The 115,343-nt window shown below is 38.9% G+C and carries 108 protein-coding genes, 3 tRNA genes, 1 pseudogene and 2 other annotated features (1 of these 114 running past the window's edge); of the genes and pseudogenes, 92 read left to right on the forward strand and 20 right to left on the reverse strand.

Translation table 11 applies throughout. The annotated features are described in order from the left end of the window. The first annotated feature begins 331 nt into the window (after positions 1 to 331). On the forward strand, positions 332 to 940 hold the full coding sequence (locus IGJ39_RS03590; RefSeq protein ID WP_430608280.1) for a hypothetical protein: 609 nt from the start codon (positions 332 to 334) through the stop codon (positions 938 to 940). A 296-nt stretch (positions 941 to 1,236) separates the two neighbouring features. Beyond that, positions 1,237 to 2,017, forward strand: a pseudogene (locus IGJ39_RS03595) (IS5/IS1182 family transposase); the annotation flags it as partial. On the opposite strand, the gene IGJ39_RS03600 reads toward IGJ39_RS03595, so the two are convergent. Continuing rightward, positions 2,008 to 2,080: transfer RNA gene (locus IGJ39_RS03600), tRNA-Thr, on the reverse strand. The pseudogene IGJ39_RS03595 and the gene IGJ39_RS03600 overlap by 10 nt on opposite strands. A 199-nt stretch (positions 2,081 to 2,279) precedes the next feature. Between IGJ39_RS03600 and IGJ39_RS03605 the strand changes: the two genes are divergently transcribed. The 4 genes from IGJ39_RS03605 to IGJ39_RS03620 all read left to right on the forward strand — a co-directional run bounded on the left by IGJ39_RS03605 (position 2,280) and on the right by IGJ39_RS03620 (position 5,624). Further along, a tRNA-Asn gene (locus tag IGJ39_RS03605) sits at positions 2,280 to 2,353 on the forward strand. Positions 2,354 to 2,516: 163 nt separating this feature from the next. Continuing rightward, positions 2,517 to 3,845 carry an aminopeptidase C gene (locus IGJ39_RS03610; protein ID WP_066026626.1) on the forward strand — a complete coding sequence of 443 codons (1,329 nt, stop codon included), beginning with the start codon at positions 2,517 to 2,519 and terminating at the stop codon, positions 3,843 to 3,845. A 181-nt stretch (positions 3,846 to 4,026) separates the two neighbouring features. After that, complete coding sequence (locus tag IGJ39_RS03615; protein WP_019723571.1) at positions 4,027 to 4,860, forward strand: fructosamine kinase family protein; 834 nt, start codon at positions 4,027 to 4,029, stop codon at positions 4,858 to 4,860. A 14-nt stretch (positions 4,861 to 4,874) separates the two neighbouring features. Further along, entirely contained in the window at positions 4,875 to 5,624 is a 750-nt protein-coding gene (locus tag IGJ39_RS03620; protein WP_010736089.1) for an acyl-ACP thioesterase domain-containing protein, read from the forward strand. A gap of 345 nt (positions 5,625 to 5,969) precedes the next feature. On the opposite strand, the gene IGJ39_RS03625 is transcribed toward IGJ39_RS03620, so the two are convergent. Further along, complete coding sequence (locus IGJ39_RS03625) at positions 5,970 to 6,938, reverse strand: asparaginase (protein WP_010736088.1); 969 nt, start codon at positions 6,936 to 6,938, stop codon at positions 5,970 to 5,972. 143 nt (positions 6,939 to 7,081) lie between these two features. On the opposite strand from IGJ39_RS03625, the gene IGJ39_RS03630 reads away from it, so the two are divergent. The 12 genes from IGJ39_RS03630 to IGJ39_RS03685 all read left to right on the forward strand — a co-directional run bounded on the left by IGJ39_RS03630 (position 7,082) and on the right by IGJ39_RS03685 (position 21,065). After that, the gene (locus IGJ39_RS03630; RefSeq protein ID WP_066026448.1) at positions 7,082 to 7,915 is read left to right on the forward strand and encodes a DUF72 domain-containing protein; all 834 of its coding nucleotides are present in this window, start codon (positions 7,082 to 7,084) and stop codon (positions 7,913 to 7,915) included. A 120-nt stretch (positions 7,916 to 8,035) separates the two neighbouring features. Further along, positions 8,036 to 8,875: a Cof-type HAD-IIB family hydrolase gene (locus tag IGJ39_RS03635; RefSeq protein WP_019723569.1), complete on the forward strand. Its 840-nt coding sequence runs from the start codon at positions 8,036 to 8,038 to the stop codon at positions 8,873 to 8,875. Positions 8,876 to 8,906: 31 nt separating this feature from the next. Continuing rightward, positions 8,907 to 9,461 carry an HAD family hydrolase gene (locus IGJ39_RS03640; protein WP_066026447.1) on the forward strand — a complete coding sequence of 185 codons (555 nt, stop codon included), beginning with the start codon at positions 8,907 to 8,909 and terminating at the stop codon, positions 9,459 to 9,461. 203 nt (positions 9,462 to 9,664) lie between these two features. Then, on the forward strand, positions 9,665 to 11,386 hold the full coding sequence (locus IGJ39_RS03645) for a septation ring formation regulator EzrA (protein ID WP_019723567.1): 1,722 nt from the start codon (positions 9,665 to 9,667) through the stop codon (positions 11,384 to 11,386). A gap of 199 nt (positions 11,387 to 11,585) precedes the next feature. Next, positions 11,586 to 12,728 carry a cysteine desulfurase family protein gene (locus tag IGJ39_RS03650; protein WP_019723566.1) on the forward strand — a complete coding sequence of 381 codons (1,143 nt, stop codon included), beginning with the start codon at positions 11,586 to 11,588 and terminating at the stop codon, positions 12,726 to 12,728. A 19-nt stretch (positions 12,729 to 12,747) separates the two neighbouring features. Next, a complete protein-coding gene (gene thiI / locus IGJ39_RS03655; protein ID WP_066026446.1) occupies positions 12,748 to 13,959 on the forward strand; it encodes a tRNA uracil 4-sulfurtransferase ThiI in 1,212 nt (403 codons plus the stop codon). A gap of 259 nt (positions 13,960 to 14,218) precedes the next feature. Then, on the forward strand, positions 14,219 to 14,872 hold the full coding sequence (locus tag IGJ39_RS03660; RefSeq protein ID WP_065096100.1) for a redox-sensing transcriptional repressor Rex: 654 nt from the start codon (positions 14,219 to 14,221) through the stop codon (positions 14,870 to 14,872). Positions 14,873 to 14,975: 103 nt separating this feature from the next. Continuing rightward, positions 14,976 to 15,188: a binding site (T-box leader), on the forward strand. 47 nt (positions 15,189 to 15,235) lie between these two features. Then, a complete protein-coding gene (locus IGJ39_RS03665; RefSeq protein WP_019722968.1) occupies positions 15,236 to 17,881 on the forward strand; it encodes a valine--tRNA ligase in 2,646 nt (881 codons plus the stop codon). Positions 17,882 to 18,002: 121 nt separating this feature from the next. Beyond that, the gene (locus IGJ39_RS03670) at positions 18,003 to 19,316 is read left to right on the forward strand and encodes a bifunctional folylpolyglutamate synthase/dihydrofolate synthase (protein WP_438764193.1); all 1,314 of its coding nucleotides are present in this window, start codon (positions 18,003 to 18,005) and stop codon (positions 19,314 to 19,316) included. Beyond that, entirely contained in the window at positions 19,306 to 19,965 is a 660-nt protein-coding gene (locus IGJ39_RS03675; protein ID WP_066026444.1) for an HAD family hydrolase, read from the forward strand. Before IGJ39_RS03670 ends, IGJ39_RS03675 begins: the two co-directional genes overlap by 11 nt. A gap of 57 nt (positions 19,966 to 20,022) precedes the next feature. Next, positions 20,023 to 20,715 (forward strand): RadC family protein, encoded by a 693-nt coding sequence (gene radC, locus IGJ39_RS03680; protein ID WP_066026443.1) that lies wholly within the window; start codon positions 20,023 to 20,025, stop codon positions 20,713 to 20,715. A 149-nt stretch (positions 20,716 to 20,864) separates the two neighbouring features. Beyond that, on the forward strand, positions 20,865 to 21,065 hold the full coding sequence (locus tag IGJ39_RS03685) for a cold-shock protein (RefSeq protein ID WP_010736076.1): 201 nt from the start codon (positions 20,865 to 20,867) through the stop codon (positions 21,063 to 21,065). Positions 21,066 to 21,393: 328 nt separating this feature from the next. Here the strand turns inward: IGJ39_RS03685 and rnjA are convergent, their stop codons facing one another. Both rnjA and IGJ39_RS03695 read right to left on the reverse strand, forming a co-directional pair. Beyond that, a complete protein-coding gene (gene rnjA / locus IGJ39_RS03690) occupies positions 21,394 to 23,073 on the reverse strand; it encodes a ribonuclease J1 (RefSeq protein ID WP_019722965.1) in 1,680 nt (559 codons plus the stop codon). Position 23,074: 1 nt separating this feature from the next. Continuing rightward, positions 23,075 to 23,287, reverse strand: a complete 213-nt coding sequence (locus tag IGJ39_RS03695; protein ID WP_010736074.1) for a DNA-directed RNA polymerase subunit epsilon — start codon at positions 23,285 to 23,287, stop codon at positions 23,075 to 23,077. Between the two features lie 384 nt (positions 23,288 to 23,671). On the opposite strand from IGJ39_RS03695, the gene efrA reads away from it, so the two are divergent. The 3 genes from efrA (at position 23,672) to IGJ39_RS03710 (ending at position 27,726) form a co-directional block, all read left to right on the forward strand. Continuing rightward, the gene (gene efrA / locus IGJ39_RS03700; RefSeq protein WP_066026521.1) at positions 23,672 to 25,402 is read left to right on the forward strand and encodes a multidrug efflux ABC transporter subunit EfrA; all 1,731 of its coding nucleotides are present in this window, start codon (positions 23,672 to 23,674) and stop codon (positions 25,400 to 25,402) included. Then, a complete protein-coding gene (gene efrB / locus IGJ39_RS03705; protein ID WP_062805557.1) occupies positions 25,399 to 27,159 on the forward strand; it encodes a multidrug efflux ABC transporter subunit EfrB in 1,761 nt (586 codons plus the stop codon). Before efrA ends, efrB begins: the two co-directional genes overlap by 4 nt. 72 nt (positions 27,160 to 27,231) lie before the next feature. Beyond that, the gene (locus IGJ39_RS03710; RefSeq protein ID WP_019722962.1) at positions 27,232 to 27,726 is read left to right on the forward strand and encodes a gamma carbonic anhydrase family protein; all 495 of its coding nucleotides are present in this window, start codon (positions 27,232 to 27,234) and stop codon (positions 27,724 to 27,726) included. Positions 27,727 to 27,802: 76 nt separating this feature from the next. On the opposite strand, the gene clpP is transcribed toward IGJ39_RS03710, so the two are convergent. Further along, positions 27,803 to 28,396 (reverse strand): ATP-dependent Clp endopeptidase proteolytic subunit ClpP, encoded by a 594-nt coding sequence (gene clpP, locus IGJ39_RS03715; RefSeq protein WP_010736070.1) that lies wholly within the window; start codon positions 28,394 to 28,396, stop codon positions 27,803 to 27,805. A gap of 243 nt (positions 28,397 to 28,639) precedes the next feature. Between clpP and IGJ39_RS03720 the strand changes: the two genes are divergently transcribed. The 11 genes from IGJ39_RS03720 (at position 28,640) to IGJ39_RS03770 (ending at position 40,578) form a co-directional block, all read left to right on the forward strand. Continuing rightward, positions 28,640 to 29,104, forward strand: coding sequence for a hypothetical protein (locus tag IGJ39_RS03720; protein WP_371740687.1), 465 nt, complete (start codon positions 28,640 to 28,642; stop codon positions 29,102 to 29,104). A gap of 134 nt (positions 29,105 to 29,238) precedes the next feature. After that, the gene (locus IGJ39_RS03725; protein ID WP_034689101.1) at positions 29,239 to 29,973 is read left to right on the forward strand and encodes a glycerophosphodiester phosphodiesterase; all 735 of its coding nucleotides are present in this window, start codon (positions 29,239 to 29,241) and stop codon (positions 29,971 to 29,973) included. Positions 29,974 to 29,980: 7 nt separating this feature from the next. Next, on the forward strand, positions 29,981 to 30,904 hold the full coding sequence (gene miaA, locus IGJ39_RS03730; protein ID WP_066026522.1) for a tRNA (adenosine(37)-N6)-dimethylallyltransferase MiaA: 924 nt from the start codon (positions 29,981 to 29,983) through the stop codon (positions 30,902 to 30,904). Next, positions 30,901 to 32,145 carry a GTPase HflX gene (gene hflX, locus IGJ39_RS03735; protein ID WP_066026523.1) on the forward strand — a complete coding sequence of 415 codons (1,245 nt, stop codon included), beginning with the start codon at positions 30,901 to 30,903 and terminating at the stop codon, positions 32,143 to 32,145. Before miaA ends, hflX begins: the two co-directional genes overlap by 4 nt. A gap of 169 nt (positions 32,146 to 32,314) precedes the next feature. Next, positions 32,315 to 32,710 carry a MerR family transcriptional regulator gene (locus IGJ39_RS03740; RefSeq protein ID WP_010736065.1) on the forward strand — a complete coding sequence of 132 codons (396 nt, stop codon included), beginning with the start codon at positions 32,315 to 32,317 and terminating at the stop codon, positions 32,708 to 32,710. Positions 32,711 to 32,739: 29 nt separating this feature from the next. Further along, the gene (gene glnA, locus IGJ39_RS03745) at positions 32,740 to 34,080 is read left to right on the forward strand and encodes a type I glutamate--ammonia ligase (protein ID WP_010736064.1); all 1,341 of its coding nucleotides are present in this window, start codon (positions 32,740 to 32,742) and stop codon (positions 34,078 to 34,080) included. Positions 34,081 to 34,738: 658 nt separating this feature from the next. Further along, entirely contained in the window at positions 34,739 to 36,349 is a 1,611-nt protein-coding gene (locus IGJ39_RS03750) for a CTP synthase (RefSeq protein WP_010736063.1), read from the forward strand. 262 nt (positions 36,350 to 36,611) lie between these two features. Beyond that, positions 36,612 to 37,481: a class II fructose-bisphosphate aldolase gene (locus IGJ39_RS03755; RefSeq protein WP_010736062.1), complete on the forward strand. Its 870-nt coding sequence runs from the start codon at positions 36,612 to 36,614 to the stop codon at positions 37,479 to 37,481. 173 nt (positions 37,482 to 37,654) lie between these two features. Continuing rightward, positions 37,655 to 38,926 (forward strand): UDP-N-acetylglucosamine 1-carboxyvinyltransferase, encoded by a 1,272-nt coding sequence (locus tag IGJ39_RS03760; RefSeq protein WP_019722643.1) that lies wholly within the window; start codon positions 37,655 to 37,657, stop codon positions 38,924 to 38,926. After that, on the forward strand, positions 38,923 to 40,218 hold the full coding sequence (gene rho / locus IGJ39_RS03765; protein ID WP_010736060.1) for a transcription termination factor Rho: 1,296 nt from the start codon (positions 38,923 to 38,925) through the stop codon (positions 40,216 to 40,218). Before IGJ39_RS03760 ends, rho begins: the two co-directional genes overlap by 4 nt. A 96-nt stretch (positions 40,219 to 40,314) precedes the next feature. Beyond that, entirely contained in the window at positions 40,315 to 40,578 is a 264-nt protein-coding gene (locus IGJ39_RS03770; protein WP_010736059.1) for a type B 50S ribosomal protein L31, read from the forward strand. A 179-nt stretch (positions 40,579 to 40,757) separates the two neighbouring features. On the opposite strand, the gene IGJ39_RS03775 is transcribed toward IGJ39_RS03770, so the two are convergent. Then, positions 40,758 to 41,546: a nucleotidyl transferase AbiEii/AbiGii toxin family protein gene (locus tag IGJ39_RS03775; RefSeq protein ID WP_338132695.1), complete on the reverse strand. Its 789-nt coding sequence runs from the start codon at positions 41,544 to 41,546 to the stop codon at positions 40,758 to 40,760. Between the two features lie 375 nt (positions 41,547 to 41,921). Between IGJ39_RS03775 and IGJ39_RS03780 the strand changes: the two genes are divergently transcribed. From IGJ39_RS03780 to IGJ39_RS03790, 3 genes are all read left to right on the forward strand, one after another. Beyond that, positions 41,922 to 42,509: a nucleotidyltransferase family protein gene (locus IGJ39_RS03780; protein ID WP_065096093.1), complete on the forward strand. Its 588-nt coding sequence runs from the start codon at positions 41,922 to 41,924 to the stop codon at positions 42,507 to 42,509. Positions 42,510 to 42,619: 110 nt separating this feature from the next. Further along, the gene (locus IGJ39_RS03785; protein ID WP_065096092.1) at positions 42,620 to 43,810 is read left to right on the forward strand and encodes an MFS transporter; all 1,191 of its coding nucleotides are present in this window, start codon (positions 42,620 to 42,622) and stop codon (positions 43,808 to 43,810) included. A 414-nt stretch (positions 43,811 to 44,224) separates the two neighbouring features. After that, positions 44,225 to 46,441, forward strand: a complete 2,217-nt coding sequence (locus tag IGJ39_RS03790) for a M60 family metallopeptidase (RefSeq protein ID WP_195339142.1) — start codon at positions 44,225 to 44,227, stop codon at positions 46,439 to 46,441. 139 nt (positions 46,442 to 46,580) lie between these two features. On the opposite strand, the gene IGJ39_RS03795 is transcribed toward IGJ39_RS03790, so the two are convergent. From IGJ39_RS03795 to IGJ39_RS03815, 5 genes are all read right to left on the reverse strand, one after another. Next, positions 46,581 to 47,903 (reverse strand): PTS sugar transporter subunit IIC, encoded by a 1,323-nt coding sequence (locus IGJ39_RS03795; protein ID WP_195339141.1) that lies wholly within the window; start codon positions 47,901 to 47,903, stop codon positions 46,581 to 46,583. Positions 47,904 to 47,931: 28 nt separating this feature from the next. After that, positions 47,932 to 48,237: a hypothetical protein gene (locus tag IGJ39_RS03800; protein ID WP_010736056.1), complete on the reverse strand. Its 306-nt coding sequence runs from the start codon at positions 48,235 to 48,237 to the stop codon at positions 47,932 to 47,934. A gap of 225 nt (positions 48,238 to 48,462) precedes the next feature. Continuing rightward, positions 48,463 to 49,266 carry a TPM domain-containing protein gene (locus IGJ39_RS03805; protein ID WP_066026210.1) on the reverse strand — a complete coding sequence of 268 codons (804 nt, stop codon included), beginning with the start codon at positions 49,264 to 49,266 and terminating at the stop codon, positions 48,463 to 48,465. Next, a complete protein-coding gene (locus IGJ39_RS03810; RefSeq protein WP_066026211.1) occupies positions 49,263 to 50,456 on the reverse strand; it encodes an ATP-binding protein in 1,194 nt (397 codons plus the stop codon). Before IGJ39_RS03810 ends, IGJ39_RS03805 begins: the two co-directional genes overlap by 4 nt. Before the next feature lie 17 nt (positions 50,457 to 50,473). Continuing rightward, on the reverse strand, positions 50,474 to 51,721 hold the full coding sequence (locus IGJ39_RS03815) for an SPFH domain-containing protein (RefSeq protein WP_010736053.1): 1,248 nt from the start codon (positions 51,719 to 51,721) through the stop codon (positions 50,474 to 50,476). 465 nt (positions 51,722 to 52,186) lie between these two features. Here IGJ39_RS03815 and dnaX point away from each other — a divergent pair, with 465 nt between their 5' ends. From dnaX to rsmI, 9 genes are all read left to right on the forward strand, one after another. Further along, entirely contained in the window at positions 52,187 to 53,923 is a 1,737-nt protein-coding gene (gene dnaX / locus IGJ39_RS03820) for a DNA polymerase III subunit gamma/tau (protein ID WP_066026212.1), read from the forward strand. An 18-nt stretch (positions 53,924 to 53,941) separates the two neighbouring features. Further along, positions 53,942 to 54,253: a YbaB/EbfC family nucleoid-associated protein gene (locus IGJ39_RS03825; RefSeq protein ID WP_195339140.1), complete on the forward strand. Its 312-nt coding sequence runs from the start codon at positions 53,942 to 53,944 to the stop codon at positions 54,251 to 54,253. Positions 54,254 to 54,276: 23 nt separating this feature from the next. After that, positions 54,277 to 54,873, forward strand: coding sequence for a recombination mediator RecR (gene recR, locus IGJ39_RS03830; RefSeq protein WP_019722633.1), 597 nt, complete (start codon positions 54,277 to 54,279; stop codon positions 54,871 to 54,873). Positions 54,874 to 54,962: 89 nt separating this feature from the next. Then, a complete protein-coding gene (gene tmk / locus IGJ39_RS03835; protein ID WP_029594255.1) occupies positions 54,963 to 55,625 on the forward strand; it encodes a dTMP kinase in 663 nt (220 codons plus the stop codon). Then, on the forward strand, positions 55,622 to 55,951 hold the full coding sequence (locus IGJ39_RS03840; RefSeq protein ID WP_010736048.1) for a cyclic-di-AMP receptor: 330 nt from the start codon (positions 55,622 to 55,624) through the stop codon (positions 55,949 to 55,951). Before tmk ends, IGJ39_RS03840 begins: the two co-directional genes overlap by 4 nt. An 8-nt stretch (positions 55,952 to 55,959) precedes the next feature. Beyond that, entirely contained in the window at positions 55,960 to 56,898 is a 939-nt protein-coding gene (holB, locus tag IGJ39_RS03845) for a DNA polymerase III subunit delta' (protein WP_195339139.1), read from the forward strand. 39 nt (positions 56,899 to 56,937) lie between these two features. After that, entirely contained in the window at positions 56,938 to 57,762 is an 825-nt protein-coding gene (locus IGJ39_RS03850; RefSeq protein WP_065096085.1) for a PSP1 domain-containing protein, read from the forward strand. Then, positions 57,755 to 58,102, forward strand: coding sequence for a DNA replication initiation control protein YabA (locus IGJ39_RS03855; RefSeq protein ID WP_010736045.1), 348 nt, complete (start codon positions 57,755 to 57,757; stop codon positions 58,100 to 58,102). Before IGJ39_RS03850 ends, IGJ39_RS03855 begins: the two co-directional genes overlap by 8 nt. Before the next feature lie 139 nt (positions 58,103 to 58,241). Beyond that, positions 58,242 to 59,111, forward strand: coding sequence for a 16S rRNA (cytidine(1402)-2'-O)-methyltransferase (rsmI, locus tag IGJ39_RS03860; protein WP_066026214.1), 870 nt, complete (start codon positions 58,242 to 58,244; stop codon positions 59,109 to 59,111). A 261-nt stretch (positions 59,112 to 59,372) separates the two neighbouring features. On the opposite strand, the gene IGJ39_RS03865 is transcribed toward rsmI, so the two are convergent. Further along, the gene (locus tag IGJ39_RS03865; RefSeq protein WP_195339138.1) at positions 59,373 to 60,632 is read right to left on the reverse strand and encodes a collagen-like protein; all 1,260 of its coding nucleotides are present in this window, start codon (positions 60,630 to 60,632) and stop codon (positions 59,373 to 59,375) included. 244 nt (positions 60,633 to 60,876) lie between these two features. Here IGJ39_RS03865 and dinB point away from each other — a divergent pair, with 244 nt between their 5' ends. Then, the gene (dinB, locus tag IGJ39_RS03870; RefSeq protein ID WP_029594210.1) at positions 60,877 to 62,013 is read left to right on the forward strand and encodes a DNA polymerase IV; all 1,137 of its coding nucleotides are present in this window, start codon (positions 60,877 to 60,879) and stop codon (positions 62,011 to 62,013) included. Positions 62,014 to 62,115: 102 nt separating this feature from the next. Here the strand turns inward: dinB and nrdG are convergent, their stop codons facing one another. Beyond that, the gene (gene nrdG / locus IGJ39_RS03875; protein ID WP_195339137.1) at positions 62,116 to 62,718 is read right to left on the reverse strand and encodes an anaerobic ribonucleoside-triphosphate reductase activating protein; all 603 of its coding nucleotides are present in this window, start codon (positions 62,716 to 62,718) and stop codon (positions 62,116 to 62,118) included. 370 nt (positions 62,719 to 63,088) lie between these two features. Next, entirely contained in the window at positions 63,089 to 65,278 is a 2,190-nt protein-coding gene (gene nrdD / locus IGJ39_RS03880) for an anaerobic ribonucleoside-triphosphate reductase (RefSeq protein ID WP_195339136.1), read from the reverse strand. Between the two features lie 323 nt (positions 65,279 to 65,601). Between nrdD and IGJ39_RS03885 the strand changes: the two genes are divergently transcribed. The 12 genes from IGJ39_RS03885 to IGJ39_RS03940 all read left to right on the forward strand — a co-directional run bounded on the left by IGJ39_RS03885 (position 65,602) and on the right by IGJ39_RS03940 (position 76,941). Next, positions 65,602 to 66,369 carry an ABC transporter ATP-binding protein gene (locus IGJ39_RS03885; protein WP_019723768.1) on the forward strand — a complete coding sequence of 256 codons (768 nt, stop codon included), beginning with the start codon at positions 65,602 to 65,604 and terminating at the stop codon, positions 66,367 to 66,369. Beyond that, complete coding sequence (locus tag IGJ39_RS03890) at positions 66,359 to 68,419, forward strand: ABC transporter permease (protein ID WP_062805533.1); 2,061 nt, start codon at positions 66,359 to 66,361, stop codon at positions 68,417 to 68,419. The genes IGJ39_RS03885 and IGJ39_RS03890 overlap by 11 nt, the downstream gene beginning before the upstream one ends. A 210-nt stretch (positions 68,420 to 68,629) precedes the next feature. Further along, positions 68,630 to 68,779 (forward strand): teichoic acid D-Ala incorporation-associated protein DltX, encoded by a 150-nt coding sequence (locus IGJ39_RS03895; RefSeq protein WP_010736035.1) that lies wholly within the window; start codon positions 68,630 to 68,632, stop codon positions 68,777 to 68,779. Between the two features lie 10 nt (positions 68,780 to 68,789). Continuing rightward, the gene (gene dltA, locus IGJ39_RS03900) at positions 68,790 to 70,289 is read left to right on the forward strand and encodes a D-alanine--poly(phosphoribitol) ligase subunit DltA (RefSeq protein ID WP_065096696.1); all 1,500 of its coding nucleotides are present in this window, start codon (positions 68,790 to 68,792) and stop codon (positions 70,287 to 70,289) included. Further along, complete coding sequence (gene dltB, locus IGJ39_RS03905) at positions 70,289 to 71,494, forward strand: D-alanyl-lipoteichoic acid biosynthesis protein DltB (protein WP_065096695.1); 1,206 nt, start codon at positions 70,289 to 70,291, stop codon at positions 71,492 to 71,494. The genes dltA and dltB overlap by 1 nt, the downstream gene beginning before the upstream one ends. A gap of 27 nt (positions 71,495 to 71,521) precedes the next feature. Then, positions 71,522 to 71,755: a D-alanine--poly(phosphoribitol) ligase subunit DltC gene (gene dltC / locus IGJ39_RS03910; protein ID WP_010736032.1), complete on the forward strand. Its 234-nt coding sequence runs from the start codon at positions 71,522 to 71,524 to the stop codon at positions 71,753 to 71,755. Positions 71,756 to 71,757: 2 nt separating this feature from the next. Next, a complete protein-coding gene (gene dltD, locus IGJ39_RS03915; protein WP_438764203.1) occupies positions 71,758 to 73,023 on the forward strand; it encodes a D-alanyl-lipoteichoic acid biosynthesis protein DltD in 1,266 nt (421 codons plus the stop codon). Between the two features lie 8 nt (positions 73,024 to 73,031). Next, on the forward strand, positions 73,032 to 73,166 hold the full coding sequence (locus tag IGJ39_RS03920; protein WP_438764205.1) for a hypothetical protein: 135 nt from the start codon (positions 73,032 to 73,034) through the stop codon (positions 73,164 to 73,166). Positions 73,167 to 73,244: 78 nt separating this feature from the next. Further along, the gene (locus IGJ39_RS03925) at positions 73,245 to 74,327 is read left to right on the forward strand and encodes a M42 family metallopeptidase (protein ID WP_010736030.1); all 1,083 of its coding nucleotides are present in this window, start codon (positions 73,245 to 73,247) and stop codon (positions 74,325 to 74,327) included. Next, on the forward strand, positions 74,327 to 75,121 hold the full coding sequence (locus tag IGJ39_RS03930) for a DUF975 family protein (RefSeq protein ID WP_065096692.1): 795 nt from the start codon (positions 74,327 to 74,329) through the stop codon (positions 75,119 to 75,121). Before IGJ39_RS03925 ends, IGJ39_RS03930 begins: the two co-directional genes overlap by 1 nt. A gap of 61 nt (positions 75,122 to 75,182) precedes the next feature. Continuing rightward, the gene (locus IGJ39_RS03935; RefSeq protein ID WP_062805527.1) at positions 75,183 to 75,923 is read left to right on the forward strand and encodes an MBL fold metallo-hydrolase; all 741 of its coding nucleotides are present in this window, start codon (positions 75,183 to 75,185) and stop codon (positions 75,921 to 75,923) included. A gap of 13 nt (positions 75,924 to 75,936) precedes the next feature. After that, positions 75,937 to 76,941, forward strand: a complete 1,005-nt coding sequence (locus IGJ39_RS03940) for a lipoate--protein ligase (RefSeq protein WP_010736027.1) — start codon at positions 75,937 to 75,939, stop codon at positions 76,939 to 76,941. Positions 76,942 to 77,167: 226 nt separating this feature from the next. Here the strand turns inward: IGJ39_RS03940 and IGJ39_RS03945 are convergent, their stop codons facing one another. Further along, positions 77,168 to 79,000: a hypothetical protein gene (locus IGJ39_RS03945; RefSeq protein ID WP_195339133.1), complete on the reverse strand. Its 1,833-nt coding sequence runs from the start codon at positions 78,998 to 79,000 to the stop codon at positions 77,168 to 77,170. 200 nt (positions 79,001 to 79,200) lie between these two features. Between IGJ39_RS03945 and IGJ39_RS03950 the strand changes: the two genes are divergently transcribed. From IGJ39_RS03950 to IGJ39_RS03960, 3 genes are all read left to right on the forward strand, one after another. After that, on the forward strand, positions 79,201 to 79,728 hold the full coding sequence (locus IGJ39_RS03950; RefSeq protein ID WP_023519280.1) for a signal peptidase I: 528 nt from the start codon (positions 79,201 to 79,203) through the stop codon (positions 79,726 to 79,728). 82 nt (positions 79,729 to 79,810) lie between these two features. Beyond that, a complete protein-coding gene (locus IGJ39_RS03955) occupies positions 79,811 to 80,494 on the forward strand; it encodes an O-methyltransferase (RefSeq protein WP_010736023.1) in 684 nt (227 codons plus the stop codon). Positions 80,495 to 80,827: 333 nt separating this feature from the next. After that, positions 80,828 to 80,901 (forward strand) — tRNA-Arg (locus IGJ39_RS03960). 116 nt (positions 80,902 to 81,017) lie between these two features. Here IGJ39_RS03960 and IGJ39_RS03965 read toward each other — a convergent pair. Then, entirely contained in the window at positions 81,018 to 81,707 is a 690-nt protein-coding gene (locus IGJ39_RS03965; RefSeq protein WP_181265233.1) for a CPBP family glutamic-type intramembrane protease, read from the reverse strand. Between the two features lie 373 nt (positions 81,708 to 82,080). Here IGJ39_RS03965 and IGJ39_RS03970 point away from each other — a divergent pair, with 373 nt between their 5' ends. Beyond that, a complete protein-coding gene (locus IGJ39_RS03970; protein WP_195339132.1) occupies positions 82,081 to 82,431 on the forward strand; it encodes a hypothetical protein in 351 nt (116 codons plus the stop codon). 71 nt (positions 82,432 to 82,502) lie between these two features. Here the strand turns inward: IGJ39_RS03970 and IGJ39_RS03975 are convergent, their stop codons facing one another. Further along, positions 82,503 to 83,039 carry a TetR/AcrR family transcriptional regulator gene (locus tag IGJ39_RS03975; RefSeq protein WP_066026379.1) on the reverse strand — a complete coding sequence of 179 codons (537 nt, stop codon included), beginning with the start codon at positions 83,037 to 83,039 and terminating at the stop codon, positions 82,503 to 82,505. 146 nt (positions 83,040 to 83,185) lie between these two features. Here IGJ39_RS03975 and IGJ39_RS03980 point away from each other — a divergent pair, with 146 nt between their 5' ends. The 4 genes from IGJ39_RS03980 (at position 83,186) to IGJ39_RS03995 (ending at position 86,648) form a co-directional block, all read left to right on the forward strand. After that, entirely contained in the window at positions 83,186 to 83,791 is a 606-nt protein-coding gene (locus IGJ39_RS03980) for a GNAT family N-acetyltransferase (RefSeq protein WP_195339131.1), read from the forward strand. Positions 83,792 to 84,071: 280 nt separating this feature from the next. Beyond that, positions 84,072 to 84,431, forward strand: coding sequence for a DUF1304 domain-containing protein (locus IGJ39_RS03985; protein ID WP_010736017.1), 360 nt, complete (start codon positions 84,072 to 84,074; stop codon positions 84,429 to 84,431). A 124-nt stretch (positions 84,432 to 84,555) separates the two neighbouring features. Continuing rightward, entirely contained in the window at positions 84,556 to 86,190 is a 1,635-nt protein-coding gene (locus IGJ39_RS03990; RefSeq protein ID WP_195339130.1) for a SulP family inorganic anion transporter, read from the forward strand. Between the two features lie 83 nt (positions 86,191 to 86,273). Then, positions 86,274 to 86,648, forward strand: a complete 375-nt coding sequence (locus IGJ39_RS03995; protein WP_010736015.1) for a MerR family transcriptional regulator — start codon at positions 86,274 to 86,276, stop codon at positions 86,646 to 86,648. A 70-nt stretch (positions 86,649 to 86,718) separates the two neighbouring features. Here IGJ39_RS03995 and IGJ39_RS04000 read toward each other — a convergent pair whose 3' ends face one another. Beyond that, entirely contained in the window at positions 86,719 to 87,363 is a 645-nt protein-coding gene (locus IGJ39_RS04000; protein WP_019723823.1) for a uracil-DNA glycosylase, read from the reverse strand. Positions 87,364 to 87,490: 127 nt separating this feature from the next. Then, positions 87,491 to 87,570, forward strand: a sequence feature (ribosomal protein L21 leader region). A gap of 20 nt (positions 87,571 to 87,590) precedes the next feature. Here IGJ39_RS04000 and rplU point away from each other — a divergent pair. From rplU to IGJ39_RS04110, 22 genes are all read left to right on the forward strand, one after another. Beyond that, positions 87,591 to 87,899 carry a 50S ribosomal protein L21 gene (rplU, locus tag IGJ39_RS04005; RefSeq protein ID WP_019723824.1) on the forward strand — a complete coding sequence of 103 codons (309 nt, stop codon included), beginning with the start codon at positions 87,591 to 87,593 and terminating at the stop codon, positions 87,897 to 87,899. A 28-nt stretch (positions 87,900 to 87,927) separates the two neighbouring features. Further along, positions 87,928 to 88,272 (forward strand): ribosomal-processing cysteine protease Prp, encoded by a 345-nt coding sequence (locus IGJ39_RS04010; RefSeq protein WP_010736012.1) that lies wholly within the window; start codon positions 87,928 to 87,930, stop codon positions 88,270 to 88,272. A 12-nt stretch (positions 88,273 to 88,284) separates the two neighbouring features. Then, complete coding sequence (gene rpmA, locus IGJ39_RS04015) at positions 88,285 to 88,578, forward strand: 50S ribosomal protein L27 (protein WP_010736011.1); 294 nt, start codon at positions 88,285 to 88,287, stop codon at positions 88,576 to 88,578. 380 nt (positions 88,579 to 88,958) lie between these two features. Further along, on the forward strand, positions 88,959 to 91,814 hold the full coding sequence (locus IGJ39_RS04020) for a sigma-54-dependent transcriptional regulator (protein ID WP_195339129.1): 2,856 nt from the start codon (positions 88,959 to 88,961) through the stop codon (positions 91,812 to 91,814). A 163-nt stretch (positions 91,815 to 91,977) separates the two neighbouring features. After that, the gene (locus IGJ39_RS04025) at positions 91,978 to 92,469 is read left to right on the forward strand and encodes a mannose/fructose/sorbose PTS transporter subunit IIB (RefSeq protein WP_066026051.1); all 492 of its coding nucleotides are present in this window, start codon (positions 91,978 to 91,980) and stop codon (positions 92,467 to 92,469) included. Between the two features lie 100 nt (positions 92,470 to 92,569). Next, a complete protein-coding gene (locus IGJ39_RS04030) occupies positions 92,570 to 93,541 on the forward strand; it encodes a mannose/fructose/sorbose PTS transporter subunit IIA (RefSeq protein ID WP_010736008.1) in 972 nt (323 codons plus the stop codon). Between the two features lie 32 nt (positions 93,542 to 93,573). Further along, positions 93,574 to 94,380 (forward strand): PTS mannose/fructose/sorbose transporter subunit IIC, encoded by an 807-nt coding sequence (locus IGJ39_RS04035; protein WP_010736007.1) that lies wholly within the window; start codon positions 93,574 to 93,576, stop codon positions 94,378 to 94,380. A gap of 16 nt (positions 94,381 to 94,396) precedes the next feature. Continuing rightward, positions 94,397 to 95,311 (forward strand): PTS system mannose/fructose/sorbose family transporter subunit IID, encoded by a 915-nt coding sequence (locus IGJ39_RS04040; protein WP_019724014.1) that lies wholly within the window; start codon positions 94,397 to 94,399, stop codon positions 95,309 to 95,311. 315 nt (positions 95,312 to 95,626) lie between these two features. After that, the gene (locus IGJ39_RS04045) at positions 95,627 to 96,001 is read left to right on the forward strand and encodes a DUF956 family protein (RefSeq protein ID WP_019724013.1); all 375 of its coding nucleotides are present in this window, start codon (positions 95,627 to 95,629) and stop codon (positions 95,999 to 96,001) included. Between the two features lie 77 nt (positions 96,002 to 96,078). Continuing rightward, on the forward strand, positions 96,079 to 96,324 hold the full coding sequence (locus IGJ39_RS04050) for a GlsB/YeaQ/YmgE family stress response membrane protein (RefSeq protein WP_010736004.1): 246 nt from the start codon (positions 96,079 to 96,081) through the stop codon (positions 96,322 to 96,324). Between the two features lie 152 nt (positions 96,325 to 96,476). Further along, positions 96,477 to 97,541 carry a M24 family metallopeptidase gene (locus IGJ39_RS04055; protein WP_195339128.1) on the forward strand — a complete coding sequence of 355 codons (1,065 nt, stop codon included), beginning with the start codon at positions 96,477 to 96,479 and terminating at the stop codon, positions 97,539 to 97,541. A gap of 213 nt (positions 97,542 to 97,754) precedes the next feature. Next, on the forward strand, positions 97,755 to 98,180 hold the full coding sequence (locus IGJ39_RS04060; RefSeq protein ID WP_010736002.1) for an Asp23/Gls24 family envelope stress response protein: 426 nt from the start codon (positions 97,755 to 97,757) through the stop codon (positions 98,178 to 98,180). Next, a complete protein-coding gene (gene nusB / locus IGJ39_RS04065) occupies positions 98,173 to 98,622 on the forward strand; it encodes a transcription antitermination factor NusB (protein WP_010736001.1) in 450 nt (149 codons plus the stop codon). The genes IGJ39_RS04060 and nusB overlap by 8 nt, the downstream gene beginning before the upstream one ends. A gap of 94 nt (positions 98,623 to 98,716) precedes the next feature. Beyond that, a complete protein-coding gene (locus IGJ39_RS04070; protein ID WP_195339127.1) occupies positions 98,717 to 99,571 on the forward strand; it encodes a bifunctional methylenetetrahydrofolate dehydrogenase/methenyltetrahydrofolate cyclohydrolase in 855 nt (284 codons plus the stop codon). Further along, the gene (xseA, locus tag IGJ39_RS04075; RefSeq protein ID WP_010735999.1) at positions 99,568 to 100,908 is read left to right on the forward strand and encodes an exodeoxyribonuclease VII large subunit; all 1,341 of its coding nucleotides are present in this window, start codon (positions 99,568 to 99,570) and stop codon (positions 100,906 to 100,908) included. Before IGJ39_RS04070 ends, xseA begins: the two co-directional genes overlap by 4 nt. Before the next feature lies 1 nt (position 100,909). Beyond that, positions 100,910 to 101,137, forward strand: coding sequence for an exodeoxyribonuclease VII small subunit (locus IGJ39_RS04080; protein ID WP_195339126.1), 228 nt, complete (start codon positions 100,910 to 100,912; stop codon positions 101,135 to 101,137). Then, on the forward strand, positions 101,134 to 102,021 hold the full coding sequence (locus IGJ39_RS04085) for a polyprenyl synthetase family protein (protein WP_066026047.1): 888 nt from the start codon (positions 101,134 to 101,136) through the stop codon (positions 102,019 to 102,021). Before IGJ39_RS04080 ends, IGJ39_RS04085 begins: the two co-directional genes overlap by 4 nt. A gap of 8 nt (positions 102,022 to 102,029) precedes the next feature. Beyond that, complete coding sequence (locus tag IGJ39_RS04090) at positions 102,030 to 102,851, forward strand: TlyA family RNA methyltransferase (RefSeq protein ID WP_010735996.1); 822 nt, start codon at positions 102,030 to 102,032, stop codon at positions 102,849 to 102,851. Between the two features lie 99 nt (positions 102,852 to 102,950). Then, positions 102,951 to 103,400 (forward strand): arginine repressor, encoded by a 450-nt coding sequence (locus IGJ39_RS04095; protein ID WP_010735995.1) that lies wholly within the window; start codon positions 102,951 to 102,953, stop codon positions 103,398 to 103,400. Between the two features lie 17 nt (positions 103,401 to 103,417). Then, on the forward strand, positions 103,418 to 105,097 hold the full coding sequence (recN, locus tag IGJ39_RS04100) for a DNA repair protein RecN (RefSeq protein WP_066026046.1): 1,680 nt from the start codon (positions 103,418 to 103,420) through the stop codon (positions 105,095 to 105,097). Between the two features lie 818 nt (positions 105,098 to 105,915). Beyond that, positions 105,916 to 108,162: a hypothetical protein gene (locus IGJ39_RS04105; RefSeq protein ID WP_195339125.1), complete on the forward strand. Its 2,247-nt coding sequence runs from the start codon at positions 105,916 to 105,918 to the stop codon at positions 108,160 to 108,162. Positions 108,163 to 108,307: 145 nt separating this feature from the next. Beyond that, positions 108,308 to 110,347, forward strand: a complete 2,040-nt coding sequence (locus IGJ39_RS04110) for a hypothetical protein (RefSeq protein ID WP_195475893.1) — start codon at positions 108,308 to 108,310, stop codon at positions 110,345 to 110,347. Between the two features lie 81 nt (positions 110,348 to 110,428). Here the strand turns inward: IGJ39_RS04110 and IGJ39_RS04115 are convergent, their stop codons facing one another. Continuing rightward, positions 110,429 to 110,545: a DUF4044 domain-containing protein gene (locus tag IGJ39_RS04115; protein WP_010735989.1), complete on the reverse strand. Its 117-nt coding sequence runs from the start codon at positions 110,543 to 110,545 to the stop codon at positions 110,429 to 110,431. Between the two features lie 71 nt (positions 110,546 to 110,616). Further along, a complete protein-coding gene (locus IGJ39_RS04120) occupies positions 110,617 to 111,573 on the reverse strand; it encodes a magnesium transporter CorA family protein (protein ID WP_010735988.1) in 957 nt (318 codons plus the stop codon). 209 nt (positions 111,574 to 111,782) lie between these two features. Between IGJ39_RS04120 and IGJ39_RS04125 the strand changes: the two genes are divergently transcribed. The 5 genes from IGJ39_RS04125 to IGJ39_RS04145 all read left to right on the forward strand — a co-directional run. After that, entirely contained in the window at positions 111,783 to 112,151 is a 369-nt protein-coding gene (locus IGJ39_RS04125; protein ID WP_019724001.1) for a DUF3397 domain-containing protein, read from the forward strand. Positions 112,152 to 112,321: 170 nt separating this feature from the next. Then, the gene (gene mraZ, locus IGJ39_RS04130; RefSeq protein ID WP_029594184.1) at positions 112,322 to 112,753 is read left to right on the forward strand and encodes a division/cell wall cluster transcriptional repressor MraZ; all 432 of its coding nucleotides are present in this window, start codon (positions 112,322 to 112,324) and stop codon (positions 112,751 to 112,753) included. A 21-nt stretch (positions 112,754 to 112,774) separates the two neighbouring features. Beyond that, the gene (gene rsmH, locus IGJ39_RS04135; RefSeq protein ID WP_065095669.1) at positions 112,775 to 113,734 is read left to right on the forward strand and encodes a 16S rRNA (cytosine(1402)-N(4))-methyltransferase RsmH; all 960 of its coding nucleotides are present in this window, start codon (positions 112,775 to 112,777) and stop codon (positions 113,732 to 113,734) included. Between the two features lie 4 nt (positions 113,735 to 113,738). Beyond that, a complete protein-coding gene (ftsL, locus tag IGJ39_RS04140; protein ID WP_010735984.1) occupies positions 113,739 to 114,137 on the forward strand; it encodes a cell division protein FtsL in 399 nt (132 codons plus the stop codon). Continuing rightward, on the forward strand, positions 114,138 to 115,343 hold the 5' portion of the coding sequence (locus IGJ39_RS04145) for a penicillin-binding transpeptidase domain-containing protein (protein ID WP_019723323.1). 987 nt of this gene lie beyond the right edge of the window; the window shows 1,206 of its 2,193 coding nt (coding positions 1-1,206); its start codon is at positions 114,138 to 114,140; the stop codon falls past the right edge of the window.

Genomic DNA, 115,343 nt, shown 5'->3' on the forward strand with positions numbered 1-115,343 from the left:
TGTTACTGAATTTAAATCATAACCACCTTTTGGAAGGTGGTTATGATTTGTAGAGTCGCTTTTTCACATAAAAATCAATTTATCTCTTCATTTTATCAAGTTACACAGGAATTTTAAACGTAACTATAGTACCGAAATTCTTATTTAGTTGTAATCTATGTCCAGGTAAACATGTGATGAAATAGTTCGAATATGCTTTAACTTTAAAATAAGATTAATTAAAAATTTGTTTATAGTTAGTTTTTTTGTTGCAATACTAATCAAAATGTAATTATAAGTCATAACTTTGAGATACTAAGTTTAAGCAAATCGTAATAAAGGAGAATAAGATATGAAAAAAATTACGAAACTGATTTTTGGAATTTTTTTAGCTACAACATTTGGTGCAATACTAGGTTCGCATACTGTAAGTGCAGATGAAAATACTGCAAAAGCTCAGATTGAAAGTCGCGGGGTTGACGTGGGCGGGATCTATCATAATCGAATGGTTTCGATTCAAAGCCCTGCTAATACAAGGAACGTTATCGACTGGAGTATGTCCAATATTAATGATGTGATTATGTTTAATAATACTAATTCGCGTAATCAAAAATGGATACTAATCTATAATAATGTTGACCGTACTTACCAAATTATGGGTGGACCTTTAAGTGCAGGTGGCCCAGGTGGAATATTTAGAGCAGCCTACTTATCAGCTGCATCAACAGGTTCAGGTTTTAAAGTAGACACTCGCTGGAATATAAGCAGCGATAAATGGAGAATGTATAGAGTAAATACGCATGCAAATGGCAATATAGTTTATATCCAAAATGTTAGTACAAGCCTTGTGATGGAAACGCCTAATGGACAAAATAACCGAGCATTGATATTATCACCTCTTAACGGCAGGGATGGTAGTGCTAATCAACGATATATTGTTCATGTAGAAGGCACAGTTTAAAAATAAGACAAAAAACGATTTGCTTAAATCAGTAGAGAGTAGGGCGATAATCAGAAAAATATCTGATTATCGCTCATTTTTTGAATTTAAGAACATAAAAAAGCACACAACCTTAAATGATTTAAGTGACGAAACTAAATCAAAAAAGAGTGTGCTTTATGTTTAAAAATTATCCTATCAATCAAACAACTTTCTCCCTGCCTAAGTAACAGTTTATCCAAGAAATTTATATTGCTTTTGCCTTCAAATCCCTAGTCGTAGCAATTTCTCAACACCGCATCAATGAATTAGAACGGTATAATTTACAAATCAAAACAGAAAACCAGTATGTCTTACCCTATGACTTATTCCTAAACCTAAGGAACATTCAAAGCTCAGCACCATTTTTAGAACAATATAAAGAGCTACTAGAATTGATGTAGGTTATGGGAGTGAACAAAATTATATGTATATCATTGATGTTCTACATAAAACACCTTTGATCACCTACAGTACGTATTACAAAGAAAGCAAAAAGAAGAACAAGGAACATTCATGCAACATAGAAATTGGTTCTATCTGAAAAAACAATATGAGTATATTTGTTCAGCAAACTAACCTACCTTATTTAAAGGCTATAGTCGGAGGAAAGATAAAAGGAGCTTTGTCCGAGATTTCAAAGGTTATGAATGCGAAGAATGTCAAGCTTGTCCAGTTTGGAGTCAATGTACCCGTTTGAAAAGTATGTAAAAAAGCGATAACTTCTAGTGAATAATTCTTAGCGCTACTTCAAGGCAGAATGTAAAAAAGAAGTTTTTGATCATCTAAAAGTTCATTTCACGTTCCGCTGTTTTTACTTATATGATAAATAAGGAACGACGATTGATGTCGGATTGGCGCTTATGCACTAAATCTGAGAAAGTTAGGGAAATACATGGAGAGAAACGTGCGGTTACCAGCAAAAACGAATTCATTTTTGACAAAATACATCAAAAATTGGATTCGTTTCTATTTTTCATGAAGGACTATCGTCATACTGTCTTTTTTTTAACAAAAAAGACAACGTCTCAACAACGTTGTCTTAATGAAGCCACTTGACGGGCTTGAACCGTCGACCTCTTCCTTACCATGGAAGCGCTCTACCAGCTGAGCTAAAGCGGCATTTTTACTACCTAAATAGGATAACTAATTTATGGTCATTTGTCAATAACTTTTCTCTATGAACAGACGACATTTAAAAGAAATTGAGTTGTTTTTCACAAATATAAAATAACGATGGTTAATTAGTAATTATTTGAAAAATTGAAAAAAAGTATTGCGTTATATGATGAAAATTGATATTATATTTATGTAATTTGATTCCGGCATAGCTCAGTTGGTAGTAGCGCATGACTGTTAATCATGATGTCGTAGGTTCGAGTCCTACTGCCGGAGTACTATACAAAATCCAGAAGAGTTCTTCTGGATTTTTTTGTTTTATAATGAGAATAGGCAGATTGAATCGCATGATTGTTCTGAATTTTCAGAATAGCACGTTGTAATTCAAAGGGTTAAAGAGTAAAATGGAGATATATTTTCAATCGGGAAGGATGATTAAATGAACGCAATTACACCAGATATGACAAAAAAATTTGCCGATCAATTTCAAACGAATAAAAAGCAACAAGCCTTACAAAATGCTGTTGTAAAGAATGGGATCACAGCTTCAGCAGAAAATATTGCTTCACATACAAAAAACACACCGGTATTTTCTGTAGATCTAGCGACTGGAAAAGTCTCAAACCAAAAACAATCTGGCCGTTGCTGGATGTTTGCGGCGTTGAATACATTCCGTCACAAATTGTTGACTCAATTCCACTTAAAGGAATTTGAATTATCACAAAATTATACTTTCTTTTGGGATAAATACGAGAAAGCAAACTATTTTTATGAAAATATTCTTGCAACTGGCAATGAAGCATTAGACAGTCGTAAAGTCGCTTTTTTACTGGCTGTTCCCCAACAAGATGGTGGACAATGGGATATGATCGTATCATTATTCCAAAAATATGGTGTCGTACCAAAATCAGTGATGCCAGAAAGCGCGAATAGCTCAAATTCTCGTGATTTGAATAACTACTTAAACAAATTATTGCGTAAAGACGCCGTTAAACTACGTCAATTAGTGGCAGAAGGAAAAACAAATGAAGAGATCCAAGTAGAAAAAGAAAAGATGTTAGCTGGGATCTATCAATTTCTAACAACTTCTTTAGGTACTCCACCAACTGAATTTGATTTTGAGTATCGAGATGAAGAAAAAAATTACCATATCGATCAACAATTGACTCCACAAATGTTTTACGATAAATATATAGGTGTAAATTTGGATGATTATGTAAGTATCATCAATGCACCGACCGCAGACAAACCGTATGATCGCTCTTATACGGTTGAAATGTTAGGGAATGTTGTAGGAGGAAAAGAAGTCAAATATCTTAATGTCGATATGACAACGTTCAAAAATTTAGCGATTGCTCAATTGGAACAAGGAGAATCTGTGTGGTTTGGGTGTGATGTTGGTCAATCTTCTACAAGAGATAGCGGCATCATGGCAACAGACGTTTATGAGATGGATGAATTATTTGATTTAGATTTTTCTATGACGAAAGCGGAGCGTTTGGATCATGGCGAAAGTTTGATGACTCACGCGATGGTCTTGACTGGTGTCGATTTAGTTGATGGAAAATCAACGAAATGGAAAGTCGAAAATAGCTGGGGAGAAAAAGTCGGAGATAAAGGATTCTTTGTGATGAGTGACGAGTGGATGGATGAATATACGTATCAAATCGTTGTCCGCAAAGATTTATTGACGGAAGAACAGCTAGCCGCATTTAATGCTGAACCAATTTTATTAGCTCCTTGGGACCCAATGGGGGCATTAGCTTAATTTCAATATCAATCAAAACAGATACAGAGACTTGATAGTTTTCTGTATCTGTTTTTTGTTGATTTCTTGATTTCAGGATTTTATAAATACCTGTGTTATACTTTAAAATGATATAGGAGTTGTTGCGGGCGTACTTGATCGATGAATCATCGATCTTGTGAAATAGCAAGGAGGAGTGAAAATGGATATCCAAGAAGTGTTAACAGAGATTCGTTTGAGTGGTAAAGTGATACCGATTACTGGGGGAGATGTGAATCAAAACTATCGAATTGAAGAACAGCAAAAATCCTATTTTCTAAAAATCCATCCTCATGTGACCAAACGCTTTTTTGAAGCAGAAGTGGATGGTCTGAAAGAGCTCGCACCACATGTACGAGTACCTGAAACTTATATGTTAGGCGAAACAAATGAAGGTGCCTATCTATTGATGGAATGGATCGAACCAGGGAAAGGTGATCCTCGAGAACTGGCAAAAGACTTAGTAAAAATCCATCGTTCAACTGCACCACAGTTTGGTTTTCGCAAGGACAACTATCTAGGGAGTTTACCACAGCTCAATACATTTGAAGAAGATTGGTGGACCTTCTTTTTCAAAAATCGCTTGGAGGCTCAAATCGACATAGCGGAGAAAAACAATCGATGGAATGAAACACGTGAAAAAGAGTATCAACGGTTAAAAAAAGAGCTACTAAATCGTGACGATCATAGGAAGATTACGCCTAGCCTCTTGCATGGAGATTTATGGAGTGGTAATGTTTTCTATGATAAGCAAGGAAGACCAGTGTTTATCGATCCAGCAGTTTCTTATGGGAATCGCGAGCAAGATATTGCGATGAGTCAGTTGTTCGGTGGCTTTCGTCCTGAATTCCTGGAAGCTTACCAAGAAAGCTGGCCATTGGAAGAGGGCTGGGAGAGTCGTTTGCCACTCTATCAACTCTATTACTTGTTGGCGCATCTCAATATGTTTGGAGAGAGTTATGGGACACAGGTCGATCATATATTAATGAAGAAGTAATTGGAGGTTTTCTTTTGGCACAAAAATATACAAAAAAACATGAAGTATCTTATTATGAATGTGATATCAACAAAACAATGACTTTTCCGTCCATGCTGGGTGTGGTCATCAAGACTTCGGAAGAACAAAGTGATCATTTAGGCCGAGGAACCGACTTTGTCAGTAGCTTTGGCTTGACTTGGGTAATCACGAACTATTCGATGAACATCAATCGCTTGCCTCATGTCGGTGAAAAAATCGATGTTACCACACAAGCGATGCAGTATAATAAATTCTTTTGTTATCGTAATTTTTGGATTCATGATGAGGAAGGAAATGAATTAGTTGAAATCGAATCAGTCTTTGTTTTGATGGATCTAGTGAACCGTAAGATGAGTAGTGTGAATGAAGAAATCATTGCACCTTTTGAAAGTGAAAAAATCAAGAAAATCAAACGACAAGAAAAAATCGAGCCAATCGAATCAGGCTTGATGTTGCCATATCGTGTGCGATTTTATGATATTGACAGCAATCAACATGTGAACAATGCGATGTACTTCAACTGGATCATTGATGTTTTAGGTTACGATTTTTTGACAACACATACACCTAAACATGTGTTGATCCGTTTTGATAAAGAAGTTGAATATGGCAATGAGATCGAGAGTCATTATGAACAAACGGTGTCTGGAACAGAGGTAAAAACGAGACATGAGATCAGAATGCAAGAGCAACTTTATTGTGCAGCGAATATCTTATGGGAGAAAAATGAAGAAACAAAATAAATCGAGTGAGATAAGATTGTGAGATATTTTGCTTCGATAAATAAGCGCGAAAAGAGGTTGTGACAGAAGTGTTCAGCTCCGAGAAATAAGCCGAGAAACCCGAAAATTGTTTTTCAAATTTTTGGGTTTCTCGGCTTATTTCCGAAGGAGTTACTTCTGGAACACCGTTTATTCGCTTTTAAGGATAGAAACAAAAATGAATTTTATTTTTGTCTCACTTTCTTTTTCACGCTTATTTCTAAAGGAGTTTCATTTGGAACTCCGTTTAACAATGATGTGATTGTAGCGTCTATTGAGTTTTCCATATGAAGAGGCGAGCAAACCCTGTATTACTCAATTTGATTTCTATTGTGTCATAAATTTGATCAACTGTTCTTCTGACAAGCCACCGTTAATGGCAATCAAAAGTTTTATTCTAGCTTTTTGGCTATTGATACTATTACAAAAAATAACGCCCATACTTGCGAGTTCTTTTCCGCCACCTTCGTAATCATAGACGGGTTCAGCGATTCCGTTGAAACAACGAGAAACCAAGACTACTGGTATTTTTTGGATCAAGAGTTTCTTTAATGCTGTTAATGCCTGCGGAGGCAGATTCCCAGCGCCTAAAGCTTCAATGACCAGACCGTCGACTTTCGAATGGGCAAGTGCTTCTAATAAATCACCTTGCATACCCGCATAGGCTTTGACGATTGGGATCGTTCCTTTGACTGATGCGATATCTAGTCTTTGCGCTTCAAGTAATTCTTGCATAAACAATATACGATTTTTAGTGATCAAACCGATTGGTCCTAACGTAGGAGTACGAAAAGTAGCAACATTAGTCGTGTGGGTTTTAGTGACATAGCGTGCTGAGTGGATCTCATCGTTCATCACGACCAAAACACCTTTGTCTTTTGCTTCATCACAACTTGCTACCCGAATCGCACTTTCAAAATTATATAGACCATCGCTACCTAACTCATTACTTGAACGCATCGCTCCTGTTAAGACGATCGGTAATTTATCACCAATCGTTGAGTCTAGAAAAAATGCTGTTTCTTCCAACGTATCTGTCCCATGCGTGATCACGACACCTTGGATGTCAGAAAGAACGGCTTGATTGATTCTTTCTTTAAGTTGTAACATATGTTTAGGCATGATGTGCGGGGAAGGGAGATTAAAGATATCTTCCATGATCAAATCAACATTTTCTGGAATCGTTACTTCTGCATCTAATAGTGGGTTAGCCACATCTGGACTCACGCCACCTGTTAAAGAATTTTCTTTCATGGCGATTGTGCCGCCTGTGTGTAAGATAAGAATTTTTTTCATTTTCAGAACTTCCTCACGAATAATTTTGCATAGGGTTTCTAGCTTATTGTATACTATATAAAAGAGTTTTGCTATGAATGAATCAAACAGAAAAACTTGGGAACAAAGATAAAATGAATTTAAACGAATGGAAGTGATTCGTCGTGATCAAAATTGGCTTGACTTCATTTAAAGAACATGACAAATTAACAGGAAAAAAGAATAATACTCTTTACGATTATGCGAGTGTCCTTTCATTAGTCGAATTAGATACCGCCTATTATGGTATCCCAAGAAAGTCATCTGTGGAGAAGTGGGTGAATGAAGTACCAGCATCTTTTCGCTTCGTGATGAAAGCTTACCAAGGAATCAGTGGTCAAGGCGACTGGCAGAAGTATTATCAATCCGAAGAAGAGATGATTGAACGCTTTTTAGATGTGATGGCACCGATGAGCGAGTCAGGAAAACTCTTTTGTTTTTTAGTCCAATTCCCTGCTTCATTTAAATGCACCAAAGAAAATGTTGCCTATTTAAGAAAACTAAGAAAATGGTTCAATGGCTATCCGGTAGCTATTGAGTTACGTGACTATTCTTGGTACAGCGACCAATTTCTGTCACGCACGAGACAGTTTATGACTTGTGCAATGTTTTCCTTAGCAATCATTGATGAACCACAATTATTGAATACGACGATTCCTTTTGATCCTTATGTGACAAATACGGATTTTACCCTTTTCCGTTTTCATGGAAGAAATGAGCAAGGTTGGCAAGCAAATGATCAGGATTGGCGAAAAAAAAGAACGTTGTATCGCTATTCTGAAGAAGAATTACAGGAATTAGCAGCAGCCATCAAAAAAGTAGACGGTGCAACAAAACATGTTGGGGTGATCTTCAATAATAACTCTGGTGGAGATGCGGCTGAAAATGCTTTGGCATTACAAAAAATCTTAGGGATCGAACCAGATGAGCTTAACCCAAAACAAATCGATTTGTTTTGAAGACCTGGCTGTTGTAACCACTCTATATAAAAAGTAGCAAGCACGCCTTACTAATAAGAAATGAAACTGTTCAACTAGAAATTTTTACTAAATAATAATCGGAAGAGGTGATGGAACGACATGATCAAAGCAGTTTTTTTTGATATCGATGGCACATTAGTCAACAACCAAGCAAAAGCGTTGGCTTCAACTAAAGATGCGATTGATCAACTACAAAAAAAGGGCATATTATGCGGTGTTGCCACTGGGCGCAGCCCAGTAAGAATCAAAGAAGTGATCGATGAACTTGAACTAGACATGTTCGTCGTCTACAATGGTCAATTAGTCTTTGACCGTGATCAAACGATCGTCGACCATCCTTTTGATAAAACAGTATTAGCGGATATCGTCCACTTTTCGGATGCCCATCACCGACAAATCATTTTTGGTGGGCGAGATCAACTAGATGGTTCAACGACAATGATGCTAGGACAATCGATCATCATCAAAAAAATCGTCAATCACTTACCCAAAAAATTCCCTGTACGTCTATTGAAAAAAATCTTGCAAGTGTTCAGTCCCCATCGGCAACGAAAACGATATGAAACATTAGCGATCTTGAACGAGCCGATTTATCAATGTATTTTATTGAGCCAAACATCTGAGCAAGAAAAGCTTGACCAACGATTCCCAGAGTGTTCGTTCCAACGTTCCAATCCTTATACGGTCGATATTATTCCTAAAGGGGGGTCCAAATTGTTAGGAATCCAACAATTTGCGACAAATAAAGGAATTGCATTGTCCGAAATCATGGCGTTTGGGGATCATTACAATGATGTTGAAATGCTAAAAGGAGTTGGAATTGGTGTTGCAATGGGCAATGCGCCAACTGGTGTGAAGCAGCAAGCTGATTTTGTCACGGCTTCGAATGAAGCGGATGGTATTTATAAAGGTTTGAAGCATTTTGGGATAGTTGATTGAATGTGTGTCAGTTAGGAGGACTAGAATCATTATGGAGCCAGAAACACCTTATCAAAAAGTAGAACGATTCCATCGGACGTTCGATCCAAGAATACCAGAGCGACCCACTGCATTTACAAAAAAACATGCCGATGACCGAGCGGGTTTTAAAATCGAAGAGTTAGTTGAATTTGTGGCAGCAGCCAGTGACGGTGATGCAAAAAAATTGCATGATTCCGTCCAATATTTGCATGATGCACTTGATCAAGCAGAAAAAAAGATTCTCACAAAACAAAATTGGGGAGAGGAAAGTCTCGTTGAGCAAGTAGATGCGCTGACTGATTTGCTTTATTTTACGTATGGCTCTTTTTCTTTGCTGGGCGTTGATCCTACGAGGATTTTTGATATTGTCCATCAAGCGAATATGGGAAAACTGTTTCCAGATGGAAAACCTCACTACGATCCTGTTACAAACAAAGTATTGAAGCCAGACAATTGGCAAAAGGATTATGCACCTGAAGAAAGGATCGCAAAGGAAATCAAGGAGCAAATGAAGAAGGCAGAGCGACTAAAGTTTGCCGAAGAAAATTCTTCAACGAGTCTTTGATAAGATCTTCTCATTTTAGTTGGTAGAAAGATAGCAAAAAAGATTTTTTATGTAGGTAGTGTATGACTGAACATAGTATGTTATAATATAAAATAGATGTCTTTTTGCACGAAAGACGTATTTACAATGTTATGCAAATCAGATTCGTCTGATCATAAACAAATAGAGACAGTAGATGCATATTGAAAACGGAGGAACCTTAAATGGGAAATAATGTTATCATCGGGATCGTCATTGCAATCATTATAGTCGCCATTCTGGCTTTTTTGGTTAGTTACGTAATGAAGAAAAAAAACCAAGATCGATTGGACGTCTTAGAAAAACGCAAGGAAGAATTATTCGACTTGCCTGTGATTGAAGAAGTTGACGATGTCAAAAAAATGCATCTAGTGGGGCAAAGCCAAAATACCTTTCGTGAATGGAGTCAAAAATGGAATGACATCTCTACCTCATCATTTGCCGAGTTAGAAAGTCAGATCTTTGAAGTTGAAAATCTCAACGAGAGCTTTAGATTCCTAAAAGGGAAAAAAGCAGTAGAAGAAGCCGAAGCAACCATGAACCAAATGGAAAAAGAAGTTGCGGAGATTCGTGACGGCTTAAAAGAATTGCGTGAAACAGAAGAACGTAATTCCTTAGCTGTTCAACAAGCTTTAGACGTTTATGAGGAACTAAAAGCAACGATCCGAGAAGAAGAACAGCAATACGGTCCAGCTTTACCTGAGTTACAAAAGCAAGTGAAAACGATTGAAAATGAGTTTACACAATTTGTTACGTTAAATACTTCAGGTGATCCAGTTGAAGCCCGTGAAGTGCTGGATAAAGCGGAAAAACACACGTATGAAGTGGATGCGTTAATGAAAAAAATCCCGCCATTATTTGAAGATTTGAATACGACTTTCCCGGCGCAAGTGGAAGAGATCCAAGAGACCTATGACCGCTTAATCAAAGAGGAGTATGTTTTTCCAGAAGAAAACCTGTCTGGCGATATCGAAACGATCAATCGTCGAATCGAACGTTCGTTGATCAATATTGAGAAAACGGAAGTTGAAACTGTTGAATTTGAAAATCGTGAAACGGCTAATCTGATCGATGCATTATACGATATTTTAGAACGTGAGATGGAAGCACAAGTATTTGTGACTAAAAATCAAGCAACGATCGAACAATATATCAAACATGCGACGAAAAACAATCGTCAATTGTTGATCGAATTAGATCATACCGCTCAAAGTTATACATTGAACCATAACGAAATCGGGCGTGTACGTGGTTTCCAAACAGAAGTGGAAGAAATCGAACGTCAAAACGAACAAATCAAACCACAGTTACAACAACATGAAGTGCCTTACTCAGAAGTAAGAACGTTCTATAAGAAAGTCTTCAAAGTATTAGAAGATATTGAAAACCAACAGGTTGAAATCAGCGATTCTTTACACGAACTAAGAAAAGGTGAAAAAGAAGCGCAAGAAAAAATCGACACATTCGAATTTAAATTGCGCAGTCTTAAACGGTTTGTTGAAAAACAACGATTACCAGGTTTGCCAAATGATTATCTAGAGTTTTTCTTTGTGGCAACAGAACGTATCGAAGAATTGAGTACTGTGTTGAATAAAATCAGAGTCAACATGGATGAGGTCGAACGTCTTGTAGCATTATGTGAAGAAGATCTAGAGTTACTCGATAAGAAAACCCACGATCTAGTGGATGCAGCAGCATTAACCGAGCAAATGTTGCAATATGCGAACCGTTACCGTCACACACATGAAGAAGTGAAAGAAGCCATTGAAAAGAGTTATTACTTATTCAATAAAGAATATCACTATCAAGAGGCTTTGGATGAGATCGGCACAGCATTAGAGCGCACAGAACCAGGTGCATTCAAACGAATCGAAGATTTTTACTTCAATCATCCTGATTTAGTATAATCCTGCGATCAAAAAAGACAACACAGGCAAGTGCCGAGTGTTGTCTTTTTTTGGAAGTCATTGATGCGTAACTGTTGGGCAGGGAATACATTGATTCGATCGATTTTTTTATAGAGTCCAACTCGGAGAAAACGCCACTTGAAAGCACAAGGGACAACCGTTATAATAGGTAAGAATTTCAAAAAAAGAAGGTTTAAATATGATATATTTCGATAATAGTGCGACAACACCGATCTATCCGCAAAGTTTGGATGCGTATGTCAAAACAAGTCAACGGATCATCGGGAATCCATCAAGTCTACACGATTTAGGCAATCAGGCGAACCGTCTGCTACAACAAGCGAGAAAACAAATCGCTGAACTGATTGCTGTGTCTCCTGAAGAAGTGTATTTCACGTCAGGTGGAACAGAAGGAAATAACTGGGTGCTTAAAGGAACGATGCTTGAAAAACTAGGTTACGGTAACCACATGATCATATCAGGCGTTGAACATCCTGCTGTCAGTGAAACAGCTGAGCAGTTAAAAAAACTCGGTATCGAAGTGAGTATTGCTCCTGTCGATAAAAGAGGGATCGTCCGCGTAGATGAGTTGAAAAAATTAGTACGTAAAGAAACGATTTTGGTTTCCGTTATGGCAGTGAATAATGAAGTAGGTGCGATTCAACCAATCAAAGAAATCAGTAGTTTTTTAAATGATTTTCCTAAAATCCATTTCCATGTGGATGCGGTACAAGCGATTGGTAAAGTTCCTTTAGAGGAATGGTTGACTGAACGTGTGGATTTTGCCACTTTTTCTGCCCATAAATTCCACGGGCCTCGTGGTGTTGGTTTTGTTTATTGGAAAAAAGGCCGACGTTTAGCACCGCTGTTCACTGGAGGCGGACAAGAGAAAAATCAACGGAGTGGAACAGAGAATGTGCCGGGGATCGTCGCGATGGCAAAAGCGCTGCGTTTAGCTCTAGATATCAAAGCACAAAAACCAAACCAAACTGCCTATCTTAAACAAGCATTGATTGAAGCTTTACATACGTATGATAAAGTAACGATTTTTTCTGAAGGTGAAGATTACGCACCCCATATTTTGTGTTTTTCATTAAAAGGTATTCGTGGTGAGGTATTGGTCCATGCATTAGAAGAAAAACAAATATTTGTCTCTACGACAAGCGCTTGTTCTTCTAGAAAGCACATGGCAAGTAGTACGCTGCATGCGATGCAAGTACCCAATGATTTAGCTACTTCAGCGATTCGCGTCAGCTTAGATGAAAGCAATACGATGGCAGAAGTCGAACAATTCATGATCATCTTTAAACAGTTGTACAAGAAATTTTCAGTCATCAATTAAGAAACAGAGGAGTGTTTTTGTGAAGTACAGTGAAATCATGGTTCGCTATGGTGAACTTTCAACAAAAGGAAAAAATCGTCGAAGTTTTATTATGCAGTTGGCACAAAATGTCAGACAGGCATTGAGCGATTTTCCTGAAATCAAGATCCACGCAGAGCGTGATCGGATGCATCTACTGTTGAATGGTGTAGACGGAGACTTAGTTATCCCTAAGTTAGCGAAGATATTTGGGATCCAAAACTTTTCACCTAGCGTGCGAGTAGAAAAAGAAGTACAAAGTTTAAAACAAGCGGTTCAGGAAATCATGCAAGAAATCTATACAGGAAAAGAAACATTCAAGATCATTGCAAAACGTAGTGATCATAGCTTTGAATTGGACAGCAATGAACTAAACCAAGCATTAGGAAATGCAGTCATCGATGTTTTTCCGGATATCCAAGTACAAATGAGAAAGCCAGATATTGCGTTGCGTGTGGAAATCCGCCGAGATGGGGCTTACCTTTCCTATGAAACGATCAAAGGAGCTGGCGGTCTGCCTGTTGGTACAAGCGGAAAAGGTATGTTGATGCTTTCTGGAGGGATCGATTCTCCAGTTGCCGGTTATTTTGCCATGAAACGTGGGGTAGAAATTGAAGCTGTCCACTTTGCTAGTCCACCTTACACGAGTGAACAAGCCTTGCAAAAAGCGAAAGACTTAACAGTGAAGCTGACACCCTATGTTGGTAAAATCGAATTTATCGAAGTACCGTTTACAGAAGTGCAAGAAGAGATCAAACGAGTGGTGCCCCAAGGCTACTGGATGACGATCACACGTCGGATGATGCTTCGTTTGACAGATGAGATCCGCCGTATTCGTCATGGACTAGTGATTTTAAATGGTGAATCATTAGGACAGGTGGCTTCCCAAACACTCCAAAGTATGGTGGCAATCAATGAGGTTACGAATACACCGATCATTCGTCCTGTAGCGACGATGGATAAATTAGAGATCATCGAAGTGGCTGAACAAATCGATACGTTTGATTTGTCCATTCAACCATTTGAAGACTGCTGCACGATTTTTGCACCGCCACAGCCTAAGACTCGTCCACGACTAGAAAAAGTGCATCAATACGAAGAACGTTTGGATATCGATGGGATGATCGAACGTGCTTTGGCAGGCTTAAAGATCGAAACGATCCACACAGAAACAGCAAAAGAACAAGTAGAAGAATTTTCTGATTTACTTTAAACGAAGGAATTTGTACTTCTTGTACGAGTCGATCATTCGAAATAAAAGATCCAGTCTCAAGAAGTAGACACGTGAAAGAGGACGAGACAATGGTTTAGCCTCGAGAAATAAGGCGCCATCCACAAAAATTGTATGTCAAATTTTGTGGGTGGTACCTTATTTTTCTTGTTTTTCATGGAGTTAAGCTTCCTCCTATTGCGAGGTTCCTTGTTCCATGCTAAACTAAAATTATGTGAAATGATTAACAAGGAGAAACGATATGCGAGAAAAATCAGAAACGTTACCCAAAGCAACAGCGAAACGGTTGCCTTTATATTTGCGCTATTTAAATATGTTGAATGATTCTGGTGTTCAACGAATCAAATCAAATGAATTTAGTGAGATCACACAAGTACCTTCTGCCACGATCCGCAGAGATTTTTCTCATTTAGGGGAATTAGGACGAAGCGGTTATGGGTACGATGTTCCCTATTTGATTGAAGTATTTGATCGAATTTTGAACACAGAAGAAGAAAAAAGAATCGCTTTAGTTGGTTTTGGGAATTTAGGAAAAGCATTGAAACACAACAATTTCAGAAGAAATGCAAATTTGAATATTGTTTGTGTATTTGACAATGATCCAGCCATCGTCGGAAAAGAAATCGAAGGTGTGATGGTTTATCCTATGGATCGCTTTAGTGAAATCGTTGAAAAAGAAGGAATCAAAGTGGCGATATCAACTGTCCCAAGTAAGTATTCACAAGCAGCCATCGACGAAATCGTCAAAGGAGGCATTACTGCGATCTTGAACTTTGCACCAGATCGTGTCAACGTTCCGCCACATATCCATATGCAATACATCGATCTGACAACTGAACTACAGACGTTGATCTATTTTGATGAAAATTATTCGCAAGTCTTTCCTTCCAAGTAAAAACTAAGTGGGAAGATCGTGCAAAAGTGGCGTTTTTATGTGAATCGAACAGCGATTCATCAAGAGCTTTTATTGACTTTGGCTACTAACCATTGTAAAATGAGTCAAGATGTTGATCAAGAGGAGTAACTAGTCCGACGTTTAGAGAGAGAGAACGAATGGTGGAACGTTCTTAACGAAAGCTAGTGAAGGTAGCTTGGGAGTTTTTGTCTTGAATCGAGTAGAGATGAACGAGTAGTGATCGTTAACTCACTTTGAGAGGTAATAGGCAACTATTACAAATTAGGTGGTACCGCGTAATTTATACGTCCTAAATACGAAAGTATTTAGGGCGTTTTTTTTATTTCAAAGGAGGAAGACAGTATGACGGAAGAAAAGAATCTATCGACAAAGTATAATCCGCAAGAAGTTGAAGCGGGGCGTTATCAAAACTGGTTAGACGAAGATTTGTTCAAACCTAGTGGCGACAAAAAAGCAAAACCTTATTCAATCGTTATCCCACCTCCCAATGTGACTGGTAAACTCCATTTAGGTCATGCTTGGGATACAACATTGCAAGATATGTTGATTCGTCAAAAAAGAATGCAAGGCTATGATACGTTATGGTTACCAGGGATGGATCATGCAGGGATCGCAACACAAGCAAAAGTAGAAGAAAAATTACGTGAGCAAGGTGTTTCTCGTTATGATCTAGGTCGCGAAAAATTTATTGATCAAGTATGGGAATGGAAAGAAGAATATGCCGGTCATATCCGTGAACAATGGGCAAAAATGGGTTTATCTTTGGATTATAGCCGTGAACGCTTCACCTTAGATGATGGCTTGTCTGAAGCTGTTCGTAAAGTATTCGTTAGCCTATACGAAAAAGAGTTGATCTATCGTGGCGAATACATCATCAATTGGGACCCACAAGCACGCACAGCTCTTTCTGATATCGAAGTGATCCACAAAGAAATCGAAGGTGCCTTTTATCATATGAGCTATGAATTGGCTGATGGTTCAGGTGTGGTGGAAATCGCAACGACCCGTCCAGAAACGATGCTTGGTGATACGGCAATCGCTGTCCATCCAGAAGATGAGCGTTACCAAGCATTGATTGGTAAGAAAGTCATTTTACCACTAGTGAATAAAGAAATACCGATCATAGCAGATGAATATGTCGACATGGAATTTGGAACAGGGGTTGTAAAAATCACGCCCGCACATGACCCAAATGACTTTGAAGTCGGTAACCGTCATGACCTGCCACGAGTGAATGTCATGAATGAAGATGGCACGATGAATGAATTAGCAGGTAAGTATCAAGGAATGGACCGTTTTGCAGCACGTAAAGCGATTGTTGCGGATCTAAAAGAACTTGGTCGTCTGATCAAGATCGAAACGATGATCCACAATGTAGGCCATTCAGAGCGTACAGGGGTAGTTGTTGAACCTCGTTTATCAACACAATGGTTTGTAAAAATGGCACCTTTAGCTGAAAAGGCGATCCAAAATCAAGAAACTGATGATGCAGTTGAGTTTTTCCCACCACGTTTCAACCAAACCTTCTTACGCTGGATGGAAAATGTTCATGACTGGGTAATCTCACGTCAACTATGGTGGGGACATCAGATCCCTGCGTGGTATCATAAGGAAACTGGTGAAATGTACGTGGGCATGGAAGCACCAGCAGACAGTGAAAACTGGTTACAAGATCCCGATGTGTTGGATACTTGGTTCAGTTCAGCGCTATGGCCTTTTTCAACAATGGGCTGGCCTGACGAAGACAATGAAGATTACCAACGTTACTTCCCAACAAGTACATTAGTAACAGGCTATGATATCATCTTTTTCTGGGTAAGCCGAATGATTTTCCAAAGCTTGGAATTTACAGAACGTCGTCCATTTGAGAATGTACTGATTCATGGATTGATTCGTGATGAACAAGGACGCAAGATGAGTAAATCTCTTGGAAACGGGATCGACCCAATGGAAGTCATTGAAAAATATGGTGCTGATGCGTTACGCTGGTTCTTATCCAATGGTTCAGCACCAGGACAAGACGTACGTTTTAGTTACGAAAAAATGGATGCTTCTTGGAACTTCATCAATAAAATCTGGAACGCATCTCGTTTCGTTATCATGAATGTTGAAGGGATGACCGTAGAAGATATTGATCTTTCAGGGGAGAAAACTGTAGCCGATCGTTGGATTTTGACACGTTTGAATGAAACAATCGCTAAAGTGACTGACTTATTTGAACAATTTGAATTTGGTGAGGCTGGTCGCCAATTGTATAACTTTATCTGGGATGATTTCTGTGACTGGTACATCGAGATGAGTAAAGAAACACTTTACGGTGAGGACGAAGTAGCGAAACAAACGAACCGTAGTATTCTTGTCCATACGTTGGATCAGATCTTACGCTTATTGCATCCGATCATGCCATTTGTTACAGAAGAAATCTGGCAACACATCCCTCATAAAGGAACATCTTTAGTAGTGGCTGATTATCCAGTCGTGCAACCGGAATACGATGATGAAGCTGCTTCAAAAGGGATGGAAGTACTGAAAGAATTGATTCGTTCTGTACGTAATATCCGTTCTGAAGTGAATACACCATTATCAAAACCAATCACGTTACTGATAAAAACAAATGATCCGAAGATCGATCAATTCTTAAATGAAAACACTAGCTATATCGAGCGCTTCTGTAATCCAGAAGAGTTGACGATCTCAAGTGACGTAACTGCACCGGATCTAGCAATGTCAGCGGTCTTGACTGGCGCGGAAATCTTCTTACCTTTAGCAGGGCTGATCAATATTGAAGAAGAAATCCAACGTTTAGAAAAAGAACTAGCAAAATGGACAGGCGAAGTGAAACGTGTACAAGGAAAATTAAGTAATGAGCGTTTTGTATCGAATGCACCGGATGATGTAGTTGAAGCAGAGCGTGCAAAAGAAAAAGATTATTTAGAAAAACAAGCAGCTGTCAATGAACGTATTGCGCAATTAAAATCAATTAAATAAAACGAAAGGGAGAGGTGACGGAAGTTGCCTCTCTTTTTTAAGTAAAAAGAGCTCTTCTGGATTTCATTGTTTCCTACGTAAGCTTTTTTGTTATAATGAAGAGGAATGGGGGGATTGTAACGTGAAAATCGAAGAAGCAATCAATTGGATCCATAGCCGATTACCATTTGGCTCACGTCCTGGATTAGACAGAGTAGAGGCCTTATTAGAGGTAGTCGGACACCCAGAAGAAAAAGTCAAAACGATCCATATTGCAGGGACGAATGGCAAAGGTTCAACAGTGACTTATTTAAGATATTTATTAGAAGAAGCCGGCTTGACAGTCGGAACATTTACCTCCCCATATATCGAATCCTTCAATGAGCGCATTTCGATCAATGGACAAGGCATTCCTGATGAATCATTGATTCGACTAGTAAAGAAATATCAACCGCTAGTTGAGCAGATGGATCAATTTGAAGCAGTAGCTGGCATTACCGAATTTGAAACGCTGACTGCTATGGCATTTGATTATTTCTTGGAAGAACAAGTGGACGTCGCGATCATTGAAGTGGGATTAGGTGGTTTACTCGACTCAACAAACGTAGCGAAACCTTTGTTGACGGGTATCACAACGATTGGTATGGATCATACAGATATTTTGGGCGACACGATCGAAGAAATCGCTGCTCAAAAAGCGGGCATCATCAAACAAAATGTGCCACTAGTCACTGGGAAGATCGTACCAGAAGCGATGGCAGTGATCGAAAAGCAAGCAAAATTAAAAAATGCGCCACATCACGCATGTGGAGAGGATTATACGGTTACCTACAAACATCCGGCAGAAGAATGGGGCGAGATTTTTTCATTCCAAAATGAGTATGGTAAGATCCCCAAGTTGACGATCCATATGATCGGGCAACACCAAGTAGAAAATGCCGGTATGGCAGTTGAAATGTATCAAGTGTATTGCAAATTGATGAATCTCCCATTCCGCGAAAAAGACGTGATGAATGTCTTGAAAAAGGCGCAATGGCCAGGACGTATGGAACGATTAAGTGAAGAACCCTTAGTGATTTTAGATGGGGCGCATAATACCCATGCGATGGCACGTTTAGTCCAAAATCTTAAACAAGAATTCAAAGGCTATCATATCCATCTTTTGTTCTCTGCTTTAAGAACAAAAGAGGTTGATAAAATGTTACATCAATTACAAGAAGTACCAGATGCAACAATCTACGTCACTACTTTTGATTATCCTAAAGCCATTGAGCTGTCGGATATCCAAGCAACGACTGATGAGAAAGTTACGATTGTTTCAATGTGGCAATTTGGGCTTGCAGAGATCTTGGAGAAGATGACGGCTGAGGATGTTCTTGTAGTGACAGGTTCACTCTATTTTATTTCGGAAGTGCGACGTTTGCTTGTACAGTTGGGAGGAAAAAATGAAAGTTAATGCAGTGATTTTCGATATGGATGGCTTATTATTTGATACAGAGATCGTATACTATGAGGCATCTCAGACAGTAGCGGATCGAATGGGATTTCCCTACGATAAAGACCTTTATTTACGATTTTTAGGGGTATCTGATGAAGAGGTTTGGGCAAACTACCATACTATTTTTGCAAGTTTTGGTCGAGAAACTGTCCAAAAATTTATCGACGATTCTTATCAAGAAACACTTGAGCGTTTTGCTTCAGGACAAGTGGAATTAAAGCCAGGAGTGTTGGAATTTTTGAACTTTTTGGAAGAACAGGATATTCCAAAAGTGGTAGCATCAAGCAATCAGCGTCATGTGATTGAACTGTTACTAGAAAAAAATGATCTACGCCATCGTTTTGACACGATCGTCTCCGCTGAAAATGTCAAACGTGCAAAACCAGATCCCGAAATCTTTTTACATGCCCAGGCGTTTTTAGGTACTGAAAAAGCGGAGACATTGATATTAGAAGATTCACAAAATGGGGTACTAGCAGCGTATGGTGCAGGAATCCCAGTAATCATGGTGCCAGATTTATTAGCGCCTTCGGATGAGTTAGCTGCAAAAACAACAGCGATTGTGTCTTCACTTCACGAAGTTCCGTCATTGATCGCAAATAAATAAAATAAATGACCTCTTTTTCCGTATCTTATTTTGAGCGCACGGGAAAGGAGGTTTTTTATGGAAAAAAATTTGCTTCAAACAGTACCCGCCACGTCTCTGCCAAGGGAGAGGATGGAGACTTATGGAGAGGATGCGTTATCAGATCAAGAGCTTTTAGCTATTTTGCTTCGGACTGGTCAGCATCCATATAACGTATTAGAAGTTGCGGGTACGTTATTGAAGAAATTTGGTGGTTTAGCGCTCTTGAGACAAGCAACACTAGCAGAATTAGAAGCGGTTCGTGGGATTGGTCGGGTCAAAGCCTTAGAGATCAAAGCATTGATCGAGCTGGGTCGACGGATACAAGTCGATCAGTTGCGTCAAACAACGACTGTCCATGCGAGTTATGAATTGGCAAAAGAATTGATCCTACAACTAAAAGATCAAAAACAAGAACATTTAGTTTGCATCTATCTTGATACAAAAAATCAAATCTTACTAAAGAAAACCTTGTTCATCGGGTCATTGGATCAGACGATCGCGCATCCTCGTGAAGTGTTCCATTACGCAGTCCGCTATTCGGCAGCACGGCTGGTACTTGCTCACAATCATCCCAGCGGCAACGTTCTTCCATCCAAGCAAGACATGCGATTGACACGACGCATCCAAGAGTGTGGAGAGATGATGGGGATCGAGGTACTTGATCATCTGATCATTGGCAGCAAACAATACTTTAGTTTACGTGAAGAAGGATTAATGGAAAAAGAATGATGTAGCTTTCTTGCAAAAAAAAACAACCAAGTGTACAATTATAATGTAATTTTGTTTGGGAATAGAAGTTGAAACATCTGTTGCACCTCTATCGTACACGAGCAATGTTACAATCAAATAAGTGCTTTGGCACGAGGAGGGTATTATTAATGGAAAACGGAACAGTTAAATGGTTCAACGCTGAAAAAGGATTTGGTTTTATCTCACGTGAAGATGGAAGCGACGTATTCGTACATTTTTCAGCAATCCAAGGTGACGGATTCAAAACATTAGAAGAAGGTCAAGCAGTTACTTTTGACGTAGAAGATTCAGATCGTGGCCCACAAGCTACAAACGTTGAAAAAGCGTAATCTATACGAAAATATACTGTTATGAGGCTTGCTTCGTCATGGAGCGAACCAAATAATTGATGACAGAGGTTGAAACCAACGTGTTTCCCTCGAAAAATAAGATGAGACCCACAAAAATTGTTCTTTCACATTTTTGTGGGTCTCGCTTTTTTTATAAAAAACTGGGAGTAGGACATTAGTTCTCACCACCTAAAACCGAATAAACGGCGGGAACAGAAGAACCTCTTCGATAAACAAGGCGCCAGCCACAAAAATTTGAAGAACAAATTTCGTGGCTGACGCCTTATTTATCGAGGCTGAACACTTCTGTCCCGACCTCGGTTTTAAGTTAGTTTTGATCCGGTGTCATCACCATAGGGATGATCATTGGATGTCTTTCTGTACGATCGAACAAGTAAGGTTGTAAGGCACCGACCATTGCTTCTTTTAATTTATGTTCCGAACAGTCGGGGGCATTTAGCACCTCACGTAATGCGTGGAACAAAATACGTTGCGCTTCATTGATCATATCACCTGATTCACGCATGTAGACGAAGCCACGAGAAAGGATATCTGGTCCGGCTAGAATCTCTTTTTTCTTGATATCGACAGTTGTCACTGCAAGAACGAGTCCTTCTTCTGAAAGTAAATGACGATCTCGTAAAACAACATTACCGATATCACCGATTCCACTGCCGTCGATATAGACATCGCCAGCGACGAATTTTCCAGCTAAACGAGCAGAATCACTTGTCAATGCTAATACATCACCGTTTTCCATGATAAAACAATTCTCAGCTGGTACACCTGTGTCTTGTGCAAGAGAGGCATGGATCTTCAGCATCCGAAACTCACCATGCACCGGTACAAAATATTTTGGCTTCATCAAGCGAAGCATCAATTTTTGTTCTTCTTGACCACCGTGGCCAGATGTGTGGATATTATTGATTTTTCCATGGATCACTTCAGCGCCAGCTTCAGACAACAAGTTGATCAAATGGTTCACACTTGTTGTATTCCCTGGGATCGGTGAGCTAGAAAAAATCACTGTATCATCTGGCTGGATTTGGATTTGACGATGGGTACCATTCGCAATGCGGCTCAATGCAGCCATTGGTTCACCTTGCGAACCTGTACATAGGATCATTGTTTCATTTGCAGGCAAACGATTGATTTCATGCGCATCGACAAAGGTACCGTCAGGCACTTTGATGTAGCCGAGACGTTGTCCGTTGACGATCGCATTTTCCATACTACGCCCGAAAACAGCAATTTTTCTACCTGTTGCTACAGCGGCTTCCGCTGCTTGTTGTAGACGGAAGATATTAGAAGCAAAGCTGGCAAAAATGATCCGACCTTCGATTTTCTCAAATATTTTCAAAATAGAAAGGCCAATCGTTTTTTCTGATTTCGTAAACGTTGGAATCTCTGCATTGGTACTATCTGAAAGGAGGCAAAGAACGCCTTCTTCTCCGATACGAGCCATTTTATGCAAATTTGCTGGTTCTCCTACAGGTGTAAAATCGAACTTGAAATCTCCAGTAGCCACGATGTTACCAGAAGGTGTTTTGACAACCACACCTAAAGCATCCGGAATACTATGGGTCGTTCGGAAAAAGCTGACGGATGTTTTTCTGAAACGGATCACAGTGTCTTCATTGATTTCATTTAGCACAGCGTCACGAAGTAAGCCATGTTCGTCCAGTTTATTTGTGATCAAAGCTAAAGCTAGAGGGCCAGCGTAGATCGGGATATTTGCTTGCTTTAATAAGTAAGGTATCCCACCAATATGGTCTTCGTGTCCATGAGTGATCACTAAAGCTTTGATTTTGTGTATGTTTTGTACGATATAGTTGTAATCAGGAATGACGTAGTCAATGCCAAGCAGTTCATCTTCTGGAAACTTGATTCCAGCGTCGATGATAATGATTTCATCTTGGAATTGTACCCCATACGTATTTTTCCCGATTTCACCTAATCCACCAATCGCAAAGACGCCTGTCTCATTATTTTTGATGGAAAGTTTCATCTTAAAACTCCACTAATGTGAATGCTGGGTTTTCTTTTTCGTATTCTAGATGGTTACCTTCTAGAAGTTGTACGAATTCGATATTGTATGGGGTATTTTCTTCCACTCGTTGGCGTGCTTCAACATCGCTGTTTGCTTCGATGTATAGCGATTGTGTTTCTTCACGTTTTGGGTTACGGATTTTTGACTCTTGATAATAAACTTTGTAAATCATGGTTTATGTCTCCTTTATCTGCTTAAAGCAGTAATTTAGCGTATTTTTTGGACAACACAAAACGAGGGGACAAGCCACCTGTGTTTTTTTATACTTTAAGAAAAATACTTGATTCTCCTTAAAGAGACAAGCCTCGCATTTGCTTATCCAATTGGAATATTTTTTACTCGGATCCTCTGTATGAAACATACAATAGTTAATTGCTATTCTAGCATAAATCAAGAGATAAGTATAGAAAACGGTCACTGTAAAATGAAAAAACGTACGAAGAGAAAATATTTTTCAGAAAAATTTCTTTTTAAAAAATGTAGTGTTCTATAAAGTAGTAGATTGTGCTACTATTGAAAGTAATGGCAAGATAGAATATTTAAAGGAGATGATAAAGTGAAGTTAATGTGGCATTACACCATGCGCTACAAAAAATATTTGGTGTTGAATTTTATTTGTGTGTTCGGCTTTATTCTGATCGAACTAGGTCTACCAACTATTTTAGCACGCATGATCGATGTTGGAATCCTCAACGATGATTTTGACTATGTGAAACAACAAGGACTATTGATGATCGTGATCACTGTGATCGGGATCATAATGAATATATTTTTAGGTTATTTTGGGTCAAGGATCACGACGAATATCGTTGCAGACATTCGTGATGATCTGTTCAAACATATCCAAACGTATTCACATCAAGAATATGAAACACTAGGCGTATCATCATTGATCACTCGTACGACCAATGATGCGTATCAAATCATGTTGTTTCTACAAAATATTTTAAGAATCGGTTTTATGGCACCGATGATGTTTGTTGTTAGTTTGTATATGGTTATGCGAACAAGTCCATCTCTTGGTTTATACGTGATTGGCGCATTGCCATTCTTATTATTAGCTGTTGTTGGGATTGCTAAATTTTCTGAACCTTTATCAAAAATCCAACAAAAGAATTTAGACAGAATCAATAGTATCTTACGTGAAAACCTATCAGGTCTACGCGTTATCCGCGCGTTTGTAAATGAAAAATTCGAAGAAAAAAGATTTGAAAAAGTCAACGAAAACTATGCTTCAAGTTCTAAAAGTCTCTTTCGCTTAATGGCAGTTGCCCAACCTGGCTTTTTCTTTTTATTCAATATCGTGATGATTTTGATTATTTGGAGTGGTACGCTACAAATTGCAGATGGACAGTTGCAAGTAGGGAATCTAATTGCTTTTATTGAATATATTTTCCACGCGTTGTTTTCATTTATGTTGTTTGCGAGTGTGTTTATGATGTATCCGCGAGCAGCAGTCTCTGCTAGTCGTATCCAAGAAGCTTTAAATGCTACTCCTGCTATTGTTGAAAATCCAAATGGCATATCGGAAACAAAAACGAAAGGCTACATTGAATTTAAAAATGTGACCTTCGCTTACCCTGGACATTCGCAAGAACCAGTGATCCGTAACGTCAGCTTTACTGCTTCACCTGGTGAAACAGTGGCATTTATTGGTAGTACAGGTAGTGGGAAGTCTACATTGATCCAATTGATTCCACGTTTTTATGATGTTACTCATGGTGAGATCCTAATTGACGGTGTAGATGTGCGTAAGTACAAGTTGAGTAAACTAAGACAAAAAATCGGGTTTATTCCACAGAAAGCACTATTGTTTACTGGGACGATCGCTGAAAACTTGAGATACGGAAAAGAAGATGCAACGCAAGAGGAAATGGAACGTGCGGCTGATATTGCGCAGGCGACTGATTTTATTTCTAAAAAAGCGGACGGTTATGATGAACATCTTTCTGAAGGTGGCGCAAACTTCTCAGGTGGGCAGAAACAAAGGTTAGCCATTGCTCGAGCAATCATCCGCCGACCAGAAATCTATATTTTCGATGATAGTTTTTCAGCACTTGATTATCAAACGGATGCAAAACTTCGTGCAAGATTGAAAAAAGAAACAACTGAATCAACCGTATTGATTGTTGCCCAACGTGTGGGTACGATCATGCACGCCGATAAGATCATCGTATTAAATGAAGGAGAAGTAGTAGGTATGGGCACACATCGTGAACTACTAGAAAATTGTCCGATTTATTACGACATTGCCGCTTCTCAATTATCGAAGGAGGAACTAGCATGAAAAAAACCTTCGCTTCTTTTAAACGTTTAGCTCGCTATATCCGTCCTTACCGATTGACGTTTATCTTAGTGCTACTATTTACATTTTTAACGGTGGCTTTCAATGCGGCATTGCCTTATGTCGTCGGGCTTCCAACAACAGAAATCAGCAAAAATCTAGTGAATAATGAGGCAATCAATTTTTCTTATATCATCAACTGTTTGATTTGGATCGCGGTGGTTGGTACAGGTTATAGTATTTCTCAATTGCTTTCTGGGGTATTGATGACAAATGTTGTTCAGAGTGCCATGAAAGACTTGCGTAGAGATATTGAAGAAAAAATCAATCGTTTGCCGGTTTCTTATTTCGATAAAAATCAACAAGGAAATATTTTATCTCGTGTAACGAATGATGTAGATGCAGTTAGTGGAGCCTTGCAACAAGCCTTTATCGGTATTGTCAATGCTATTTTGGGCATCACGATGGCAGCAGCGATGATGTTTTATATCCAACCGGTCATGGCGTTGATTTCAATGATCATGATTCCAGCGTCAATTTGGATATCTAAACGAGTGATCAATGCTTCTCAAAAATATTTCCAAGAAATGCAAAATTCTTTAGGTGAATTAAATGGCTATGTTCAGGAAAACATGACTGGATTCAGTGTGTTAAAAGTATACGGTCGTGAGAAAGAAACATTTGAAGGATTTCATAAGGTCAACCATAGCTTGAAACATTTTGGGTTTCGAGCAGCCTTTATTTCTGGATTGATGATGCCATTAGTACAATTAACTGCCTACGCTACGTATATCGGTATGGCAGTTTTGGGAAGCTTTTATGTAATTTCTGGAGTCATTGTGGTTGGGCAATTACAAGCCTTTATCCAATATATTTGGCAAATCAGCCAACCAATGGGTAATGTGACGCAATTATCTTCCGTATTGCAAAGTGCATCCGCAGCCACGAAACGGGTATTTGAGATTTTAGATGAACCTGAGGAAAAAGAAAATAAGACCGATGTTCCTTTGCCAGAAACGATCCATGGAAATGTTTCGTTTGAACATGTCGATTTTGCTTATGATCCGAAGAAACCTTTGATCCAAGACTTGAACTTTGAGGTGAAAGCTGGACAAATGGTGGCAGTTGTCGGACCGACGGGCGCTGGGAAAACAACATTGATCAACTTATTGATGCGTTTTTATGATGTGACGCATGGCGCGATCAAAATTGATGGTATTGATACGAAAGCGATGAGCCGAAGTGATGTTCGTTCCATGTTTGGGATGGTACTGCAAGATGCCTGGTTGTACGAAGGAACGATTGCCGACAACATTCGTTTTGGTAAATTAGATGCAACGGATTATGAGATCGTTGATGCAGCGAAAACAGCGAATGTCGATCATTTTATCCGAACGATGCCTGATGGTTATGAAATGGAGATCAATTCAGAAGGAGACAATGTCTCGTTGGGACAAAAACAATTGCTGACGATTGCTCGTGCGGTTGTTTCCGATCCGAAGATATTGATTCTGGATGAGGCGACTAGTTCCGTTGATACGAGACTAGAGGCGTTGATCCAAAAAGCCATGGATAAAGTCATGGAAGGACGAACGAGTTTTGTGATCGCTCACCGTCTATCAACGATCCGTGAAGCCGATCTGATCTTAGTGATGGATCAAGGTCAAATCATTGAAAAAGGAACACATGAAAGTTTATTAGCAAAAGGCGGTTTCTATGAGAAACTTTATAACAGCCAATTTGCTGAAGCAGCGGAATAATGAAAAGAGGTTTCTAGGGGCGAACAGCCTTCTAGGACCTTTTTTCTTCAATAAATGAAAAGAGGGAAAAAGATGGCAAGGTTTATAGCAGATAATGCGACGGTTATCGGTGATGTAGAATTAGGAGAAGATGTCACAGTTTGGTACCAAGCAGTGGTTCGTGGCGACAGCAATTGGATCAAGATCGGTAAGGGAACCAATATACAAGACGGAACAGTCATACACGTTGATCATGATGCCCCAGTTGAGATCGCTGAAAATGTCACAGTCGGACACCAATGTATGCTGCATGGTTGTAAAATCGAAAAGGGTGCGTTGATCGGTATGGGAGCGACTGTTTTGAACCATGCAGTCATCGGTGAGAATAGTTTGATCGGAGCAGGCTCACTTGTGACAGAAGGAAAAATCATCCCACCGAATGTTTTAGCTTTTGGTCGACCAGCCAAGGTAATCCGTCCGTTAACAGAAGAAGAAATCCAAAAAAATAAACAGAATATCACACATTATATCGAAATGGGACAAAAACATGCAGATGGATTCTTCAAAGAATGGCAACAATCGTTTTAACACATGTTTTTACAGCAAAAAAAGAAGGTCTGTCATCCAAGGATGAAGGCCTTCTTTTTTGATCTTGATAGGTTGATTAGCTTAATGAAGCACTGTTTTCCATGACTTCATCGATCAAGCCATATGCTTTGGCTTGTTCAGCAGTCATATAGTTGTCACGATCTGTGTCTTTTTCAATCACTTCGATTGGTTGACCAGTACGTTCCGCTAAGATTTTATTCAAACGTTCGCGGGTTTGTAAGATATGACGTGCAGCGATCTCGATTTCTGTTGCTTGTCCTTGTGCGCCACCAAGTGGTTGGTGGATCATGATTTCAGCATTTGGTAAAGCAAATCGTTTTCCTTTTGTTCCGGCAGTCAATAAGAAACTTCCCATTGAAGCAGCCATCCCCATAACGATTGTTTGGACATCTGCTTTGACAAAATTCATTGTGTCATAGATGGCCATTCCAGCAGTCACAGAACCACCAGGTGAGTTGATATAGATGTAAATGTCTTTTTCAGAATCTTGTGCATCTAGAAATAGCAATTGTGCGATGATTGAGTTTGCTAGATCATCTGTTACTTGTCCACTCAACATGATGATGCGGTCTTTCAATAAACGTGAGTAAATATCGTAGGCTCTTTCCCCACGTGAGGATTGTTCAATAACTGTAGGAATTAAATTCATAATAAGGTTCCTCCTTGATTTGTTTAGAAATAGTGTAACATAAATTGATTTTGATTACCTACAAAGTAGTATACATTTTTGGTCAATAAAGGTCAAATGAAAAAACTTTCTGAGAGCTAGTCTCATAAAGTGAGTTTATGTTATGATAAAAAAGAAATCAATAAGAAGGAGGAACCGTAATTGGTAATTGCTATCACAGGTTTTATCGGTGTATTAGTAGGAGCGATCTTAGTCTACTTAGGGATGGCGATCCAAATGCGTCATCTTGAGAATAAAGAGCAACGTAGACGCGAATTGGAACTGAAAGTCAAAGAAATCGAAACATTGAATCAACTAAATAAAAAAATCAATGAGATTCTCCAAAAGCGTGCGAGCTTATTGGAAGAATATGTCAGCTTTGATGCTTTTGACGATTGTTATATCACAATCGATGACTTTGCGTATTTGCAATCATTTTCTGCACAAAATAATTTTTATTTACCAAATTATATTTTAGATGAATTATTCCAAAATATCGCTCATCGTAAAGTGATTCTTTCACCGGATGAAACGATGAAGATCGGCGGCTATGCTTACAAAGGTGGGCGTGTCATTTTGGAAAATTTCACAGATAATTTGACCGCAATGATCAATGAGAAAAAATCCCAGTTGAAAAATACAACGAGACAACCAATCGGCTTTTTCTCAAAAGATGATGTGTGGAGCTAAACAAAACATATTGTTTACTCAAGGATAAGAGAAACTAAACATTTTGATAAAGTAAAAGTTTGGGCACTTACAATGAGTCCAAGCTTTTTCTTTTTTGTTCCTGTGGTAAAATAGGGATGATCGGAGTGAGGACTATGGTACAGATTTATGCACATCGAGGAAGTAAAGGAACCCATCCGGAAAATACATTGCCCGCCTTTTCTGAAGCAGTAAGAGTGGGGGCGGATGGGATCGAGCTAGATGTCCATCTTAGTAAGGACGGTCAACTGATTGTTATCCATGATGAAACCGTTGATCGAACAACAAATGGCAAAGGCCTTGTTCGAGAAAAGACTCTCGAAGAGCTGAAAAAATTGAATGCAGGCAGTTGGTTTAGTAAAGATTTCCCAGCAGCGAAAATCCCTGCGCTAAAAGAAGTACTCTCGCTACTTCTCCAAAAAAATTATCGAGGAACATTGATGATCGAAATCAAAACGGATAAGTATGAGTATGAAGGAATCGAAGCACAAGTATCTGAACTTATGACAAAAAATGAGTGGCCGTTTCGTCATGCTTATTGTAGTTTCAACCTTCGTTCATTAGAACGTTTATCCGTCATCGAACCAGACGCACAACTGGATCTTTTAATGAGTGATTCAATGAAAAAATTAGATCTAGCTAAGACCTTACCTTTTATTGAAGGTCTTCACCCTAAAGCAACTTGGGCATTTGCGCATCCTCAGGAAATACAGGAGTTTCCAAAGCGTATTCGTCTTTGGACAGTCAATACGACAGAAGAGCTTGAAAGAGGATTAAAGGAACCTGTGGATGCACTCATCACAGACTTTCCTGAACGTGCTTGGTATGTTAAACAATTAATGAAAAAGTAGGAGCCATATGGAAAAAGTATTAGTGATCGTAGGACCCACAGCAGTTGGTAAAACAGCGTTAAGTGTGACACTTGCCCAAAAATTCAACGGCGAGATCATCAGTGGAGATTCCTTACAAATTTATAAACATCTGGATATCGGTACGGCAAAAATCAAGCCAACTGAAATGATGGGGATTCCTCATCATTTGATTGATGTGATCGAGCCAGACCAGCAGTATTCGGCAGCGGATTTTCAACAGGCAGGTCGCAAATTGATCAAGGAAATCACCGAAAGAGGACATTTGCCGATCATCGTTGGTGGCACCGGTTTATATATTCAATCGTTATTGTACGATTTTCAATTAGGAGCAAATGAAGAAACGGATGCTACTGTTCGAGAGAAATATGAAAAAATGGCTGAAGAACTAGGAAAAGAAAAACTTTGGGCTTATTTGAATGAACGCGATCCGCTTGCAGCGGGGAAAATCCATTGGAATAATCAGCGAAAAGTGATTCGCGCATTAGAAGTATTTGAGACAACAGGCTATAGTATCATGGCACCGAAAGATAGACCTGAGTGCTTGTATGATTATTATATGATCGGTCTGGATACGGAGCGTGAGTTCCTTTATAGTAGAATCAACCAACGAGTGGATCAAATGCTCACAGAGGGATTGATTGCAGAAGCAAGAAAGGTCTATGAATTAGGGGCGGTTCAAGCCAGTCAAGGGATCGGCTATAAAGAATTCTTTCCTTATTTTGAAGAAAACATCACTCTAGATGAGGCAGTCGAACAAATCAAATTGAACTCTCGGCGCTATGCCAAACGACAACTGACTTGGTTTCGTAATCGTTTGACGGCGCATTGGTTCGATCTCTTGAAAAAACCGACAGATCTAGCAGAGATCGAAAATGCCATCGAAGGTTGGCTGAAAGAGGTGAGCGCGTGAAAGAAGCAAAAGAAAAAGTGATCATCGTTGGTGTAGAAACAGAAGAAAATCAACGGTATTTTGCTGAATCAATGAAAGAATTAGCACAATTGACAGATACGGCGGCGGGTGAGGTCGTTTATACCCTTACGCAAAAGCGCCCTCAAGTAGATCGGCAAACGCTGATCGGTAAAGGAAAACTCCAAGAATTGACACAATTAGCGGATGCTTATGAAGCAGAGCTAGTCATTTTCAATCATGAACTGACTCCGCGTCAAAGCCAACTGATCACAGATGCGGTAGGCGCCCCAGTGATTGATCGAGTCCAATTGATTTTAGACATCTTTGCCATGCGTGCGCGTTCGAAAGAAGGGAAGCTTCAAGTCGAGTTGGCACAATTGGAATACTTATTACCTCGTTTAGCTGGGCAAGGAAAGTCGCTTTCTCGTCTTGGTGGAGGAATCGGTACAAGAGGCCCAGGGGAAACAAAATTGGAAACAGATCGTCGCCATATCCGCAACAAGATCTTAGGCGTAAAAAGAGAATTAAAAACAGTAGAAGCGCATCGAGAACGCAACCGCCAAAAAAGACAAAGCAGTGATGTGTTTCAAATTGGGTTGATTGGTTATACGAATGCCGGTAAATCGACGATCCTCAATTTATTGACGCAAGCAGAATCATATGCAAAGGACCAATTGTTTGCCACACTAGATCCACTCACTAAAAAATGGCGTTTTGCGGAAGGGCTTGAGCTGACTGTGACGGATACAGTTGGATTTATCCAAGATTTGCCCACACAGTTGATCGATGCGTTCCATTCGACCCTTGAAGAAAGTCAAGGCATGGATCTGTTATTACATGTCGTTGACGTGAGTTCTTCTGATCGGATCTTGCAAGAACAGACGGTTTTAAAATTAATGGATGAGCTAGAGATGAAAGAAATGCCTGTTTTGACGGTCTATAATAAATCTGATTTGATCGATCCAGCTACCTTCACGCCAACGCTATTCCCGAATGTCTTGGTTTCGACTCAAACACAAGAAGGGAAAGAACGCTTGATTGAAGCAATCAAACGGCAATTGATGGAGCTGATGGTCCCATATACAAAACTGGTACCGAGTGATCAAGGACAAACATTAAGTGAGTTGAGACGGCAGACACTTGTATTAGATGAACACTTCATTGAAGAACAAAATAGCTATGAAGTACGTGGGTTTGCGAATAAAAATTCAAAATGGCTAAAAAAAGATGAGTTATTTTAAAAATGAAATAATAAGAAAAAACGAGCTTGATCGACTTCATATAGAAGTGGATCAAGTTTTTTTATAAAAAAAACTGCTCCCTATGTAAGAAAACCTAACATGAGAGGTTGACAGTCTTTTTTGTGATTGGTATACTTTAGTCAATTGATAGGACGAAAGGAGACGTCAGATGGGAGAAAAGGAATTACGTCGTTCAATGTCAGTATTTCCAATTGGTACAGTTATGAAACTAACAGACTTGACTGCTCGACAAATCAGGTATTATGAAGAACAGGAATTTGTTCATCCCGAGCGAAGTGAAGGAAATCGACGCATGTATTCATTGAATGATATCGATATTCTATTAGAAATCAAGGATTATCTTTCAGAAGGATTGAATATGGCTGGAATCAAACGGGTCTATGAAATGGCACAGGCGAAAAAACAAGAAGAAAAAAGTAAAAAACCGCTGACCGATCACGACGTTCGTCAAATTTTCCGTGATGAGATCTTAGCTCAAGGCGGGTTAGCCAAAACAGGACATTATCAGTCACAAGGCTTGCAACAACGTCAATACTTTGACTGAATGAAATAAAAAAAAGAAAGAGGGATACCATGGTAAAGAAACAAATCACAGGCGAAGAAATTAAACGAATCATTGAGGATGAGAACGTACGCTTTTTACGTTTGATGTTTACAGATATATTAGGAACAATCAAAAATGTTGAAGTTCCAGTGAGTCAAATCGACAAAGTACTTGAGAATAAAATGATGTTTGATGGTTCTTCGATTGAAGGATTTGTCAGAATCGAAGAGAGTGATATGTACTTGTATCCTGATCTTTCTACTTGGATGATTTTCCCATGGGAAAGCGACCACGGCAAAGTGGCGCGCCTGATTTGTGACATTTATAATCCAGATGGTACTCCATTTGCTGGTGACCCTCGTGGCAATCTGAAACGTTCGTTAAATGATATGAAAAAACTTGGCTTTACCTCATTCAATTTAGGGCCTGAACCAGAATTCTTCTTGTTCAAATTAGATGAAGATGGTGGCATCACTACGACGTTGAATGACAAAGGTGGTTACTTCGATTTTGCACCAACGGATCTAGGTGAAAATTGCCGTCGAGATATCGTATTGGAATTAGAAAGCTTAGGCTTTGAAGTGGAGGCTTCTCACCATGAAGTGGCTCCTGGGCAACACGAGATCGACTTCAAATATGCGGATGTCGTTGATGCTTGTGACAATATCCAAACGTTTAAATTAGTCGTGAAAACCATCGCTCGTAAACATGGCTTGCATGCGACTTTCATGCCAAAACCATTATTCGGGATTAACGGTTCTGGAATGCACTGCAATATGTCTTTATTCAATGAAGATGGAAATGCCTTTTACGATAAAGACGGAGATCTAGAATTAAGTCAAACTGCGTATCATTTCTTAGGTGGCTTATTGAAACATGCGCGCGCGTATACAGCGGTCTGCAATCCAACGGTCAACTCTTATAAACGTTTAGTTCCTGGCTACGAAGCCCCTGTTTATGTGGCATGGAGTGGACGTAATCGTTCGCCATTGGTACGTGTACCGGAATCTCGTGGTTTATCCACTCGTTTAGAATTACGTTCTGTCGATCCAGCAGCGAACCCATACCTAGCAATGGCTGTTTTACTACAAGCAGGTTTAGATGGTATCCGTAATGAATTGACACCACCACCGGCTGTTGATCGTAACATCTACGTGATGAACGAAGAAGAACGTGAAGAAGCGCAAATCCAAGATCTTCCATCAACGATCCACAATGCCATCAAAGAATTGCGCAAAGACAAAGTGATGATCGATGCGTTAGGCAATCATATCTTTGCAAACTTTGTGGAGGCCAAACGTCTGGAATGGGCAGCCTTTAGACAAACCGTTTCTGAATGGGAAAGAGAACAATATTTAGAGCTTTACTAATAAAATCCCGTTAAATCAAAGAAAAGTATAGAAGAGGTCGTGACAGAAGTGTTCAGCCTCGAGAAATAAGGCGCCATCCACGAAAATTGTTCTTCAAATTTTTGTGGATGGCGCCTTATTTCCAAAGAGGTTACTTCTGTTTCTGCCGTTTATTCGGTTTTAGGTGGTACAAGAGGATTAATGTCTCAGACGCTTTTTTTCTTCATCACTGGAGTGTGAATTTTTTTGGTCTTGTGGCTCGTTTGCAGTGGATCCTGAGAAAACTTTCCCATTACCTGCTTTGATAGAGTATGGAAAGGAGTAAAAAAGGTGACATCCAAATAAAATTTTCCTATAAAGCGATTATTTGATCGTTTATGAGATTTTTTGTTCCAACTATTTCGATATATATAGTAATATTTTTTTCACTATTTTTATTCTGTTTCATAGGACTTAATGTATTGACGTCAGTGAAAGTGCTTTTATCCATCAAGTAGGTATAAACGTAATTGAATACTTGACTTTCGTTTAGATAGCTTGTAATATACACCTTGGGCACCCTTTTAGAGGGTCAGAAGTTTACAGAAATCAACGCTCCCTATTCTTTAGAAGGATAGGGAGCCTTATTTATTTTCTTAGACTTTTCCTGCAGATAAAACAAGAAGGAGTTTTTGAACATATGACAAAATACATTTTTGTGACAGGCGGCGTGGTTTCATCGATTGGTAAAGGGATCGTAGCAGCATCTTTAGGCCGTTTGTTGAAAAATCGTGGATTGAAAGTAACGATCCAAAAATTTGATCCATACATCAACGTGGACCCAGGAACAATGAGTCCATACCAACACGGAGAAGTTTTCGTTACAGATGATGGAGCAGAAACGGATTTGGACCTAGGCCACTACGAACGTTTTATTGACATCAACTTGAACAAATACTCCAATGTGACGACAGGAAAAATTTATTCAGAAGTCTTGCGTAAAGAACGTAAAGGGGAGTACTTAGGCGCAACTGTCCAAGTGATTCCGCATATTACGAATGAAATCAAAGAAAAAATCATGCGTGCAGCTAAAATGACTGACTCAGATATCATTATTACAGAGGTCGGCGGCACAGTTGGGGATATTGAATCACTGCCATTCTTAGAAGCATTGCGTCAAATGAAAGCTGATGTTGGCTCTGATAACGTGATGTATATCCATACAACGTTGATTCCTTATTTAAAAGCGGCTGGTGAAATGAAAACTAAACCAACACAACATAGCGTGAAAGAGTTACGTGGATTAGGTATCCAACCAAACATCTTAGTCGTGCGCACAGAGCAACCAGTATCTCAAGATGTCAAAAATAAATTGGCACAATTTTGTGACGTTGAACCAGAAGCAGTAATCGAATCACCAGACGTAGATACACTATATTCAATCCCGTTATTATTGCAATCACAAGGAATGGATCGGATCGTTTGTGATCATTTGAAGCTTTCAACACCAGAAGCAGATATGACCGAATGGAAAGCATTAGAAAATCGTGTCTTGAACTTGAAGAAAAAAGTTCGCATTGCTTTAGTAGGGAAATATGTTGAATTACCTGATGCGTATATCTCAGTTGTTGAAGCATTGAAACACTCAGGTTTTGCGTTTGATGCGGATATCGAATTGGATTGGGTAAAAGCCCATGAGTTAACGAGTGAAAATGTGGATGAACGATTGAAAGAGGCCGATGGGATCTTAGTACCAGGTGGTTTTGGTGATCGAGGAATCGAAGGGAAAATCGAAGCCATTCGTTATGCGCGTGAAAATGATGTCCCATTCTTAGGGATTTGTTTAGGGATGCAAATGGCTTGTGTTGAATTTGCACGTAACGTTGTAGGTCTAGAAGACGCTGCTTCAGCAGAAACGATTCCAGAAACTGCAAACAACATCATCGACTTGATGGCAGATCAAGAAAACATTGAAAATCTTGGTGGAACATTACGTTTAGGGCTTTACCCATGTAAAGTCAAAAAAGGCACGACGACTGCTACAGCTTATGATGGGGCAGAAGTGGTTCAAGAACGTCATCGTCATCGCTATGAATTCAACAATAAATACCGTCAACAATTTGAAGAACATGGCTTAGTCTTCTCAGGTGTCTCTCCAGACAATCGTTTAGTTGAGATCGTTGAGATCACAGATAAGAAATTCTTTGTTGGTTGTCAATTCCATCCAGAATTGATTTCACGTCCGAACCGTCCGCAAAAATTGATCAAAGCATTTGTTGGTGCTTCGTTAACGGAACGCGAATCAAAATAAAAAATACTAGGAATTGATCCGTCAAAATCAGCAAGTGTCAAATTATTAGAATTGTTATTAATAAATATTTTAAATGTTTATAGAGAACCTTTTACCTACGATATTTCGGTGGATTTTATTTATTTAATGAAAAAAGCGTCTTGAAAATTTTCATTTTTATTGATTTTAGTAGAAAACTAGTGAAATGTTTGGTAAAATAGGTTCGTTGGTTAAGGATCATCTTAACAAATTTAGTTTTCACAAAATTTAGGAGGAATTTATTATGCCAGTAGTATCAGGAGCTGAATTTTTACAAGCTGCTCGTAAAGGCGGTTATGCTGTCGGCGGGTTCAACACAAACAACTTAGAATGGACTCAAGCGATCTTAGAAGCAGCTGAAGCTAAAAAAGCACCAGTACTTATCCAAACTTCAATGGGTGCAGCTAAATACATGGGTGGTTACAAAGTATGTAAAGACATGATCACTAATTTAGTTGAATCAATGAACATCACTGTTCCAGTGGCAATCCATTTAGACCACGGTGACTACGATGCTGCATTAGAATGTATCGAAGTTGGCTATACTTCAGTTATGTTCGATGGTTCTCATTTACCATTCGAAGAAAACTTGAAATTAGCTAGAGACGTTGTTGAAAAAGCTCACGCTAAAGGAATCTCAGTTGAGTGTGAAGTTGGTTCAATCGGTGGAGAAGAAGATGGAATCATCGGAACAGGCGAATTAGCAGACATCGAAGAATGTAAACAAATGGTAGCAACAGGTATTGACTACTTAGCATGTGGTATTGGTAACATCCACGGTCAATATCCAGAAAACTGGAGCGGATTAGCATTTGATCACTTACAAGCAATTGCTGATGCTGTAGGTTCAGATGTACCTTTAGTATTACACGGCGGATCTGGTATTCCTCAAGATCAAATCGAAAAAGCTATCTCAATGGGTATTTCTAAAGTAAATGTGAACACTGAATTCCAATTATCATTTGCTGCAGCAACTCGTGAATATATCGAAGCTGGTAAAGACCGCGAAGGTAAAGGATTTGACCCTCGTAAATTATTAGCACCAGGTAAAGCAGCAATCGTTAAAGATGCTGAATCTCATATCGACTGGTTCGGTTCTGCTAACAAAGCATAATCGATAAAAGTTAGATCGAACGAGATAACTGATAGAAGAGAACAATGTGCCGATCCGGCGATTGTTCTCTTTTTTTATTTAAATAAAAGGAACGATACTCGTTTCTTCGTTTCATCTATGATAAAATACAAGCATATGTATAAAATTTGAGGAATAAACAAGGTGGGGAACAAATGAAAAAAATAATCATCGAAGGAAATCGTCCATTGACTGGTGAAGTAACGATCAGTGGTGCTAAAAATAGTGCAGTTGCCTTGATACCAGCAGCGATTTTAGCAGATTCTCCTGTGATCTTGGAAGGTGTACCTGACATTCAAGATGTTCATTCATTGATAGAAATTTTAGAAATCATGGGCGCAACTGTCCGTTTTGAAAACAATGTATTAGAAATCGATCCACGTGGTGTCGTTTCAGTACCGATGCCAAGTGGGAAGATCAATAGCTTGCGTGCTTCTTACTATTTTATGGGCACCTTATTAGCTAAATTTGGCGAAGCAGTTGTTGGTCTACCAGGCGGCTGTTATCTTGGTCCGCGTCCAATCGACCTTCATATCAAAGGATTTGAAGCGTTAGGAGCAAAGGTAACCAATGAACATGGTGCGATGTACCTACGAACAGAAAACAAAACGCTTCATGGAAATCGTGTGTTTATGGATGTGATTTCTGTTGGTGCAACGATCAATATCATGTTAGCAGCAGTGAAAGCAAAAGGACAGACGACGATTGAAAATGCGGCGCGTGAACCTGAAATCATTGATGTTGCGACATTATTGAACAATATGGGTGCCAAGATCCGTGGAGCAGGTACTGATGTTATCCGTATTGAAGGAGTAGAAGAACTGCATGGCTGCCGTCATTTCATGATTCCTGACCGTATCGAAGCAGGGACTTATTTGGCTGTAGCTGCTGCCGCAGGGAATGGCGTGAAAATCAAGAATGTGATCTATGAGCATCTTGAAAGTTTTATTGCTAAACTTCAAGAAATCGGTGTGAGCATGAAAATCAGTGAAGACGAGATCGAAGTCTATCCTTCAAAGAATTTAAAAGCCGCGAATGTGATGACTTATCCGTATCCAGGTTTTGCCACAGACTTACAACAACCGTTGACACCGTTATTATTGATGACAACTGGAACTGCTGAGATCGTGGATACGATCTATTCGAAGCGAGTGAATCATGTTCCTGAATTAGCACGAATGGGTGCTGATATCTCAGTAGAAGGTAATATGATCATCCTGAATGGGCCGAATAAACTCCATGGCGCTGAAGTTGTTGCTTCAGATCTACGCGCAGGGGCTTGTTTAGTGATTGCAGGATTGATGGCAGAAGGCACGACAACGATTTATAATGTCGAATATATTTTGCGTGGTTATGATCATATCATCGAGAAATTAACAGCAATCGGAGCAAGTATCAAAATGGTGGAGGAAGTGGAAGCCGAATGAGCGATTATTTGACAATGGCCGAACTGGAAAACAAAACACTAAAAGATGTTTACAGTTATGCAAAAGAATTCAAGATTCCTTATTACAGTAAGATGAACAAAAAGGAATTATCCCTAGCTGTTATTCGAGCTCAGGCTGAAAAACAAGGCTTTTACTATATGGAGGGGATTTTAGATATCGTTGGACAAGACGGCTATGGTTTTTTGCGTCCGATCAACTATGGTCCAAGTGTCGAAGATATTTATATCTCTGCCTCCCAAATTCGTCGCTTCAGTTTAAGAAACGGTGACAAAGTAGCTGGTAAAGCAAGACCGCCTAAAGAATCAGAACGATATTACGGATTGATGCACGTTGAAAGTGTCAATGGGAGAGATCCGGAAGATGCGAAAGAGCGCCCGCATTTCCCAGCATTGACGCCGCTTTATCCGGAGAAGCAACTTCGTTTAGAAACGACACCGCAACAAATTGCAACACGCATGATCGATATTTTCTCGCCGATTGGCTTTGGACAACGTGGGTTGATCGTTGCACCGCCGAAAGCAGGAAAAACATCTATCTTGAAAGAAATCGCTAATGGAATCACTGAAAATCATCCAGAAGTGGAATTGATCGTCCTATTGATCGACGAAAGACCTGAAGAAGTAACCGATCTTGAGCGTAGTGTCAAAGGCGATGTGGTTTCTTCCACATTTGATCTGCAACCACAAAACCACACGCGGGTTTCTGAATTGGTTTTAGAGCGTGCCATGCGTTTAGTTGAAGATAAACGGGATGTTGTCATCTTGATGGACAGTATCACTCGCTTAGCTCGTGCTTATAATCTAGTGGTACCACCAAGTGGTCGTACATTGAGCGGAGGGATCGATCCTGCGGCATTGTACAAACCGAAGAAATTCTTTGGCGCTGCCAGAAATATTGAAGAAGGCGGTAGCTTGACGATTTTGGCAACAGCATTAGTTGATACGGGTAGTCGGATGGATGATGTCATCTATGAAGAATTCAAAGGAACAGGGAACTTAGAATTACAACTATCTCGTGAATTATCAGAACGCCGTATTTTCCCTGCCATCGACATCAAAAAATCAGGTACTCGTAAAGAAGAGTTGTTGATGGATAGTGATCAGCTAGAAGAAATCTGGAAACTCCGTAAACATATGATTGGCGACTCATTAGAATATACGGAACAATTGATCCGTTTCTTGCGAAAAACTAAAAATAACCAACAATTTTTTAAAGATTTCCAAGATGTTTCTTTTGGCAAAAAAAATCCCACAAGAAATTTAAAAAGATAATTGCAAGCTTATAGGAAACATGGTAAGATGTAAATGTTGTAAATCGACAAATCAACTCTGGTTCAGCAAATGAAGCAGGGCAAAGGAGCGAATAGCATGAAAGAAAATATCCATCCAGATTACCATCCAGTCGTATTTTTGGATTCTACAACTGGTTTCAAATTCTTGTCAGGTTCAACAAAAACTTCACAAGAAACAGTTGAATGGGAAGACGGTAATACATACCCAGTCATCCGTGTCGAAGTAACTTCTGACTCACATCCATTCTACACTGGACGTCAAAAATTCACACAAGCAGACGGACGTGTGGACCGTTTCAACAAAAAATACGGTCTCAAAGACGAAAACGCTGCAGAATAATCAAACCATTGTTAAGTCAAGGTTTAACAGACTATCCTATCAGGATAGTCTGTTTTTTTGATCTTTTGTAATTCTTATGTAGAGCTCATAAAAACTGCAAAACGATTTGCTGTTTCTTCTGATTACTGGTTATGTGTTTACGAATAATCATAAATGTTAAGTTTATTCGTTTGTTATATCTAAATAATTTCTTGAGCCTTCACAAAATAATAATATGCTTCTGGACTAAACTTTTTAATCTTTCCCATTTTTTTAAAGAGTGGAACGCCAGTTAGTTCAGATAAAGGTTTAGAGGAATTGTAATGGTCAATATTAGTATGATTAGATTTTAACAGACAAGCTAAATATGCAGCTTTAGAAGCACTGACCACAGCTTCTTCTAAAATATAGTTTCTACTAATGATATGAGACTTGATTCTACGTATTCCATCTTCTAATTTTAAGAATGTTTCTTTATAGCTACTACCACGCCCTCCAATGATACATGCGGTCTTTAAGATATCGTCTAAAACATCTTCAGGATTCAAGCTACTCAATTCACGATATATAAGTTCTTGTTTAGCACATTTGTTGAATGCAGCTCTTATTTTACCTAAATCAATTGCTTGATCAAATAAACTTTCAATATCAAATAACTGCTTAATAATTTCCATTTCTTTTCCTTTATTGTAAGGAATACCAGTAGTATTTGGGGCAAATGCAGTTAACTTATCGCCTAGAATGTTTTCGATATCTGGGACGGAAACTGTTTTGTTTGGTGGTAAAGTAATAATAAAAGGACTTTTGATTGGAAGTTCTATTAAATGATTGTAGGGAGAGGGTTCAAATAAAATATCAAGTAACACATAGGATTCTGTACCATCTAATGGCGATGGATAGAAAAACTTGAAATGGGCCTTTGGAATCTCTGTTTGATAACGTGATTGTTCTTCAAATCGGGTAAAGAGAGAACAGGCAATAATTGAAATTTCTGATTTGTTTTAACAAATAATTGGGTGTAAATCAAATTATTACCCTAATATTTGTTTAGTTATCCAGTTTCTAATTTAATAATTTGAACTTATGATAAAATATTCAGTAATAGAATTAACGAGCCTTCTCTTGAACGTAAAACAAATGTTACTAATCTAATGAAAAAGCATTAAGCTATGAGAATACTTGTTAGTTCAATGATGAAATTATTTGTTTTTTATCCGTACAACTCTATTATAGGATCGCTTTGTTTGCTATTTAATAATCAAACGTGGGAAGCTCTATTGCCGATTGCAATCGCTTCCTGTAAGATTTTATTTAAGAAAATAATCATTTGAACCGGAACATTATAAAAAAAAGCGGGAAAAACCATGATAAAAAATGAACTATTGCAGACTCAAAAAGAATCACTCCACGAGATACTAAAACAAGATACTGCTCTTTATCAAATCATCCAAACAGTCTCTAAAATGGCGATACCAGAACTATATGTGGGAGCTGGATGTATCGTGCAATCCGTTTGGAATCGGCTGTATGCTCGACCGACCGGCTACGGAATAAGCGATGTTGATATTGTTTATTTTGATGAAGAATTAAGCGAAGAAAAAGAGCTGGACACGAGTAAGAAAATCGCAGAGGCAATCGGACATTCAACCTATTCGTTGGATATCATCAACGAGGCAAGGGTCCATCTTTGGTACGAAGAAAGATTTGGCTTTCCGATCCAGGCGTATACTTCTACAGAAGCAGCCATTTCTACATGGCCAACTACAGCTACAGCAATCGCTGTTTCTCTTGATGAGAAGGGACAGTTGCAAGTGTTCTCTCCTTACGGGCTAGATGATCTATTTGAAGGGATCATCCGACCGAATAAAAAAATGATCACAGAAGAAATCTATGATCAGAAGGTGGCAAAATGGACCAAGAAATGGCCAGAACTCAAAGTCGTTCCTTGGTAGCAGCTGCTTTTTAGGAAACTATTTTGAGGAGCGGCCTAGAAGAACTGGGATATATTGAATAGTGACAGACGAATGCGGTTGATTGAATCCTCTGATTGAAGGAGAAAAAAATGAAGGATAAAAAAGCTTTTTTGTGTTTGATGTTCGGTCAAGCAGTAGCGAATATCGGTGATACGATTTATACAGTAGCAATCATCAGTGCAGTTTTTTCTTGGACAAATTCAGCATTTGCTTCAGCCGTTGTACCAGTCGTCGTAACAGGAGCAATGATGTTGGCTAGCTTTTTGACACCCTTATTATCCATGAAAATATCGCTTGATAGCATGTTGAAATGGAGTCAAATAATGAAGACCATTATTTTGACCGTTCTAGCAGTCTATCTCTCTTATTTGCCTAAACCAAGTAACCTAGGCGTGATTTATCTTTTGATAGCTTGTATTGCATTTTTAGACGGATGTGCGGAACCAGTCAGTATGGCACTTATTCCTCGATATATCAAAAAAGATCAGTTGATTCGGGCAAATAGTTTATTTAGCACGATGCTTCAAGTCGTTAATATCGGCAGTTGGGCGGTAGGTGCTTCTCTACTTATTTGGTTTTCTGTTTCTGAGTTAGTTTGGATAGATGTTGGACTATTTTTAGTTTGTTCTGTTTTATTTTTATTTCTACCTAAAGCTGTTGAAAAAGCAGCAAATCACTCAAAATGGCAAGAGTTGAAAAAAGGTTGGCAATACGTTTGGCGAGAGCCTTTGATACGGATAGTCGTGATCATGGATACAATAGAAGGAATTGCCAATACCGCATGGGCCTCTTCTATTGTGCTGGTTTTTGTATCGGTATTATTGGAACAACCAGCTAACTGGTGGGGCTATATCAATACTTCTTATTTTATTGGCGCGTTACTCGGAAGTTTGATCGTGATGAAAAGTCCGGAATTTTTTGATAAAAGTAAAGGAAAAGCAATCGTAGGAGGCTCTTTTTTGGGTGGTGTAGCAACTTTGCTAGTCGTGTTGCTCCCTTATGCGTCATTTGTTTTGCTCTGTACGTTGATGATCGGAATCTTTTTCCAGATAAAAAATATTCCGCAAGCAACGATCATTCAGCAAAAGATTTCAGAAGAAAAGTTACTTTCTGTGTATGCGATATCAGGAGTTATCCATATGGGCACTTTTTCGACTGCGATGCTAGTTATGGGGAAAATTGCTGATCTTTTTGGCGTGAAACTCGTTTATCTTTGTTCAGGATTACTTCTTATACTTGTGGCGCTCATTGGTCAATATAAGAAAAATCTATTTGCTTGAAAAGCCTAATATTGTTTCTAACACGAGATCGGGGAGTCTCATTAAATAAGGCGTCATCCACAAAAATTTGGAGAACGATTTTTGTGGATGGTGCCTTATTTTCTAAAAGGGTTACTTCTGTTCCTACCGCTTATTTGATTTCGGGTGGTGGGAGAGGACGGATAGCCCAAACACGTTTTTTTATTACTGTGAGAAAATATGACAAACGTGCTGTTGTTTATTTTTTTTACCTCATTATTTGATAAGGATAGTGATATAAACAGCAATTTATGGGCTTTTTTAGATAGATGCATAAATAAAATAAATTTTCTTCCATTTTTTTTAGATGTGAAGAAAAATTGGTAAATAACACATTATTGTGGATGTTATAGTTATTTTGTAATAAAAAAAGATTTTAGGGGAGTTATTTTAAGGATGAAGAAAAGTTTATTATTTAGCACTGCGTTACTAGGGTTCGTTATGTTTTCGAATGTAACTAACGCAGAAGAAGTTATTGAATCGGGGGACATTGAAAAAAACGCTAGTTCTGAAATTGTTCAAACCAATCAAAATGTTTCTAAGAAACTAGAAATTAAACAAAGTGATAATTTAAATGCATATAAGTCCAATATTTTAAACAATACATATGGGCCGAGTTCCAATCAATCAACTGGTATTTATAAGCGTGCAAATGATGTGATTGAGATTTACGTAGATGAAACAACAGATCAAGAAAAATTGCCAACATATTCGATTACAGGAGCATCGCTCAATGATTATATCGAAGGTTGGACAAGGGGAATCCAATTGAACCGGGGGAGAAATGTGATTTCTGGTTCACAAGTAGGGCTTATACATATCCAAAATGAACAAGATCAACTCACAAGTTCTGGAAAAATCTCAATCGAGATCAAAGGCGGTATTACAGTTCCTCGCTTTATTTTAGGAGAGACCACAAATGATGATTGGGATAAAATCGTGGCAGCTCATCCAGGTGCCCCTGGTTATGAATTAGTAGGTAACCGAGTGTTGATCACTGGGTCAAATCGCTCAATCCACTTAGTTAGAAATCCAACAAATATTGTAGAAACACAAGAAAAAGTGATACATTCTCATGACAAAATTTCTGGATTAGACAATAGTACATCCAACCATCGCCTGCCAGTTGGTTTAGTGCAACACATGCGGGAAACACATTCTTCAAGTGCATATATGTATGCTTATTTGCAACATACAGGTTACCACACAGATACCATGCACTCGTTATTAATGCCTGAACGTCAAAATCAATGGGGGATGTATCATGAGATTGGCCACACGTATCAAATGAACCGGATGAATTGGAATGGTTTAACAGAAGTCACAGTAAATATCTATTCTTTACGTGCAGAAAAAGAATTTGGGTTACGCAGTCGTCTAGAAAGCGATAATCGTTATCCAACTATTTTCAACTATTTGAATGGAACAGGACAAAAACAATTTGACAGCCAAAGTGTCTGGACAAGACTAGGAATGTTCTGGCAATTGGAATTAGCATTTGGTGAAGATTTCTATCCAAACTTACATAAAATGTATCGAAACGAACAACGATCACTGCCGACGGAACAAGACAAACGTCAGTATTTTGTTGTTGCAGCTTCAAAAATCAGTGGTCAAAACTTGCAACCTTTCTTTGAAAAATGGGGCATCCAAGTGACTGCTGAAAGTCGAATCGAAATGGAAAAGCTACCAAGCTTGACTAAAAAAATCTGGGAATACCGAGATGAGATGACAGGTGAAGTAGGGGATATCGATGGTGGTACGAACAATAATGACAAAGAAGCACCGACGATCCCGACAGGTCTTGCGGCGAATGAGGTAACAAGTCATTCTGTCAAATTAGCATGGAACTCATCTTCAGATAACACGAAAGTCAAAGGGTACAATATCTATAGGAACAACGTAAAAGTGGGAACAACGGATAAGCCAGAATATTTAGATGGAAATCTAAAGAGCAATGAAGTATATGTGTATCAGGTAAGCGCTTATGATGAAGCAGGGAACGAATCAGCAAGAACGAGTTTCTTGACTGTTGTTACAAGACAAGAAGAAAAAGATGACGAAGCACCAAGCATCCCTACAGGTTTGACACAGGGAAGTGTAACGACTAATAGCGCACAGATCCTTTGGACTGCTGCGACAGATAATTTACGTGTAGCTGGCTACAATATCTATCGTGATGGGGTGAAAATCAATTCAGTAACAGGCTTGAATTTCACTGATACAAATCTAGCAAGCAATACTAGCTATACTTATCAAGTCAGTGCTTATGATGGAGCAGGTAATGAGTCAGGAAAAAGTCAGGCAGTGACAATCAAGACCAACGAGCAAAATGTTATTCAAGATACTTGGCGCAGTGACCAAATTTACACAGCAGGAGACTTAGTGATTTATAACGGCATCCAATACCGTGCTAAATGGTGGGTCAGAGGTGAACGTCCTGATACATCTCAAGCATGGGAGAAAGTAGATAAAACACAAACACAAGATTGGGTAGCGAACAAAGCATATTCTGGTGGGGATCAAGTCGTCTACAAAGGAAAGTCTTATGAAGCAAAATGGTGGAATACTAATAGCAATCCCGAAACAAGCAGTGTCTGGGTATTGAAATAATAAGTTGCAACAAATCAGTTTTACTAGAATAAAAAAACAGTAATGAAAAACAACACCTACTTCTTTCTTTAAGGAAAGTAGGTGCTGTTTTTATGAAATAAAAGAAGTTGACTCAAACTTACTTTAAGTATTTCTCAAATTAGTTAGATAGTGGTGTCTCTCTTGGTGTTCCAGTTTCTAAAGCCTGTTCTTTTGCTAATTCATTTTTATCATAAATCTTAACAAATGGATAATACATGAAAATGGAAAGAATGATCAATAAAATGTTCAATACGGCTGCCCGCCAGTCACCACCTGTAGCTAAGTAAGCACCAATAGGACCAGGGAGCGTCCATGGTGCGGTGATGGTAACAGCACTGACTAAACCTAGTTTAGTCGCAAACCAAGCGATGGTTGCGCAAACCATTGGAGCAAAGATAAACGGAATGATTAGTGTTGGATTCAATACGATCGGTACGCCAAAGATAACTGGCTCATTGATATTGAAAATAGAAGGAGTGATGATTGCTTTACCTAATTTTGAAGCATATTTTGATTTGGCTGTGAAGGCAAGTAGAATCGCTAAACCGATCGTACAACCTGCGCCACCGATCCAAACAAACCATTGATAAAAAGGTTCAGCTGCAATGTTGGGTAAAGCCTCACCAGCTGCTGCTGCAGTTGTATTGGATTCTAAGATCTGCAACCATAAGGGGCGAGCAAGTGAACCAATGATGGATACGCCATGGATACCGAATGCCCAGAAAAAAGTGATTAGAAAAATCAGCAACAAGACACTCGGCAACGTATCGGTTGCGCTGATCAAAGGGCTGACAATTTTTGAAACGGCAGTGTGCCAATCAAAGCCGATGTAATAGCTGATCGATGCCATGACTAAAATCACGATCAAGGTTGGCGTTAATGCTTCAAAAGAACGAGCGACCGCAGGAGGTACTTGCTCAGGCATTGTGATTTTAAATTTCGATTTATCCGTCAAACGATACACTTCGACTGCAAAAATTGAAGTAATGATTCCGACAAACATCCCACCACCGCCAAGATTGGCCATAGGCAAAACAAAACCAGAAGTACCAGCAGCTTCCGCAGCCTCAAGAGGAATATTGACAGGGATAAAGGTCAACAAAAAAGCAATTGTAGCGAGTAACCCACCAGAAACAACATCTAGTTTATAGGTTTTGGCTAAACTGGCACCGATGCCAAATGTCGCATATAGAGACATGATATACATGGTCATGCGATAAGGTAATAAAATAGTTGCTGCATTTTCGGACAAGAACCGATAGATCCCCCAACTGGGCGGTAAGGGCGGAAAAGCAATGATCAAGAAAAACGAACCGACGATAATTAGTGGCAATGTAGCGATGATCCCATCACGTATGGCACGTAAATGTCTTTGGTTGGCAATTGTAGCCATTGGACCTGCCAAATAACGCTCAATGATTTCTGTAAACTTTGTTAACATATTGACACTCCTTTTTTATCGATAGAATTTAGAAGATGATGCCTTGATACAACCATAGATAAGCGACGAACATCAGACAGACTGTAGCGATAAGAAATGTTCGGATACATCCTTTAGTAAAACCTGTATTAGTTGAAATAAAATAATAATTGCCAGTGATGACAGCAGCTAAAGAGGGAGGAAGAAAGAGAAAGACACCCAGTCGAACTTCCCAGTGCAATAAATAGAATAAATAGGGAATGAAGATACCACTGACGATACAAGCAAGAAGCAAGTAACAAGCCGATTTCATCCCAAAATGAATGATTGATGGAACGGTTTCTTTATTATTCATGGTGAGACTTCCTTTCGTTTATTTGAAACGCTTTCATAAATCAAGTATACATTTATGAAATTAAAAATCAATATATTTATCTATCTAACGTAATTTTATTTCTATACCTATGAAGTATGGACAAGTGTGTAAGTATTTGATGAAAGAATCAAAAAATATGGATCAGATAGAGGGAGCCCCTCATAATCTGATCCATGTTTTGGTTTGTGTTCTGTTTTCGTTTAATTAAAAGCTTCGGCCGCCGCCGCCAAAGGTACCGCCACCACTCGAATGAGTCGTGCTGCCACCACCACCGCTTCCTGGGGGTGGCGCTTTAGGGATACGACGAGTCGTGACAAAGGAGTTCGTTAAACGATCTGTTTTGTCCGTCAATTTGATACTTGCCTTTTCACGAAATGGGTATTTATATGTCCCTGATTTCAATTGGTATCGTGAGGCGGTGATCATATAAAAAGCGATGCTTAAGATAGCTGCCAAAGCCACCGCAATCACTATTTCGACGGTAGTCAAAACTTTATACCGAGTGATTTTACCTGTGGCTTCATCTATACGATAATGACCGCCAGGCACTCCTTCATCTACATAAGTAGAAGCTTTGGTCAAATAGGCTTGGGCTGCTGCATAATAGTTTGCATTCGTCATCTGATCATAGACATCATCTAAAATCGAATCGATCCGGCGATCCGTCAAATAGTCAATCATATTTCCAGAAGTGGAGATATAGATTTCTCGTTGCCCCATATCTAAAAGTAAAACAGAACCATTTTGATCATTTCCTATTGCGGTTCTTAAATAGTTGTCAGCGAAGTCTCTAGGTTCTGCAGTATTTGAGGTAGTCGTGACAATAAATACTTGTCCTTTGATCTTGTCATTGATTTCTTTCGCTTGTTGGCTCAGTGTGTTGACTTGTTCGCTTGTAAATAAATTCGCCTCGTCATTGATTGTTGGGGTAGCAGCTCCTACGATCGGTGTCCACAGTAAACTAATGGCTAATAAAAAGAAAATGGAGAGACTTTTTTTACTCATCATATCAAATAGCCTCCAATCATAAAGAGGATCGCTAAAACAGTGAATATCCCGAAAGAGGTCAAAGCGAGTTTTTTATGACTGATCGGTAATACACCGCTAACTTTACCCGTTTGGCCATTCATTGCATAATAATAGACTTTCTTGTTAGAATCGTTGCTACGGTAAGTAACAAGCCAGACCGGTAACAAGACATATTCATTTTTTTCGCCAGTGATTTCTGCAGAAGCACGTACTCCGGTCAAAGTAGTATAGCCATTGGCTGTATCTCGCAACAATTTTTCGGAATAGTCACGTAACTCATTTTGGATATCTGCTTTGATTGCTTGGTACTCAATGTCACGTTTTTCTGCTTGGAATCCAGCGAGATATTGACTTTTGAATCCGATAGCTTTAGCTAAAGGAAATGGTTGGACAGCTTCCACCATTTTTTGTTGAGTATTTTTTGACAAAGCATTTTTTACTAATTCTTTGAAGGAAAGCTTTCCTTCACGGTGTACGGCATATTGTTTTGTTTCGGTATACTCGATATCACCGACACGCCAGATTCTGACAACTGTCCCGTTGGCTTGTAAAGAACCATCTAGTTCAGCGTCGGTTGCCCAATATGGGAAATAAACGCCAGTTAATTTGTCGATTTGCTCCTGATTGAAAAATGCTTTTGGTACAAACCATTTTTTCTTCGTCCATGCGAGAAACTGTTTAATTGCTTCTTCTTTTTCTACAGCAAAAGGCAGAACTTTATTTGGTAAGAAGTCACCACTTAGTCGTCCGGATAGCACGACTGGATTATGACAGTAGTAACAATAGGTAGCAGCTGTAGTGGCTTCTGTGACGATTTCTGCACCGCAGTTTGGACATAAAAATAGTTCCATGTTGCTTTGTTCGTCAGTAGCCGTCTGTTCAGCTGTTGCCTCTGTATCAGTCATTCCACCAGCATCGGCAAATGCTTGACGTTCTGTTTCATCCATTTGATCGAGCTGTTCTTCTGCTGTAAAGGTGAACTCATCCGTTGCAACTGGTTGATCTTGAGTCCCATTGATGTCGCGGGCCGCTTTTTGTTCCTCTTCATATTGACTGACTTCTGCTTCTGTATAAATATTTAGGCAATAGTCGCAATGAAATTTTTGATCTTTTGGATCGAAGGTCAATGGTCCGCCACAATTGGGGCATTTATGTGTTAAAGCATCCATTCAGGCACCCCTTTCAACTAGTCGAGTGGGATACCTTTGAATGGTTTTCCACAATTTGGACAAAACTTAGGAATTCCATTTGAAAGATCCACTACTTCATGACATTCGCTACATTTCATTTCAAGCTTTGGTTGGCTATTTGCCACTGGTTTTGCAGCACCACAGTTTGAACAGAATTTCCCGGTGTTTTCGGTACCACAGACAGGGCAAGTCCATGTATCGTTAGTACCTTGAGCTGTTTGTTGGTTTTGTTTTTCTTGTTGTTGCTTGATTTGTTCTTGATTATTTTGTGCGGACTGAGCTAAGTAGGAGCCATTGGCATTCATGCCCATTCCCATACCCATAAAGCCAGTCATCGCACCGGCATCATTTTTACCTGCAGCTTCCATCCCACGAGCAATCGAACCTTGCACATAGCCCTCACGGACACTAGGATCACCTAACATGGCACCTTCATTGCGCATGTTGATGAGTTTGACCGAATCATCTGTGTAAGAGATGCTAGCAACTGCGACAGAAACAATCTCCATCCCACGAAGCTCACGCCAAGAATCGTCTAACGCTGTGCCCATATATTTGCTTAGTTCTAAACTTTTTGATGGGACATAGGAAATACGTTGCCCATCAGCAGACATTTGGTTGATCGCTGATTGAAGAGCAGTCAAGAATTCTGCTAAATATTGTTCATTGATATCTGCGATTTCAACTTGCGTCTTATTTTTAGGAATTGCATTTGTATAGAATAAGATTGGATCGGTGATATGGATCGAGTACGTTCCATGCGCACGTAAGAATAATTCTGCATTATAGAAATTATCAAAGTAATTTAATGGCGCGCTTGTGCCAAATTTGATTCCTTTGATCTCTTGTAGATTGATATAGAATACTTGTTGTTTTTGTGGAGTTACGCCACCAAATTTAAAGCGGTCAAAGGTTTCAGCGATTGCACCTTTCAATGAACCATTGAACATGGAAGGGGCAGCATCGTTTTTGATCGTATAATAGCCTTCTTCAGCTGTGTAATCGATGATTTTTCCACCATCTACCAAAAGCATCATCATGTTCGGATAGACATGAACGACTGTGCCATCTGTCAATACATCTTCTGTACCTTTTCGATTGGATCCTCTTTTATCGTCTTTACGTACCTTGACACCTTTTGTCATGACTGTGGTGTCGCTCATATTGTCTGGTTCAATGACTTCGATCCATTGATCTGCTAATCCGCCGCCGATCATGCTAGTTGCTGCTTTAATAAGTCCCATAAAAAGTCCTCCCTGTGAGCAAGTATTTTTTTACTACGTATATGTTTGTATTATACCATAGGAGACTGAAAATGCTCTCAGTCGAAAGATGTAGAAAACCAGAGCAACTATTTTCCACGTTCAGCCATACGTTTTAGAACTGAACTTTTTTTCAGAATCTGGATAAATACTGTTCAAGGCGTAACTCTTTGGACACAGCTCAAAAAAATCAACGATGAAATAGCTATTTTGACTGTTTCTGTCTAATAGTCTAGAGTTTAAGGTTTCTTTCGCAACCTAGACAAACGATGTTCGAAATTGGTATTTAGCCTTAACATCCCAAAATACGAGCAGCTTTTTTGAATGTTAAGGCTTATTTCTAAGTGTTGCTCACTTCTGTTACAACCGAATAAAGTATAGTAGTTTTTTTTGGCTAAATCACGTATAATAAAAGTTAGTGAATTTTTCAAAAGAAGGGGGATCCTTATGGCATATCAAGCACTTTATCGTGTGTGGCGTTCACAGCGATTTGAGGATATCGTTGGACAAAAAGCTGTGACACAAACATTGAAAAATGCGATTGTTTCCCATAAAACCTCACATGCCTATTTGTTTACAGGACCAAGAGGGACAGGGAAAACAAGTGCGGCAAAAATATTTGCCAAGGCGATCAATTGCCCAAACAGCAAAGATGGTGAACCTTGTAATCATTGTGAGATGTGTCAGTCGATCACGACTGGGACACAAGAAGATGTCATTGAAATCGATGCGGCAAGTAACAATGGTGTCGAGGAGATCCGTTTCATCAGAGATCGAGCAAATTATGCACCAACAAAAGCCGCTTACAAAATTTATATCATTGATGAAGTCCACATGCTTTCGACTGGAGCGTTCAATGCTTTACTGAAAACACTGGAAGAACCAAAAGAAAGTGTTATTTTTATTTTAGCAACCACTGAACCGCACAAAATCCCTGCAACGATCATCTCTCGAACACAACGTTTTGATTTCAAACGGATCAATGCAGCAGATATTACCGAACATTTAGAATATATCTTGGATCAAACAGAGATTGCTTACGAAGCGCCTGCGTTGACAGTCATCGCACGAGCAGCAGAAGGTGGGATGCGAGATGCGTTAAGTATTCTTGACCAAGCGATTTCTTTCAGTGATGGCACGATCACGTTGGATGATGCAATGCAAGTCACGGGGAGTTTGACGAATGAGATGATGGATGCGTATCTATCCGCTTGTTTTAGCAAAGAGATCCCACAAGCCTTACAAGAATTGAATCAAATTTTAGCGGCAGGAAAAGAATCACGGCGCTTTTTAGAAGATCTGTTGTCTTATTGCCGTGATCTATTGATGTTTCAGCAAGCACCAAATCTATTAGAGGAAACCTCACATGTCAAAACAGAAACATTCACGACATTGGCGAAAGAAATCCCGGCACAACGTTTGTTTCAAATGATCCAAATTTTGAGCGATACACAAAATGAGGTACGTTTTACAAATAGTGCGACTATTTATTTAGAGGTTGCGACAGTGAAACTAGCTCAATCTTCAGCAAATGAAAGTCAGCAAGTGCCTAGTGAAATCGATCAGCAACAAGTAAAACAATTGCAACAAGAGATCCAAGAGCTGAAAAAGGAAATCAAAGAAATCAAAAATGGCACGGTGAAAGTCACTGCGAATCAGCAAACGACGCAATCACCTGTTCAGAAAAAACAGCCAAGTACATACCGTATTCCTACGGAACGGGTGTATAATGTACTAAAAGAGGCGACAAGGAAACACTTGAATGAAGTAAAAGAAGTCTGGGATGATCTTTTGATGAGTTTGTCAGTGACCCAGCGAGCGATGCTCAAAGCAAGTGAACCAGTTGCGGCAGGACCTAATGGACTAGTGATTGCTTTTGATTATGAAATCGTCTGTCAGCGCGCAGCTAATGACGAAGAGCTTCAATTAGCGATCCACAACCAACTTAGTCGCATGATCAAAGATTATGCGCCAGAGCCTGTCTATATCACACGGGAAAGTTGGCCTGGTCTAAGAAAAAATTATCTCGTCCAAGCAAAGGATGGAGAAGCCGAAGAATCGTTTGCGTCTGATGATGAATCAGACGAGATCGAATTGCTTCCTCAAGAACAAACAAACCAAGAAAATGTAGTGACGAAAGCTGAAGAACTTTTCGGTTCAGCAGTCACAGTAATCGATGATTAGAAAAGGAGAGCGATAATAATGATGCGCGGAATGGGAAATATGCAAGGGATGATGAAACAAGTCCAAAAAATGCAAAAAGAAATGGGCGAAGCCCAAGAAAAACTAAATGAAACAGAATTTACTGGTAGTTCTACGAATAATCTAGTCAAAGTCGTCTTTACTGGTAATCGTCGAATGAAAGATATCCAGATCAATGATGAAGTAGTTGACCCAGAAGATACAGAAATGCTACAAGATTTGATCGTGATGGCTGTCAATGACGTATTAGAAAAAATCGATACAGAATCAGAAAAAACAATGGGAAAATACACTAAGGGCTTACCCTTTTAAATTTTCCTGAAGGGGAAATGAACATGCAATATCCAGAACCAATTGCCAAACTGATCGACAGTTATATGAGACTTCCAGGTATTGGTCAAAAAACAGCGACAAGACTGGCTTTTTATACGATCGATATGAAAGATGAAGTGGTCAATGAATTTGCTAAAGCTTTATTGAGCGTCAAACGCGATCTACATTTTTGTAGTATTTGCGGAAATATCACAGAAGAAGATCCTTGTGAGATCTGTAAAGATCCATCGAGAGATCGTGGCATCATTTTAGTCGTTGAAGAACCAAAAGATGTCATGGCGATGGAGAAGATGCGTGAGTATCGTGGCTTGTACCATGTGTTACATGGTGTATTGTCACCAATGGAAGGTACGGGTCCAGAAGATATCAATATTCCTCCTCTCTTACAACGTTTGCATGATGCAGAGGTCCAAGAAGTGATCATCGCAACGAATGCGACCACTGAAGGAGAAGCAACAGCAATCTACCTTTCACGATTGATCAAGCCTGCTGGTATCAAAGTCACACGGTTAGCACATGGCTTATCTGTTGGTTCCGATATCGAATACGCAGACGAAGTGACTTTAATGAAAGCGGTCGAAGGCAGACGTGAACTATGATTTTTTGCTACGAGTCAGATCGCGGTAGTTTGATCAACAAAGATTTTCAGATACAATAGAAAAGCAAGAGAAGAGATGGAGGAACAAGTGTGAACGGCTTATTTATTACGATCGAGGGACCTGATGGTGCAGGTAAAACGAGTATCATCAAAGAACTATATCCTCTTTTACAACAAGTAGCAAAAACAGAGATCATTCAAACTCGGGAACCAGGGGGGATACCAATTGCTGAACAGATTCGTGCAGTGATTCTTGATCCCAAAAATGATCGCATGGACGAGCGAACAGAAAGTTTATTATACGCAGCTGCTCGACGACAACACTTGGTCGAAAAAGTTTTACCTGCACTTTCGAGTGGGAAAATCGTTTTGTGTGATCGTTTTGTCGATAGTTCGTTGGCCTACCAAGGTGCGGGTCGTCGGATCGGCGTAAACGAGATTGCTGAACTGAATGAATTTGCTACAGAAGGAACGACTCCTGATTTTACTCTTTATCTTGATGTCGATTCTGACACAGGATTACGTCGCATCGCTAAAAATCGCCAGAACCAAATCGATCGCTTAGATTCAGAAGGATTAGAGTTCCACCAGCGTGTCCGTCATGCCTATTTGAAATTGGTAGAGGAACATCCAGAGCGTATCCATAAGATCGATGCAAGAAATAGTTTTGAAGAAGTGTTACAATTGAGTTACCACGCAATTATCAACCAATTTCCACAATATTTTGAAAGTCAGGAAGGTGAACGTAAATGAAAATCATTTTAGCAATCATTCAAGATAAAGATAGCAACCGTTTGTCCAATGAATTGATCGATGCAAACATTCGTGCGACTAAATTATCTTCTACTGGTGGTTTCCTTAAAGCGGGAAACAGCACATTTATCGTTGGTATTGAGGACGATCGTGTCGAAGAAGCATTAGAGATCATCAAAAAAACATGTGAGTCAAGAAAACAATTTGTTTCTACTCCAGTAACGTTAGATATTTCAATGGACGGTGGCGTTCCTTATCCTGTAGAAGTAGAAGTGGGCGGAGCAACAGTCTTTGTCTTACCAGTTGAAGGATTCCACCATTTCTAGGAGGAACTATGGCTCAAGAAAACATACTTGCGCAAATGCAACCTCTCGTGTATCAACAACTTCAACGAAGTTTTGAGCATGGGCGTCTCGCTCATGCTTATCTTTTTGAAGGTGAAAAAGGTACAGGAAAGCATGAGGTAGGCATTTGGTTAGCACAACATTTATATTGTACGAATATGAACAACCAACAACCTTGTGGCAGATGCAATAATTGTCAACGGATCAAAAATCAAGAACATCCAGATGTACTCGTTCTTGCACCCGATGGTCAGTCGATCAAGGTCGATCAGATCCGGCGCTTACAGACAGAGTTTAGTCGTAGTGGATATGAATCAAGGAAAAAAGTATTCTTGATCCAGGAAGCAGAAAAAATGAACGCGAGTGCGGCCAATAGTCTATTGAAATTTTTAGAAGAACCACCTGGTGATTTTCTAGCGATTTTAGAAACGGAAGCTATTGGTCGGATCTTACCTACGATCCAATCTCGTTGTCAGACCTTGCATTTCCAAGAATTGTCAAAGGATTCATTGATTCAAAAATTACAAGATCAGCAAATTTCTGCGGAAAAAGCAAAACTTTTGTCATTCTTGACAAACAGTTTAGGAAAAGCAGTTGAAATCTCAGAAGATGAATGGTTTAATGAGGCTAAGGACTTGACTTATCAATGGTTTGTCTACTTAGATAAAAGAGATACACAAGCCTTTATCTATGTCCAAAAACGATTGGTGAAAGTATTTAAAGAAAAAAATCAACAATTTACTGGTTTTTCAATTTTAATGTATTATTATCAGGAAGCTCAAAAACAGGCGATAACATCTGGGGAGTATGGTAAAGTCAAACGGCTGAATCAAACGATTGAACGTATTTTGTTAGCAGAACAAAAACTGCGTAGCAATGTGAGTTTTCAAGCCGTCGCTGAGCAATTTGTATTACAAACGATTTTTTGATTTGTCAATTTATATTTTGCGTAATCAAGGAGGCCACAAATGGTAGAAGTAGTAGGTGTCCGTTATAGAGATGCTGGTCATGTCTATTATTTTACACCCGGAGATTCAGAATATGCATACAATGATAAAGTGTTAGTCGAGTCTCAGCAAACTTTACATATCGCAACGGTTGCTATTCCCAAAAGAGATATTGATCTGGAAGATTTACCTGAAACCATCAATCCCATTTTGCATAAAGCAACAACTGCTGAGCTTAAAAAATGCAACAAAAATGAAGAAGATGCAAAAAAAGCTTTTTTGATTGCGAAAGAAAAAATTAGAGAGAGAAAACTAGAAATGAAGATCGTCCAAGTTGAATATACTTTTGATCGAAGCAAATTGACTTTTTATTTTGCGGCAGATGGACGTATTGATTTTCGTGAATTAGTGAAAGATTTGGCGGCCGTTTTTCGTACAAGGATCGAATTGAAACAAATCGGTGTTCGGGATGAGGCGAAGATGATCGGAAGTATCGGGCCTTGTGGGCGGCCACTCTGTTGTTCGTCTTTCTTAGGAGATTTTGTGCCTGTTTCGATCAAAATGGCAAAAGAACAAGGATTATCACTGAACCCAACTAAAATTTCTGGCTTGTGCGGTCGCTTGATGTGCTGTCTACAGTATGAAAGTGAAGCATATGAAGCCGCAAAAAAAGAACTCCCTGACTTTGGGAAAACACTTGAAACTCCTGATGGTAAAGGGAAAGTCGTAGGATTGAACCTGCTTAGTCGCTTAGTTAGTGTGCGACTGAACGGACGGGAGAATCCTGTTGAATATGAATGGGATGAACTAAAAAATTTCATCCAAGTAGGTGAGATGAATGGATAAGAGATCATTATATGATGGGTTGAACCAATTGGAGTCAGAGTTACGAAATACATTGACTGAATTAGTAGAGATGAAACATGCACTGCATGAAATCGTTGAGAAAAATACCACCTTAGAGATGGAAAATCAACGATTACGTGAACATCTTCGTGAATTGAACCAAGTGGCGCAAGCTCCAGCTGAAAATGCCAAACAAGAACTATCAAAATCCCGAATGAATCTTGAAAAGATTTACGAAGAAGGATTCCATGTTTGTTATGATTTGTATGGTTCAAGACGTGAAAATGATGAACCTTGTGCGTTCTGTTTAGAAGTGATCTATCGTGAAAGTGGACGCTAAATCAAAGGATCCAGTGGCTTCTATCACAGTCAATGAATACCGCAAAGCATTCTTGTTTTGCGGTATTCGTCGTTGAACTACCAGGATAAATTTTTTAATTAGAGTAGCTTCCTTTACTCTGTTTGATAAGGAGAATCATATGTATAACCAAAAGAGCTTTAAAGGAAATCACGTGTTTGGCACACTTTACCTCGTTCCAACACCAATCGGAAACTTGGAGGATATGACTGTTCGCAGTGTGCGGACATTACAAGAAGCTGATTTGATTGCGAGTGAGGATACACGCAATACACAAAAGCTATTGAATCATTTCGAGATCCAAACTCCCCAAAAAAGTTTGCACGAACATAATTATAAAGAACGTATTCCTCAATTGATCGACTGGCTAAAAGAAGGAAAAACGATAGCACAAGTAAGCGATGCGGGCATGCCATCTATCAGTGATCCTGGACATGAGCTTGTCGTTGCTTGTATCAAAGAAGATATCCCAGTTGTAGCATTGCCAGGTCCTACAGCGGGTATGACCGCATTGATTGCCTCTGGGCTTGTTCCGCAACCATTTTTATTCTATGGTTTCTTACCTAGAAAGAAAAAGGAACAACAGGACATACTAGCATCTCTTGTCGCACAGAAAGCAACATTGATTTTTTACGAATCACCTTATCGCGTAGCCGCAACGTTGACTAACATGTTGGAAGTGTTCGGCAATCGTCAAGTGGTGCTTTGTCGAGAATTGACGAAGATCCATGAAGAATACCTACGCGGAGACATCGAAGAATTACTTGGTTATTTAGAAAAACAGCCGATCAAGGGAGAATGCTGTTTACTTGTTGAGGGAAGCAACGAGGAAATCGTTCCAACTGAACAGCTTCAAGGTACCTTGAAAGAACAAGTACAACAATTGATCGATCAAGGAGAAAAACCGAATGCGGCAATCAAAACGATTGCAGTCAAAAACGGAATCAAGAAACAAGACGTGTATCGTCAGTTCCATGAATTGGATAATTAAATGAAATAAGAAGAACAAGCTACATCAACTATTCTAGATAAATGAAGCGGAGAGACGGAAATCAGGTTTAGATTTTCGTCTCTCCGCTTATTATTGATGAATCATTTCTTAAATTTTAGTTTTCGTATTTTGAAAAGAGTAGAAGGGAACAATACAGCTATTTAGTTTACTGCGATGAATCCACTCTTTTTTGATGCAGAAATTATTTCGACAGCTTGTTCGTTTGATTGCATCTAAGTGATATAAGAATGGTTAAACGGATTAATCTACAGGATCACGATAAGGTAAAATAGAGATATTCCCGCTTTGCCCGGCTTGCCCAGCGCTACCACTTTTTCCAGCACTACCACTTGTTCCCGGTGAGCCCGGCTTGCCATCACTTTTCTTAGACCCGCCTTTTCCAGCAGCCCCGCCATTTCCACCTTGTCCACCACTTCCTGGGGAAACGTCATGTATACCTGTAAGAATATATTCCACTCCTTCATCTATATAGATAACTATATTTGCTCCGTTTCCACTTTTTCCACCATTTCCGCCATTTCCACCTTTTGCTCCGTTTCCACCGTTTCCCCCATCCGTGCAGCTCTTTGAGTCTTCGCCGTCTCCGCCGTCTCCGCCACTGCCACCATTTCCACCATTTCCGCCATTTCCGCCATTCCCACCATAGCTGCCAAAAGGAGTATCTCCTGTAAGTTTTTTGATATAAAACGTACATTCAGATGAGTTGCCACCCTCTGTTCCGGGAGAGCCATCTGCACCCTCAGTCCCATTTCCACCCAATTTTTTATTAATATCGGAACCACCGTTTCCTCCGTTTGCTCCAGCTGCGCCATTCCCTCCATTTCCGCCATTTCCTCCATGTGTCCCAATGACGACAATTCCATTATTCAAGGAAGTATGCTCCAATTGAGTCATCTGTTCAGTTTGAAAGTGGACATGTGTGTGTGCACAAACGAGACTAGCGTTCTTTTCTAATGTCACCGACTTAAAAGAAAGGGAGACAGTATCGCCAGAATCAATCACAAAACTAGTGTTTTCTTTGATTGTGAGATTTTGCTCCTTGCTGCCATAATGCTGGAGAGTCATAGGGAAGATAAAGCGATTCAACATTTCCTCGTACACCTGAGCATCATTAGAATTACCATATACATAAGCTTTTAGAACAGTACATAGATTTTGACTTGTACGGTTTTCTTTTAAATTGATATCTGGTAGTACTTTGAAGCGTTCATCTTTGGTTGTTAACTCATTTTCAAATAGAAAATCGGGCGTTCCAGTCAATAGTTTGAGAGTCTGAACATCAGGACATTTGATTTGCTGATACGCTATACCAATTTTTTTTGCACTATCAGGAGTTAAAGTAAAAATATCAGAAGTACTCACAATATGATTGGATGGTAGAGTATTATCGGGAGTAGTTTTTGTCAAATTTTTTTTTAAGAATTTAGTTCTGAACTGATTGATTTTTTTAAACTCTTTTTCTAAAACGGGGCTAACGTTATTTTTTAAGTTATTTAACATGGTTACTCTCCTTTAATTTTAATTAAGACTGGCCAGTCTTTTACAAACAGATAATAGCATAATATAATGATGTTTTAAAATCATAAGAATTGTTATTTAATATTGAGCGTGTCCAAACGAATAAGTAGACTTGCACAAATAGGGACGTGTGCCAAAGAAAAGACAGCGCGTATTCACAGGATTTAAGGAAAGATCTTTTCTTGAAAGGGAACAAAAGTTCGTGTATAATAATAGTGGGGTGAGTCTGATGGAATTACAGTTTCCTTTACATAATGATACGTCTAGAAAAATCATTCATATCGATATGGATGCTTTTTTCGCGTCCGTTGAAGAACGAGATCACCCTGAACTTCGTGGAAAACCCTTAGTGATCGCCAGACATCCCAGTGATACTGGCGGGCGTGGGGTAGTGACGACGGCTAACTATGAAGCACGTAAGTTCGGCATCCATTCAGCAATGAGTGCCCAAAAAGCCTATGAACTTTGTCCAGAAGCGATTTTCAAACCGGGAGACCACCAAAAATATAGTGCGATATCAAAAGAAGTCAGGGAGATTTTTTATCGCTATACAGACTTAGTCGAACCAGTTAGTATTGATGAAGCTTATTTAGATGTCACGAATAATAAAATCAATTGTAAATCAGCGATTAAAATCGCCCGAATGATCCAACTTGATATTTGGCAAACGGTGCATCTGACTTGTTCGGCTGGTGTCAGCTATAATAAATTTTTAGCGAAACTTGCATCAGATTTTCAAAAACCTAAAGGAATGACGGTCGTCACCCCCGAAGAAGCTGTCGATTTCTTAAAAGCATTACCAATCGAAAAATTTCATGGTGTCGGCAAGAAAACTGTTCCTAAAATGCATGAATTAGGTATTTTTACAGGAGAAGATCTGTATCAATGTACTGAAATGATGTTGATCCAACAGTTTGGTAAAATGGGGTATTCGTTGTATCGAAAAGTACGAGGTATCCATGATTCGCCGGTCAATGTCACCCGCGAGCGTAAGTCAGTCGGGAAAGAGCATACGTATGGACAACCACTAAGAACAGAAGAAGAAGTTCTTGGTCAGTTGCGTCAGCTGGCTGAGAAAGTGGAAGATTCTCTCCGGCGTGTTCAGAAACATGGAAAAACAGTTGTCTTGAAGGTCCGTTATACCGATTATTCTACAGTAACGAAGCGAGTGACATTACCAGAATATGTCTATAAAAAAGAAGCGCTGTTTTATCAAGCCAGTCTGATATGGGAAGAGATTTTAGGGATAGAGAAGGGGATTCGTTTATTAGGTATCACACTGACGAATTTAGATCCGATGACTTATGAGAATATTGTGTTACCTTTGTGGGAAACGCAAGCGATAGAACCAGAAATAGAATAAAGAATGCGCCATCTTAGACTTTGAGACAAAAGCGGAATTCACTTCTGTCTTGGTCTTTTAGATGGAGCATTCTTTATTTTGTTCAATCAAAACTGAGTATAGTTAAATCAGTTCTTGTTTTTTTATTTGTTCATATGTTTGCGTAGCATCTGTACATTTTTCCCAGATGACGACTTGTTTTTCAGCAAGCGATCGTTGCACGTCAACGATGCGCTGATTGCTGCTTCCACGAAATTGTAATTTGAAATCTCTTTTTGACCATTCAAAACGGCCATCAACGAGAATATCGATTTTCGAGAGCAGTTCTAGTTTATCTTCCGAATCTTGTAATAATTCATCGAAGGTATAACCAGTCCATGACCAGATATCTTTGCTGTGACCAAATTCTTGCCGGATTCGATCAACTACACGTAGGCAAACATTCGTATTCAAAAAAGGTTCACCGCCTAAGAGTGTCAATCCTTGGACGTAATCGTTACGTAGATCAGCCATGATCTGTTCTTCCAGTTCTGGAGTGAATGGTTTGCCGTAACGAAAATTCTGAGCGGCTTTGTTAAAACAACCTTCACAGGCAAATAAACAGCCACTTACATATAAGCTATTACGAACACCTTCGCCATCCACAAAGTTGAACGGTTTATAATCGGCGATATAGTCATGACTATAATCTTGAGCCAGCCATTCTTTAGGTTTAGGATTTCTCATAGTAAAACTTCTTTCATTATAAAATGGTATCCGTTATAAAAAATTCTTGACGGTCGTAGGAGACATAAGAAAATAGCCAGAGGAAGGGATGCTATCTCTCGTATGACTTGGAGCTGGGCGCTTTTCTCACAACCTTATCTACGGTGTTCAAGAAGCAACACTTCGGTAATAAGTCAAAAAAATCTAAAATGAAAGAACCATTTTTGATTTTTCTGTCTTATTACTCAGTGCTAAACGCTTCTTTCACAACCTTATCCACGGTGTTCGAAAGCCAACTCCTACGATAATAAGTCAAAAGATGAAAAAATATAGAAAACTATTTTTCCATCTTCTGCCTTATTACTTGGAGCTGAACGGCTTTCTCACAACCTTACTTCATATGTTTCACGCGTGATGAGATTTCTTTGTGTCTGCCGTGGACCATTGGGCGGGCTTGTGGGTTTCCTAGGTAGCCGCATGTTCGTTTGACTACGTCACATGATTTTGGATCGTGATTGCCGCATTCTGGGCATTCAAAGCCACGTTCAGTTGGTTGGAAATCTCCTTCAAAACCACATTGGTAACAATGATCGATCGGTGTATTGGTTCCTAAATAGCCTACTTTGTCATAGGCAAAGTCCCAAACAGCTTCTAATGCTTTAGGGTTTTGTTGCAAGACTGGATATTCACAGTAATGGATAAAGCCACCAGAACAGTATTTTGGATAGTCTTTTTCAAATTCAAGCTTTTCAAATGGCGTTGGATTTTTACGCACATCATAGTGGAAACTGTTAGTGTAATATTCCTTATCTGTGATATTTTCAACGATACCGAATTTCTCTGTATCTAAACGGCAAAAACGATCCGTCAAGCTTTCACTTGGTGTGGAGTATACGCTGAAGTGATAGCCATATTCATTTCCCCAAGCGTCGGCATTGGCTTTTAGTTTTTTCACGATATCTAGAGTGAAATCTTTGGCTTCAGCATTATTTTCCCATTCACCGCCAAAGAAAGAAGCAGCGACTTCATAAAGTCCGATGTAGCCTAATGAAACAGTTGCTCGACGATTTTTAAATAATTCATCTACGGCGTCTGTACGAGATAGTCGTTTACCGAATGCACCATACATGTAAAGGATCGGTGCATTTGCTGGAATCGCTTCTTTACAACGTTCGACACGATAAACTAAGGCATCTTTCATAATCGACAAGCGATCTGAAAGTAATTGCCAGAATTTTTCTTGGTCACCGTCTGCTTCTAAGGCGATCCGCGGCAAGTTCAACGTAACCACACCTAGATTCATTCTTCCGACATTCACTTCTTCACCGTTCTCGTCTTTCCAACCTTGTAAGAAGGAGCGACAGCCCATTGGTACTTTGAAGCTTCCTGTCAATTCAACGATCTTGTCATAATTTAGAATATCTGGGTACATTCTTTTTGTGGCACATTCTAAGGCTAATTGTTTGATATCATAGTTTGGATCAGTTGGTTTCAGATTGATTCCGTCTTTTAGTGTAAATATCAATTTGGGGAAGATCGCTGTCCGTTTCTCACTGCCTAATCCATTGATTCGGATTTGTAAAATCGCTTTTTGGATTTCTCGTTCAAACCAATTTTTACCTAGACCGAAGCCGAGTGAAGTAAAAGGCGTTTGTCCGTTGGAAGTGAAAAGTGTATTGATCTCATATTCCAAACTTTGCATGGCATCAAAAATATCTTTTTTGGTTTTTGCTTTTGCATAGGCTTCTTGCCGTTCGGGTGTGTCGATCCATTCTTTGGCATCAATTAAATGTTTTTTGTAATTTAATTGTGCAAAAGGAGCAAGCAATTCATCTGTGCGATCGGCAGAACATCCGCCATATTGGCTAGATGCAACATTGGCAATGATCTGTGAGATCTGTGCCGTTGCTGTTTGGATCGATTTTGGTGATTCGACTTCTGCATTTCCAATTTTAAACCCGTTGTTCAACATACCTTTGAAGTCGATCAAACAGCAATTTGTCATTGGTGTATACGGATGGTAATCGAGATCATGATAATGGATATCGCCTTTTTGATGGGCGTTGGCAATATGCGGTGGAAGTAATTTCAATCCGATCGATTTCCCAACGATGCCAGCAGTCAAGTCACGCTGCGTATTGAATACATTACTATCTTTGTTCGCATTTTCATTGACAACACTTTGGTCTTTATTGATCAGTTTCTCGATCGAAAAGTTGATGTCAGTTGCTTTACTACGAGCAAAATCACGTTTTGTTCGATAATGGATATATTCTTCTGCTAAGGCATATTCGTTTTTTTCTAACAAAATATGTTCAACGATGTTTTGGATCTCATAGATTTTTACGTTATTTGCGAAGCGATCTTTGACTTCTTTGATCACAAGTTCTGCGATTGATTGGATCTTTTCGTACGTAATAGGAGATAAGGAACCGTGAATTTTCTTTTCTGCTTTGATCAGTGCGGCATTTATTTTCTGTTCATCAAATGGCACCTCGCGTCCATCGCGTTTGATGACAGTCATTTTTTTGGTTTCAGGCTGTTTTTCTAGCACAGCCATTTCTTGATCTGTTCGTTTCATTTTCTTCAGCTCCTACAAAAAATAGTTCTTGTCTATCATAAAACAAATTGAAGAAAGGAGCAACTAATTATCTGCTACATATAGTGTTTTGTCGCTGTATAATTGAATGAGTATACTATATATGGTGTATATTATCTTGTGAAAAAAAGTGAAAACGTGCAGTATCAGCTTTTGAAAAATACGAATTATTTTTTTTTGAATAAAAAAATTGAATAAAAAAATTTCCAGGATAATTTTCGTGAGTGATCAGGTGACAAAATCAAAAGGGAAAAAAAGGAAAGGATGTGCTACTATTCAATTAAGGATAAAGGTGGAGGACTAGCATGAGTAAAATAATCGAAGTAAAACATTTAAGTAAAAGTTATGGAAGTAGTAAATCACCGGTCAAAGTATTAGACAATGTTTCTTTTTCAGTTGAAGAAGGAGAGTTTATTGGGATCATGGGGCCGAGTGGAGCGGGAAAGACTACTCTGATGAATATCTTATCAACGATCAATCTACCGACGATGGGTAGTGTGATGATCCAAGGAAATGAAATCACAAAAATGAAAAAACATGAATTGAGTGATTTCAGACGAAAAAAAATCGGCTTTATCTTTCAAACGTTCAATCTTATTGATACATTGAATGGTAAAGATAATATTTTACTTCCTTTGGCTGTTGAAAATATGGCGAAAGATGAAATGGACCGAAGAGTTTTACATGTTGCCCAGCTTTTGGGGATCGAAGAATTACTAAAACGTTATCCTGATGAAATGTCAGTTGGACAAAGACAACGCATTGCGGCAGCTAGAGCTTTAGTAGTAGAACCAGAGGTGATTTTCGCAGACGAACCAACCGGATCATTGGATTCAAAATCAGCAACAGAATTGTTGAATTATTTAAAAACAGTGAACGAAGTTGAAAAATCAACGATCTTATTAGTGACACATGATCCTTATACAGCTAGTTATTGCAACCGTATTTTATTTATCAAAGATGGGGTGATTTTTTCAGAAGTGATCCGCCGTGGGACGAGAAAAGAATTCTTTGAAAAAGTCATCGATATGCAGGCGACGATTGGAGGAGGCGGTAAAATCAATGCTTTATAAATTAGCCGCAAAAAGTTTTTTAAAACAATCAAGGGGCTACCTTGTCTATTTCTTCAGTTTGACCTTATCGACGATGATCTATTACTCATTTAGCGCGATGACCTATGACCAATCACTGATTCGAAGGGCAAGTCAAGATGTTTCGATAGATAATATTTTAAAGCTTGGTAGTTGGATCATTACTGTTGTCTTACTCTTTTTCGTACTCAGTGCTAATCGCTTTTTTCTCAATCGGAGACAAAAAGAGATTGGGATCTATCAATTATTCGGAATCAGCAAATTCCAGATTTCATCAATCTATGTGTTGGAAACGATGACCATTGGTTTTTTTGCTTGTATGTTAGGGATTTTATTGGGAAGTATTTTCTCAAAATTGTTTCAAATGATTTTAGTACGAATGATGAAGATGGACATTACTAGTCGTTTTTTTATTTCTATCCCGTCCATTTTTGAAACCGTTGTGGTATTTTTTGTTATTCTTTCGGCAGTTTCTCTTTATTCACTATGGAAGATTTGGAGTTATCCCATGAATCGTAGTTTTGGGGAAAGAGAACAAGTGGAAAGTTCAATGTTGCGTATTCGCACAAGGCATCGTTTATTGGGCGTGATTGGAGTATTGATGATTTCTAGCAGCTATTTCGCTGCATTGAACTTCAGAGAAACAATTAGCCAGCTATTTGAAAAAAAAGTCAATCTAGGATTGATGATTGCTTTTCCCTTTTCAATATTGTTTGTCTGCATATTAGGGACCTACCTGTTCTTTCGTTATTCTTTTCGATTACTGCTCCATTTGTTGAGTGAATCGAGATTTAAGTACCGGGGAACCAATTTTTTGTTGATTGGGAATACACAAATCCATCTGTTAAAAGGCTGGCGAATGAATTCGTTGATCACATTAGTTATTGGCCTATCTTTGGCAATGATCGGCGGAATGATTGGAATCTCGACGCTCATTGCTCATCGTGAGGAAATTGATGCGCCTGTTTCTTATCAATTAGATACTCAAACGGCAGATAAACTGCGACCAATCTTAACAGAAGAGAATCAGAAAATCAGCGACGAATTAGTCTTTCATTACAAAGTAGTAGGGAGCTATTATAACCTGAGTATCGGTTCGGTATCTGGTGGCAATGAAATCAAGCCAGTCAATTTGATTTCAGAAAAAGAATACCGCGCCTTTCGCAAAATCAAACCTAGTCTGCCAAACATCAAACTTACAGAGAAAGACCATGCAATTATGTTAGATTCAGTAGAAACGATGTTTCGTAATTTTTCCAGTTATGGGAAAAAGATCTATCTGCCGGATAAACAAGAACTTTTGATCCAACAGGTTCTTCCTGGATTTTTAGGAGATGAGGGCATGACCTATTATGGACCGACATTGGTCGTTGCTCAAGAAGTCTTTGACCGTGTCACTGGATTAGAATATCAGATCATCAATTGGAATGTGACTGGCGGTAATCAAGAAAAAATGACCGAACGATTAAATAAAGAAGTAGCTACTAATTGGACACACACGATTTATTATAGTTATGAGATTACTGACCAAGGAATAGTTGGGACGATCCATACAGATGCTTCTAAAGAAGAGGAAAACGAATATTCAGAAAATAAATTGACAGGACAAACATCACGTTTGAATTATAATGCGCGCTATCCTAGGTTGCGTGCTATCGACCGCCAAATTGGGATTAATATCTTTGTTGCCCTTTTTGTTGGAATGATCGTGATCATCGCAACCGGTAGTATCTTGATGGTGCGACAATTATCCGAAGCTGAAATTGAACGAACCAATTATCAATTGCTGACAAAATTAGGGATTGCTCAACGCAAAACAAATCGGATGATCTATAAACAAAATGCGTTGATGTTTTTTCCACCGATGATTTTGGGCATCACTCATGCAGTATTTGCCATCAATGTGTTTTCTCAATATGTAGAAGGGGCAGACTATTGGTTGGCATACTTTGTCTGTGGCTTATTGATCGTCATTTACCTACTCTTTTACTTTATGACTAGTCGTTTATATTGTCGGATCATTGAGGAATAAGAAAAATAGAGCAAAAAGGGGATCTTATTCTAGCTGAACGAAGGACAGAATCGAGTTGTACGAATTTATTTTCGTACGGCTCTTTTTTTGTTCTCTTTAGTTAGTGACAAAACTGTTAGCTGTAAAGCGCATTCTGTTAGTAAAACAAATGTTTTTTTGTGGATAGAATGAGTAGAATTTGACTAAGGATCTAAATAGGAGGAAAAAGAGATGAAACAATGGTGGCAGCAACCACAGGTTCGATATTGGCGAACTTTTATGCTTCGAACCCTTGTTTATTCGACGATACTATTATTACTCATTTATTTGTATCATTACAAAAATATTCAAGGTGGAACATTTATATATAACGAATTCTAGGAGGGAAACGATGAAGAAAAAAGGAATCGTGGCTGCGATCGATTTTTGGGGAATAGCAGACCCAGATAGAATCGCATATCAGACAGCAGAGGAGCAACACACATATCAAGAACTGAAGCACTCCTCAGATGCATTAGGCTATTACTTAGAGAAGCGTTTGACTACGAAGGGGCCAATCGTCGTGTTCGGCAATCTAGAGTTTGAGATGGTGGTATCATTCTTGGGCGTAGTGAAAGCAGGACATGCGTATCTACCGATTGATGCCCAAACACCGAAGGAACGGATCGAAGCGATTTTACGTGTCGCACAGCCTAGTATGATCATTAGTTTAAGTGACTGGGAGATTGAGACAGATATACCAATCATCCAAAAAGATTGTTTACGCTCGATCATCGCCTCAATAGTTGGTTATCCATTTGAGCATGCAGTGAAAGGTGATGAAAATTTTTATCTTATTTTTACTTCGGGCACCACAGGAGAACCCAAAGGCGTGCAAATCAGTCATGATAACTTGGTGAGCTTTGTCGATTGGGTCTTGCGCGACTTTCCAATCAAAGAGGGACAAGCTTTTTTAGCACAAGCACCTTTTTCTTTTGATTTATCTGTGTTCACTTTGTATCCAGCATTAGTTTCTGGTGGGATCATCAAGCCTTTATTCAAGGAAAACGTCCAAGATTTTCAAAAATTATTTGCTATTTTACCACAATTAAAACTGGATATCTGGGTATCGACTCCTTCGTTTGTCGATATTTGCTTGATGGACGCATCATTTGACGAGGGGCATTTACCAGAGCTGACTACGTTCATTTTCTGTGGCGAGGAATTGACGAAGAAAACGGCGCAAGCGTTACTCGAACGGTTTCCTTCAGCCAAAATTTTCAACACGTATGGGCCGACAGAAGCGACAGTAGCCATTTCTAGTATATTGATCACAAGAGAAGTATTGGCTACGTATGAACGATTACCAATTGGCTATGTCAAGTCCGATACGACCGTATCTATTTTGAAAAATGGCGAAAGTGATCGTGGCGAGATTTTGATTACTGGTCCTAGCGTGTCAAAAGGCTATTTGAACAATCCTGAAAAAACGAAGGAAGTGTTCTTTCAAGTAACTGGGCATCAAAACTATCGAACAGGAGATGCAGGATATTTAGCAGAGGACGGTTTGCTTTTTATTGAAGGAAGAATCGATCAACAGGTGAAATTACATGGCTACCGCATTGAATTAGGTGATATTGAACATGCGTTGCTTAAAGATGAACGAATCAATCAAGCAATCGTTGTTCCCAAATATCAAGGGTCGAAAGTCCAACAATTAGTGGCGTTTGTTGTACTGAACCAAGCGATTCCGGATACTAACTATCAGTTGATACGTTCGATCAAACAAAGGTTGACCGATTTTCTAATGGACTATATGATCCCACAAAAAGTGGCGTTTATTGACCAATTGCCACAAACGAACAATGGGAAAATTGATCGAAAAGCATTGACAGCTGAGGTGAATAGGTGATGAGTCTCCCACATATGATTCCTTATGCGGAGCCGTATTATTTTCTATTACTGAGTTTCGCGTTAGCGCCAATCATTTTTTCTCTACTATTTTTCCAGAAACGTTTAGGAACTTATCAAGTTCTTGTAACTTTCTTTTTCTTGTTCATCAGTTTTGGAGGAACGTATTGGCAACAAGGGCTTGCTTTGATTGGCTATGTGGTCTGGCAAAGTATACTTGTTTGGTGTTATTTCACTTATCGAAAAAAAAGAAATCAGAGTGTATGGTTTTATCTAGCGGTAGTTCTAGCAATTCTACCTTTAGCGATTACGAAAGTCACACCATTTCTAACATCTGGTAAGGGATCACTGCTTAGTTTTCTGGGTATTTCCTATTTAACATTCAAATCGGTACAAATGATCATGGAAATGAGAGACGGTATGATCAAAACCTATCATCCTTACCGTTATATTCAGTTCTTGTTGTTTTTTCCAACCATTTCTTCAGGACCAATCGATCGTTATCGAAGATTTGAAAAAGATCAGCTCCAACCACCAACAAAGGAACAATATCTGGAAATGTTGGAAAAAGGGGTCCATCATTTGTTTATGGGTTTTTTATACAAATTCATCATCGGTCATTATCTCGGACAGGTACTGTTACCCATCGTATCAAAAGGTGCCTTGGCTCATGGCGGAATCTCATGGTGGCTATTGGGTTACATGTATGTCTATAGTTTGTATCTCTTTTTCGATTTTGCTGGCTATAGTTTGTTTGCAGTTGGTACGAGTTATTTGATGGGCTATGATACCCCGATCAATTTCAACAAACCATTTTTAGCTTGGAACATCAAAGAGTTCTGGAATCGTTGGCATATGTCTTTGTCCTTCTGGTTCAGAGATTACGTGTATATGCGGTTGATGTTCTTCTTGATGAAGAAAAAATTGTTCAAGAGTAAGATCGTGACGTCAAATATCGGATACTTTGCATTGTTTCTATTGATGGGTGTCTGGCACGGTTTGACATGGTACTACATTTTGTATGGTATCTATCATGCAACGCTGATTTGTGTGACAGATGCATGGATTCGCTATAAGAAAAAACGGAAGAAAAAACTTCCTTCCAATCGCTTGACCCACGCATTTTCTGTTTTCATGACGTTTCAAGCAGTATGTGCTAGCTTATTGATTTTTTCAGGATTTTTAGATCAACTATTTTTTAAATAAATGACGAGTTTAAAGGAGAGAATAGATATGGAAGAACAAGTTTTAACGATTTTAGCAGAGATTACAGGTACAGATGAAGTGAAAGAAAATAAAGAAATCGATTTGTTTGGTGAAGGTTTATTGGATTCACTAGGGTCTGTTCAATTATTAGTTGAGCTGGATGGACAGCTTGATGTACAAGTTCCTGTATCAGAATTTGATCGGGAAGAATGGGCAACACCAAACAAAATCATTGATCAAGTCAACGAATTGAAGGGATAATGATGAAGAAAAAGCTGTTTGCGATTTTTGGTCCAGTGATACTTGCGTTTATACTGATTGCGATTTTTTTCACTTCATCTTATCGCGTGAATGTAGCTGACCCAGAAATCATTCATAGAGCAGCCAGTTCGATGTCAGACAACGTCTTACGAGGGGATGTAATCAAAAATACAGCTTTTGCTGAAAAAAAGTATGTGCCTTTTCTTGGTTCGAGTGAATTGAGTAGGATCAGTCCTTTTCATCCTTCTGTTTTAGCCCAGAAATATCAACGGAGCTACGAACCATTTTTATTAGGTGCCCCTGGGACTCAATCGCTGAGCCAGTTCATGATGATGCGCTCAGCTAGTAAGGATCTCAGAAATAAAAAAGTAGTGGTCATCGTGTCTCCTCAGTGGTTCGTAAAAGACGGGGTGAAGGAAGACTATTTCAGTACCCACTATTCAGAGTTACAGACATTGGATTGGCTGTTTTCAATAAAAAAAGTGACCGCTTCAGATCGCTATTTCGCGCGACGTTTATTAAGTTTTCCAATCGTTTCGAAAGATGAGGACATCACGCGGATTTTAAGTACAGTACAAAAAGGAATCAAACCCAATGATAAAGAATTAGCAGGCTTGGAAGATAAATGGAACATCTTGAAGCGTGAGGATGAATTATTTAGTGGGATTGGTTTGACGGATAAACAAAAACAGATCGATCAAGCGACTAAACCATTACCGACGAGCTATGAAAAAGAACAACTAAATAAGCTCGCTACGCAGATTGGTGCTAGTAAAACTAAGAATAATCCTTTTGCTCTAAAAGATGATTTCTACAATACCCGAATCAAACACCATTTAGCTGAGTTGAAAGACTCACAGAAAGACTGGGATTATCGTTTTTCAAAGGAATATTCTGATTTTCAATTATTATTGCAGCAACTAGCAAATGAACATACTGAAGCATTATTCATTCTTCCGCCAGTGAATGAAAAGTGGAGTGATTATACCGGTTTGTCTCAAGAAATGTTGCAAGGATTTGCTAAAAAAATCAAGTATCAATTAAAGAAACAAGGATTTCAACACATCGCAGATCTAACCAAAATGGCTAGTGTTCCCTACTTTATGGAAGATACGATCCATCTTGGGTGGCAAGGCTGGTTGACTGCAGATCAGTATATCCAACCTTTCCTAGAAGAGAAGCAACCTGTGTCTCATTATCAGATGGATGATGCTTTCTATAGTAAGGATTGGCAATTGCAGACCCCAGATACACTACCAGAAAAATAAACGATGCATTGGAACCAAAAGAAAAGACGAATGAAGAAATTCGAGGAATGACCTGTAACGTCCCAATAGAGGGGATGTTATGGGTTGTTTTTTTGATGTTAGCAGATTCAAAAGAAGACTGGCGTTATAATATGACTGCATAAATCAAACAAATATGCTGCCCAAAAATCAGTGAACAATGATATAATTCTACTATTAAGTATGGAAAAGAGGGAAAGCGTTTGAATAAAAATGAAGAACAATTATTGATTGATTTAACAACTGCACGTGGCGTACCAGGAAATGAAGAAGAGGTACGAAAAGTCTATAAAAAATATGCAGAGCAGTTCACAGATGATATTTTTTACGATGGTCTAGGTAGTATCATCGCAAAACATGATTCTGGCAAGGGCCCTAAAGTATTTATCTCCGGACATATGGATGAAGTTGGTTTTATGGTTACAAAGATCACAGATAAAGGATTTATTGAATTTCAAACACTTGGTGGTTGGTGGGGCCAAGTCATGTTGGCACAACAAGTAGAAATCAAGACCCAAGAGGGAAAAATCATCCATGGCGTGATTGGTTCAAAACCACCACATGTCTTGACTGCTGAAGTTCGTAACAAACCTTATGATATCAAAGATATGTTTATTGACATCGGGGCGACAAGCAAAGAAGAAGCGACGGAATGGGGCATTCGTCCTGGTGATATGGTCACTCCTTATATTGAATATCGTCGAATGAATGATGGAAAATTCTTGTTAGCAAAAGCATGGGACAATCGTATTGGGACAGCTGTTTCTTTACGTGTACTTGAAAATCTAGCAAAAGAAGGACATCCGAATGTCTTATTTGCTGGAAGTGATGTACAAGAAGAAGTTGGTTTAAGAGGTGCGCGCACAAGTACTCATTTGGTCGACCCTGACATTGCGATTGCTTTAGATACAGGTACTGCTGGAGATACACCAGGGATGACACCGAAAGAGGCAGACTCAGTTTTAGGTAAAGGACCACAAATCTTGATTTTCGATGCTTCGATGATCCCACATAAAAAATTATTGAATTTTGTGATCCAAGTGGCAGAAGAAATGGCTATTCCATTCCAATATACTGTCATCACCGGTGGGGGAACAGATGCGGGCCAAATGCATGTGTCACGTAATGGTGTGCCATCTATTGCAATCACGGTACCCGTTCGTTATCTGCATTCACATACATCGATCATCCATGAAGAAGATTACTTCAATACAGTGAAGTTAGTTACTGAAGTAGTCAAACGTTTGGATAGTGAAAAAGTAGCAGAAATCAGGAGTTATGAGTAATGAAGAATGTTTCTGAATATCGAAAAAAAGCCCGGGCATCTTTAGAAGGACAGTGGGGGATCAATGCTTGGATCATTTTCCTTTCAGTCTTTATTGGGTTGATCATCCAGCAGCTTTTTGTAGGTATCTTCCCAACAGATAGCACACAGGCAAACATACTCAATTTTTTACTCCAACACGTATTGATCTTTGCGTTTACTTATGGGGTCTATTATATCTCATTAGTTGTGGTCAGAGGTGGGCGAGCAAAATCCAATCTGTTGTTTGCTGTTTTTCAAAAAGAATATTTTGTACCGATTCTGCTTATCAATCTTTTAAATACCGTATTTAATTGGTTAATCAACGGTATTATACTTTTGCCTAGTTTTTTGATTGGCGGATTCAATACGTATATCAATCTACTCTTTAATGGAAATGCATCACCGCAAGGGATGATGAATGATTTTACGATTGATCTGAGTTTTGCAGTCTTTACAACTTTACTATTCTTCGTGTCGCTATTTGTGATGACGATCGTTGCAGGATTATTCCAATTTGCTGCTTGGACAAAGTTTGACTATCCGAAACTGACAGTTATCCAAAGTTTGAAATATGCCTGGTTTTTATTGAAAGATCGTATTGGGACCTATCTTCTTCTACAACTTTCATTTATTGGTTGGTATATTCTCGGATTTATTGCGCTGTTCTTTGGTTTACTTTGGGTAATTGCTTATGTCAATGTGTCGATTGCACAATTTTACGAACAAGCTCGTATTGAAAAAGGCAGCCCAATGGAATACTTTCACTTCGAATAAGCAGTTTTTCTTATGAAAATAAGAAATTGTGGTAGCATAAGTTTTTGAGGGGGAATCAGTCATGAAATTAACCGTTTTAGGTTGCTTAGGTGCATATCCTTATAAAAAACAAGGAACGACGAGTTATCTGTTGCAAGCTGATCAATTTAATTTGTTGATTGATGCAGGGAGCGCAACGCTTGTGAAATTGGAAGACCATCTTGATCCGCTTGCTTTAGATGCTGTGATCATCAGCCATTATCATCATGACCATATCGCAGATCTAGGTGTTTTGCAATATGAATGGCAATTGCATCCAAACAGAGATCAGGAAAAGCTATTACCAATCTATGGACATACGAAAGATGCCAGTCATTTTGAACAATTGACGATGCCAGGAGTGTCCCAAGGAGTTGCATATGATCCAACCCAAGAACTTGAAGTCGGACCATTTTCGATCACGTTCTTGGAAACGATTCATCCAGTGGTTTGTTATGCCATGCGTATTGTCGAAAGAGCCACCGGAAAAGTACTTGTTTTTACAGGAGATTCTGGCTATTTAGAGAGTTTTATTCCCTTCGCTAAAGAGGCGGATCTCTTTTTGGCAGACACGTATCTTTTTGCAGGAAATGAGCGACACAAAGCGCATTTCACTTCAAAAGAATCCGGAGAAATCGCAAAAGCGGCAAAAGTCAAAAAACTGGTTTTGACACACTTGCCACAATTCGGTGACCTAACACAATTAGAGAATGAAGCAAAAGAAGCGGCTGGAGAAGAAATCGAAGTTGCTTTAGCTGAAGTCGATAAAGTGTTTGATATATAGGAGGACGAGCAGAATGATTTTTGTACCAAATGAAAACCATGATCCAAGAGTAAATTTAGCAATCGAGACCTTTTTACTCCAAGAGATGCCATTAGAAGAACCAATCTTGCTTTTTTACATCAATGAACCGTCAATCATTATTGGTCGAAATCAAAACACGATCGAAGAAATCAATCGTGAATATGTTGAAGAACATGGCATCCATGTGGTACGTCGTTTAAGCGGTGGTGGAGCAGTATATCATGATTTTGGTAACTTGAATTTCAGTTTCATCATGCCAGATGATGGGGATTCGTTCCGTGACTTTGCGAAGGTGACTAAACCAATCATCCAAGCGTTACACGAATTAGGTATTTCAGGTGCCGAATTAAAAGGACGTAATGACCTGGTAATCGATGGCTTGAAGTTTTCAGGGAATGCTATGTATGCTACAAATGGTCGAATGTTTGCACATGGAACGATCATGTTCGATTCAGACATTGATGAGGTAGTCAATGCGCTGAAAGTGAAAAAAGAAAAAATCGAATCCAAAGGAATCAAATCGATTCGTTCACGAGTTACAAATATCAAACCATTCTTACCTGAGGAAAAACAAGGGATGACAACCGAAGAATTTCGTGAAGACATTCTTTTGAAAATTTTCGGCGTATCTTCAGTAGAAGACGTAAAGACCTATGAATTGACAGAAAAAGATTGGGAAAAAATCAATCAAATTTCTGAGCAGTATTATCGAAATTGGGATTGGAATTATGGAAAATCACCAGATTTCAACTTTTCACGCCAAAAACGCTTTTCGATTGGGTCGATCGAGGTACATCTGAATGTCTCAGAAGGGATAATCGAGGATGTAAAAATCTTCGGCGATTTCTTTGGTCTAGGAGATATCAAAGATGTTGAACAAGTGTTGACAGGTATAAAGTATGACAAAGCTACTTTACAAGAAGCAGTGGAAACGATCGATATCAAGAAATACTTTGGTGCGATCGAAGCACAAGATTTATTGGAACTACTGTACTAAATGAGATTGTGACAGAAGCGACTTGATCTGAGTAGTGAGATAGAAAATTGAAAAATATTTTTTTCATATTTTACAATTTGTTAGCTTAATGTTGAAGGTCAGCTTCTGGAACACCGTTTATTTGGTTCTAGGGGATAAGATGACCAATGTCTCATACCCGACAAATCTGTAAGATAACATAAAGACCTTCAAAAACAGTCGGTTGACTGATTTTGAAGGTCTTTATTTAGCCAGGAGATATATTGATTTTTAAGCGATCGACCCACTTATCTTTTTCTTGGACCAAGGTGCTGCTGTATTTGTCGAGCGTGGTCTGAATCATCATCAAGTCATACTGTTCTTGTCGTATCAATTCTTCTGTCACATGTTTGGAAAAAATATTTTTCTCATAGTGTGTACTGTGCTCACAGTGGATCTGGATGTGAGAATTGATTTCTTGGATCGATAAATAGATTTCTCGATGCAAAGGATTTTCAATGGCTTGTGTTTCGCGAAACGAATGCTCTAAAATATGGATGAGTAATTGTGTGAAATCTTCATCATGGATCGGTAAAGAAGCTGGGATGTGGGTGTGAAAATCAACCTTGATATTCTTTTTAGCAGCGACTTCTTGATATCTAGCCAAAATCAAATTTGTTAGTTGGTGACCTGTCGGAAAAAGAGACAAATCCAATCGTCTTGTTTCGTCTACGATCCGTTCTAAGTAAGTTTTCACTTCGGCTTGTTCATTTGTATCAATCAATTGACTCAGTTCTTCCATTTGTACAACAAAGTCATTTTTTGCTTGATCGATTTGTTGGATCTGTGCTTGGATTTTTGCATAATGTGTTTCGATCAGATCTGTTTTAGTTTGTAAGAAAAGACGTTCTTTATGGTAACTATCGATTTTCATAATATTCTCCATGATATTGTATCCGACAATAACAATCAGGAGAATCGCAAATAAGAGCGTGGACCAGTTGATGATCGAATGCCCAATCCCTAAGGCAGTTTGAATATAAAACATACAATGAAAGATAGCGATCAAAACGATCCAAGGACTACATACAGTGAAAAAACGATTTTGTTTATATGCTTCACCGATACTTGCTATAGAAGTAACTAAAGTGCTTACAACACTAACAACACTAGCAAAGGGCATCAACTCAGGTAATTCAAAATCTGAAAATAATGCATAAAGTAAGATGTTGACAAAAACAAATGTTTGGAAATAGCAGAAATAACCATACCATTTCTGATAGTTTGTCATTTTGGACTGATAGTAAAAAATAATCAGTATAGAAGTCAAGATTGCAAATAAGTGTGAAAAAATCGAATGTACGATTGGTTCAAAAAGAACACCGCTCAAGATATCTTCCGAAATCGATTCAAATCCAAGCACGAAAGAAAATAGGCTCAAAATCAATAATGAACGATCTAATCTATTATGCCTGTAGAGAATATAGCTAGTCCAGATCAACAATCCGATGGCAATAACGAAAGCCAAGATCATCGCGATGACTTGTGGGATCGATTGTGAAAAAATGAAGCTGATCATTGGACTGGTGGTCCCCAAATAAACTTTGGGTGTTAGACCAGCATAATTTTGATAAGGCGAAGAAACAACGATTTTCAACGTCTTGCCTACATAGGGCTCTGGTAGATCGATGATCGATAAAGACAATCCAGGATTGTTTCGTGCGCTTTCTTTGGAGCGACTGTAGAGTAGCGCGTCATCTAATGAGACACTTAACCATTGATGATTGCCTTTGATCAAGAGATTGGCATCCGCCAATTCTTTATGTAGAGTAGTTTCCATTATAAATGGTTCATTCTTGTCGATGGACGGCATGTAGTCGATATGGTTACTGTCGAACTGAAAATAAGGATCGTGCTCGGAATAATAGACCCATGAATCATCAATCTGAGACATTTGTTTATTGTCGATTGGCGTGAAGAGGTAATGAAAAAAATAAGCGATACTTATTATAAATAACGATGCAAATATAATAAGTACGCTCCATTTGATTTTCATAGAGAATGGTATAATTTTATTACGTCTGTTATTAAAAAGAACCATAGACAAATCTCCTTTAATAAATTATCTAATTCCAGAGTAAACTTTTTTCATTTAACAGTCAATTTTTAGCTATTTTTATCGTTTTTTTGTTTGCTTGTTTATTTTTTTATAGAGAATCCTCAAACTGAGTATTAATATTGTCAAAAAAATTTCGTTATTATATTATAGATTTAATAAAATGTTTCTTAAGGAGGTTCAATGTGCCTATCTATAAAAAAATAACTTTTTTCAGTTCGATTTCGTTAGTGGTTCTTTTAGCAATCATTTTGTGTGTCGTGCTACTCCCTCGAGTATTTGGGCTGACACCGCATATCATTGATGATCAAGCGATGGCATCGTCTTATGCAGAAGGAAGTCTGATCTATGTACAGAAAAGAAAGACAGATACGATTTTAGTTGGAGATGTGATCACCTACTATGAAAATTCAGGTAAACATATCGTGACAAGAAGGGTCGTTGCTATTGAAGATCAACACCAGTATTTTTACACGAAAGCTGATGGAAAAACGCAAATCGAAGTTGAAGCAGTACGAGATCGTAATATTATTGGCACGCCTATATTCAAGATCCCGTACATAGGGTTATTGTTCTCACGGCATGCGTTCAATTGGATGAAATGGGTATTCCTAGGAATCGCTGTGTGCTTGTCTTCCATTACAGCTTGGCATACCTACCTTGAACTGAAACAACGTCGAGAGAAAGAAACTGATTTTTTTTCTGACATGTAATAATCATATTTTTATTTACCAGCTTCTCCCTCTTGTCGAAAGATAGGTTTCTTCGTATAATGTTTGGAAGAGGAGGGGAAGTATGCGTAATGAAATGATGCATCGTCCCGTTGTAAAAGAAGAGTTATTGGATTTTATGCGGACAAAACAAAAACAGTTAACTGGAGAATTGGGGAAAGTTGAAGAGGAAGCACATGCGGCGGAAGTGCCGATCATTCCTCATGAGACGGTCGTCTTTTTGCAGTTTTTATTAGGACAGATCAAACCAAAAGAAGTACTTGAAATTGGAGCTGCGATTGGTTTTTCCTCTAGTCTGATGGCACAAGTCATTGGAAAAGAAGGTCATGTGACGACGATCGATCGCTTTGACGTGATGATCAGAAAAGCGAAAGCAACGTATGAGCGTTTAGAGATGACGGATCGAGTGACATTATTAGAAGGCCAAGCGGCTGATATTTTGCCAACATTGACAGGTCCGTATGACTTTATATTTATGGATAGTGCAAAATCAAAATATATCGAATTCTTACCTGAATGCCTTCGTGTATTGAAAAAAGGCGGCGTCTTGATGGTTGATGATATTTTTCAAGGAGGGACGATTCTTCTGTCAGATGAAGAGATCCCAAGAGGAAAACGAGCGATCCATCGTAAATTGAATGAATTTCTACGCGTGGTCATGGAACATCCGGATTTGACCTCTACGTTGTTACCTTTGGGTGATGGTGTGATTTTGATCACGAAAGAGGCAGAAACAATCGACTTATAATTGCCAGATTTTTTAGTAAAGATTCAAAAGAATGCTAGCTAAGCTAAGCGAGTAGCTAAGTCAATTTCATTGATAGCAAGGCAGAAGTTGAAAGTAGGAAATCTATCCAATCAAGTTCTGCCTTACTATGTTGAACGAAACAGACTTTCATGTTCTATGTTAAAATGACAAGTCGATCGTAGCAAAAAATTATAATATGAAAATCGTGGCTGTATTTTTATAGTAAAATCTGTAAGAAAAAAGTACGATAAAAATTTTTGTTTCATAAAATAACTATTTTGTATTGACATAAGCTTTCAATTTATCTATAATTATTTTTGTTCCGCTAAAGCTGTCATAGTAGCTCAGCTGGATAGAGCATCCGCCTTCTAAGCGGACGGTCGGGGGTTCGAATCCCTCCTGTGACGTAAAAAACCGTTAGAAACGTTTGTTTCTAGCGGTTTTTTTGTCTCTTGTGCTAAATAAGATTGATTCATCGCTGAGCGTTGAGGGTGTTAACATGATCGGATAAACAATCGATGGTTCAAATTCCAAAAAGTAAAATGATAAAAAGTAAAATCAAATCATATAAGATATGCGCAAGCATAGGGATCAATAAGTTTTGTGTTTTTAACCAGGCATAGAGAGAAGGGGCATGAGCCAAACCAATAACAAAAATACATTGATAGAGATTCCCATCGTATACGGCATAATGGCTGAGACCAAAAACCAATAGAGAAATCGTACTAGCGCCCCAAATAGAAAATTTAGTACGCATAAATGTAGAAAGTAAAAGAAAGATCAAAACAAAAATCGCAGCAATATAAAGTTCTTCTCCAATCAGGCTCACGCTAAGCTGTGATAAATATAGGATTATTCCACCAACGTTTAACCCTTCGTACCAGTTATCTCCACCAGCATTTGCGGCCATGGTTTGATTCAGCAGTTTTCCAGTCAAGATAAAAATATCTGAAAGTAGTGAACCAAGGATAAGGATAAAAGCAATCCAACGCCAATCTCTCTTATTGAGTTTTTTGAATAAAGTGTTTGTGTTGTTCCAACCAATCAGTATGATTAAAGCAAGCGCTCCCCCTATAGGTAAAAAGGTCCAATCTAACCTACCTGAGAAGATCGGATAAGATGTCATCATTCCCCAATCAGCAAAAATTAAAATAATGAGTGCTAAGAGTGACCGCCACAGATTGAATTTGACAGTTTTAAACATTGCGAACATTAAATAACTCCTCCTATAAATAAAATCAACAAAGGGCGATTGTAACATTGAGATGGAATATCGAGAAATAATTTGCTGTCATTTTTAGCGTTTGATTAGAGACATCATAAGTAGATAAAAATGGAATGAATACGAGTACTCAGTAAATTAGCCTTTTTTGACAATAGAATAATTTGCTTATCAAAAGGAAAAAAAGATCTTTTTAATCATTACCTATTTTTTTTGAAGTTTTTTCATTTGGATCAATATAGGGAAAGTAGATATCTATGATAAAATAAAGTAACAACATCAACTGGACGATTAATAAGGACTGATGTTCCTTAGATCGAAAATCGAATGGGTGTATTTCAAGAGAGGATAAAGGGGAGCGCTTATGTTAATCACCAAAAAATGGATGGATCGTTTAACAAGTCCGTATCGAACATCAGGAATGTTTCGCTGTTTAGCGGAATCTCAGAGTTTGGACAGTATCAGTAGTAAAGTGATTTTATTGATCGATGAGACCAAAGTGACGATTTTATTTTTGAATTTTTTTCAAACGAAGGTTATTGATCATCTCACGTATGAACGCGCAGCGATCGAAGAGGAACAAGTAACATTAGGTGGCGGTTTATCAGTTATCTGGCGTTTTTCCACTGGCAGTAAACATTGGCGGTTTCGAATCATCAAAAAAATCATCCCTTTAGGTGATGAACAAAGAGAATTTTTGATGCAACTCGAGTAAGGATATCACTTACGAAAAAAAGAAGAACACTAGCAACGATATTGTCGTTGCATAGTCGTTCTTCTTTTTTATTAAAACCGTGTGATGATGTCATCTAAAATAGCAATCAATTCTTCTTTCTCCACGTTTAGATTTCCATTGATCCACTCAGTCAGGACACTAGTAGTGCCGGAAATAGAAAAAAGAACCTCTACTTTATTTTTGATATCTTTCATATCTAATTGTTCTTCGTCCATGATTCTTTTTATCAGGATCTGCGTAAGTTGGACAGAGAGTTCATCATCCATGAAATCATTGAAGAAAAAGTGAAAAACAGCTTTGTTCTCATCTACATGATTGACTAAAGTATGGACGAATCGGCGAAAATCATATTGCTCTTTGTTGGGGTAAGTTTGATCGAAGATATCTGTCAGTGTACAAATCGATTCTTCAATGATTTTTGAACGCAAATCATAGATATCCTCATAGTGAGTATAAAACGTCCCTCTCCCGATATCTGCTTGTTGTGAAAGCTCCGCAATCGTGATTTTATTGATGGGTTTTTCTTTCGTTAAATCTAAAAAGGCTTGTTTGATTGCGTGCTTCGTTCTTTTGCTTCGACGATCCATTTGTATCTCCTTTTTTAGACAGTATCTTTCTAAGTGTTCATTATTGGACAGATGTTGAATCATTGCCTATAGGAAGTCACTTTTTAAGTAATTATAATAAAGTTACGTAAAGAAAGAAAGTTTTGTTTCAAAAGGAGTAGATGGATATGGAAAAATTAACGATTCGTTCAATTGATAGAAAAGACTTAAACAAAGCAAGTGAATTTGCAGCACAAGGGATGAATTTTTCGAGCTATACAGAAAATCCTATTGCACTTTATCTCTATCGTCAGTATGCACTTACAGGCGCATTGATGAAATCAACCGTCACATTAGGTGCGTATCTAGACGGTCAATTTGTCGGCTTTCTTTTTGCTCGCTTCGATGGGGAAACAAAAGTGCCTGTTGGATGGGGGAGACGCTTGTTTGTCAATATAGCAGAAAAATTGATGGGATTGACCGGATATCGAGAGGCGATAGGAACTTATGACCAAGCCAATCAAACAATGTATCATGAATTTGCATCCACTCATCCAGAAGGCGAAGTCACTTATTTTGCTGTTGATCCCACATTGAAGGGGAAGCGGATTGGTTCACGCTTGTTAGAAGAAATAGAGAGACGCTATAAAAATAAGCGAATATTTCTCTATACAGACTCTAACTGCAACTACCAATTTTACTTAAAAAAAGGATTTACCATTTTTGGTCGCCAACCAGTTGATCTAGGTGGAGGAGAATCAATGACCTGTTACTTATTAAGCACGACCTTATGACTAAATATACTGCTACAGGTCGGGACAGAAGTGTTTAGTCTTATTTCCGAAGAGGTTACTTCTGTTCCCGCCGTTTATTCAAGTTTTATAATATGCAAAAGGAGTAATATCCCCGTCACTTGTTTGTATTGTTACACTCTTGATTTTTGAGAGTAAGTTGCAGAAAAAAAACAACAGTTCCTTTATAATCAAAGAGAGATCGTTTTCGGTTGGTACTCATAGCAATGATCCAGCTAAAAAAAAGACGGTCGATCGCCGATTTTAGAAAGGAAGAAAACAGATGACATTATTATCTCAAATTTTAGTTACACTTGTTGCCTTGGAATTTCTTTATATCATGTATATTGAAACTTTTGCGACGGAATCTGCAACAACTAGTCGAGTATTCAACATGCCGAAGGAAGAATTAGGACGTCAGTCCGTACAGACTTTATTTAAGAATCAAGGGATCTATAATGGGTTACTTGGTGTAGCATTGGTGTACGGCGCTTATTTTTCAAATGCACCAAAAGAAATCACGGGGCTATTATTGATCTATATTTTGCTGGTGGCGGCTTATGGTAGCTTTACTAGTGATCGCTTGATCATCGTCAAACAAGGTGGTTTAGCAGCGATTGCACTCATTACGTTATTCTTTTAGAATATAAAAGAATAACTGCTGAAAAAAATTATGAAAGTTTGTGAAAAAACTTACTTTAATCAACAAAATATGCTATCCTGTAACGTGCATTTTATCAATTTTTTATGAAAATGGGGTAGTAGTGTTGTTAAAGAATTATATTGGTTTATTGAAAAAAGAATTTTCTGGTTATAATCTTTCAGTATTTCAAAAAGATTTATTGGCAGGTATTACAGTCGCGGCGGTTGCTTTGCCACTCGCTTTAGCTTTCGGTGTTTCAAGTGGGGCAGACGCAGCTGCTGGTCTGATCACTGCTATAATTGCTGGTCTAGTCATTGGTGGTTTATCTGGTGGGTTCTATCAGATTTCTGGTCCTACTGGCGCGATGGCAGCAATCTTGATGTCGATTGCCGCAAAACAAGGAATGCAAGGCGTCTTACTGGCTACTTTTTTGGCTGGAGTTCTTTTACTCGCTGCAGGTGTCTTACGATTAGGAACGCTGACTTCATTTATCCCTGCACCTGTCATCACAGGGTTTACCTCTGGTATTGCAATCATTATTGCTTTAGGTCAGATCGATAATTTATTCGGTGTTCATTCAGAAGGGGCCAATGTGATGGAAAAATTGGCTAGTTATCAAAACTTAGGCTTTGAAATTTCCTTGCCAACGATTCTAATGGGAAGTTTGGTCATTATTGGGATGTTGGTTTATCCTAAAAAATGGGGGCAAAAGATCCCAAGCTCATTGTTGGCAATCATCCTCACAACTGCATTGATGATGATCGTTGATTGGCCAATTGCGACCGTAGGGGAAATTCCCCAAACGTTGATCAGTAGTAATCGTTTGGTACTTGGTGATTTTAGTTTGTCAGCGATCCAAACAGTGATTGTACCAGCAATCAGCATTGCACTGTTAGGTATGATCGAAAGTTTGTTGTGTGGTGCTTCGGCAGGCCGAATGGCGAATCGTCAGTTAGATAGTAATCAGGAGTTGGTCGCACAAGGAATTGGTAATCTACTGTTACCATTTTTTGGTGGGATTCCAGCTACAGCAGCCATTGCTCGAACGAGTGTCGCAATCAAATCCGGTGCCCAAACCAGAGTAGCTGGAATGATCCATGCAATCGTATTGTTTCTATCCATGCTTATTTTTGCACCAATCATGTCGAACATTCCGATGCCAGCATTAGCAGGTGTATTGATCGTCACTGCTTGGCGTATGAATGAATGGGAAACCATCAAAGAACTATTCGCTAAAAGATACTGGTCAGCGCTTCTTCTATTTTTCTTGACGATGGGGTGTACAGTGATTTTTGATCTAAGTATTGCAATCGTTATAGGAATTATTAGTGGGTGTGTATTTTTTATTGTTAAGAGTGCAGCCATCACGATCTCAGTGGAGGAAATCGACTGGCAGCGAATGAGCTTACCGGAAACAAAAAAGTTGGATAATTGGGCAGTTGTTTATATCAGTGGTCCTTTATTCTTCATGTCCGCCGAACGATTGAAAGCGACGTTAACAGAATTAGCAGATAAAGAAGGAATCATTTTTTCAATGCGCGGGGTGCCAAGTATTGATTTGACGGCGCAAAGTTTATTTGAAGAATTTCAAGAAAAAGCTGCTATGAAAGAACAAACGATTATTTACACCTCGTTACAACCAGAAGTGGAAAAGCAATTGCAACATCTTTGGGAAAAACAAAAGACAGAACAACATCTTACGGTGGCTCATGCGCTGACCTCTTTACACAAACAATATATGTTAGACAGTGAAATATAGTCAGTGGATTCGCTAAAAAAAATTGTGGCTGCCGCCTGTTCTAAGGTAAAATAAGTTTATAGACGTTCGGGAGGTAGGAATGGATGAATATCAAACAAGTGAGTGAAGAAAAAGGAATCTCTGCGGATACGTTACGCTACTATGAACGAATCGGTTTGATCCCACCGGTGAACCGAACAAACGGAGGTATCCGAGACTATACGGAAGAAGATTTACGTTGGGTCGATTTCACCTTATGTATGCGTAGTGCGGGTTTATCGATTGAATCTTTGACTGAATATATTCGTTTATATAGCGCGGGTGATGAAACAATCCTTGCTCGTAGGGATCTTCTTATGGAAGAAAGTGAACAATTGGCAAAAAAAATTGCAGAGATGCAAGCTTGTCAGGAACGTCTCCAAAAGAAAATCGCGCGTTATAACCAAGATTTGGTCAAAGGAGATCCAATCTTAGCTTAATTTAGTCGCTAAAACCAAGAACCAACCAATCGATCATGATTTGAAAGACTGGTTGGTTATTTTGTTGCTTTTACTTTTTTTCAGCAAGTATTTTTCCAAGTTCTTGCCAATCTTCTAAAATCGTTTCTGTCAGTGTTCGATTATAAAAAATGGCCGCTGGGTGGAAGAGGGGAAGAACACGATACTGTTTAGTGGAAAATTGATAAGCATCATGCTGTGGATTCAACTCTAAGACTGGTCCGGTATACAGTTTTCCATGATTTTTTGAAATCGTATAGCCGTTACCTAATAAACGTTGTAGCCCAATATTGCCTAGTGTGGCAATCAAAGAGGGCTGTATATGTTGCAGTTCGTAATCTAAGATTGGTGCATGAGCAAAAACTTCCGTTTTACTGGGCGTTCGATTCGGATAAACGATCTCTGATTTTTTTGTCCGTCCATTAATGCGTTGGACGATTCGATAAGGACGGCTCCTGACAGCGCTAGTAATATACACTTCATCTCGAGATAAACCGACTGATTTTAGTGCGTTCATCAACTCTTTGCCAGCTTGACCGCTAAATGGAATGTGATTCTCAATTTCTGTTTTACCAGGGGCTTCGCCAACTAACATCAATTTGGGTCGGATAGGACCTTGCCCAGCGACAAATCCTTCCACACGGTGTCCTTGAATACGCCGAGTTGCTTCGTCAATCAAATGTTTTGGGTAATCCATAGTATCAACTCCTATTCTTGTCCATTATAGAAAGAAATCGTTCAATTGACGAATGATTGGCAAAATAAAAAAGTTGTTGACTATTATAGTAGGATTTGTTATTCTAGTAATGTTGTAATTGTGGTCTCCACAGCTACAACCGCACAGAATGAGTTTGATTAAGTACAGGACACCCTGTCACTCTGGATGGCGAGTCTAAGTATGAAAATAAGGAGGTGCTTTAAAGCATGTACGCAATTATTAAAACAGGTGGTAAACAAGTAAAAGTTGAAGTTGGACAAACAATCTACATCGAAAAACTTGACGTTGAAGCAGGCGAAAAGGTTGTATTTGACGAAGTTATTTTAGTAGGTGGCGAAACTACGAAAGTAGGCGCTCCAACCGTTTCTGGTGCAACAGTTGAAGGTACAGTTGAAAAACACGGCAAACAAAAGAAAGTCGTTACTTTCAAATACAAACCTAAAAAACACTCACACCGTAAACAAGGTCACCGTCAACCATACACAAAAGTGGTTATCGACGCGATCAACGCTTAATCTGCGTTTGAGAAAGAAGGCCTAAACAATGATCAAAGGGACTTTTAAACGAAATGACGCTGGTCAAATCGTTTCATTTACTTTGACTGGGCACGCTGATGCCGGTCCTTACGGAAGTGATATCGTTTGTGCAGGTGTTTCTGCTTTAGCGATCAGCACTGTCAATGGGATTTCATCATTAGCTGGTTTTGAACCGATTGTTGACATGAATGAAGAAGAAGGCGGCTATTTGTACGTCGAAGTAATTTCACGATTGACACAAGAGCAAAACAATATTGCGGAAATCTTATTGGAGAATCTCCTATTAGGTTTACAATCGATCGAAGCTGAAAACCCAGAATATATCCAAACAAAAACAATTAATGATAAATAGGAGGTGCAGACCATGTTGTTAACAATGAATCTACAATTATTCGCCCACAAAAAAGGTGGCGGTTCTACATCTAACGGCCGTGACTCAGAATCAAAACGTCTAGGTGCAAAACGTGCTGACGGACAAACAGTTACAGGTGGATCAATTCTTTACCGCCAACGCGGAACAAAAATTTATCCAGGTGTGAACGTAGGTATTGGTGGAGATGACACTTTATTTGCTAAAGTTGACGGTGTTGTTCGTTTTGAACGTAAAGGCCGCGACAAAAAACAAGTGTCTGTTTATCCAGTAGCTCAAGAAGCTTAATGAACAGTTGGCTCTATTCCTTGCCTAGCGAGGAATAGAGTTTTTTCATTTTTTCTGAATCAATAATGATTTCCGGCTCAAACAGAGTCAGGCTTTTTTTGCGTTAGGAGAATGATTGGCTATAAAAATAGTTGGTTTACTATTTTCGCTAGTTCTAACTGGAAAAAGATATCGCGCAAAGTAAAAAAGAGATAATCGTTATCTGTTATCTGAAAAAATAGTACACGTTTAGACTTGTCTAAATTGCTTAATAAATAAACAACAAATGTTCTTTTTTATTTTAAGCGTATCTTGTTTTCTTTTTTGATATAAATAGTTGACGAATAGTGATTAAATCAATAGTATTAGGTTTTAAGGACAAGAGAAGAGGGGCGAAAATATTGGCAAAACGAATTGACCGAATTTATACGTATGTCAAAGAAAAGACCGCTCATTTATCTATAGATGAAAACGATCAAGGTGTAACGACCCAAGAGATCGCGGAAGTTTTGGGTATTCAACGTACCAATAGTAGTAAAGATCTCAACAAATTAGTACGTGAAGGAAAACTAAAAAAAATGGATGGTCGTCCAGTTCGGTATGTCTATCAAGAAAGACCGACCATTGAGAAACCATTATCCAAATATGTACCTAGTTATAAAGAAGAATTGACTCACGTGAAAAAACCGAGTCTTCAAGTAGATACGAAAGATATTTTTGCCAAAATCATTGGCGCCAATGGTAGTATGAAAAATTCAGTGGAACAAGCAAAAGCTGCCATTTTGTATCCTCCCAGAGGGTTGAACTGTTTGATCACTGGACCGACTGGTTCTGGAAAGACTTATTTTGCTCATGCGATGTTTCATTTTGCTAAAACCAACCATGTGGTGGAAGAAGACACAGAGTTGATCGTCTTTAACTGTGCGGACTATGCTAACAACCCTGAATTACTGATGAGTCATCTTTTCGGGTATGTCAAAGGTGCGTTTACAGGTGCGGAAGAAGAAAAAATGGGAATCATAGATCAAGCGGATGGCGGGATGCTTTTTTTGGATGAAATTCATCGACTCCCACCCGAAGGACAAGAAATGATTTTTTACTTTATGGACCATGGTACCTATAGTCGATTGGGCGAAACAACGAAATCTCATGAAGCGAATGTTCGAATCGTCGGTGCAACGACTGAAGATCCAGGTTCGGCATTACTTGAGACATTTGTACGCCGTATCCCGATCAATATCAAGTTGCCTGCTTTTGACCGACGTCCAGCGAATGAAAAAATCGATTTAGTCAAAATCATGATCGCTCACGAAGCGAATCGTACGCAAAGAAAAATTTCTTTAACAGAAGATGTTGTGAAAGCGCTAATAGGCAGTGTTACTTATGGAAACATTGGACAGTTGAAGTCGAATATCCAATTAGTTTGTGCGCGTGGATTTTTGAATCACATGAATAAACCTGAAATATCGATCACGATCGATGATTTGACGGAAGGGATTCGTAGTGGGTTGATCCAATTGGCAAGTAATCGGAAAGAGATGGCAGAGTTATCTAAGATTCTTGATCCAAAAATCACGGTTTATCCGAACGATGATGTGATGCAGTTACAAGCGGACTCTTATGAGTTACCTTACAATTTATACGATATTATTGGCGATAAAGCAGCATTGCTGAAGTCAGACGGATTGGACCAAGAAGCCATCAATCATTTTATCTCAACGGATATCAATATCCATTTAAAGTCATTCTACAAAGATCATGGATTTTCATTTAATGCAGACAATAAGTTAGCAGAGTTTGTCGATCCTAAAATCATTGAAGTAACGAATCAGATTTATATGATGGTCAAGCAATCTTTACCATATGAGTTTCAACAAAATTTTATTTATGCGATGAGTCTGCATATCAGTTCTTTTCTAAAACGAATCCATTTAGGAGAAGAGCGGCATACAAATGATAATATCCGAGAAATGGCCATTGATTTTCCTGAGGAATACGCACTGGCGAAAGAAGTACGAAAACATATCGAAATGTATTTCCAAGTGGAGATCCCAGAAAGTGAAGATTACTATTTGACTGTATTACTTGTTTCATTACGAGCCAATCAAGCAAGTGGTCGGATCGGGGTCGTTGTGGCTGCACATGGCAATAGTACCGCAAGCAGTATGGTGCAAGTGGTTCAACAGTTGCTAGATGCGGATAACGTCCGGGCAGTGGATATGCCACTAGACATGGACCCTAAAACTGCTTTAAGTCGGATTGAGCGTAGTGTGCAAGAAGTAGATGAGGGGAGTGGAACGATTCTTCTGGTGGACATGGGTTCGCTTGCGTCCTTCAATGCTCAGATACAGCAAGATACGGGTATTCCTGTCCGAACAGTCGATATGGTCACGACTTCTTTAGTTTTAGAAACAGTACGTAAAGTGTCGGTGCTGGGAACAGATCTTGACTTGCTTTATGAATCCTTGAAGAATTTCCGAGGGTATGCTGAAGTCTCAAGTGGAAATGTTGCAGAAGCGGACGACAAACAACGAAAGGCCGTAGTGGCGATCTGTGCCTCAGGAGAGGGAACAGCACAACGAATCAAATCGTTGATCGAGCGTGCAGTCAGTAAAAGACAAGAAGCTCAATTGGAAGTGATTGCTTTGTCCATCGTTGATTTGAAAACTAAGCTACCAAAGATCCAAAAAAATTATCAAATCATTGCGACGACTGGGATCACGGACCCACATATCGATGCACCATTCATTCCTTTGGAAAGATTTATTGATCAAAACATTGAGGTGATTTTAGATCAATTACTGTTAGAATCAGAGTTAGATGAAACCGAAGATGTTTTATTAAATGAAGAAACAGCCAAAAGTACATGTGTGTCATTTATCGCAGATAATTTTACATTTATCAATGGAGAAAAGTTAATCGATCCTCTCTGGAAATTTGCAGATGGGTTAATGGATTCAGCAAGCATTGATGTAAAAGAATACGGATTTATGATCAACCTTGTTCTACATGCGGCGGGAATGATTGAGCGTGTCATCTTAAATGAACCGCTCTCTTTAGAAAATCAAGATAATCGTTCGATTAAAAACGATCCGCTCTATGTTAAAATTGTTGAGCCACTAAATGATTTAGAAGAAAAGATCAAAGTGAAGTTTCCGTTAGAAGAAGTGTATTATCTATTGAAAATGATCACTAACCATTTGGAGAAAAAAGAATACACTAATGAAGATATACACAAAAACGATACACTAAAATAGTGTATCGTTTTTGTGTATTGTATAAGAAACCATTAAATAAAGCAGTGTATCTTTAAAAAGTTGGCACGGTTCTTGCTTTTAATAAAGTGTGCTTAACGGAAATGCTTCCGACAGAAGTGGGAAGATGTTTTGAGTAGTGATTTAATAAAAAGGAGATTTACGAATGGATATTCGATTAGCACGTATAGATGATCGTTTGATCCATGGGCAAGTTGCAACTGTCTGGTCTAAATTGACTGGCGTTGAACGTATCATCGTCATAAGTGACGTAGTAGCGAAAGACAAGTTAAGAAAGTTTCTTTTAAAAGAAGCTGCTCCACCAGGGATCATGGCAAATGTCATCACTGTTGAAAAGATGATCCAGATCTTTGAGAGTGGACTCTTAGCGCGAACGAAAGTGATGCTTTTATTTACTAATCCTAAAGACGTTGAGAAAATTGTCCGAAGTGGTGTCCGAATTGATTCTCTAAATATCGGGGGAATGAGTTTTTCTGAAGGGAAGACCATGATCACAAATTTTGTGTCCGTCGATCAACGAGATATCGAAGCCTTTCATTTTTTGGATGGTCAAGGTGTGGAGTTGGAGATTCGGAAGGTACCCGCTGATCGGAAAATCTTTTTAATGGAATTACTGACCAAAGCCAAGAAAGCATAAAATTGTTGTTGCGTAACGGTCAAATGTATCTGTTGTAAAAGGCAAGCACTTATTTTTATTTTTGATTTTGTTACAACAAAAAGAAGTAGGAGGTATAAATATGGTAGGGATTATCCTAGCAAGTCATGGGCAATTTGCTGAAGGAATCTTACAGTCGGGTTCAATGATCTTTGGCGAACAAGAAAACGTCAAAGCTGTTGTTTTACAACCGAGTGAAGGTCCAGATGACTTGAGAGCCAAATTAGAAGAAGCAGTCGCTTCCTTCGATAACCAAGACGAAGTCTTATTCTTAGTTGATTTATGGGGCGGAACACCGTTCAATCAATCAAACACATTATTTGAAGAACACAAAGATAAGTGGGCAATCGTAAGTGGTTTGAACTTGCCTATGCTGATCGAAGCATATGCTTCACGTTTTTCAATGGAATCAGCACATGAAATTGCTGCTCATATCATTGAAACAGCAAAAGAAGGCGTGAAAGTCAAACCGGAAGAATTAGAACCAGTAGTAGAAACAAAAGCTGCGGCACAAGAAGCTGCACCTTCAGGAACACCTGGTAAGTTCACTTATGTTTTAGCACGTATTGATTCACGTTTGTTGCATGGACAAGTAGCAACTGCTTGGACAAAAACAACAAATCCAACACGGATCATCGTTGTATCTGATGCTGTAGCAAAAGATGAGTTACGTAAAAAATTGATCCAACAAGCTGCACCTCCTGGTGTAAAAGCACACGTTGTACCAGTTGAACAAATGATCAAACTTGCAAAAGATGATCAACACTTTGGCGGACAACGCGCATTGCTATTGTTTGAAAATCCTCAAGATGTCGTGCGTGCAGTTGAAGGTGGCGTACCATTAGAAACAGTGAACGTCGGATCAATGGCACATTCTCCAGGTAAAGTACAACCGAACAAAGTACTTGCTTTCAGTCAAGACGATATTGATTCATTCAATAAATTGAAAGAATCTGGCGTGAAATTCGATGTACGTAAAGTACCGAATGACTCTAAAGGAAACATGGATGAAATTTTGAAAAAAGCGCAAGAAGAACTAAAAAATCGTGCTTAATTAATTATCAGAAAAAATGGAGGATTACTATCATGGATTTAAATATTATTCAAGTGATCTTAGTCATCATCGTTGCATTTTTAGCTGGTATGGAAGGAATTCTTGATGAATTTCAATTCCATCAACCAGTTGTTGCATGTACGTTGATCGGCTTAGTAACTGGAAATCTAGTTCCTTGTCTTATCTTAGGTGGTACATTACAAATGATCGCTTTAGGTTGGGCAAATATCGGTGCCGCTGTCGCTCCCGATGCTGCATTAGCATCTGTTGCATCTGCAATTATTTTAGTTTTAGGTGGTCAAGGTTCAGCCGGCGTTTCTTCAGCAATCGCGATTGCTGTGCCACTTGCTGTTGCTGGTTTATTATTAACAATCATTTGTCGTACGATTGCGACAGCGTTTGTTCATTTGATGGATGCTGCTGCAAAAGATGGTAACTTTAGAAAAGTTGAATTATGGCATATTGTTGCAATTTGTATGCAAGGTGTTCGTATTGCGATCCCTGCTGGTTTGATCTTAGCTATTGGTGAAGGTCCAGTAAGAAGCTTGCTTGAATCTATGCCTGTTTGGTTGACAGACGGTTTAGCTATCGGTGGTGGAATGGTCGTTGCCGTAGGTTACGCAATGGTTATCAACATGATGGCTACAAAAGAAGTATGGCCATTCTTTGCAATCGGTTTTGTATTGGCAACTGTATCAGAAATCACTCTTATCGGTCTAGGCGCAATCGGTGTTGCTTTAGCTCTTATTTACTTGGCACTTTCTAAACAAGGTGGTTCAGGTAACGGCGGAAGCTCAAACACTGGTGACCCACTAGGCGATATCATCGATAACTATTAAAGGAGGCGTTCACGAAATGGCAGAAGAAAGAATTCAATTATCTAAAAAAGATCGTATTTCTGTTTGGTTGCGTTCGACTTTCCTTCAAGGATCATGGAACTACGAACGTATGCAAAATGGTGGTTGGGCATTCTCAATGATCCCAGCGATCAAAAAATTATATAAAACAAAAGAAGACCGTGCGGCTGCGTTGACTCGTCATTTAGAGTTCTTCAACACTCACCCATATGTTGCTTCACCAATTCTAGGGGTGACTCTTGCACTGGAAGAAGAACGTGCAAATGGCGCACCTGTTGATGATGTGGCGATTCAAGGGGTTAAGGTTGGTATGATGGGACCTTTAGCTGGTATCGGTGATCCAGTCTTCTGGTTTACAGTAAGACCAATCCTTGGAGCTCTAGCTGCTTCTCTAGCGATGGCTGGAAATATCTTAGGTCCAATCATTTATTTCGTCGCTTGGAATATCATCCGTATGGCATTTATGTGGTACACACAAGAATTCGGCTATAAAGCGGGTTCTAAAATCACAGAAGATTTATCTGGTGGTTTGTTGCAAGACATCACTAAAGGTGCTTCGATCTTAGGTATGTTCATCTTAGGTTCATTAGTTAACCGTTGGGTATCAATCGGCTTTGCGCCAGTAGTATCAAGCGTTAAACTTGACGAAGGTGCTTACATTGATTGGAGTAGTTTACCTGCAGGTGCAGAAGGTATCAAGAGTGCGTTGGAACAACAAGCAGCTGGACTTTCTCTATCTGACTACAAAGTAACAACATTACAAGACAACTTAGACAGCTTGATCCCTGGATTAGCTGCGTTGTTACTAACATTGTTCTGTATGTGGTTATTGAAGAAAAAAGTTTCACCAATCGTTATCATTCTTGGATTATTCGTAGTGGGTATTGTTTTCCACTTGATCGGATTAATGTAATCTAAGGCAATAAAAGACTAAATAAGCTGTGACAGAAATCAATCATTGATTTTTGTTGCAGCTTTTTTCATAGAATGCGACGAGACTTTACTTCAGCTTTCTTCTGATCGAATGGTGGACGATTGTGGAGAACCGTTTATTGGAGATAGTATCTATGCTCGAAAAGGTATACTATTTATGATAAGATGTCTTTGATATAGAAGTAAAAAACGTGAAATTAAAAGGATGGCTAAGCTGAACGAATAGCCAAATCATTGAAACGGTACGACTTCTAAGTACTGTAACTTTAGATTGATTAGAAATGGAGTGCTTGAAATGGTACAATCCCTGAATACAAAAGTTGACTTAACGATGAATGCGACATCTTATCTAGGTGTGGCAGAATATGGGAAGATCATGATCGGTGATAAAGGTTTTGAATTTTACAATGATCGTGATGCGCGGAAATTCGTCCAGATCCCATGGGAAGAGGTAGATGTCGTGATTGCCTCGGTGATGTTCAAAGGAAAATGGATTCCACGTTTTGCGATTCGCACAAAGAAAAACGGAACTTATTCATTTTCTGCAAAGCATCCCAAGGAAGTTTTGCGAGCAGTCCGTAAGTATGTTGACCCAAGTCACATGGTTCGCTCGTTAAGTTTGGTCGACGTAGTCAAGCGAGGCGTGATCGGTATTTTCAAGCGTAAATGATTTGTAGTTAGTCCTCATCGTTTGCCTGCTATTTATTTCTTATGATAAAATTAAAGAGTAAAGAGGGAGGTTATACGATGAGTTGGTTATGGACATTGATTGTTGGTGCAATCATTGGAGCGATTGCTGGAGCAATCACAAGTAAAGGAAATTCAATGGGATGCATCACAAATATTATTGCTGGTTTGATTGGTTCAACGATCGGTCAAGCGATTTTTGGCAACTGGGGACCAAGCGCTGCTGGTATGGCACTTATTCCATCTATTTTAGGGGCAGTGATCTTAGTTGCAGTTGTCTCATTTTTCTTTGGTAAAAGATCTTAGAAATGAAAGTCTAAAGCGTTTTGACTTGAGGGAAAAGCTCAAGCCAAAACGCTTTGTTCGTTTCTATTGAAGGAATTTATCTTTCCTATGCCTTTAAAAAAGAAAGTTTGCTATAATGATAAAAAGAGTGCAAAGAAAGAAGGAATTTACACATGATGTTACGAGTAGAAAAGTTACGCAAAAAAATGCGAGAAGCGAATCTAGATTCATTTTTAGTGACAAGTCCTTACAATCTCCGCTATTTGACTAATTTTACAGGAACGACTGGGTTAGCGGTCATCACATTAGAGAAAGCCTTCTTTATTACGGACTTCCGTTATACAGAACAAGCAGCTGCGCAAGCGCAAGGTTTTGAGATCATCAAAAATGTCGCGCCGATTTTTGAGGAAGTCGCTGATTTGACTCAAAAAGAAGGATTGAAGAATCTAGCATTTGAAGAACGTACAGTTTCATTTTTAGAGTATTCAGTATTGGAAGAATTACTGGATGCAGAGTTGATCCCAGTTTCTGACATGATCGAAGAATTACGGGAAGTAAAAGATGAAGATGAATTAGTGATCATTGAAAAAGCTTGTAGCATCGCTGATATGGCTTATGATCATATCCTTAAAATGATCCAACCAGGGATGACAGAGATCGAGGTCGCGAATCAATTAGATTTCTATATGCGTTCACTAGGTGCATCAGGTGTGTCTTTTGAAACCATCGTGGCAAGTGGTGTTCGTTCAGCAATGCCACACGGAGTGGCTAGCCAAAAGATCATTGAACAAGGTGATTTGATCACGATCGATTTTGGTTGTTACTATGAAGGATACGTTTCTGACATGACACGTACGTTTGCAATCGGCGATCCTGGAGAACAATTGAAAGAAATCTATCAAATCGTTTTAGATGCCCAATTGGCAGTTCTAGAAGCAGCGAAACCTGGAGTGACAGGTATCCAACTGGATGCAGTAGCAAGAGACTACATCAGCAAATACGGCTATGGAGAAGCATTTGGACACTCCACTGGCCATGGTATCGGTTTAGAGATCCATGAAGGTCCTAATGTATCTGCGCGAGCAGAGAAACCATTTGTTGTGGGCAATGTCATTACGGATGAACCAGGAATCTACTTACCAGGAATCGGTGGCGTCCGAATCGAAGATGACTTATTGATCACTGCTGAAGGAAACCGGGTATTGACTCACTCACCAAAAGAATTGATCATTTTGTGATAATCAGCGTTTTTCAATAAATGTAAATGTCAAAACTCAGACTTTGTTATAGAAAATGGGCTCATTTAATGATACACTATAAGAGAAATCAAGCGATTGTAAACGGCGCGTTTTTTCACGCATGACTGATTTACAGGCGACAGTTTTCCTAGGTACATGACTTCGCTTTTTGAAGTGAAAGATGTATCTAGGCAAAAGGAGGAATAAATAAAAATGGCAGACGAAAAAAACTTAGTCTTACATGCTAATCAAGATTTAGGAGAAATCGTGATTGCACCAGAAGTGATCGAAGTCATTATCGGTATTGCAGCTTCTAAAGTCGAAGGGGTCTACGGAATGCGTGGGACTTTTGCTAGCAATGTCACAGAATTGCTAGGTCGCGCAGCGCATGGTAAAGGTGTATATTTAGTCAATGACGAAGAAGGTTTGAAAGTTGACTTATATTGTTATTTAGAATATGGCGTATCAGTACCAAAAGTAGCGATGGAAATGCAGGATCGTGTTCACCAAGAAGTACTTTTCATGACCGACATTGCATTAGCTGAAGTCAATATCCATGTCGTAGCAGTTGTACCAGAAAAATTGGAGCAACCAGCAATCGATGAACTTTTTGAGGACGAAGAGGAAGAAAATGAATAAAGAGTTATCAAGACACGAAATCCGCGAGATGGCATTACAGGCATTGTTCCCATTAGATTTCAATACCGATCTGACGAAAGAAGATGCGATTTTTAATGCGATCGAGTTGGACCATCAAGAGATGATCAATGAAGAGCAATCAGAATTTGTTCCAGTATATCTAGACACACTAGTTGGTGGCGTCTGTGCAAAAAAAGCATCGTTAGACACGATCATCGAAAAGCATTTAAAAAATAATTGGCGGATCAACCGCATTTCCAAAATGGATCTGATTATTTTAAGAATCGCGATTTTCGAAATGATGTACGTGGATGACGTGCCTGCAACTGTTGCATTGAATGAAGCAATCGAGTTAGCTAAAACATTCAGTGACGACCGTTCACGTAAGTTTGTAAATGGTATGTTATCGAATGTGTTAAAAGAATTAGAAGCTGGGGCGTAAGTCCTAGCTTTTTTCTATGATAGTTAGTAAATCTGGTTATGTTACAAGTGGTTTATATGGTAGAATGAAAGCAAAAATATCTGGGAGTGATCGTATGTCAGAATTGATGAATGGAAAAGAATTAGCAGAAAAAATGCAAGCAGAACTTGCGTTAAAAGTAAAAGAGCTTAATGAACGACAGATCAATCCCGGATTAGTTGTTTTATTAGTTGGAGAAAATCCAGCAAGTCAAGTCTATGTTCGTAATAAAGAACGAGTAGCGAATCAACTAGGTATTTATTCAAAAGTAGAGCGGTATAGTCAAACAATTTCAGAAGATGAGCTTCTCCGTGAAATTGAAAAATATAATCAAGATCCACAGTTCCATGGGATCCTTGTGCAATTGCCTTTACCAAAACATATTGATGAAGAGAAAGTGTTATTAGCAATCGATCCGAAAAAAGATGTTGATGGTTTCCATCCGTTGAATCTAGGACGGTTGTTTGCAGGGAATCCAGATAAAATCCCTTGTACGCCTTATGGGATCATGAAGATGTTTGAAGCATATAATATTGATTTGACTGGCAAGCGTGCAGTAGTGATCGGTCGCAGTAATATTGTCGGTAAACCCATGGCGCAACTTTTGTTGATGGCTGATGCGACAGTCACCATTGCTCATTCAAAAACGAAGGACCTTCCAGCGCTAGCTCGTGAAGCAGATATACTCGTGGTAGCTATTGGGCGTGGCCATTTTGTGACAAAAGACTTTGTCAAACCAGGTGCGGTAGTTGTCGATGTGGGGATGAATCGTGATGAGAATGGAAAACTGATCGGCGATGTCAAATTCGATGAAGTCGCTCCTCTTGCAAGCTATATCACGCCTGTCCCTAAAGGAGTAGGACCAATGACGATCACGATGTTGATGGCACAAACGGTCCAATCAGCTGAAGCAGAGCGAGGAGAGTTATGACGCAAGAATATTTAACAGTTACCACCTTAACCAAATATTTGAAACGAAAATTTGAAGCAGATCCATATCTGGAAAGAGTTTATCTAACTGGCGAAATCTCGAATTTCCGTATGCGAGCGAATGCGCATCAATATTTCAGTTTAAAGGATGATCACGCGAAAATCTCTGCGATCATGTTCAAAGGTGCTTTCCAAAAGTTACGTTTTCAACCAAAAGAGGGCATGAAAGTGTTGGTGATCGGTCGGATCTCCCTTTACGAAGCCAGCGGTTCTTATCAAATTTACGTGGAACATATGGAGCCTGATGGCGTCGGTGCGTTATATCAAGAGCTAGAAGAACGAAAAGAGAAATTGATGAAAGAAGGTCTATTTGCTGGACCTAAAAAGGCATTGCCGAGATTTCCAAAACGCATCGCCGTTTTAACAAGTCCTAGTGGTGCGGTCATTCGTGATATTATCACGACGGTCAAACGCCGCTACCCAATCGCACAACTTGTTTTGTTCCCAACTGTTGTACAAGGAAACCAAGCAGCAGATGATGTCGTCCGCAATATCCAACGCGTTGAAGCGTTAGGAAATTTCGATACAATGATCATCGGACGTGGTGGTGGGTCGATCGAGGATCTTTGGCCTTTCAATGAAGAACGGGTGGCTCGTGCGATTTATCAAGCAAAAACACCGAGCATCTCTTCTGTCGGTCATGAGACCGATACGACGATTGCTGACTTAGTGGCTGATGTTCGAGCAGCGACACCGACGGCAGCAGCTGAGTTGGCTGTTCCAGTATTATCGGAAGAGTTGATGCGGATCAAGGAAAGACAAGCCCGCTTAGAGCAAGGGTTTTTACGCCAAATCCAACGAAAACAAGAGCGGTTTGCCCGCTCAAGACAATCCTATGTCTTTCGCCAACCTGAACGACTTTATGAGGGACAAACGATCAAACTAGACCAATTGCGACAACGCTTGTATCAAGCAACGCAACAAATTTACCATGCAAAAGAAAAACAAACCATGACTTTAAGTCATCAGTTGCAACAAGTTGCACCAATTTATCGAGTGAAATCAGCCAAGCAAGAAACAAGCTACTTAGAAAAACGACTAGAAGAAAAAATGTACCAATATATGCAACAACAGCAACAAAAGTTTCAACAGACGGTTCAATCACTTGATTTACTTAGTCCTTTAAAAATCATGGGCAGAGGGTATAGCTACACCACGTTGCATGATCAGGTGGCAAAAAGTGTCGATGAGATCCAAGTCGGTGATGAGTTAGTCATTCATTATGCAGATGGACAGGTCAAAGGCAAAGTGGAACAGATCAAAAAGGAGACAGAATAAGATGGCAAATCCAACATTTGAAGAATCATTGCAAGAATTAGAAAAAATCGTCATGCAATTAGAGCAAGGAGACGTTCCATTAAAATCAGCGTTAGATGCGTTCAAAAGAGGAATGGAATTAAGTAAGCAATGTCAAGATACTCTTTCTAAAGCAGAAGAAACCCTTACAAAAATGATGACTGAGACGAATGAAGAGATCACTTTTGACGAGAAAGAGGGGACACAATGAAACTAACCGATTTTTCTGCGACGCACCTTCCTTTGGTAGAAGAAGAAATGGTTTCTTTCATTACGGAATATACTTCGGATGAACGCTTGAAAGAAAGTATGATCTATTCGATCCATGCAGGAGGAAAAAGAATCCGCCCACTTGCTTTATTAGCAACCGTGGCTTCTTTTGATGCCAAGATCGATGCTTCAGCTTATCAAGTAGCAGCAGCATTAGAGATGATCCATACGTATTCATTGATCCATGATGATCTTCCAGCAATGGATAACGATGACTTGCGTCGAGGAAAACCAACCAACCATAAAGTCTATGGGGAGGCAATCGCAATTTTAGCAGGGGACGGATTATTGACGGGTGCCTTCCAGTTGATCAGCATGACCCACTTAGCGAACTCACCAAAATTGTTATTATTGCAACAATTGGCTGTTAGTGCTGGGACCCAAGGCATGGTTGCCGGACAAGCGGCAGATATCCAAGGGGAAACGAAAGATTTGACGCTAGAAGAACTAGCATTGATCCATGAACGAAAGACTGGACGTTTGATACGTTATGCTTTGCTAGCAGGTGGGATTTTAGCAGAACAACCAGAAGAAGTTTTGGTACAATTACAACAAATTGCCGCTCATCTTGGGTTAGCTTTTCAGATCCGTGATGATTTATTGGATGTGACTAGTACGACAGAAGCATTAGGGAAAACAGCTGGCAAGGATGAACGAGCGGATAAAAATACGTATCCACGCTTATTAGGGATCGAGCAGACAAGAGCTGCGTTGCAACGAGAAATCCATTCCGCCAATAGGATCATTGCCGAGTTAGAACAAGAAGTTTGTTCATTTGATGGAGAGATTCTGCGTCAGTTGGTCAAACGATTTGATGAGAAGTGAGGAAGAGGATGGAAAAAGAACGAGTAGATGTATTAGCCGTCAAACAAGGGCTATTTGAAACAAGGGAACAAGCAAAACGTTCCGTGATGGCAGGGTTGATCTATAATGAAAAAAATGAACGTTTTGATAAACCAGGAGAAAAAATCCCCGTTAGTAGTGAATTAAAAGTCAAAGGGAAAAAATTGCCGTATGTTTCTCGTGGTGGGTTGAAACTAGAAAAAGCATTAAAACAATTTGATCTAACAGTCAAAGATAAAGTATTGCTTGATATTGGGGCATCCACAGGAGGGTTTACCGATGCTGCCTTACAAAATGGAGCAAAAATGAGCTATGCCTTAGATGTAGGCTACAATCAGTTAGCATGGAAAATCAGACAAGATCCAAAAGTGGTCGTGATGGAACGTGTTAACTTTCGTTATGCAAAACCTGAAGACTTTGATCAAGGTGTACCAGAAGTCGCTGTCATTGATGTATCATTCATCTCTTTGAAGCTGATGCTACCGCCATTACATGCAATTTTGAAGCCAGAGGGTGAAGTCATTGCATTGATCAAACCACAATTTGAAGCAGGTAGAGAAGCAGTCGGTAAAAACGGCATTGTTCGAGAAGCAACAACCCATCAACAAGTCATCGAACAAATTTTGACGTTTGCCACAGAGCAAGGGTTTGATGTATTAGATCTAAGTTACTCTCCTATTACAGGTGGAGAAGGAAATATTGAATTTTTAGCGCACTTAAAAAAAGTATCAGATAAAGGAACAATCTATGCGAACGTTGATCCAGCTCACATCGTTGAAATGGCTCATGAACAATTCACGCATAAGCGGTAGTCTGGAAGTTGACAAAAAAGACTATGAGTTCTTCTTTATTAAGCGCTTAAAATAAGCTATCATTGAAAGAAGAAGGATTGGTGAAGGAGCGGATTGAGCATGAGAAAAAAAGATCGACATCGTTTGATTACTCGATTACTAAATGAACAAGATATACGTAAACAAGAAGAATTTGTTGAAATATTAAAAAATAAAGGGATTTCTGTTACACAAGCAACGATCTCAAGAGATATCAAAGAGCTTAAATTGATCAAAGTTCCCGCAGTTGATGGTGGCTATCGCTATAGTCTGCCTGCTGAAACAAGTGAAGATGTGAGCACAAAGCTAGAAAAATTATTGAAGGACGCATTTGTAGCAGTTGACCAGATGGAAAAATTTGTTATTTTAAAGACTTTGCCGGGCAATGCTTCTGCAGCTGCAAATTTAATCGATAAACGTTACAAAAAAGAATTATTCTCGATTATCAACGATGATGACAATGTGTTGATGATCACACGATTGGAAGAAGATGCTGTTCAATTAAAGAAAGATTTTCTGCATTACCTTTAATCTAAGGAGTGATTGCAATGCTACAAGAAATCAGTATCACCAATTTTGCGATTATTCCTGAATTGCGTTTGTCGTTTCATGAAGGAATGACAGCATTAACAGGAGAAACCGGAGCCGGTAAGTCAATTATTATTGATGCTTTGGGCTTATTAGCAGGTGGTCGCGGATCAAGTGATTATATTCGTCAAGGTGCCGATAAATGTATTCTGGAAGGGTTGTTTGAATGGCCTAAACAAGAAGGTTTTGAAGCTTTGATGGAGGAGTTAGGGATTGAGTCCGATGGTTCAAATCTGATCGTCCGTCGAGATATGTCTTTAGCAGGTAAGAATGTTTGTCGAGTGAATGGACATATCGTGACATTAGCGAATTTGCGACGCGTAGGTAGTTATTTAGTGGATATCCAAGGTCAAAATGAACATCAGGAACTATTACAACCTGAATCACATCTTGTGTTACTTGATCGTTTTGGGGACTCGACATTCCAACAGAAAAAAAGAGCGTACCAAGAAGCCTATCAAGCGTATCGTGAACTTGAAAGAAAAGTACGTAAGATCCAACAAAACGAAAAAAACTATGTCCAACGTATCGATATGTTGAATTTCCAACAAGAAGAAATCGCAGCCGCCCAATTAGAAGTTGGTGAAGAAGAAAAACTTCGAGAAGAGCGCGATAAATTAAGTAATTATCAAAAAATCGTCGATGGTTTAGCTACTGCTTATGGGGCGCTCAGTGAAGGCGAACAAAGCAGTCTTGATGGGGTGGGAATGGCTGTTTCCGAGATCCAAAGTATTGCCCACCTTGATTCAGAGTATGAAGCAATTTTTGATAATATCCAGAGTGCCTATTATTTATTGCAAGATGCAGTAGGGGACATGAGCAGGCAAATCGATCTGCTTGAACTGGATGAGAATCGTTTGGAAGAAGTGACGCAACGCATGGAAACGATTCGTCAATTGAAGCGTAAATATGGCGATTCAGTTGAAGCTATCTTAGCCTACTATGAAGAAATCACAGAAGAATTAGATTCATCTGATTTTACAGAAGGTCAACTTGATAAAATGAAGAATGAACTGACCCAAAAAGAAGAGTGGGCGTTTCAATGTGCAGAAGAACTCCATCAAGCAAGAAAAGCGATCGCCAGTGACTTAGAACAGTCAATTCTGCGCGAATTAAAGAGTCTTTATATGGAAAACACCGAATTTGAAGTTCGTTTTTCAACACAAGCAAATGGACGCTTAGATGAGCAAGGTTTTGATATTGTCGAATTTTATATCACGACAAATCCAGGAGAACCATTGAAGCCACTAGTCAAGGTAGCATCAGGTGGGGAATTGTCACGAGTATTACTTGCTCTGAAAACCATTTTTTCTTCGGAACAAGGTGTGACTAGTATCATTTTTGACGAAGTTGATACTGGTGTTAGTGGCAGAGTGGCACAAGCCATTGCGGATAAAATATTGAAAATATCCAAATATTCCCAAGTACTTTGTATCACGCATCTTCCTCAAGTGGCGGCGGTAGCGGATTATCAATATTACATTGTTAAAGAAGTCGTCGGTGGAAGAACACAAACATCCGTCGCCGAATTAGCCGCAACCGAAAGAGAAAATGAAATCGCACGAATGTTAGCGGGAAGTGAAATCACGCCTTTAACGATCGAACACGCCAAAGAGTTGTTACGTTTGGCGAAAAAATAAATAAAAAATAAAAATCACCCTTTGCCTACATTGGCTAGGGTGATTTTATTTTGCTTTTTTAAGGAATAGAGGTAACAAAACAGTTGAAATCTTTCCCAACAGAAAAAATAATTAGTTATTTTTATATTGTATTTTATTATACTTTTTTTATGATTTTGAGAGTGAAATTTTTAAATCCAAGAACTATCGATATTCAATCAATAGTTAATCCGCTTACAAAGACATACTTTTACTAATCATAAAAATTTTGGTCAATGATGAAAAGATAAATTCAGTAGTAATGTTTTCCCAGTTTTTGATTATGTTTGAAAAAAAAGCACTACACATAAATTAGTTTGAACGTATGATTATTGAAAATAATTCTTTTTGTTAGAATAAACGGTTTGAATGGTGAGGATAGATAATAGATACGTGGATTTAACAGTAAATGATGGCACAAAGAAATAGTATAAAATATTTTTTCGCTAATGTAGATACTTTTTGTGTATATTCATAAATCAAGAAAAAGTATCATTGATTATTGTAAAATGCTGGCACTAAAAGTACCTTGATCTCGTCTATGCAAATGAGTTGTTTCCGCTGAGGGTTTCTATTATAGAAATAGCAAATGCAGTATCTCTGGTTCACTGTCTTTGTTCAAATGGTGGTTACGTCACATGTTACTCATAGAAAATAACTATTAGGAAAGGAAGAGATAATTCGTCTAAAAAATTTTTTTGTAGATAGCTGTTTTAGAAACATCCGTACACTTTTAGAAGCTTTTCTAAGAAAGATGAATAGAATACCACAAATACATAAAAATGCGAGGAGTGTAAGATATGCCAGGAGTTGATTTTAGAGAAACAGGCGGCAGATTCATCAATCGAATGCATGACAACAATAAGACAAATGTTCAAGAAGATTTGAATAGATTAGCTATTCGCGCAGGGAATCAATCCCTAAATGTGAGAGCAAACCCAATTATTTCTTATCTTTATTATTCGACAGGTATTCTTCAAAATATAACACTACAGCCGATAAATCAAAGGAATGATCGAACTGTAGGAAATACAAGCACTTCATTTGGAGAAAGAAATCAAGAAAATCCTTCGTTTGATTTAAATACTAGAGCAAATGCAACTCAAAGCTATCGTAATGTATTACAGAGCATTCCCCAAGTCAGTATAGATCAAAACGTTCTAGCATCAAATGGGCTAGCTAATGTGACAGATACGGTTCCTAAACAATTTAATAGTGAGTATGTTTCTAAAAAGAAATTGAAATTTAAACGTAAAGAATCAAGTGAATATAAGGGCAATACATCTCGCAATACAAGTGATGTATTGCAACAATCCCTAAATGAAAGTAGAAAGATCAATCCAAGACAACAGCGTGCGCTCTCCAAGAAATCCTCCTATTTAATCAAGAAATTCACAAGTGAGTTACATGATCAGAGAGTAAAAATTCTGAATAGTATTCAAAAAGATGAAATGTTTAAGTCTGAAGTAAGATCATCCAACCAAGAGCAAACATCCCAAACAAAAGACAATGAGCTAACGAATAATGGGCATACTTCCTGGCAAGAAGAAAAGTTTCACTTGTCACAGGAAGGTGTAGATTCAATTAAGAAAGATACAAGTGAACTACATGATCAGGAAGTAAAAAGTCTGAATACTATTCAAAAAGATGAGACTTCTTTTGTTTATAAAATCCATAAGTTTGAAGCAAGACAATCCAATCGAAATCAGGGAACAGACTCTCGTAATCGAACAACTAATATGGAAAATCAGGGAATGACAAAGAAATTTGTAGAAGGTTCTCAGCAAGCCTCTTCATCCCAAACAAAAGATAGTCCAAATTCAGATTTTAGATTGCGAGAAGAAAATGAGTCAACAAGCACTGGAATAGCGTCATGGCAAAAAGGAAAGTATCACTTGTCACAGGAAGGTGTAGATACAACTCAGAAATCGACGATTGAACTACAGGATAAGGTAATACAAAGTTTGAAGAGTATTCAAAATGATGACATATCTAAGTTTGAAGCAAGACCATCCAAGCGAAATCAGGGAACAGACTCACCTAATCGGACAATCTATATGGAAAAACAGAGAATGACAAAGGAATTTGTAGAAGGTTTACAGCAAGCCACTTCATCCCAAACAAAAGATAATCCGAATTCAGAGGTCAGTTTTACAACGCATGGAGAAAAAGAAATTGACACAGTTAAACTGCGCAATCTCAATGATAATCCTGTATTTGAAGCAAGAAATATAAGAGGTGAAAACGAAGAAAGCTTAACACACGGTATAGGAGAAAGTCTAATCAAGTTCGGAGAGCAAGCATACCCTTATCGTTCTAAGGCTGAAATATATCAACAGGCGATTCCTACGCAACCGTCTCAAAATAAATCACAGGATCTGTATCACAGCTTGGCGAATCAAAAAACTATTGATTTAAAAGATACGCGGACAGGTGAATATATTTTAAAAATGATAGAATCATCGGATGGACAGAATTTCCCCGCAGAATTGAAGGATTTTTTGAAAGATTTACAGCAAGCTCCTTCATCCCAGACAAAAGACATTCCAATTCCAGACTTTAGATTGAGAGAAGAACATCATATAGCAAGCAATGGGATCGATTCTTGGCAAAAAGAAAAGTCTCATTTGTCACAGGAAAGTTTAGAACCAATTAAAAAAGAGTCAAGGGAACTATATGATCAGTTGGTACACGGCACGAGCAGCAAAAAAAAAGATGTGACTTCTTTTGTTTATGGAACGCCTAAATTTGAAGCCAGATCATCCAAGGGGGATCAGAGAGCAGAATCACTCGATCGACTAACGAATATAGAGAATCCAGGAATCTTTAAGAAGTTTTCAGATGGGCTAAGCATCGATCAATTTTCGTCAGCCAAAGAAAAAAACAACATTGATAAAAATCCACAAACGTTTATTGAAAAACAAAACGGAAATAAGCCAAGGTTATCTATGCTTGTAGGGAATGCTAAAGTAAAAAGTCAAAATATAATTAATCAAGAAAAACAGCGTCCAAGAGCAAATCGAAAAGAACCAAGTTTGAGCATATAGTTAATTGAAGACAATAAAAAGATGACTAAAAAATTAGGATAGTAGTACTTTTCTACCACAAACGTTATCAAGGCTAACGGGAAAACAGAATGTTAACTACGGTAAATAATTAATGCCAATTAAATAAATAGAAGGAGTGAAAGGAATGCCAGGAGAAAATCATAACGAGAGAATAGGACGATTCAACAACAGTGTTATAGACAAGCAAGATCCGCATGGGTTAGAGCGTGAGTTAAGGGCTCTGAGTAATCAAAGAAGATTTCATCTGAATAGAGGGAAATTTTCTGCTTTCACGGGAGCGGTATACGCAACCAGTGTGTTAAGTATGTTAACACCAGTGGTTGCGCATGGCCCTAATCGATTGAATGTACCAAAAGAAAAAAACAACGAAATGAAAAGAACTTCCGAACAATCAATGGATTATCTACGTACCTCCAACATCACAACTAGTCATACACAGAGCAATAACGTTTCCCCTCACAACATGACAATTGATTTAAAAAATACACTTAACCACTGGGACGTTGAACTTAACAATTTAATGGTTTCAAATAAAAAGGATATTAATAAAAATGTTCCTCAGAGATCACGAAGAACATTAAATCAGCGAAGCCAATTTAGAAATCTTACAGCAGAAAATGCTGCAGAACAAATTAAAAATACTTTGAAAGGTTTTGTTGAGGAAATCCAGAACCCCCCGACGTCGATTGGAGCAGCAAATCTACCCTTAGAAGAAATCCAGAAGCCCCCGACGTCGGTTGGTCCAGCAAACCTACCCTTAGAAGAAATCCAGAAGCCCCCAACGTCGGTTGGAGCAGCAAATCTACCCTTAGAAGAAATCCAGAAGCCCCCGACGTCGATTGGCCCAGCAAATCTACCCTTAGAAGAAATCCAGAAGCCCCCGACGTCGGTTGGAACAGCAAACCTACCTTTAGAGGAAATCCAGAAGCCCCCGACAGCGGTTGGACAAGTAAATCTACCATTTGGGGAAGCCCAGAAGCCTCAAACAGCGATTGGACCAGTTAAAAAAACGTTTGAGGAAATGTCCAAGCCTAGCACAGCACTTGAACGATTGGATCACCCTCCCAAGATAAACGAGGCATTTTGGGATAAAGTAACTAAAGTCTTTACTGATTTTTTCAAGCAATATGAAACACCAACTGATAGAGGTGGTGGGCAAGGAGCAAAGGATCAATCCATGTTGTCGTATGTTTCAAATTTGATGTCTTTTGCATTACCTGATCTCCAATTATTTACTATTAACCTAGGGAAAGCAAATAAAGACAATATATCACCCCAATCGTTTGATCAACCTACTTCCTCTGACCATAGTTTGGGACAAGAAAATTTTGCAACTCAAATTTTGGATGCAACAAAAACGCTAATCAATGTGTTTACGAACCATGATTTATCTAAAAGATTATCGAAGGAGATAGCAAGTTACAAAAACCTGAGGGATGAGCAAAATTCAGGGCTTACGCCAGAAGCGAAGATTTCAAGCCAATCCAATCAACGTCAATTTGATTCTCAGCCTGGAATGAGCAATTTCAAAAATACTGAGGTAATTCTTCATCCTCAGGCTACTGATATCCCTGTTTCAAGTAAGAAAGAATTAGAACAAGAGTACTTAAAAAGAAGAAGAGGGATGATAAAGCAATGGGATGAGCCAGATAGAGTGAAGAATCAAAGAGAAATGTCCGCAGATCGCGAAAATTCACATCTGGCAAACAGTGTGGAAAGAATGACGACTAATAAAGAGGTGGGAATCGATCCGAATAATTTCGATACGAGATTAGAAAAAAACTTTAATAAATTTAAAGAAGCTATGATAGGAACACAGAAAAATTCTCGGCAGAATTTGGCTTTAAATAATCGACATTCGAATCCATTGCCCAATACTTTGATGAATCAACAATCTACTCAAACAGCAACAGGTAAAAAAGTGTCAACCTTAGAGAATAGTGGGGCTCAATATCAGAAAAAGCAAAAAGAAGGAAGTAATCAAGTAAGATTCGAACAAGTGGGTCATTCAACACGGTCGGGGGCTGGAGTTCGAAATGAAAACAAGCAAAGTTTTTCGATGCTAACAAGTGATGCGAGAGTAAAAAGCCAACATAAAAATATATCGAATCAAGCAAGGCAGCAACAAAGAACAAACAAAAAAGAGGTTAGTTTAAGTATGTAGTCATCAATGTGACAGACTCTTGATAACAGCTAATAACAGGAAATGGAGGTTGCGCCAAATTTGGCGCAACCTCCATTATTTTTACATAACACTGATTACAGCAGTTAGAACGACTGAACCGATTGTCAAAATCAACATTGTCCAAATCACTAATTTTGTGACTTTCGCAAAAGTGCTTGTTTGTTTTTTTTCTCGCATCGTGATTACCTCGATTTATTATTGTTATCTTGATTTTACATGCTTTTCACTGATTCTACAAGAGGGCATCTCTATAAAAACTTACCTTTTTTTAAATAATAAGTGGTCAGAAGTGAAATGATCACGGTCAATAGTATCAACCAAAGGAAAGCATCATCCCTTTCGGCAATTGGTAGTTTAATGTTCATGCCGTAAATGCTTCCAATGATTGTTGGAATCGTTAAGATAATCGTTAAAGAAGTTAAAATTTTCATAATATTATTCAAGTTGTTTGAAATAATGGCTGAAAAAGTTTGGTTCATCTGTTCGACAAGCTTCAAGCGGATACGAGCGGTGGTCTTTGCTTGTTCTGTTTCAATGATCACGTCTCTGAGGTGATTCATCATCGCGTGATTATTTTTTACCGATTGGTTCTCGGCTAATTGTTGTAACGCTTCAAGATTCGAGGCAGTCGCTTCTTTGAAATAAACCAAGCTTTTTTGGATATCCATGATTTGATACAATTGTTTATTTTCAGTTGACACTTTTAGTTGTGTCTCCAACAGATCGCATTGGGCAAGTAAGGTAGAGAGATAGGTGTTATAGGACTGAGTGATCTGCCAAAGTAACTGCATAAAAATATTTAGAGTTGTCGAAAGATCGTTTCTTTGAAACGTTTGATGAAAGACTTTTTTCAAAAAAAGTGGTTCGTGATTCGTAATTGTGATAAGCTTCTTTTTGGGCGTGAGAATAATCGAAAACGGATAAGTATCTACTTGGAAATATCCGCTAGGACTAGTTTTTGGAAAAGGGTATTGTAATAATACTAATGCTGGTTTTGTTAGCTTTTCTTGATTAAATTCTTCTACCCGGGAGTTTTCTGCATCGTCTAAGACAGACGTGAGGTAATCTTTAGGTATTTGGAACTGTTTGATCAATTGATTGATTTCTTCTTCTGTTGGTCGCTCGACACAATACCAAATGGTTTCAGCCGTTTCTTCCATGGAATCAACCAATTTCTGGTCTTCAAGTGTGAAATACTTTATCATTGGGAACCTCCTCAATACTTCTTTCTTCTATTATAACCAATTCTTGAAAAGAACACATTGAAAGAGACTACCCACTGATCATCAATCTTGATTGGTCAAAAAATGGCTGCAACAAAATAATAAAACAGTATAAATTTAAACTAAATGAAATCGTTGTGTAAACTAAATCACGTATACTGAACGCAACGATAAAAAAGGAGATTTGTCGAATGGGCAGTTTTTCACCACTTGTATTGTTTTGGTACATCTTTCCGGCAATCGTGATTTTTGGTTGTCAATTTCTAGTAAAAATGTTTGCATTGACTCGTCGTTTCAAAGTCAAAGCACCTGATTTAGCCGTTCCTTTTTTGTGGGGAGGCATCCACGCATTGTCTCGTAATACCGCTACGTCTTCATTTTTGCCCTTTTTATTGATCACCATCCTTTTAATGGCAATCTGTATCGCGTTATTCCAAGCTTATTACTATGACGAACTTGTGTATTCACGTTATTTCAAAATGACTTGGCGTCTTACTTTTTTGGTGACATTAGTCATGTATATCGTTTTGATCGTCCTAAACATCCTTTCGTTTCTCTAATATGGCGCAATCAGGCTGTTAAAAGACTTTAAAAAATCTTTTAGCAGCCTGATTGTTAAAATTTTTTTTACTAATCAAAAAGTTATTCTCAGATTTCCCATAAAAGGTGGTAGAAAGTGGGGGATTGTGGTAGACTGATTTTAGTTAGTGGAGGATTGGGGGTAGTTTCGATGTTAATGGGCGAATTTCGGCATAATATTGATGCAAAAGGTCGCTTGATCGTGCCTTCAAAACTGCGCGAAGAATTAGGCGAACAATTCGTGTTGACTCGTGGATTAGATGGCTGTCTTTTTGGCTATCCGATGAGCGAATGGAACGAATTAGAGTCGAAACTCAATGATATGCCCCTAGCAAAGAAAGACGCTAGAACCTTTGTCCGTTTTTTCTACTCAGCAGCTACAGAATGTGAGTTGGACAAGCAAGGACGTATCAATATCCCTAATACATTAAGAAACTACGCAACAATAACGAAAGAGTGTGTCATTGTTGGTGTGTCAAACCGGATCGAAATTTGGGATGAAGCCAAATGGCAAGAATTTTCAGAAGCTGCGGAAGAAAACTTTGATGAAATCGCTGAAAATATGATTGATTTCGGATTATAAGAAATAGGAAGAGGCTGACCAATGACTGAAACATTTCAACACTATACAGTCATGTTAAAAGAAACGGTAGATGGACTTGCAATCAAACCGAACGGAATTTATGTGGACTGTACACTCGGCGGAGCCGGGCATAGCGAATACTTATTAAGCCAACTGAATACAGAGGGTCATCTTTATGCGTTTGATCAAGATCAAATAGCAATCGATCACGCAAAAATCCGTTTGGCTGAGTATGTCGAAAAAGGTATGGTCACTTTTATCAAAGCAAATTTCCGTGAGCTTGAAGAGCGCTTGACTGAATACGTACCTAAGGTCGATGGGATACTTTACGACTTAGGCGTGTCTTCGCCACAATTAGACGAAGCAGAACGTGGATTCAGTTATCATCAAGATGCGCCTTTGGATATGCGAATGGATCAATCGGCACCTTTGTCAGCATATCATGTGATCAACGAATATCCTTACAACGAATTAGTAAAGATCTTCTTTCGTTATGGAGAAGAAAAATTTTCAAAACAAATTGCCAGAGAAATTGAACGGGTGAGAAAAGATCATCCGATTGAAACAACCGGGGAATTAGTAGAAATCATCAAACAGGTGATTCCTGCCCCAGCAAGACGAAAAGGCGGTCATCCTGCAAAACGCATTTTTCAAGCTGTGCGAATTGCAGTCAATGATGAGCTAGGTGCGGAGGAAGCCTCTTTAGAGCAAGCAATCCGCTTATTGAAGGTCGGTGGCCGGATCAGTGTGATCACTTTCCACTCATTAGAAGATCGGATCGTCAAAAACATGTTCAAAGAATATAGTACGGTCAAAGATTTACCACCAGGGTTGCCGGTCGTACCTGATGAGTTCCAACCTGAATTAAAAGTGATAACGAGAAAACCGATGTTGCCATCTGAAGAAGAATTGGCAGAAAACAATCGTTCTCGTAGTGCAAAATTGCGTATCGCTGAAAAAATACGAGAGAAAGAGGAGTAGAAGAATGGCAGAACTAAAGAAAGTCCAACAATATCCATATGATTTACAAGAAATTGAACTACCAGAGCAACCTCTGCCAGATTCACCCTCAGAGAAAGAAATCGTTCTTCCTCAATCTCCAGCAAAACGCTTGAAGCAAATCTCTATTTTCGAAAAGCTTGCCGTAGTGTGTATTGCTTTTTCTGTCATCGCACTTTGCGTATTAACAGTGATGTTACGAACCAATATTAGTGGTATGGAAAAGCAAATCGGTGCGTTACAGGTTGAATATAACGAAAAAAATCAAGAAAAAATCAGTTTGGAACAAGAGAAAAGTGAACTTTCTCGTACCGAGCGTGTTAAAAAAATCGCAGAAGAAAAAGGGTTGTCAATCAATGACGACAATTTAAGGAAAGTGAAGTAAATGAGTCTTAAAAATAAATTCCGGCGGTTTATGGAAAAGAAAAATCTAAATCCGATGAACAATCGCAAAAAAGTAGGTATCATTTTATTTGCTACGAGTATTGGGTTGTTCTTTTTATTTGCCGTTCGTTTTGCCTACATCGTGATCGGTGGACATGTGGCTGGCACATCACTAGAAGAAAAAACGAACCAGCTTTATCAAGGTAGTGAAGAGGTCAAGGCAAAACGAGGCACGATCTTTGATCGTAATGGGGTGGCACTAGCAGAAGATGCCACGTCTTACTCGATCAAAGCCATTCTTTCCGAAACATACACGACTGGAAACAAAAAATTATATGCACAAGAAAAAGATTTCGATACACTTGCGGATATTATCAGCAAGAACCTTTCAATGGAAAAAAGTAAAGCCTTGAAGGTGCTACGCGATGGAGCCGAGCAAAATCTCTACCAAGTAGAATTTGGGAATTATGGACGTAATATCACCCAAGAGACGAAACAAAACATCGAAGCAGAAATGAAAGCAGCTGATGTTACTGGGCTTTATTTCGATAACCACCCTGCACGTATGTATCCTAGTGGAGTATTTTCTTCCCATTTTATTGGTTACGCGGTACCGGATGAAAAAGAAAATGGCTTGGTCGGCCGACTTGGGATCGAATCTGCTTATAATGATATTTTGAGTGGACAAAACGGAAAGATCTACTATCAAAAAGATAATTTCCAAAATCCATTACCAGGTACTGTAGCAGAAGAAGAAAAGGCAACAGACGGTAAAGATGTGTATACGACTCTTGATAGTCGTCTGCAAAGTTACTTAGAAACATTGATGGATCAAGTCAATGAAGAATATCAACCTGAAGAATTGACTGCGATATTGATGGAAGCTAAAACTGGCGAGATCACTGCGATGAGCCAACGCCCGACGTTCAATCCTGAGACGATGGAAGGGTTGACTGGTGAAGATGCTGTGTGGCGTAACATCCTTGTACAAGATTCTTATGAACCAGGTTCAACAATCAAAGTCTTCACGACAGCAGCAGCGATCGAAGAAGGTAAATTCGATGAAAATGAGTCTTTCCTATCCGGACAGATCAAAGTAGCTGATGCCACGATCAATGACCATGACTTTGGTAAAAAAGGAATGCTGACCATGCGTCAAGCTCTTTCATGGTCGAGTAACGTCGGTATGGTAATGTTGGAACAGCGT

This window comes from Enterococcus sp. AZ140, assembly GCF_051714405.1.
Lineage (GTDB): Bacteria > Bacillota > Bacilli > Lactobacillales > Enterococcaceae > Enterococcus_B > Enterococcus_B pernyi.

Coding starts and splice junctions, on each gene's coding strand:
- IGJ39_RS03590 (WP_430608280.1), top strand. CDS start 332: ATGAAAAAAATTACGAAACTGATTTTTGGAATTTTTTTAGCTACAACA.
- IGJ39_RS03610 (WP_066026626.1), top strand. CDS start 2,517: ATGAACGCAATTACACCAGATATGACAAAAAAATTTGCCGATCAATTT.
- IGJ39_RS03615 (WP_019723571.1), top strand. CDS start 4,027: ATGGATATCCAAGAAGTGTTAACAGAGATTCGTTTGAGTGGTAAAGTG.
- IGJ39_RS03625 (WP_010736088.1), bottom strand. CDS start 6,938: ATGAAAAAAATTCTTATCTTACACACAGGCGGCACAATCGCCATGAAA.
- IGJ39_RS03635 (WP_019723569.1), top strand. CDS start 8,036: ATGATCAAAGCAGTTTTTTTTGATATCGATGGCACATTAGTCAACAAC.
- IGJ39_RS03640 (WP_066026447.1), top strand. CDS start 8,907: ATGGAGCCAGAAACACCTTATCAAAAAGTAGAACGATTCCATCGGACG.
- IGJ39_RS03645 (WP_019723567.1), top strand. CDS start 9,665: ATGGGAAATAATGTTATCATCGGGATCGTCATTGCAATCATTATAGTC.
- IGJ39_RS03650 (WP_019723566.1), top strand. CDS start 11,586: ATGATATATTTCGATAATAGTGCGACAACACCGATCTATCCGCAAAGT.
- IGJ39_RS03660 (WP_065096100.1), top strand. CDS start 14,219: ATGCGAGAAAAATCAGAAACGTTACCCAAAGCAACAGCGAAACGGTTG.
- IGJ39_RS03665 (WP_019722968.1), top strand. CDS start 15,236: ATGACGGAAGAAAAGAATCTATCGACAAAGTATAATCCGCAAGAAGTT.
- IGJ39_RS03675 (WP_066026444.1), top strand. CDS start 19,306: ATGAAAGTTAATGCAGTGATTTTCGATATGGATGGCTTATTATTTGAT.
- radC (WP_066026443.1), top strand. CDS start 20,023: ATGGAAAAAAATTTGCTTCAAACAGTACCCGCCACGTCTCTGCCAAGG.
- IGJ39_RS03685 (WP_010736076.1), top strand. CDS start 20,865: ATGGAAAACGGAACAGTTAAATGGTTCAACGCTGAAAAAGGATTTGGT.
- rnjA (WP_019722965.1), bottom strand. CDS start 23,073: ATGAAACTTTCCATCAAAAATAATGAGACAGGCGTCTTTGCGATTGGT.
- IGJ39_RS03695 (WP_010736074.1), bottom strand. CDS start 23,287: ATGATTTACAAAGTTTATTATCAAGAGTCAAAAATCCGTAACCCAAAA.
- efrB (WP_062805557.1), top strand. CDS start 25,399: ATGAAAAAAACCTTCGCTTCTTTTAAACGTTTAGCTCGCTATATCCGT.
- IGJ39_RS03710 (WP_019722962.1), top strand. CDS start 27,232: ATGGCAAGGTTTATAGCAGATAATGCGACGGTTATCGGTGATGTAGAA.
- clpP (WP_010736070.1), bottom strand. CDS start 28,396: ATGAATTTAATTCCTACAGTTATTGAACAATCCTCACGTGGGGAAAGA.
- IGJ39_RS03720 (WP_371740687.1), top strand. CDS start 28,640: ATGGCGATCCAAATGCGTCATCTTGAGAATAAAGAGCAACGTAGACGC.
- IGJ39_RS03725 (WP_034689101.1), top strand. CDS start 29,239: ATGGTACAGATTTATGCACATCGAGGAAGTAAAGGAACCCATCCGGAA.
- miaA (WP_066026522.1), top strand. CDS start 29,981: ATGGAAAAAGTATTAGTGATCGTAGGACCCACAGCAGTTGGTAAAACA.
- IGJ39_RS03740 (WP_010736065.1), top strand. CDS start 32,315: ATGGGAGAAAAGGAATTACGTCGTTCAATGTCAGTATTTCCAATTGGT.
- glnA (WP_010736064.1), top strand. CDS start 32,740: ATGGTAAAGAAACAAATCACAGGCGAAGAAATTAAACGAATCATTGAG.
- IGJ39_RS03750 (WP_010736063.1), top strand. CDS start 34,739: ATGACAAAATACATTTTTGTGACAGGCGGCGTGGTTTCATCGATTGGT.
- IGJ39_RS03755 (WP_010736062.1), top strand. CDS start 36,612: ATGCCAGTAGTATCAGGAGCTGAATTTTTACAAGCTGCTCGTAAAGGC.
- IGJ39_RS03760 (WP_019722643.1), top strand. CDS start 37,655: ATGAAAAAAATAATCATCGAAGGAAATCGTCCATTGACTGGTGAAGTA.
- rho (WP_010736060.1), top strand. CDS start 38,923: ATGAGCGATTATTTGACAATGGCCGAACTGGAAAACAAAACACTAAAA.
- IGJ39_RS03770 (WP_010736059.1), top strand. CDS start 40,315: ATGAAAGAAAATATCCATCCAGATTACCATCCAGTCGTATTTTTGGAT.
- IGJ39_RS03780 (WP_065096093.1), top strand. CDS start 41,922: ATGATAAAAAATGAACTATTGCAGACTCAAAAAGAATCACTCCACGAG.
- IGJ39_RS03785 (WP_065096092.1), top strand. CDS start 42,620: ATGAAGGATAAAAAAGCTTTTTTGTGTTTGATGTTCGGTCAAGCAGTA.
- IGJ39_RS03790 (WP_195339142.1), top strand. CDS start 44,225: ATGAAGAAAAGTTTATTATTTAGCACTGCGTTACTAGGGTTCGTTATG.
- IGJ39_RS03795 (WP_195339141.1), bottom strand. CDS start 47,903: ATGTTAACAAAGTTTACAGAAATCATTGAGCGTTATTTGGCAGGTCCA.
- IGJ39_RS03800 (WP_010736056.1), bottom strand. CDS start 48,237: ATGAATAATAAAGAAACCGTTCCATCAATCATTCATTTTGGGATGAAA.
- IGJ39_RS03805 (WP_066026210.1), bottom strand. CDS start 49,266: ATGATGAGTAAAAAAAGTCTCTCCATTTTCTTTTTATTAGCCATTAGT.
- IGJ39_RS03810 (WP_066026211.1), bottom strand. CDS start 50,456: ATGGATGCTTTAACACATAAATGCCCCAATTGTGGCGGACCATTGACC.
- IGJ39_RS03815 (WP_010736053.1), bottom strand. CDS start 51,721: ATGGGACTTATTAAAGCAGCAACTAGCATGATCGGCGGCGGATTAGCA.
- dnaX (WP_066026212.1), top strand. CDS start 52,187: ATGGCATATCAAGCACTTTATCGTGTGTGGCGTTCACAGCGATTTGAG.
- IGJ39_RS03825 (WP_195339140.1), top strand. CDS start 53,942: ATGATGCGCGGAATGGGAAATATGCAAGGGATGATGAAACAAGTCCAA.
- recR (WP_019722633.1), top strand. CDS start 54,277: ATGCAATATCCAGAACCAATTGCCAAACTGATCGACAGTTATATGAGA.
- IGJ39_RS03840 (WP_010736048.1), top strand. CDS start 55,622: ATGAAAATCATTTTAGCAATCATTCAAGATAAAGATAGCAACCGTTTG.
- holB (WP_195339139.1), top strand. CDS start 55,960: ATGGCTCAAGAAAACATACTTGCGCAAATGCAACCTCTCGTGTATCAA.
- IGJ39_RS03850 (WP_065096085.1), top strand. CDS start 56,938: ATGGTAGAAGTAGTAGGTGTCCGTTATAGAGATGCTGGTCATGTCTAT.
- IGJ39_RS03855 (WP_010736045.1), top strand. CDS start 57,755: ATGGATAAGAGATCATTATATGATGGGTTGAACCAATTGGAGTCAGAG.
- rsmI (WP_066026214.1), top strand. CDS start 58,242: ATGTATAACCAAAAGAGCTTTAAAGGAAATCACGTGTTTGGCACACTT.
- IGJ39_RS03865 (WP_195339138.1), bottom strand. CDS start 60,632: ATGTTAAATAACTTAAAAAATAACGTTAGCCCCGTTTTAGAAAAAGAG.
- nrdG (WP_195339137.1), bottom strand. CDS start 62,718: ATGAGAAATCCTAAACCTAAAGAATGGCTGGCTCAAGATTATAGTCAT.
- nrdD (WP_195339136.1), bottom strand. CDS start 65,278: ATGAAACGAACAGATCAAGAAATGGCTGTGCTAGAAAAACAGCCTGAA.
- IGJ39_RS03885 (WP_019723768.1), top strand. CDS start 65,602: ATGAGTAAAATAATCGAAGTAAAACATTTAAGTAAAAGTTATGGAAGT.
- IGJ39_RS03890 (WP_062805533.1), top strand. CDS start 66,359: ATGCTTTATAAATTAGCCGCAAAAAGTTTTTTAAAACAATCAAGGGGC.
- IGJ39_RS03895 (WP_010736035.1), top strand. CDS start 68,630: ATGAAACAATGGTGGCAGCAACCACAGGTTCGATATTGGCGAACTTTT.
- dltA (WP_065096696.1), top strand. CDS start 68,790: ATGAAGAAAAAAGGAATCGTGGCTGCGATCGATTTTTGGGGAATAGCA.
- dltB (WP_065096695.1), top strand. CDS start 70,289: ATGAGTCTCCCACATATGATTCCTTATGCGGAGCCGTATTATTTTCTA.
- dltC (WP_010736032.1), top strand. CDS start 71,522: ATGGAAGAACAAGTTTTAACGATTTTAGCAGAGATTACAGGTACAGAT.
- dltD (WP_438764203.1), top strand. CDS start 71,758: ATGAAGAAAAAGCTGTTTGCGATTTTTGGTCCAGTGATACTTGCGTTT.
- IGJ39_RS03930 (WP_065096692.1), top strand. CDS start 74,327: ATGAAGAATGTTTCTGAATATCGAAAAAAAGCCCGGGCATCTTTAGAA.
- IGJ39_RS03935 (WP_062805527.1), top strand. CDS start 75,183: ATGAAATTAACCGTTTTAGGTTGCTTAGGTGCATATCCTTATAAAAAA.
- IGJ39_RS03940 (WP_010736027.1), top strand. CDS start 75,937: ATGATTTTTGTACCAAATGAAAACCATGATCCAAGAGTAAATTTAGCA.
- IGJ39_RS03945 (WP_195339133.1), bottom strand. CDS start 79,000: ATGGTTCTTTTTAATAACAGACGTAATAAAATTATACCATTCTCTATG.
- IGJ39_RS03955 (WP_010736023.1), top strand. CDS start 79,811: ATGCGTAATGAAATGATGCATCGTCCCGTTGTAAAAGAAGAGTTATTG.
- IGJ39_RS03965 (WP_181265233.1), bottom strand. CDS start 81,707: ATGTTCGCAATGTTTAAAACTGTCAAATTCAATCTGTGGCGGTCACTC.
- IGJ39_RS03970 (WP_195339132.1), top strand. CDS start 82,081: ATGTTAATCACCAAAAAATGGATGGATCGTTTAACAAGTCCGTATCGA.
- IGJ39_RS03975 (WP_066026379.1), bottom strand. CDS start 83,039: ATGGATCGTCGAAGCAAAAGAACGAAGCACGCAATCAAACAAGCCTTT.
- IGJ39_RS03980 (WP_195339131.1), top strand. CDS start 83,186: ATGGAAAAATTAACGATTCGTTCAATTGATAGAAAAGACTTAAACAAA.
- IGJ39_RS03985 (WP_010736017.1), top strand. CDS start 84,072: ATGACATTATTATCTCAAATTTTAGTTACACTTGTTGCCTTGGAATTT.
- IGJ39_RS03995 (WP_010736015.1), top strand. CDS start 86,274: ATGAATATCAAACAAGTGAGTGAAGAAAAAGGAATCTCTGCGGATACG.
- IGJ39_RS04000 (WP_019723823.1), bottom strand. CDS start 87,363: ATGGATTACCCAAAACATTTGATTGACGAAGCAACTCGGCGTATTCAA.
- rplU (WP_019723824.1), top strand. CDS start 87,591: ATGTACGCAATTATTAAAACAGGTGGTAAACAAGTAAAAGTTGAAGTT.
- IGJ39_RS04010 (WP_010736012.1), top strand. CDS start 87,928: ATGATCAAAGGGACTTTTAAACGAAATGACGCTGGTCAAATCGTTTCA.
- rpmA (WP_010736011.1), top strand. CDS start 88,285: ATGTTGTTAACAATGAATCTACAATTATTCGCCCACAAAAAAGGTGGC.
- IGJ39_RS04025 (WP_066026051.1), top strand. CDS start 91,978: ATGGATATTCGATTAGCACGTATAGATGATCGTTTGATCCATGGGCAA.
- IGJ39_RS04030 (WP_010736008.1), top strand. CDS start 92,570: ATGGTAGGGATTATCCTAGCAAGTCATGGGCAATTTGCTGAAGGAATC.
- IGJ39_RS04035 (WP_010736007.1), top strand. CDS start 93,574: ATGGATTTAAATATTATTCAAGTGATCTTAGTCATCATCGTTGCATTT.
- IGJ39_RS04040 (WP_019724014.1), top strand. CDS start 94,397: ATGGCAGAAGAAAGAATTCAATTATCTAAAAAAGATCGTATTTCTGTT.
- IGJ39_RS04045 (WP_019724013.1), top strand. CDS start 95,627: ATGGTACAATCCCTGAATACAAAAGTTGACTTAACGATGAATGCGACA.
- IGJ39_RS04050 (WP_010736004.1), top strand. CDS start 96,079: ATGAGTTGGTTATGGACATTGATTGTTGGTGCAATCATTGGAGCGATT.
- IGJ39_RS04055 (WP_195339128.1), top strand. CDS start 96,477: ATGATGTTACGAGTAGAAAAGTTACGCAAAAAAATGCGAGAAGCGAAT.
- IGJ39_RS04060 (WP_010736002.1), top strand. CDS start 97,755: ATGGCAGACGAAAAAAACTTAGTCTTACATGCTAATCAAGATTTAGGA.
- nusB (WP_010736001.1), top strand. CDS start 98,173: ATGAATAAAGAGTTATCAAGACACGAAATCCGCGAGATGGCATTACAG.
- IGJ39_RS04070 (WP_195339127.1), top strand. CDS start 98,717: ATGTCAGAATTGATGAATGGAAAAGAATTAGCAGAAAAAATGCAAGCA.
- xseA (WP_010735999.1), top strand. CDS start 99,568: ATGACGCAAGAATATTTAACAGTTACCACCTTAACCAAATATTTGAAA.
- IGJ39_RS04080 (WP_195339126.1), top strand. CDS start 100,910: ATGGCAAATCCAACATTTGAAGAATCATTGCAAGAATTAGAAAAAATC.
- IGJ39_RS04085 (WP_066026047.1), top strand. CDS start 101,134: ATGAAACTAACCGATTTTTCTGCGACGCACCTTCCTTTGGTAGAAGAA.
- IGJ39_RS04090 (WP_010735996.1), top strand. CDS start 102,030: ATGGAAAAAGAACGAGTAGATGTATTAGCCGTCAAACAAGGGCTATTT.
- IGJ39_RS04095 (WP_010735995.1), top strand. CDS start 102,951: ATGAGAAAAAAAGATCGACATCGTTTGATTACTCGATTACTAAATGAA.
- recN (WP_066026046.1), top strand. CDS start 103,418: ATGCTACAAGAAATCAGTATCACCAATTTTGCGATTATTCCTGAATTG.
- IGJ39_RS04105 (WP_195339125.1), top strand. CDS start 105,916: ATGCCAGGAGTTGATTTTAGAGAAACAGGCGGCAGATTCATCAATCGA.
- IGJ39_RS04110 (WP_195475893.1), top strand. CDS start 108,308: ATGCCAGGAGAAAATCATAACGAGAGAATAGGACGATTCAACAACAGT.
- IGJ39_RS04115 (WP_010735989.1), bottom strand. CDS start 110,545: ATGCGAGAAAAAAAACAAACAAGCACTTTTGCGAAAGTCACAAAATTA.
- IGJ39_RS04120 (WP_010735988.1), bottom strand. CDS start 111,573: ATGATAAAGTATTTCACACTTGAAGACCAGAAATTGGTTGATTCCATG.
- IGJ39_RS04125 (WP_019724001.1), top strand. CDS start 111,783: ATGGGCAGTTTTTCACCACTTGTATTGTTTTGGTACATCTTTCCGGCA.
- mraZ (WP_029594184.1), top strand. CDS start 112,322: ATGTTAATGGGCGAATTTCGGCATAATATTGATGCAAAAGGTCGCTTG.
- rsmH (WP_065095669.1), top strand. CDS start 112,775: ATGACTGAAACATTTCAACACTATACAGTCATGTTAAAAGAAACGGTA.
- ftsL (WP_010735984.1), top strand. CDS start 113,739: ATGGCAGAACTAAAGAAAGTCCAACAATATCCATATGATTTACAAGAA.